The organism is Comamonas guangdongensis (assembly GCF_041079535.1).
Taxonomy (GTDB): domain Bacteria; phylum Pseudomonadota; class Gammaproteobacteria; order Burkholderiales; family Burkholderiaceae_C; genus Comamonas; species Comamonas guangdongensis.
In genome coordinates this window covers 1-101,838 of sequence record NZ_JBFYGN010000017.1, presented here as the reverse complement: position 1 = coordinate 101,838, position 101,838 = coordinate 1, and the positions used below count along the sequence as shown (strand labels likewise).

At 65.4% G+C, this 101,838-nt stretch carries 91 protein-coding genes and 1 pseudogene; 38 read left to right on the top strand and 54 right to left on the bottom strand.

Going from position 1 to position 101,838, the window contains the following annotated elements:
• Positions 1–65: 65 nt before the first annotated feature.
• The 3 genes and pseudogenes from AB6724_RS15010 to AB6724_RS15000 all read right to left on the bottom strand — a co-directional run.
• Positions 66–635, bottom strand: a pseudogene (locus tag AB6724_RS15010) (transposase); the annotation flags it as partial.
• 405 nt (positions 636–1,040) lie between these two features.
• Complete coding sequence (locus AB6724_RS15005; protein WP_369339329.1) at positions 1,041–1,646, bottom strand: helix-turn-helix domain-containing protein; 606 nt, start codon at positions 1,644–1,646, stop codon at positions 1,041–1,043.
• 348 nt (positions 1,647–1,994) lie between these two features.
• Positions 1,995–2,672: a GntR family transcriptional regulator gene (locus AB6724_RS15000; RefSeq protein ID WP_369339328.1), complete on the bottom strand. Its 678-nt coding sequence runs from the start codon at positions 2,670–2,672 to the stop codon at positions 1,995–1,997.
• A 304-nt stretch (positions 2,673–2,976) separates the two neighbouring features.
• Between AB6724_RS15000 and AB6724_RS14995 the strand changes: the two genes are divergently transcribed.
• The 6 genes from AB6724_RS14995 to AB6724_RS14970 are packed head-to-tail and all read left to right on the top strand — an operon-like array spanning position 2,977 to position 9,503.
• On the top strand, positions 2,977–3,696 hold the full coding sequence (locus AB6724_RS14995; RefSeq protein WP_369339327.1) for a DUF969 domain-containing protein: 720 nt from the start codon (positions 2,977–2,979) through the stop codon (positions 3,694–3,696).
• Positions 3,693–4,646, top strand: coding sequence for a DUF979 domain-containing protein (locus AB6724_RS14990; protein ID WP_369339326.1), 954 nt, complete (start codon positions 3,693–3,695; stop codon positions 4,644–4,646). The genes AB6724_RS14995 and AB6724_RS14990 overlap by 4 nt, the downstream gene beginning before the upstream one ends.
• A 16-nt stretch (positions 4,647–4,662) precedes the next feature.
• Positions 4,663–5,328 (top strand): pyroglutamyl-peptidase I, encoded by a 666-nt coding sequence (gene pcp, locus AB6724_RS14985; protein WP_369339325.1) that lies wholly within the window; start codon positions 4,663–4,665, stop codon positions 5,326–5,328.
• A 19-nt stretch (positions 5,329–5,347) separates the two neighbouring features.
• Complete coding sequence (locus AB6724_RS14980) at positions 5,348–6,106, top strand: LamB/YcsF family protein (protein WP_369339324.1); 759 nt, start codon at positions 5,348–5,350, stop codon at positions 6,104–6,106.
• Between the two features lie 17 nt (positions 6,107–6,123).
• The gene (locus AB6724_RS14975; RefSeq protein ID WP_369339333.1) at positions 6,124–7,752 is read left to right on the top strand and encodes a 5-oxoprolinase subunit B/C family protein; all 1,629 of its coding nucleotides are present in this window, start codon (positions 6,124–6,126) and stop codon (positions 7,750–7,752) included.
• Between the two features lie 11 nt (positions 7,753–7,763).
• The gene (locus tag AB6724_RS14970) at positions 7,764–9,503 is read left to right on the top strand and encodes an acetyl/propionyl/methylcrotonyl-CoA carboxylase subunit alpha (protein ID WP_369339323.1); all 1,740 of its coding nucleotides are present in this window, start codon (positions 7,764–7,766) and stop codon (positions 9,501–9,503) included.
• Between the two features lie 49 nt (positions 9,504–9,552).
• Here the strand turns inward: AB6724_RS14970 and AB6724_RS14965 are convergent, their stop codons facing one another.
• Positions 9,553–10,206: a TetR/AcrR family transcriptional regulator gene (locus AB6724_RS14965; protein ID WP_369339322.1), complete on the bottom strand. Its 654-nt coding sequence runs from the start codon at positions 10,204–10,206 to the stop codon at positions 9,553–9,555.
• A gap of 247 nt (positions 10,207–10,453) precedes the next feature.
• Between AB6724_RS14965 and AB6724_RS14960 the strand changes: the two genes are divergently transcribed.
• The 3 genes from AB6724_RS14960 to AB6724_RS14950 all read left to right on the top strand — a co-directional run bounded on the left by AB6724_RS14960 (position 10,454) and on the right by AB6724_RS14950 (position 14,650).
• Positions 10,454–11,335 carry a TauD/TfdA dioxygenase family protein gene (locus AB6724_RS14960; RefSeq protein WP_369339321.1) on the top strand — a complete coding sequence of 294 codons (882 nt, stop codon included), beginning with the start codon at positions 10,454–10,456 and terminating at the stop codon, positions 11,333–11,335.
• A complete protein-coding gene (locus tag AB6724_RS14955) occupies positions 11,317–12,087 on the top strand; it encodes a class II aldolase/adducin family protein (protein WP_369339320.1) in 771 nt (256 codons plus the stop codon). The genes AB6724_RS14960 and AB6724_RS14955 overlap by 19 nt, the downstream gene beginning before the upstream one ends.
• A gap of 85 nt (positions 12,088–12,172) precedes the next feature.
• Positions 12,173–14,650, top strand: a complete 2,478-nt coding sequence (locus tag AB6724_RS14950; protein ID WP_369339319.1) for a heavy metal translocating P-type ATPase — start codon at positions 12,173–12,175, stop codon at positions 14,648–14,650.
• Between the two features lie 139 nt (positions 14,651–14,789).
• Here AB6724_RS14950 and AB6724_RS14945 read toward each other — a convergent pair whose 3' ends face one another.
• The 5 genes from AB6724_RS14945 to hglS form a co-directional block, all read right to left on the bottom strand.
• On the bottom strand, positions 14,790–15,497 hold the full coding sequence (locus tag AB6724_RS14945; RefSeq protein ID WP_369339318.1) for a riboflavin synthase subunit alpha: 708 nt from the start codon (positions 15,495–15,497) through the stop codon (positions 14,790–14,792).
• 208 nt (positions 15,498–15,705) lie between these two features.
• Entirely contained in the window at positions 15,706–16,578 is an 873-nt protein-coding gene (locus AB6724_RS14940; RefSeq protein ID WP_369339317.1) for a hypothetical protein, read from the bottom strand.
• 131 nt (positions 16,579–16,709) lie between these two features.
• Positions 16,710–16,889, bottom strand: a complete 180-nt coding sequence (locus tag AB6724_RS14935; RefSeq protein WP_369339316.1) for a hypothetical protein — start codon at positions 16,887–16,889, stop codon at positions 16,710–16,712.
• Positions 16,890–16,992: 103 nt separating this feature from the next.
• Positions 16,993–18,228, bottom strand: a complete 1,236-nt coding sequence (locus AB6724_RS14930; RefSeq protein ID WP_369339315.1) for an aminotransferase-like domain-containing protein — start codon at positions 18,226–18,228, stop codon at positions 16,993–16,995.
• Complete coding sequence (gene hglS, locus AB6724_RS14925; protein ID WP_369339332.1) at positions 18,225–19,622, bottom strand: 2-oxoadipate dioxygenase/decarboxylase HglS; 1,398 nt, start codon at positions 19,620–19,622, stop codon at positions 18,225–18,227. The genes AB6724_RS14930 and hglS overlap by 4 nt, the downstream gene beginning before the upstream one ends.
• A gap of 169 nt (positions 19,623–19,791) precedes the next feature.
• Here hglS and AB6724_RS14920 point away from each other — a divergent pair, with 169 nt between their 5' ends.
• Positions 19,792–20,709: a LysR family transcriptional regulator gene (locus AB6724_RS14920; protein WP_369339314.1), complete on the top strand. Its 918-nt coding sequence runs from the start codon at positions 19,792–19,794 to the stop codon at positions 20,707–20,709.
• Between the two features lie 111 nt (positions 20,710–20,820).
• Here the strand turns inward: AB6724_RS14920 and AB6724_RS14915 are convergent, their stop codons facing one another.
• Entirely contained in the window at positions 20,821–21,723 is a 903-nt protein-coding gene (locus AB6724_RS14915; protein ID WP_369339313.1) for a transporter substrate-binding domain-containing protein, read from the bottom strand.
• 368 nt (positions 21,724–22,091) lie between these two features.
• Between AB6724_RS14915 and AB6724_RS14910 the strand changes: the two genes are divergently transcribed.
• The 8 genes from AB6724_RS14910 to AB6724_RS14875 all read left to right on the top strand — a co-directional run bounded on the left by AB6724_RS14910 (position 22,092) and on the right by AB6724_RS14875 (position 31,250).
• Positions 22,092–22,757: a DUF2760 domain-containing protein gene (locus AB6724_RS14910; RefSeq protein ID WP_369339312.1), complete on the top strand. Its 666-nt coding sequence runs from the start codon at positions 22,092–22,094 to the stop codon at positions 22,755–22,757.
• Between the two features lie 2 nt (positions 22,758–22,759).
• Positions 22,760–24,619: an Hsp70 family protein gene (locus AB6724_RS14905; RefSeq protein WP_369339311.1), complete on the top strand. Its 1,860-nt coding sequence runs from the start codon at positions 22,760–22,762 to the stop codon at positions 24,617–24,619.
• Positions 24,620–24,936: 317 nt separating this feature from the next.
• Positions 24,937–27,813, top strand: coding sequence for an Hsp70 family protein (locus AB6724_RS14900; protein ID WP_369339310.1), 2,877 nt, complete (start codon positions 24,937–24,939; stop codon positions 27,811–27,813).
• Between the two features lie 60 nt (positions 27,814–27,873).
• The gene (locus AB6724_RS14895) at positions 27,874–28,290 is read left to right on the top strand and encodes a ribosomal maturation YjgA family protein (protein WP_369339309.1); all 417 of its coding nucleotides are present in this window, start codon (positions 27,874–27,876) and stop codon (positions 28,288–28,290) included.
• Between the two features lie 40 nt (positions 28,291–28,330).
• The gene (locus tag AB6724_RS14890; RefSeq protein WP_369339308.1) at positions 28,331–28,654 is read left to right on the top strand and encodes a hypothetical protein; all 324 of its coding nucleotides are present in this window, start codon (positions 28,331–28,333) and stop codon (positions 28,652–28,654) included.
• Positions 28,647–29,168, top strand: a complete 522-nt coding sequence (locus AB6724_RS14885) for a hypothetical protein (RefSeq protein ID WP_283487263.1) — start codon at positions 28,647–28,649, stop codon at positions 29,166–29,168. Before AB6724_RS14890 ends, AB6724_RS14885 begins: the two co-directional genes overlap by 8 nt.
• Positions 29,169–29,247: 79 nt before the next feature.
• A complete protein-coding gene (locus tag AB6724_RS14880; RefSeq protein WP_369339307.1) occupies positions 29,248–29,595 on the top strand; it encodes a hypothetical protein in 348 nt (115 codons plus the stop codon).
• Between the two features lie 212 nt (positions 29,596–29,807).
• The gene (locus AB6724_RS14875) at positions 29,808–31,250 is read left to right on the top strand and encodes an NAD-dependent succinate-semialdehyde dehydrogenase (protein WP_369339306.1); all 1,443 of its coding nucleotides are present in this window, start codon (positions 29,808–29,810) and stop codon (positions 31,248–31,250) included.
• Between the two features lie 177 nt (positions 31,251–31,427).
• Here the strand turns inward: AB6724_RS14875 and mctP are convergent, their stop codons facing one another.
• From mctP to AB6724_RS14850, 5 genes are all read right to left on the bottom strand, one after another.
• Positions 31,428–32,927: a monocarboxylate uptake permease MctP gene (gene mctP, locus AB6724_RS14870; protein WP_369339305.1), complete on the bottom strand. Its 1,500-nt coding sequence runs from the start codon at positions 32,925–32,927 to the stop codon at positions 31,428–31,430.
• Positions 32,924–33,115: a DUF3311 domain-containing protein gene (locus AB6724_RS14865; protein ID WP_369339304.1), complete on the bottom strand. Its 192-nt coding sequence runs from the start codon at positions 33,113–33,115 to the stop codon at positions 32,924–32,926. The genes mctP and AB6724_RS14865 overlap by 4 nt, the downstream gene beginning before the upstream one ends.
• 164 nt (positions 33,116–33,279) lie before the next feature.
• Positions 33,280–35,274, bottom strand: coding sequence for an FUSC family protein (locus tag AB6724_RS14860; RefSeq protein ID WP_369339303.1), 1,995 nt, complete (start codon positions 35,272–35,274; stop codon positions 33,280–33,282).
• Positions 35,271–35,741: a MarR family winged helix-turn-helix transcriptional regulator gene (locus tag AB6724_RS14855; RefSeq protein ID WP_369339302.1), complete on the bottom strand. Its 471-nt coding sequence runs from the start codon at positions 35,739–35,741 to the stop codon at positions 35,271–35,273. Before AB6724_RS14855 ends, AB6724_RS14860 begins: the two co-directional genes overlap by 4 nt.
• A gap of 182 nt (positions 35,742–35,923) precedes the next feature.
• Positions 35,924–37,012 (bottom strand): YeiH family protein, encoded by a 1,089-nt coding sequence (locus AB6724_RS14850; RefSeq protein ID WP_369339301.1) that lies wholly within the window; start codon positions 37,010–37,012, stop codon positions 35,924–35,926.
• A 491-nt stretch (positions 37,013–37,503) separates the two neighbouring features.
• Here AB6724_RS14850 and AB6724_RS14845 point away from each other — a divergent pair, with 491 nt between their 5' ends.
• Positions 37,504–38,406, top strand: a complete 903-nt coding sequence (locus AB6724_RS14845) for a LysR family transcriptional regulator (RefSeq protein ID WP_369339300.1) — start codon at positions 37,504–37,506, stop codon at positions 38,404–38,406.
• 124 nt (positions 38,407–38,530) lie between these two features.
• Here the strand turns inward: AB6724_RS14845 and AB6724_RS14840 are convergent, their stop codons facing one another.
• On the bottom strand, positions 38,531–39,034 hold the full coding sequence (locus AB6724_RS14840; protein WP_369339299.1) for a CreA family protein: 504 nt from the start codon (positions 39,032–39,034) through the stop codon (positions 38,531–38,533).
• 268 nt (positions 39,035–39,302) lie between these two features.
• On the opposite strand from AB6724_RS14840, the gene AB6724_RS14835 reads away from it, so the two are divergent.
• Positions 39,303–40,514, top strand: a complete 1,212-nt coding sequence (locus tag AB6724_RS14835; RefSeq protein ID WP_369339298.1) for an MFS transporter — start codon at positions 39,303–39,305, stop codon at positions 40,512–40,514.
• 6 nt (positions 40,515–40,520) lie between these two features.
• Here AB6724_RS14835 and AB6724_RS14830 read toward each other — a convergent pair whose 3' ends face one another.
• From AB6724_RS14830 to AB6724_RS14815, 4 genes are all read right to left on the bottom strand, one after another.
• Entirely contained in the window at positions 40,521–42,836 is a 2,316-nt protein-coding gene (locus AB6724_RS14830) for a TonB-dependent receptor (RefSeq protein WP_369339297.1), read from the bottom strand.
• A gap of 113 nt (positions 42,837–42,949) precedes the next feature.
• Positions 42,950–43,321: a DUF2946 family protein gene (locus AB6724_RS14825; protein WP_369339296.1), complete on the bottom strand. Its 372-nt coding sequence runs from the start codon at positions 43,319–43,321 to the stop codon at positions 42,950–42,952.
• Positions 43,322–43,476: 155 nt separating this feature from the next.
• A complete protein-coding gene (gene cphA / locus AB6724_RS14820) occupies positions 43,477–46,047 on the bottom strand; it encodes a cyanophycin synthetase (protein ID WP_369339295.1) in 2,571 nt (856 codons plus the stop codon).
• A gap of 69 nt (positions 46,048–46,116) precedes the next feature.
• Positions 46,117–48,297: a cyanophycin synthetase gene (locus tag AB6724_RS14815; protein ID WP_369339294.1), complete on the bottom strand. Its 2,181-nt coding sequence runs from the start codon at positions 48,295–48,297 to the stop codon at positions 46,117–46,119.
• A gap of 228 nt (positions 48,298–48,525) precedes the next feature.
• Here AB6724_RS14815 and AB6724_RS14810 point away from each other — a divergent pair, with 228 nt between their 5' ends.
• The 3 genes from AB6724_RS14810 to AB6724_RS14800 all read left to right on the top strand — a co-directional run bounded on the left by AB6724_RS14810 (position 48,526) and on the right by AB6724_RS14800 (position 51,971).
• Positions 48,526–50,832 (top strand): cyanophycin metabolism-associated ABC transporter, encoded by a 2,307-nt coding sequence (locus AB6724_RS14810; protein WP_369339293.1) that lies wholly within the window; start codon positions 48,526–48,528, stop codon positions 50,830–50,832.
• A 3-nt stretch (positions 50,833–50,835) separates the two neighbouring features.
• Positions 50,836–51,327 carry a cyanophycin metabolism-associated DUF1854 family protein gene (locus AB6724_RS14805; protein WP_369339292.1) on the top strand — a complete coding sequence of 164 codons (492 nt, stop codon included), beginning with the start codon at positions 50,836–50,838 and terminating at the stop codon, positions 51,325–51,327.
• 206 nt (positions 51,328–51,533) lie between these two features.
• The gene (locus AB6724_RS14800) at positions 51,534–51,971 is read left to right on the top strand and encodes a hypothetical protein (RefSeq protein ID WP_369339291.1); all 438 of its coding nucleotides are present in this window, start codon (positions 51,534–51,536) and stop codon (positions 51,969–51,971) included.
• A gap of 69 nt (positions 51,972–52,040) precedes the next feature.
• On the opposite strand, the gene AB6724_RS14795 is transcribed toward AB6724_RS14800, so the two are convergent.
• The gene (locus AB6724_RS14795; RefSeq protein WP_369339290.1) at positions 52,041–52,463 is read right to left on the bottom strand and encodes an EF-hand domain-containing protein; all 423 of its coding nucleotides are present in this window, start codon (positions 52,461–52,463) and stop codon (positions 52,041–52,043) included.
• A gap of 82 nt (positions 52,464–52,545) precedes the next feature.
• Entirely contained in the window at positions 52,546–53,463 is a 918-nt protein-coding gene (locus AB6724_RS14790; RefSeq protein ID WP_369339289.1) for a 5'-nucleotidase, read from the bottom strand.
• 154 nt (positions 53,464–53,617) lie between these two features.
• Here AB6724_RS14790 and AB6724_RS14785 point away from each other — a divergent pair, with 154 nt between their 5' ends.
• Entirely contained in the window at positions 53,618–53,992 is a 375-nt protein-coding gene (locus AB6724_RS14785; RefSeq protein WP_369339288.1) for a DUF4148 domain-containing protein, read from the top strand.
• Between the two features lie 113 nt (positions 53,993–54,105).
• On the opposite strand, the gene AB6724_RS14780 is transcribed toward AB6724_RS14785, so the two are convergent.
• From AB6724_RS14780 to gspG, 15 genes are all read right to left on the bottom strand, one after another.
• Complete coding sequence (locus AB6724_RS14780; protein ID WP_369339287.1) at positions 54,106–55,308, bottom strand: ammonium transporter; 1,203 nt, start codon at positions 55,306–55,308, stop codon at positions 54,106–54,108.
• A 124-nt stretch (positions 55,309–55,432) separates the two neighbouring features.
• Positions 55,433–56,656 carry a type II secretion system inner membrane protein GspF gene (gspF, locus tag AB6724_RS14775; RefSeq protein ID WP_369339286.1) on the bottom strand — a complete coding sequence of 408 codons (1,224 nt, stop codon included), beginning with the start codon at positions 56,654–56,656 and terminating at the stop codon, positions 55,433–55,435.
• Between the two features lie 127 nt (positions 56,657–56,783).
• Positions 56,784–57,425, bottom strand: a complete 642-nt coding sequence (locus tag AB6724_RS14770) for a glutathione S-transferase family protein (RefSeq protein WP_369339285.1) — start codon at positions 57,423–57,425, stop codon at positions 56,784–56,786.
• Between the two features lie 98 nt (positions 57,426–57,523).
• Positions 57,524–58,210, bottom strand: coding sequence for a helix-turn-helix transcriptional regulator (locus AB6724_RS14765; protein WP_369339284.1), 687 nt, complete (start codon positions 58,208–58,210; stop codon positions 57,524–57,526).
• 4 nt (positions 58,211–58,214) lie between these two features.
• Positions 58,215–59,216 (bottom strand): LLM class flavin-dependent oxidoreductase, encoded by a 1,002-nt coding sequence (locus AB6724_RS14760; protein ID WP_369339283.1) that lies wholly within the window; start codon positions 59,214–59,216, stop codon positions 58,215–58,217.
• A gap of 182 nt (positions 59,217–59,398) precedes the next feature.
• The gene (locus AB6724_RS14755) at positions 59,399–60,760 is read right to left on the bottom strand and encodes a GspE/PulE family protein (protein WP_369339282.1); all 1,362 of its coding nucleotides are present in this window, start codon (positions 60,758–60,760) and stop codon (positions 59,399–59,401) included.
• Positions 60,761–60,773: 13 nt separating this feature from the next.
• The gene (gene gspD / locus AB6724_RS14750) at positions 60,774–63,140 is read right to left on the bottom strand and encodes a type II secretion system secretin GspD (RefSeq protein WP_369339281.1); all 2,367 of its coding nucleotides are present in this window, start codon (positions 63,138–63,140) and stop codon (positions 60,774–60,776) included.
• 3 nt (positions 63,141–63,143) lie between these two features.
• Positions 63,144–63,959 carry a type II secretion system protein N gene (gspN, locus tag AB6724_RS14745; protein WP_369339280.1) on the bottom strand — a complete coding sequence of 272 codons (816 nt, stop codon included), beginning with the start codon at positions 63,957–63,959 and terminating at the stop codon, positions 63,144–63,146.
• Positions 63,960–63,975: 16 nt separating this feature from the next.
• Positions 63,976–64,512 (bottom strand): type II secretion system protein M, encoded by a 537-nt coding sequence (locus AB6724_RS14740; RefSeq protein WP_369339279.1) that lies wholly within the window; start codon positions 64,510–64,512, stop codon positions 63,976–63,978.
• The gene (gene gspL, locus AB6724_RS14735; protein WP_369339278.1) at positions 64,509–65,735 is read right to left on the bottom strand and encodes a type II secretion system protein GspL; all 1,227 of its coding nucleotides are present in this window, start codon (positions 65,733–65,735) and stop codon (positions 64,509–64,511) included. Before gspL ends, AB6724_RS14740 begins: the two co-directional genes overlap by 4 nt.
• A 44-nt stretch (positions 65,736–65,779) precedes the next feature.
• Positions 65,780–66,706 carry a type II secretion system minor pseudopilin GspK gene (gene gspK / locus AB6724_RS14730; protein WP_369339331.1) on the bottom strand — a complete coding sequence of 309 codons (927 nt, stop codon included), beginning with the start codon at positions 66,704–66,706 and terminating at the stop codon, positions 65,780–65,782.
• Between the two features lie 154 nt (positions 66,707–66,860).
• The gene (locus AB6724_RS14725) at positions 66,861–67,559 is read right to left on the bottom strand and encodes a PulJ/GspJ family protein (protein ID WP_369339277.1); all 699 of its coding nucleotides are present in this window, start codon (positions 67,557–67,559) and stop codon (positions 66,861–66,863) included.
• A gap of 104 nt (positions 67,560–67,663) precedes the next feature.
• Positions 67,664–68,029, bottom strand: coding sequence for a type II secretion system minor pseudopilin GspI (gene gspI / locus AB6724_RS14720; protein ID WP_369339276.1), 366 nt, complete (start codon positions 68,027–68,029; stop codon positions 67,664–67,666).
• The gene (locus AB6724_RS14715; protein ID WP_439329874.1) at positions 68,026–68,436 is read right to left on the bottom strand and encodes a type II secretion system protein GspH; all 411 of its coding nucleotides are present in this window, start codon (positions 68,434–68,436) and stop codon (positions 68,026–68,028) included. Before AB6724_RS14715 ends, gspI begins: the two co-directional genes overlap by 4 nt.
• Positions 68,437–68,609: 173 nt before the next feature.
• Positions 68,610–69,062: a type II secretion system major pseudopilin GspG gene (gspG, locus tag AB6724_RS14710; RefSeq protein WP_369339275.1), complete on the bottom strand. Its 453-nt coding sequence runs from the start codon at positions 69,060–69,062 to the stop codon at positions 68,610–68,612.
• A 46-nt stretch (positions 69,063–69,108) separates the two neighbouring features.
• Here gspG and AB6724_RS14705 point away from each other — a divergent pair, with 46 nt between their 5' ends.
• A complete protein-coding gene (locus tag AB6724_RS14705) occupies positions 69,109–69,579 on the top strand; it encodes a type II secretion system protein N (protein WP_369339274.1) in 471 nt (156 codons plus the stop codon).
• A 1-nt stretch (position 69,580) separates the two neighbouring features.
• Here AB6724_RS14705 and AB6724_RS14700 read toward each other — a convergent pair whose 3' ends face one another.
• Genes AB6724_RS14700 through ilvA form a run of 3 tightly spaced genes read right to left on the bottom strand, consistent with a single transcriptional unit; the run spans position 69,581 to position 72,579 of the window.
• Entirely contained in the window at positions 69,581–70,144 is a 564-nt protein-coding gene (locus AB6724_RS14700) for a histidine phosphatase family protein (protein WP_369339273.1), read from the bottom strand.
• Complete coding sequence (locus AB6724_RS14695; RefSeq protein ID WP_369339272.1) at positions 70,141–70,968, bottom strand: adenosylcobinamide-GDP ribazoletransferase; 828 nt, start codon at positions 70,966–70,968, stop codon at positions 70,141–70,143. The genes AB6724_RS14700 and AB6724_RS14695 overlap by 4 nt, the downstream gene beginning before the upstream one ends.
• A gap of 57 nt (positions 70,969–71,025) precedes the next feature.
• Entirely contained in the window at positions 71,026–72,579 is a 1,554-nt protein-coding gene (gene ilvA, locus AB6724_RS14690) for a threonine ammonia-lyase, biosynthetic (protein ID WP_369339271.1), read from the bottom strand.
• Positions 72,580–73,058: 479 nt separating this feature from the next.
• Here ilvA and AB6724_RS14685 point away from each other — a divergent pair, with 479 nt between their 5' ends.
• The gene (locus tag AB6724_RS14685) at positions 73,059–73,511 is read left to right on the top strand and encodes an OsmC family protein (RefSeq protein WP_369339270.1); all 453 of its coding nucleotides are present in this window, start codon (positions 73,059–73,061) and stop codon (positions 73,509–73,511) included.
• Between the two features lie 127 nt (positions 73,512–73,638).
• Here the strand turns inward: AB6724_RS14685 and coq7 are convergent, their stop codons facing one another.
• Positions 73,639–74,256 carry a 2-polyprenyl-3-methyl-6-methoxy-1,4-benzoquinone monooxygenase gene (gene coq7 / locus AB6724_RS14680; RefSeq protein ID WP_369339269.1) on the bottom strand — a complete coding sequence of 206 codons (618 nt, stop codon included), beginning with the start codon at positions 74,254–74,256 and terminating at the stop codon, positions 73,639–73,641.
• A 329-nt stretch (positions 74,257–74,585) separates the two neighbouring features.
• On the opposite strand from coq7, the gene AB6724_RS14675 reads away from it, so the two are divergent.
• Together AB6724_RS14675 and AB6724_RS14670 are read left to right on the top strand one after the other, a co-directional pair.
• Positions 74,586–75,695: a porin gene (locus tag AB6724_RS14675; RefSeq protein WP_369339268.1), complete on the top strand. Its 1,110-nt coding sequence runs from the start codon at positions 74,586–74,588 to the stop codon at positions 75,693–75,695.
• Positions 75,696–75,918: 223 nt separating this feature from the next.
• Positions 75,919–77,082: a porin gene (locus tag AB6724_RS14670; protein ID WP_369339267.1), complete on the top strand. Its 1,164-nt coding sequence runs from the start codon at positions 75,919–75,921 to the stop codon at positions 77,080–77,082.
• Positions 77,083–77,242: 160 nt separating this feature from the next.
• Here AB6724_RS14670 and groL read toward each other — a convergent pair whose 3' ends face one another.
• Together groL and groES are read right to left on the bottom strand one after the other, a co-directional pair.
• Entirely contained in the window at positions 77,243–78,886 is a 1,644-nt protein-coding gene (groL, locus tag AB6724_RS14665) for a chaperonin GroEL (protein ID WP_369339266.1), read from the bottom strand.
• A gap of 92 nt (positions 78,887–78,978) precedes the next feature.
• On the bottom strand, positions 78,979–79,269 hold the full coding sequence (gene groES, locus AB6724_RS14660) for a co-chaperone GroES (protein WP_294259619.1): 291 nt from the start codon (positions 79,267–79,269) through the stop codon (positions 78,979–78,981).
• Between the two features lie 246 nt (positions 79,270–79,515).
• Here groES and AB6724_RS14655 point away from each other — a divergent pair, with 246 nt between their 5' ends.
• Complete coding sequence (locus tag AB6724_RS14655) at positions 79,516–82,152, top strand: chemotaxis protein CheW (protein ID WP_369339265.1); 2,637 nt, start codon at positions 79,516–79,518, stop codon at positions 82,150–82,152.
• Here AB6724_RS14655 and AB6724_RS14650 read toward each other — a convergent pair.
• From AB6724_RS14650 to AB6724_RS14625, 6 genes are all read right to left on the bottom strand, one after another.
• On the bottom strand, positions 82,146–82,484 hold the full coding sequence (locus AB6724_RS14650; RefSeq protein ID WP_369339264.1) for an H-NS histone family protein: 339 nt from the start codon (positions 82,482–82,484) through the stop codon (positions 82,146–82,148). The genes AB6724_RS14655 and AB6724_RS14650 overlap by 7 nt on opposite strands.
• Positions 82,485–82,672: 188 nt before the next feature.
• Positions 82,673–83,170, bottom strand: a complete 498-nt coding sequence (locus AB6724_RS14645; protein ID WP_369339263.1) for a GNAT family N-acetyltransferase — start codon at positions 83,168–83,170, stop codon at positions 82,673–82,675.
• A gap of 66 nt (positions 83,171–83,236) precedes the next feature.
• A complete protein-coding gene (locus tag AB6724_RS14640; protein WP_369339262.1) occupies positions 83,237–84,397 on the bottom strand; it encodes a bifunctional nicotinamide-nucleotide adenylyltransferase/Nudix hydroxylase in 1,161 nt (386 codons plus the stop codon).
• 77 nt (positions 84,398–84,474) lie between these two features.
• The gene (locus tag AB6724_RS14635) at positions 84,475–86,193 is read right to left on the bottom strand and encodes an NAD+ synthase (protein ID WP_369339261.1); all 1,719 of its coding nucleotides are present in this window, start codon (positions 86,191–86,193) and stop codon (positions 84,475–84,477) included.
• Between the two features lie 18 nt (positions 86,194–86,211).
• Complete coding sequence (gene pncB, locus AB6724_RS14630; RefSeq protein ID WP_369339260.1) at positions 86,212–87,417, bottom strand: nicotinate phosphoribosyltransferase; 1,206 nt, start codon at positions 87,415–87,417, stop codon at positions 86,212–86,214.
• A 68-nt stretch (positions 87,418–87,485) separates the two neighbouring features.
• On the bottom strand, positions 87,486–88,334 hold the full coding sequence (locus AB6724_RS14625) for a cysteine hydrolase family protein (protein ID WP_369339259.1): 849 nt from the start codon (positions 88,332–88,334) through the stop codon (positions 87,486–87,488).
• A gap of 121 nt (positions 88,335–88,455) precedes the next feature.
• Between AB6724_RS14625 and AB6724_RS14620 the strand changes: the two genes are divergently transcribed.
• The gene (locus AB6724_RS14620) at positions 88,456–89,139 is read left to right on the top strand and encodes an NUDIX hydrolase (protein ID WP_369339258.1); all 684 of its coding nucleotides are present in this window, start codon (positions 88,456–88,458) and stop codon (positions 89,137–89,139) included.
• A gap of 135 nt (positions 89,140–89,274) precedes the next feature.
• Here AB6724_RS14620 and metK read toward each other — a convergent pair whose 3' ends face one another.
• Positions 89,275–90,465, bottom strand: coding sequence for a methionine adenosyltransferase (gene metK, locus AB6724_RS14615; protein ID WP_369339257.1), 1,191 nt, complete (start codon positions 90,463–90,465; stop codon positions 89,275–89,277).
• A 129-nt stretch (positions 90,466–90,594) separates the two neighbouring features.
• Between metK and AB6724_RS14610 the strand changes: the two genes are divergently transcribed.
• Both AB6724_RS14610 and AB6724_RS14605 read left to right on the top strand, forming a co-directional pair.
• Positions 90,595–91,443, top strand: coding sequence for a lysophospholipid acyltransferase family protein (locus AB6724_RS14610; protein WP_369339256.1), 849 nt, complete (start codon positions 90,595–90,597; stop codon positions 91,441–91,443).
• Positions 91,440–92,321, top strand: coding sequence for a lysophospholipid acyltransferase family protein (locus tag AB6724_RS14605; RefSeq protein ID WP_369339255.1), 882 nt, complete (start codon positions 91,440–91,442; stop codon positions 92,319–92,321). Before AB6724_RS14610 ends, AB6724_RS14605 begins: the two co-directional genes overlap by 4 nt.
• A gap of 51 nt (positions 92,322–92,372) precedes the next feature.
• Here AB6724_RS14605 and AB6724_RS14600 read toward each other — a convergent pair whose 3' ends face one another.
• Positions 92,373–93,287, bottom strand: coding sequence for an alpha/beta fold hydrolase (locus tag AB6724_RS14600; protein ID WP_369339254.1), 915 nt, complete (start codon positions 93,285–93,287; stop codon positions 92,373–92,375).
• A 44-nt stretch (positions 93,288–93,331) separates the two neighbouring features.
• The gene (yihA, locus tag AB6724_RS14595; RefSeq protein ID WP_369339253.1) at positions 93,332–94,072 is read right to left on the bottom strand and encodes a ribosome biogenesis GTP-binding protein YihA/YsxC; all 741 of its coding nucleotides are present in this window, start codon (positions 94,070–94,072) and stop codon (positions 93,332–93,334) included.
• Positions 94,073–94,149: 77 nt separating this feature from the next.
• Here yihA and AB6724_RS14590 point away from each other — a divergent pair, with 77 nt between their 5' ends.
• The 5 genes from AB6724_RS14590 to msrQ all read left to right on the top strand — a co-directional run bounded on the left by AB6724_RS14590 (position 94,150) and on the right by msrQ (position 100,226).
• Positions 94,150–94,773, top strand: a complete 624-nt coding sequence (locus AB6724_RS14590) for a c-type cytochrome (RefSeq protein ID WP_369339252.1) — start codon at positions 94,150–94,152, stop codon at positions 94,771–94,773.
• A gap of 131 nt (positions 94,774–94,904) precedes the next feature.
• Positions 94,905–97,085, top strand: coding sequence for a cytochrome c biogenesis protein ResB (locus tag AB6724_RS14585; protein ID WP_369339251.1), 2,181 nt, complete (start codon positions 94,905–94,907; stop codon positions 97,083–97,085).
• A complete protein-coding gene (ccsB, locus tag AB6724_RS14580; RefSeq protein ID WP_369339250.1) occupies positions 97,082–98,419 on the top strand; it encodes a c-type cytochrome biogenesis protein CcsB in 1,338 nt (445 codons plus the stop codon). The genes AB6724_RS14585 and ccsB overlap by 4 nt, the downstream gene beginning before the upstream one ends.
• Positions 98,420–98,601: 182 nt before the next feature.
• Complete coding sequence (msrP, locus tag AB6724_RS14575; RefSeq protein WP_369339249.1) at positions 98,602–99,594, top strand: protein-methionine-sulfoxide reductase catalytic subunit MsrP; 993 nt, start codon at positions 98,602–98,604, stop codon at positions 99,592–99,594.
• On the top strand, positions 99,594–100,226 hold the full coding sequence (msrQ, locus tag AB6724_RS14570; protein WP_369339248.1) for a protein-methionine-sulfoxide reductase heme-binding subunit MsrQ: 633 nt from the start codon (positions 99,594–99,596) through the stop codon (positions 100,224–100,226). Before msrP ends, msrQ begins: the two co-directional genes overlap by 1 nt.
• Here the strand turns inward: msrQ and AB6724_RS14565 are convergent, their stop codons facing one another.
• Together AB6724_RS14565 and lptM are read right to left on the bottom strand one after the other, a co-directional pair.
• Entirely contained in the window at positions 100,227–101,057 is an 831-nt protein-coding gene (locus tag AB6724_RS14565; protein ID WP_369339247.1) for an oxygen-binding di-iron domain-containing protein, read from the bottom strand. It abuts the gene before it with no gap.
• A gap of 74 nt (positions 101,058–101,131) precedes the next feature.
• Positions 101,132–101,383, bottom strand: coding sequence for an LPS translocon maturation chaperone LptM (gene lptM, locus AB6724_RS14560; RefSeq protein ID WP_369339246.1), 252 nt, complete (start codon positions 101,381–101,383; stop codon positions 101,132–101,134).
• 12 nt (positions 101,384–101,395) lie between these two features.
• On the opposite strand from lptM, the gene cyaY reads away from it, so the two are divergent.
• Positions 101,396–101,737, top strand: a complete 342-nt coding sequence (gene cyaY, locus AB6724_RS14555; protein WP_369339245.1) for an iron donor protein CyaY — start codon at positions 101,396–101,398, stop codon at positions 101,735–101,737.
• Positions 101,738–101,838 lie beyond the last annotated feature (101 nt).

The window sequence follows — 101,838 nt, the reverse complement described above, 5'->3', positions numbered from 1 at the left end:
CCATCGCCTGCCAACCCCGCAAGCCATGCTCCTCGCGGCTATCGGCGTTTTTCCACACTCAACGGGGACATAGCCTTCTTTAAAGCCCCGCGTGTTTGAACAAAGAGCGTGCGGTAGATGGCTTCGTGAGACACCTGCAAATCCTTTTCGTCCGGGTAAGTGCGCTTGAGCCACCCTGCTATTTGCTCGGGCGACCACTGACTCTGCAATTTACCCGCCACGATTTGCGCCAACTCAGGGTTGCAGGCCAACTTGCACGTCTTTGGGCGGCGTGCTCGCTCCCAAGCCGCCTCGTCTGCCTTTGTAGCTCGGTAGCAAGTCTTGCCGCCGTTACGCAGGAGTTCACGGCTGATGGTGGACGCTGCTCGTTTCAAGCGTTTGGCTACACAGCGGATGGACTCACCTGCGGCCAGGCTGCGTGATATCTCCTCGCGCTCGGCCAGAGACAGAGTCAAGTGAGATCGGCGCCTTGCAGGAGGCCGGATGCCACCCGTTGCACTCAGGATGGTGTGGATGGATGTGTGCGGTCGGTCAAACAGCTTGCCGATCTCGTGCAAGGTATCACCAGCTTTCCAGCGGTCCCACATCAGGGCCTTCTGAGCTTCGGTGTAGTAAATCCGCGGTCTTCGCTTCATGCCAACACTCCTTCCGCCAGAGGCGGTCATTGTGTTGCATTGACCAGTTGAATCCACAGTCGACACGAGCCTGTCGGAGAACGCAGAAGCGGTCCTTCGAGCCGGTACGCCGCGAGCCGTGCAATCGAGCGGCCGGTCCTGAGGATGAAGTGGCCGTTCAGCGTTCAACGGCAGGTGTTGGCCGTTGTTGCCGGGCACAGGTCCGTAAATGACTCAGATCAGCCTGAAGCCGCCCACTAAATAAGCGAATTGACGGTTCCTCCTCCTGGCTGAGCTCTGCCGCACAAATTCAGTAGGCTGGTCAGTCACAACCAGCGCAAGCGGTCAGCGTGAATTGGCGAAAGCTTGCTCCATATAGCTGGCTAGGCGGCCAGCATTCACCTGCCCAGAGCGTAGCCAGCGTCCCTAGTCTTCGTTGTTGAGCCGCGGGCCCAGTAACTGGGTCGCAACACAGTTGAGCTTGGTGATGGCCTCAAGCGACGCATAACGCTCGACTGTAATGGCCAGCAGCAGCACCAAGAAACCGAGGTTCTCGCGCGTCGCTTCGTCAAAGTCTTGGCTTAGCAACTGCTCCTCATCTGGTGCTTTGGCCTGCTTGGCAAGAAATGCGAACAGCGCGACCTCACGTTTGTCGGCGCGCGTCATGGTTCGCTCGTTATCGTGTGGGATTGCTGAAACTTCCTGCACCAAGGCTCGCGCGTCATTCTCAGGACTAGCTAGATCGCGCAATGCCTTATCCCGGCCAACAAGCCACAAGGCCGTGGCGTAGACCCCCATGCTCACCCGTGGATCGCCTTTTTCTATGGCAGACAGGGTGGGAACAGACGTATCCATGCGCAGCGCCCAAGCGCGCAAGGACTCGCCACGCCGCTTTCGACTCAAACGAAGGTGATGCCCCAGAATTTCTAGCGATTCTTTGACGGGGCGAGGTAGGCTCTCTAGGGCAACAGCGGGCTTGGGTATGAAGCCAAGATTACACAAATCCTCTATTTTGTGTAATTTTGCTTTCACATCAAAAAGGCCAACTGCGCGCTATGGATTTGGCCGTGTAAAAAGAGGTTTCCTTGTTTTGCACGGCCAATCGTATGTCCGCACTCTGCAATTCCTCAAACATTGATGGTGCAACGGAGCACCGTACTTGGATGATGGCCCCAGTTTAGGAGGGACAGTTTTTATGGCTTTTATTTTTTAGTTCTTCACCTGCTTTGGTAGATGCGTGACTTTTTACAGAATAGAAAGACTAGGGCTTAAGGGGAGGTGTTGTTACTGGGTCTGTTTTTACGACCATCCTCGGGAGCGCTTTTTTATTGCGGCAGACGACTACAGGAGAGCCTTAGGTACTGTGTATGAGTACCGCTTTCAAGCCAGCTTGTGCCCGCTTTCCGAGAGCTTGCGTGCATAGGCGCCAAGGATGAGCCGCTCTGAATGCACCAGATAGTCATGCAGCTCCTTGGCGGCCTCGGCGGGCTTGCCGTCCTCAAAGGTCTGCAGGATGTGCTGGTTCATCTCCACATAGGGCGCGTGCAGAAAATGCGGGTCGCGCAGCAGGCCGAAGGCCAGGCGCAGCTCGGCCAGCAGGTGGGAGAACATCTCGTTGAGCCGCTCGCTATCGGCCAGCGCCACCACGGCCTTGTGGAATGCCATGTTCGCGGTGCCGACCTCGGCCCAGTTCTCGACCGCGGCCTGCTGCCTGGCCGTCTCCACGGCTTCGCGCATCCAGGCGCGCGCCGGGTGCATGGGGTAGGCCTGGGCCAGGGCCTGGCATTCGATCATGCGGCGCACGCGGTAGATGTCGATGATGGAAGCCATGCTGGGCACGGCCACGGACACGCCCTTGTTGGGCTCGTGCACCAGCAGCCCTTCCTTGGTCAGCACGCGGAACACCTCGCGCAAGGTGTTGCGCGAGATGGCCAAGGCCTCGCTGAGCGCGGCTTCGGACAGGCGCTGGCCCGGAGCGAATTCGCCATGCACCAGCTTGCTGCGGATTTCATCGGCGATGCGCTCGGTCAGGTTCTGCGGGTCTGTAGCGGCTTTCATAGGTCTCCGTCTCGCCATCGATCTGTGGACTCGAGTGTAACGACTGGCTTGTTGAGCGGACACGGCCATGAAATCTGGGGAAACCTAGGGTTTGTTCTATTTGTGAATATTTATTGTTCTGCAAAGAATCATATTTGTGCAGTCATCTTTGTTTGATTGTTCAACAATTTGGATGGTGTGCAGATTCCCTACGAGAAGCATGTCGCTCATCCGAAAGAAGGCGGGCAGGTTTGGCGCGATGCTGTTCCTGCCCTGGTAGCTCCCGAAGCCGCAAGGCCACGGGGCAAGGTTTCTGGAGGTCTACATGCCTGCTGACATCAATTTGTGGCCGCTGATCGGCGTGCTCATCATCATTGCCGGCTTTGCGCTGCGCTTCAATCCCATGCTGGTGGTGATCATCACCGCCATAGGCACGGCGCTGGCCGCCGGTTTCCCCATCGACAAGGTGCTGGCCACGATTGGCGCGGGCTTCGTCAAGACGCGCAATCTGCCGCTGATCATCCTGCTGCCGCTGGCCGTGATCGGCCTGCTCGAGCGCCATGGCCTGCGCCAGCATGCGCAGAACTGGATCAGCTCCATCAAGTCGGCCACCGCCGGCCGTCTGCTCATCGTCTATCTGGGCGCGCGCCAGCTCACCGCGGCCGTGGGCCTGACCAGCCTGGGCGGCCATCCGCAGATGGTGCGCCCGCTGCTGGCGCCCATGGCCGAAGGCGCGACCGAAGCGCGCTACGGCAAGCTCTCGCAGAAGGTGCGCGAGAAGCTGCGCGCCTTCTCGGCGGCCACGGACAACGTGGGCCTGTTCTTTGGCGAGGACATCTTCGTGGCCTTTGGCGCCATCGTGCTGATGACCACCTTCCTCAAGGAGGCCGGCATCGAGGTCGAACCCATCCACGTGGCGCTGTGGGGCATTCCGACGGCCGTCAGCGCGTTTGTGATCCATGCCTTCCGCCTGCGTCGCCTGGACAGGACGCTGGCCAAGGAAATCGCTGAAGAAAAACAGGGCGCCAAGGGAGAGCGAGCATGATCATCCCCATCCAATATCTGTACTACCTGGTCGGCGTGGTGCTGGCCATCACGGCCGTGATGACGCTGCGCGACGCCAGCAACCCGCGCCGCTATACGGCGGGCCTGTTCTGGGGCCTGTATGCGGTCGTGTTCCTAGTCGGCGATCAGCTGCCTCCCGTGTGGGTGGGCGCCGTGGCCGTGGTCATGGCCGTGATCGCCGGCTTTGGCGGCGTGCTGGGCGGCAAGCACCAGCCGCGCACCGATGCCGAGTACCTGGAAAGCGCCAAGCGCCTGGGCAACAAGCTGTTTGTGCCCGCCCTGGCCATTCCGCTGATCACCATGATCGGCACGCTGTCTGCCAAATACCTGGTGTTCGGCGGCACGCCCCTGCTGGACCCCAAGAACACCACGCTGGTGAGCCTGGGCGTGGGCTGCGTGATCGCGCTGGGCCTGGCCTGCAAGCTGACCCGCGAAACGCCCATGCAAGGCCTGCGCGAGTCGCACCGCCTGACCGATGCGCTGGGCTGGGCCCTGGTGCTGCCGCAGATGCTGGGCATGCTGGGTCTGGTGTTCTCCGATGCCGGCGTGGGCAAGGCCGTGGCCTATGTGACCACCACCTATATCAACATGGACATCCGCTTCGTGGCCGTGGCCGTGTACGTGGTCGGCATGGCGCTGTTCACCGTCATCATGGGCAATGGCTTTGCGGCCTTCCCGGTGATGACGGGTGGCGTGGGCGTGCCGGTGCTGGTCGGCGTGTATCACGGCGACCCGGCCGTGATGGCCGCGGTGGGCATGCTCTCGGGCTATTGCGGCACCCTGTTGACACCCATGGCCGCCAACTTCAATCTGGTGCCTGCGGCACTGCTGGAGATCGACAGGAATGCCGTGATTCGTGCGCAGGTTCCCACGGCCATCACGCTGCTGATCGTCAATGTGTTCCTGCTCAACTTCCTGATGTTCCGTTGATCTTGTGAAGACTGCCATGACCGATACCGCCGCTTCCCGCATTCTGCTCACAGGCTTCGAGCCTTTTGACAAGGACACCGTGAATCCCTCCTGGGAAGTGGCGCGCGCGTTGGACGGCGCAGTCATCGCCGGCGGCGTGGTGCATGCCGTGCAGCTGCCCTGCGTCTTCGGCCGCGCCATGGAGGTGCTGGACGAAGCGCTGGCCGGCCTGCAGCCCACGCTGGTCATCAGCCTGGGCCTGGCCGGCGGCCGCTCCGAGATCACCCCCGAGCGCGTGGCCATCAATCTCGACGACGCGCGCATTCCCGACAACCACGGCCTGCAGCCCATAGACATGCCCGTGGTCGACAAGGCGCCGGCCGCCTACTTTTCCACGCTGCCGATCAAGGCCATGGTGGCCAATCTGCGTGCGCAGGGCATTCCGGCCGCGGTGTCCAACACGGCCGGCACCTTTGTCTGCAACCACGTGTTCTACGCGCTCATGCACCGGCTGGCGCGTCGCGCGGCCCCCGGCGTGCGCGGCGGCTTCATCCATGTGCCGGCGCTGCCCGAGCAGGCGGCCAAGCAGCCCGGCATGCCCAGCATGGCGCTGCCCACCCAGATCGAAGGCATACGCGAAGCGATTCGTACGGCCTTGACCGTGCACCAGGATCTGCGCGAAACCGCGGGTCAGCTGCATTGAGGGCAGCAAGGAGAGAGTTATGAAAATGGATTTGAACAGCGACCTCGGCGAGAGCTTTGGCGCCTGGACCATGGGCGACGACGCCGCCATGCTCGACATCGTCAGCAGCGCCAACGTGGCCTGCGGCTTCCATGCCGGCGATGCGGCCGGCATTCTGGCCACGCTCAAGGCCGCCCAGGCGCGCAACGTGGTCGTCGGCGCCCATGTGGCCTACCGCGATCTCGCGGGCTTCGGGCGCCGCAACATGGACGTGGCCAGCAGCGATCTGGTGGCCGACGTGATCTACCAGATCGGAGCGCTGCAGGGCCTGGCCCGCGCGGCCGGCACGGCGGTGAAATACGTCAAGCCCCATGGCGCGCTCTACAACACCATTGCCCAGGACAAGCGCCAGGCCACCGATGTGATCAACGCCATCAAGGCCATCGATCCCTCTCTGGTGCTGATGGCCCTGGCCGGTTCGCCGCTGATCGCCTGGGCGCGCGACGCGGGCCTGAGCGTGGTGGCCGAGGCCTTTGCCGACCGCGGCTATACCCCCCAGGGTGCCCTGGTCTCGCGCCGTGAAAAAGGCGCCGTGCTGCACGATGAAAAATTGATCGCCGAACGCATGCTGAGCCTGGTGCGTGATGGCGTGATCGAAGCCGTGGACGGCAGCCTGGTGCGCGTGGAGGCCGACTCCATCTGCGTGCATGGCGACAGCCCCGGCGCCGTGGCGATCGCGCGCCAGCTGCGCTTGCGCTTCGAGCAGGAAGGCGTGGAGATCGCCTCGTTTGCCGCATGAGCGGCCGGATGAACAGCATGCGTTTCCTGCCCGTCAACTCCCAGGCGCTGATGGTGGAACTGGTCGACCTGGGCCAGACCCTGGCGCTGCTGGCCTCTCTGCAGGCCAGTCCCATTCACGGCGTGCGCGAGCTGGTGCCGGCCGCGCGCACCCTACTCGTGCAGTTCGCGCCGCACCTCGTCTCGGCCGCGGCGCTGGTGCGCGAGATCGCGGGGCGCGATCTGGGCGGCAATGTGCAGCGCAGCGATGTGCTGGTGCAGATTCCCGTGCGCTACGACGGCGAGGACCTGGCCGAGGTGGCGCAGATCCTGGGCATCAGCGCCGAGGAGGTGGTGCGCCGCCACACGGGCAGCGAATGGTCGGTGGCGTTTACCGGGTTCGCGCCGGGCTTTGCCTATCTGACCGGGGGCGACCCCTGTTTCAACGTGCCGCGCCGCGCCACGCCACGCACCAAGGTGCCAGCGGGCGCCGTGGCCCTGGCCGGCACATTCAGCGCCGTCTATCCCCAGGCCAGCCCGGGCGGCTGGCAGATCATAGGCGTGACCGACACGGCCATGTGGGACCTGACGCGCGACCTGCCCGCGCTCCTGCAGCCCGGCTACCGTGTGCGCTTTGTCGATGTGGCTGCTCTTGAAAACATAGCTGCTGGCGCGCTCCAGGCCAGAGACACCGAGCAAGGGCCGCCCCGCAGCGAAGGTGTCGTCCCCCTGGGGGGAAGCCGCGTGGCGGCTCAGGGGGTAAAAGTCCGCTCCACCGGTTTGCTCACCGTGTTTCAGGACCTGGGCCGCCATGGCCAGGCGGGGCAGGGCGTATCGGCCTCGGGTGCCATGGACCAGGGCGCGCTCAAGGCCGCCAACCGCCTGGTCGGCAATGCCAGCGATGCCCCCGCGCTCGAAACCGTGGGCGGCGGCCTGGCCTTGCAAAGCCTGGGCGAGCAGGTGGTGGCCGTCACGGGCGCCGATGCACCGCTGAGCCTGCTCACGGCCGACGGCCGCGAGTGGGCCGTGCCCGGCCATGCGCCGCTGGCGCTGGCCGATGGCGATACCTTGCGCATAGGCCAGCCCGTGGCGGGTGCGCGCTGCTACGTTGCCCTGCGCGGCGGCTACGCGGTGGACAAGGTGCTGGGCAGTGCCAGCACCGACACCCTGGCCCAAGTCGGGCCCGAGGCCTTGCGCACAGGCCAGGTGCTGGCCGTGAATGAGGCATCGCATTCCAGCGTGGGCGAGGCGCAGCAGCCGCCCGCAGCCCTGCCCGCGGCCGGGCAGGAGGTGGTGCTGGATGTCACTCTGGGCCCGCGCACCGATTGGTTCACGCCCGAGGCCGTGGCCTTGCTGGCCAGCCAGCGCTGGCAGGTCACGCCGCAGTCCAACCGCGTGGGCCTGCGCCTGGCCGGCGATGTGGCCTTGAGCCGCGCCATCACCGGTGAGCTGCCCAGCGAGGGCACGCCGCTGGGCGCCATCCAGGTTCCCGCTAGCGGCCAGCCCGTGCTGTTCCTGGCCGACCATCCCTTGACCGGCGGCTATCCCGTGATCGGCTGCGTGGCGCCCCACCACCTGGATCTGGCGGGGCAGATTCCCGTCGGAGCCTGGATTCGTTTTAACCCCATCCGCGCCTTCGCAGAGCTTGCGCCTGCGACCGCGGCATGAGGAGTGAGTTGATGAAAAAAGTACTGATTGCCAACCGCGGTGAGATCGCCGTCCGCATCATCCGCGCCTGCGCCGACTATGGCGTGAAATCCGTGGCCGTCTATGCCAATGCCGACATCGACGCGCTGCATGCGCGAATGGCCGACGAAGCCTATGGCCTGGACGGCGACAAGCCTGCGGACAGCTATCTCAACATCGCCAAGCTGATCGCGATCGCCCAGAAGTCCGGTGCCGATGCCGTGCACCCCGGCTACGGCTTTCTGTCGGAGAGCGAAGCCTTTGCGCGCGCCGTGATAGCTGCGGGCCTGGCCTGGATAGGCCCGCGGCCCGAGACCATTGCCAAGCTCGGCGATAAGGTCGAGGCGCGCAAGATCGCGCTCAAGGTCGGTGCGCCGCTGGTGGCCGGCACGCCCGATCCCGTCAAGGACGCCGGCGAGGTGCTGGCCTTTGCCGAGCAGCACGGCCTGCCCATCATCATCAAGGCCGCGTTCGGCGGCGGCGGACGCGGCATGAAGATCGCCTGGCGCATGGACGAGGTCGAGGAACTCTTCCACTCGGCCGTGCGCGAGGCCGTCACGGCCTTCGGCCGCGGCGAGTGCTTTGTCGAGCAGTTCCTCGACCGGCCGCGCCATATCGAGGCCCAGGTGCTGGCCGACACCCACGGCAACGTGGTGGTGCTGGGCACGCGCGACTGCTCGCTGCAGCGCCGCAACCAGAAGCTGGTCGAGGAGGCGCCTGCGCCCTTCATCAGCGAGGAGCAGCGCGAGCGCATCCACAGCGCGGCGCGTGCCATCTGCGCCGAGGCCGGCTATGTGAGCGCGGGCACGGTGGAGTTCCTGCTCTCCACCAGCGGCGCGATCTCCTTCCTCGAAGTCAACACGCGGCTGCAGGTCGAGCATCCCGTGACCGAGCAGACCGCGGGCGTGGACCTGGTGATCGAGCAGCTGCGCGTGGCCGACGGCCTGCCGCTGAGCATTACCGAAACCCCCAAGCCCCTGGGCCATTGCATAGAGTTCCGCATCAACGCCGAGGATGTGGGCCGGGGCTTTCTGCCCACGCCGGGCCCGGTCGCGCGCTTCGAGGCGCCCAGCGGCCCCGGCGTGCGCGTGGACTCGGGCGTGCACAGCGGCTCGGTGGTGCCCGGGACATTCGACTCGCTGATGGCCAAGCTGATCGTCAGCGGTGCCACGCGCGAGCAGGCCCTGGCCCGTGCGCGCCGTGCGCTGCGAGAGTTCAAGATCGAGGGCGTGGCCTCGGTGCTGCCCTTTCACCGCGCCGTGATAGCGCATGCGGACTTCGTGGGCGATGTCGCGGGTGGTACTGGCTTCAAGGTGCATACGCGCTGGATCGAGTCGGACTTTGCCGAGCCGCTGGCCGCCGCCCTGCGCGCCGAGCCCCAGCCCGACACCAGCCTGGTGCGCACCGCCATCGAGATCGACGGCCGCCGCGTGCAGCTGGGCCTGCCCGCCATGCTGCTGCAGGGCCTGGCCAGCGCGCCCGGTGCGGCAAGCCAGGCCACAGGCGCCACGCAAGCCGTGGACCCGGATGCCGTGCTTTCGCCGATCGCGGGCAATCTCCATGCCTGGAAGCTGGAGGACGGCGCCGAGGTCAAGGAGGGCGATGTGATCGCCGTGATGGAAGCCATGAAGATGGAGATGCAGGTTACGGCCCACCGCAGCGGGCGCATCGCGCTGGCCGCCCAGGCGGGCTCGGCCCAGGCGCTGGGCGCGGTGATCGCGCATATCCGTTAAGCCGTAGGCGGCAAATTCAAAGCGCGGCCTCGGGGCCGCGTTTTGGTTTTCATCGAGGCTGCACGCAACTCATGGCCATGCCCACCAGCGCATCGAGAAAGGCCGGGGCTTGCGCCTGCTCGGGCATGTCCTGCACCGTGCTGTGGATGACTTCGCGCAGGCCCTTGCCCAGCAGATAGGCGGTCAGCTGCGGGTGATCGCTCTGCACCTCGCAGGCATACATCTGCAGCAGCGGCAGCCAGGTGGCGTTGATGAAGTCCTGCGTGCTGGTATGCGGCGCATGCCACAGCCCCAGATGCAGGGCAGAGCGATAGCGCGCATGAAAGCCGGGACTGAGTTGATGCAGGCGCAATTCCACCCGAATCATGTTGGCAAAGACCTGGCGCAGCACGCCATCGAGAGGCAGGCAGTGCAGCTGCTCGCGCATCCGGTGGAGCTGCGCGGACTCCTGGTCCAGGATGCGCTCGTAGACCGTCGCAATCATGGACTCCTTGTTCGGGAAGTACTGGTAGATGGAGCCCACGGTGGCGCCAGAGACCTCGGCGATGCGGTTCACCGTCAAGGCCTCCTCGCCCTCCCTGTCCAGTATGCGCAGACAGGCCTCGGCGATCGCCTCCACCAGCGCCCGGGAGCGGTTTTGCACCGGCAGCTTGCGCGGCTGGGGCAGCAGGTCCTTGGGGCGTGACGGCGATGTGGGCTTCATGAAATGCAAGTCCTGTCTCAAGAGGCGGGCGGTATCGGTGTTTTTCCCTTTCCCATCAACGGCTTGCCGATGCTCGCGGGGCCGCCCAATGCGAGTGGAAAAAGCGTTTTTCGCTGCCTAGACTGTGTGCGCTGGCGGCTTCGAATCCTAACGGCAAAGGCCGCCCGGCAGGAGTTTGGGCCGGCGCCGCAAAGCAGGCACGGGCGCTGCCGCTCAAGCATGACACCGGATCGAAGAGGAGAAGAACTTGTCACACCCGTTTACCGTCAACCCCCTGGGCCCGCGTATCGGCGCCGAGGCGCTGCAGCTGGACATGGCCGGCAAGCTGTCCGAGCCGACCCTCAGGCAGCTGGAGGCCGCGCTGCTCAAGCATGAGGTGCTGGTGCTGCATGTGCCGGGCCTGACGCCCGAGCAGCATCTGGCCATTGCCCGGCATTTCGGCGAGCCCGAGGTCCATACCTTCTACCCCAATCTGGGGGCCGGATACGAGCAGATCACGGTCATCGACTCCAAACTCGGCGACCGCGCCGATATGTGGCACCACGACGAGAGCTTTCTGCCCAGCCCGCCCATCGTCACCATGACCCAGGCGCGCATTCTGCCGCCCGTGGGCGGCGATACCTGCTGGATCAGCATGACGAGTGCCTACGACGCGCTGTCCGAACGCATGAAGCAGTACCTCGAGGGCCTGTGCGCCTGGCATGACATGAACGCGCCCATGACGGCCGCGCTGCAGAACGGCATCGTCACCCACGAGCGCTATGTGGAGGTGGTGGCGCAGAACCGCCGCCAGCTGCATCCCGTGGTGCTCCGGCATCCCGTCACCGGACGCAAGGCCTTGTACGTCAGCCCCACCTATGTCACGCATATAGAGGGGCTGGCGCCCGCCGAAAGCCGGGCCGTCCTCGCCTATCTGCATGCGCACTGCATGCAGGTGGAATTCCTGTTCAAGCACCGCTGGACGCTGGGCGACATGGTGCTCTGGGACAACCGCAGCGTGGTGCACAACGCCATCATGGATTACGCCCCGCACCAGCGCCGCATGCACCGCGCCTCGGTCTTTGCACGCCAGGGCACTGCCGCACAAAAGCACAACGAACAGGAGGCAGCATGCGGCACGACGGCCTGAACCCAGAACTGCTTGCCAGGTATGCTCCGCGCCCCGGCCGCAGGCCGCTGCTGCCCGATCTCAGCGAGCGCCAGCAGCTCGCGCTGCTGTGCCGCGTGCTCGCGCGCGAAGGCTATAACGACCATATCGCCGGCCATATCACCTTGCGTCTCGATGACGGCAGCTATCTGGCCAATCCCTGGGAGCTGACCTGGAGCGAGCTCACGGCCTCGGACATGCTGCGGCTGGACGCAAAAGGCGCCGTGATCGAGGGCGAGTGGAATATCACCCCGGCCATACGGCTGCATATGGATGTGCACGAAGCGCGCCACGATGTGCGCGTGGTGATACACAACCATCCCGAGTGGAGCTCGGTCTGGTCCGCCACGGGTCGTGTGCCGCCCGTGTACGACCAGACCTCGGCCCTGGTGGACACCGACCCCGTGGTTTATGACGAATACCGCGGCACGGTGGAGCAGCGCGAGCTGGGCAAGGCGGCCGCCATGGCGCTGGGCCAGAGCAAGTGGGCGCTGCTGGCCAACCACGGCGCGCTGGTGGTAGGGGCAAACATACGCCAGGCGCATCTGCGGGCCATCACGCTGGAGTGGCGCTGCCGCCTGGCGTGGCGCGTGCAGGCCCTGGGCGGAGGCAATCCGCTGTCGCCGCAGGTGGTGCGGGCCACGGGCGAGCGCACCGACGAGCATGGCTTTCCCTTTCTCTGGGAGGCGATGTGCCGCGAGGAAATCCGCCGCGACCCTACGGTGCTGGACTAGGCCGGCTTTTGAAAAAAACGGCCAGGGCTTGACCTTTACATGATGTCAATCTCTACAGTGGCATTCAACGTGAATGGAGAACGCGATGAATGCACTGACCAAAAGCGGCGCCTTTGAGCTGTCGGTTGAAGGAATGACCTGCGCATCCTGCGTGGGGCGCGTGGAGCGGGCGCTCAAGAAAGTGCCGGGCGTGCAGGAGGCCGTGGTCAATCTGGCCACGGAAAAAGCCAGCCTCAAGGTCGATGATCCGGCCAGCGCGGCCGCCGTGCTGCCGCTGGCCGTGGCCGCGATCGAAAAAGCCGGCTATGCGGTGCCCGCGCAAAGCGTGGACCTGCAGGTCGATGGCATGAGCTGCGCGTCCTGCGTGGGCCGCGTGGAGCGCGCGCTGGCCAAGGTGCCCGGCGTGCAGTCCGCCGTCGTGAACCTAGCCACCGAACGCGCCAGCGTCCGGCTGCAGGGCGACACCGATGTGGGCATGCTGATTGCCGCCATCGAGAAGGCCGGCTACGAAGCGCGGCCCGTGGAGCAGCAGGCAGCCGCCACCGGCGAAGACGCCATGGCGCGGCGCCAGGCCGCCGAGCGCGCAGCGCTCAAGCGCTCGCTGGTCTTTGCCGCCGCGTTTGCGCTGCCCGTGTTTCTGCTGGAGATGGGCGGCCATATGCTGCCGGCCTTCCACCACTGGATCGCGGCCAGCATCGGCACGCAGAACAGCTGGTATCTGCAGTTCGCGCTGACCACGGTGGTGCTGTTCGGCCCGGGGCGGCGCTTTTTCGCCAAGGGCGTGCCGGCCCTGTTGCGCGGCGCGCCCGATATGAACTCTCTGGTGGCCGTGGGCACCTCGGCGGCCTTTGCCTATTCGGTGGTGGCCACCTTCGCGCCGCAATGGCTGCCCGAGGGCACGGTCAATGTGTACTACGAGGCGGCGGCCGTCATCGTGGCCTTGATCCTGCTGGGCCGCTTCCTGGAGGCGCGTGCCAAGGGCAATACCTCGGAGGCCATTCGCCGCCTGGTGCAGCTGCAGGCCAAGACCGCGCGTGTGCGCCGCGGCGGCCTGGTGCAGGAGCTGGACATTGCCCAGGTGCGCGCCGGCGACGTGATCGAGGTGCGGCCCGGCGAGCGCATTGCCGTGGACGGCGAGGTGGTCGAAGGCAGCAGCTTTGTCGACGAATCCATGATCAGCGGCGAGCCCGTGCCCGTGGAAAAGAGCGTGGGCACCGAGGTCGTGGGCGGCACCGTGAACCAGAACGGCGCGCTGGCGTTCAAGGCCACCAAGGTCGGTGCCGACACTTTGCTGGCGCAGATCATCCGCATGGTCGAGCAGGCCCAGAGCTCCAAGCTGCCGATCCAGGCGCTGGTGGACAAGATCACCATGTGGTTTGTGCCGGCTGTGATGGCGGCTGCGCTGTTCACCTTCGGCGTCTGGCTGGTCTGGGGACCGTCGCCCGCGCTGAGCTTCGCGCTGGTCAATGCCGTGGCCGTGCTCATCATCGCCTGCCCCTGCGCCATGGGCCTGGCCACGCCGACCTCCATCATGGTCGGCACGGGCCGCGCCGCGCAAATGGGCGTTTTATTGCGCCAAGGGCAGGCGCTGCAGCAGCTCAAGGATGCCCAGGTGGTGGCCGTGGACAAGACCGGCACTCTGACCAAGGGCCGGCCCGAGCTGACCGATCTGCTGCTGGCCCAGGGGCTGGAGCGCGCCGCCGTGCTGGCCCGGGTGGCGGCCGTGGAGGACCGCTCCGAGCACCCGATTGCGCGCGCCATTGTCGATGCCGCCAGGGCCGAGGGCCTGGCCATCCCGGCCGTGCAGTCCTTTGAGTCGGTGACCGGCTTTGGCGTGCGCGCCATGGTCGATGGCGCCAGGGTGGAAATCGGTGCCGACCGCTTCATGCGCGAGCTGGGCCTGAGCGTGGAAGGCTTTGCGGGCGCTGCGGCCCGCCTGGGCGACGAGGGCAAGACGCCGCTGTATGCGGCCGTGGACGGGCAGCTCGCGGCCATGATTGCCGTGGCCGACCCCATCAAGCCCACGACGCGTGCTGCCATTGACGCGCTGCACGGCCTGGGCCTGAAGGTGGCCATGATCACCGGCGACAACCGGCATACCGCGCAGGCCATCGCGCGCCAGCTGGGCATAGACGAGGTGGTGGCCGAGGTGCTGCCCGGCGGCAAGGTCGATGCGGTCAAGCGCCTCAAGGCCGAGCATGGCACGCTGGCCTATGTGGGGGACGGCATCAACGACGCGCCCGCGCTGGCCGAGGCCGACGTGGGCATTGCGATCGGCACGGGCACGGACATCGCCATCGAGGCCGCCGATGTGGTGCTGATGTCGGGCGATCTGGGCGGCGTGCCCAAGGCGATCGCGCTGTCCAAGGCCACGATGCAGAACATCGGGCAGAACCTGTTCTGGGCTTTTGCCTACAACGTGGCACTGATCCCCGTGGCCGCGGGCGTTCTGTATCCCGTCAACGGCACGCTGCTGTCGCCGGTGTTTGCCGCCGGTGCCATGGCGCTGTCCAGCGTGTTTGTGCTCTCGAATGCGCTAAGGCTGAAGAGATTCAAGCCTTGAGCCCCGGACCGCGAATGCCGAGGTGAATAAAACAAGAGCTGCCAGCGCAGGGCCTGCATGAGTTTCGGAGGGGTTCCCATCTGAAATCCACAAGGCACGGGCGCTGGCAGCTCTTGTATGGTGAGCGGATCGCCTGGGTCTACTGCTTGTCCAGCCGGGGCACGTCGACAAAGTCGTCCAGGCTCAGGCCTTTTTCCTGCAGCAGGGCTTCGAGCACGGGCTTGAGCCGGCCCAGGCTGGCCTCCACGGTTTCACGCACGGTATCGACCACCACCTGGGTGCTGCGCTCGATCTCGATGTTCACCAGATCGCCGACCTGTTTGTGGCCGAACACCGTCATGCGCAGGGTCTCGGGAATCAGCCAGACCTCGAACCAGCCTTCTTTGCGATTCACCTCGGCCACCGTCAGGCTGGCGCCGTTGACGGCGATATAGCCCTTGGCAAACACATAGGGCCGGAAGGCCTCGGGAATGCCGAAGCGGATCTTGTGGTTGGTCTCGGTCTGCATCACCTCCAGCAGCGGCGCCGTGAAGTCCACATGGCCCGACAGCGGGTGGCCGCCGATCTCGGCGCCGTCCCTGGCCGCGCGCTCCACGTTCAGCGTGTCACCGACCCGGTACTGGCCCAGCGTGGTGATGTTGAGACTTTGCAGCATCACGTCGAAGCTGGCGCTGGTGGGCGAGAGGTTTTCCGTCACCGTCAGGCACACGCCGTCGTGCGAGACGCTGGCGCCTATGGCTAGGTCCTGGCAGAAGCCTGCGGGGAACTCCATGGTGAAGGTGCGCAGACCGTCCTGGTCGCGCAGTGCGGCAATTTTTGCCACGGCCTGGATGATGCCGGTAAACACGGGGAAGCCTCTCTTCTCAACAGGCCGGTACAAGGCGCCGGCCGCAGCTCAAAAAAGCTATTTTGCCTGCGTTGACCGGGTAGCGTGACCTGTACGCGCGCATGGGGTCTTCATCAGAGACACCGGGCAAGAGCCGTCTCGCGGCGAGGGTGTCGTCCCCCTCCCGAAGAGAGAGGGGGAGGGCGCGGGGCCGCCTAGGCGCAGCGCCTCAGGGGGTGACAGCGGCTTCCCAGAAGCCGCTCACCAGGCCCGAGGGTTTGCGCAGCGCGCGCACCCAGGCGCAATCGGGCCAGGCATCCATCTGCACATTCATGCCCGCAAACACGCCGTAGCCGGGGCCGGCCGCAATCTCCCCGTCGGCCTGCAGGGTCTCGCCGCTGCGTATGCTGCAGGCCGCGCGGATATCGCCGAGCGCCTTGATGCCCCAGCCCGCCTGGACATGGTTGCCGCAGTCTATGCGGTCGTTGCAGGCAATGCCGTGGCCTACCTCCAGCAGTCCCTGGACGGCGATGCTGCGGCCCGCGCGCAAGCCCTTGCCGCAGCGCATATCGCCCTGGACCTCGACGTCCTGGCCTATATGCGCGCCGCCCTTGAGGCTCACATGGCTGTTGCAGCGCAGCTCCCAGCCTGTGCGCAGCTCCTCGGCACGCAACTCGCCCTGGACCTCCACGCTCCAGGCGGCCTTGATGTCGCCGCCGGCCTGCAGCAGCTCGCCTGCGAAGATCGCGCCGTCGCTGTGGATGTCTTCGCCGGCTTCGAGCCTGCCCGCGCGTATGCCTCCGCCCACCCGCAGGCTGCGGCCCACCAGCAGCTGGCCGGGCACGCGCACATCGCCATGCACGATCAGCGTGCCCGCAAACACCAGGTTGTCGGCCTCCAGGTGCTCGACCTCGAGCACCGTGTTGGTGGCACCGAAGTTCTGCAGCAGCCAGCGCGCATCCTCCACGCGGCCCGCGGCCACCTGGGTGTCCATGGCGGCCTGGTAGTCGCCGCCCGCGAGGTTGTTGCGCACAAACCAGCGGTAACCCATGGCGCAAGGGTTTTTGCCGCGCAAAAAATTCTGAGTGAGTTCCATGTCCATGGCCAAGCCTCCGGTATCCGTCGAGGAAATCGGGCGCGTGGCAAGGGCCTGTAGGGCAGGTGTGGCCTGGCCTTTCCCATGCGCCTGTGGTGAGCAGTGCTTGGGGCCGTACGGATGGTCAGGGCTGTGCCTTATGCCGTCCGCACGGCGGCGGAAAGCATGGCCGTGACACCGCTGAGGCTCACGAAGGCGGTAGGAACACCATGGCGGCGGGTGTGCAGCGCACGCAGCACGCAGGCACGCGCGGCCGGCTCTGCAGTCAGTGCAAAGCGGCGCAGGCGGGCGGCGGTGGTCAGATGCAGGCAGGCCATGGGATAGGGGATGTCGGAGCCTGGATTATGCCGCGCGCTGCCTGTCGGCGCAGCCGGCGCCGGCATAGCCCCTGCGGACATTGCCGATGCCAGGGCAGGCAGTCTAGCCCGCAGCCTGCTGCGCGGCCGTGCGCAGCCGTTCGACGGCCTGCGCGATCTGCGGCACCTCGGGCGCGGCAAACGACATGCGCAGCGTGTGCAGATCGGGGGCTGCAGGATAGAAGGCCTTGCCGGGCACATAGATCACGCCCTGGGCCACGGCGGCGTCGAAAAGCTTTTGCGGGTCTATGCGGCGGTCCAGCTCGGCCCAGACGAACATGCCGCCCGCGGGGCGCGAGCAGCGTATGCCGCTGTCCTCTCCCTCGCTCAGGCCCTGGACCAGGGCCTGCATGCGGCGCTGGTATTCCCGGCGCGCGCGCTGCACGGTGGCCGGGTAGCGGCCGCTATGCAGATAGCAGGCCGCGATCGACTGGGTCAGCGGCGAGGTGCACAGATCGGCCGTCTGCTTGGCCACGGTGCAGCGGCGCAGCAGGGGCGCGTCGGCCAGCATCCAGCCCACGCGCAGCGCGGGCGCCACGGTCTTGGACAGGCTGGACAGATAGACCACCGGATTGCTGCCCGCCGCGGCCAGCCGCTCGCCCGTGGCGCGCACGGTGGCCGGCATGGCCTGGGGGGCGCCGTCGGGAGCGTCGAAGCGCAGCTCGCCATATGGGTCGTCCTCCACCACGCGGAAGCCGTACTCCAGGGCCAGGCCCACCAGGGCCTCGCGGCGCTCGGCCGCCAGCAGGGTGCCGCGCGGGTTGGAGAAGTTGGGCACGGTGTAGAGCAGCTTGGGGCGCTGCTGCGCGGGCAGGGCGGCCAGCAGCTGGGCCAGGGCATCGGTCTGCAGGCCGTGCTCGTCCATGGGAATGGGCAGGATGCGGGCCTGGGCCAGGCGCAGGGCCTGCAGCGTGGCCGGGTAGGCCGGCACCTCGACCAGCACCGTGTCGCCGGGCTCGACGAGCACGCGCACCAGCAGATCGAAGGCCTGCTGCGAACCCGTGGTCACCAGAACATCGGCGGCCGCGGCCTGCATGCCGCGCTCGCGCGCCTGCAGCGCCAGGGCCTCGCGCAGTTCGGCCAGGCCTTCGGTGGCGCCGTACTGCAGCGCGGACTGGCCCTGGGCCATGGCCTGCTGGGCGGCTAGAGCCAAGCCCTCGGCATCGAACAGGCTGGGCGAGGGATAGCCGCCGGCCAGCGAGATCATGCCGGGGCGGGACAGATAGGGAAACAGCTCGCGTATGGGCGAGCCCGCGGGCTCGGCAAACGGCGCGGCAAACGGGGCCAGCACCGGGCTCATGCGAGGGCTCCGGCCAGGGCCGTGCGCACCCGGGCCATGGACTGCTGCTGGGCGGCCTCGTAGAGGGCGATCTCGTCATGGACGCGCGCGCCCAGAGCGCTCTCGAAGACCTGCTGCGCGGCATGGGCCTGGTATTGTTTCTGTTCCTCGCCGCCCAGATTGGACTGGAAGATGCCGGCCGCGCTCACGGGCAGAAAGTCTTCATAGGTGATGGGCTCGGCCTCCACCAGACCCTGGGCGATCAGTTCTTCCAGGTCGGCATCGGCGGCGCTCTGAGGCGAGCGGGCCTGGCCCTGCTCGGTCAGGCTGTAGCGGTAGAAGGCCAGGCCCTGGTTGCGCAATTCCTCGTGCGTGTCGGGGAACTGCGCAAAGACCTGCTGCAGACGGTAATCATAGTCGGGCGCGGCGCTGCCCGCGTTGTCTATGCAGCGCACCAGGCCCAGCAGCTCGTCGTAGAGCGCGCGGCCCTTGCGCGTCAGCGCCACGCCGCGCTGCTCGATCTCGCCGAAGCGCGCGGTATGGGCGCCGGCGCTGTCGGCGCCGGTAAAGCGTATGGCCTCCTTGAGCGCCTTGAAGCTGGTCTGGCGCAGCAGGATGGGGCAGGCGCGCTGGGGCGGACCCTCGACCACGTCCTTGGCGTCCATGCCGCGCGCGGGCATGCCGGCCTGGGCCAGGTCTATGTCCAGCGTGCGCGGCGTCAGGTGGTTGATGTGCGGGCCCTTGAAGCACACCACATCGGCCACCAGGCGGTGGGCTTTCTGCAGGGCCTCGTAGGCGGCCGCGTCCACGGTAGCGTCGCTATGCCAGCGGAAGGTTTCCAGCGCCTGCTGCACAAAGGCATCGGCATCCTGGCTGTCCAGTCCGCCGTCGCGCTCGGCCTGGTCTATCAGTTCCAGCGCGCGCGGCGTGAAGATCTGGCGGCGCTTGAGGATCTGGGCGGCCTGTTCGCGCAGCGCCGCATCGGCGATCAGCTCCAGGCGCAGCAGCGAGGTGAAGACGCGAAACGGGTTGGCCAGCAGAGCGTCGTCATGCACGGGGCGGAAGGCCGTGGAGTGCACGGGCACGCCGGCCACCGAGAGGTCGTAATAGCCCACGGGCTCCATGCCCATCACGGCGAACAGGCGCCGCAGCGTGGCCAGCTCTTCGGCCGTGCCCACGCGGATGGCGCCGTGGCGCTCCACGTCCAGGCGCTCGAGCTCGCCGCTCCTGGCCATGCGCTCGCGCAGCGCCGGGTCGGCCTGCAGGGCCTGGGCGTTGACCTCGGCCACCAGGTCGATCAGCGTGCCGTACTGCGGCACTTCCTGGCGGTACATCTCGGACATGGCGCGCGAGAAACGCGTGCGGATCTCGTCGGCGGAAACAAGGCGGGGGCTGGAGGAATGCGTGGCACTCATGACGGGACAGAAGGGCTGGGTTGACTGGAACGGCCGCGCCACAGGCTGGGCCGCAAAGATACGCAACATGTTCTGCGCTGTCCTGACTTCGGTCAAACGATAATCCGGCCTGCAGGTCATACCAAAATGGAATGAACCTGTGTTCCAGCCCTTTCTTACCGCTCCGACCATGCAGCTGTCCCGACGCTTTCTGCCCCCCATGTCCCTGCTCTGCGCCTTCGAGGCCTCGGCGCGGCACCAGAGCTTTACCGCGGCCGCGGCCGAGCTGCATCTCACGCAAAGCGCCGTCAGCCGCCAGATCCGCGCGCTGGAAGAGCGCCTGGGCACCGAGCTCTTCGTGCGCGAGCGCCAGACCGTGCGCCTCAGCGCCGCGGGCCAGGCCTATGCGCAGGAGATACGCGCGGCCCTGGTGCGCATCTCCAACGCCACGCTGGGCTTTCGCACCAATCCGCAGGGCGGCAGCCTGAACCTGGCCATACTGCCCACTTTCGGCACGCGCTGGCTGGCGCCGCGGCTGCCGCAGTTCTTCAGCGCGCATCCGGGCATCACCATCAATCTGACCACCAGGCTGTCGCAGTTCGATTTCCAGCTCGAGGCCGTGGACGCGGCCATCCATTTCGGCCTGCCCAACTGGCCTGGCGCGGAGCTGGAGTTCCTGATGAGCGAGACCGTGGTGCCGGCCTGCAGCCCCGAGGTCGCGGCCCGCCACGGTTTTGCCCGGCCCCAGGATCTGCTGCGCGCGCCGCTGCTGCATCTGGCCTCGCGCCCCGACGCCTGGCGGCGCTGGTTCGGCAGCCAGGGCTGCGAGGCCAGCGATATGCAGGGCATGCTGTTCGACCAGTTTGCGACGGCGGCCCAGGCCGCCATCGCCGGCGTGGGCGTGGCGCTGCTGCCCAAGTTCCTGATCCTGCGCGAGCTGCAGGCCGGCGATCTGGTCCAGGCCCTGCCGCAGCTGCCCGAGGTGGAGAGCGCCGAACGCTACTACCTGGCCTGGCCGACCAGCCGCTCCGCCTATCCGCCGTTGCAGGCCTTCCAGGGCTGGCTCAAGCAGGCCGCTCAGGACTTCGCGCCGCCCGCCGCGCCGTGACGTCCATGAAAAAAGGAGCTGTTGGCGCAGCTCCTTTAAGGGTTACAAGCTCAAAAGCAGCTGAAGTGCGCATGCATCGCGCGCTTCAAGCTATCGAAGCAAAGCCGGTGCTTAGCTGCTATAGGCTTCGAGCGGCTTGTCGTTGGGCTCCTGCAGCAGCTGCTTGAGCGTCTCGCTCATGGGCAGGTTCAGCGGCATCTCCTTGGGCGGGATGGGCTGCATAAACCATTTGTCGTAGATCTTGGCGACTTCGCCGGACTTCATCATGCGCACCAGCGCATCGTCCACGGCCTTCTTGAACGTGGGGTCGTCCCGGCGCATCAGCAGCGCGATGGGCTCGGAGCCCAGCGCCTCGCCCACGATCTTGTAGCCCTTGGGGTCCTTGGAGTTGGCGATCACGCCGGCCAGCAGATTGTCGTCGAGCACAAAGGCGTCGGCGCGGCCGGACTCCAGCATCAGAAAGCTCTCGAAGTGGTCCTTGCCCAGCTGGGTCGGCAGCTTCACATTGTTGTCGTGGCTGTATTTGCGCAGCAGCTGCACGGCGGTGGTGCCGGCCGAGGCCGCCACGGTCTTGCCGTCGAGCTGCTTGAACGAGGTCACGGGCGAGTCGGCGCGCACGGCCATGCGCACCTGGCTCACATAGGTGGTGACGGCGAAAGCCACCTGCTTCTGGCGGCTGAGGTTGTTGGTCGTGGGGCCGCAGCCCAGGTCCACCGTGCCGTTCTGCACCAGGGGCATGGTGTTCTGGGCGGTAATGGCCATGTATTCGATCTTGGCGCCGGGCGCAATCTGCGCCAGGACCTTCTCGCACAGCTCCACGTGGTAGCCGGTGAAGCGGTGGTTGGCGCCTATAGCATAGGCCATGGGGGCGGAGCTTTCGCGCACGCCGATGACGACCTTGCCGGTCTTCTGGACCTTGTCCAGCGTGCCGTTCTGAGCGGTTTGTGCCTGGGCGCCGAAAGCGGCCAGAAGGACGGTGCATGCCAGCGTTATGTTCGCGGTCATCAAGCGCATGGGGAAGTCTCCTCGGAAAGTGGGGTGGCAGAAGCTGGCGGAATGCGCCGGCCGTCAAGTGCCTGCATCAACTATCGGGCAAATAGCAGTGGCCTCATAACGATGAAACGGAAGAAGGTCATGCGCTGTGCGTATGACCTGCGGCCCCATGCCCAGGGGGCGCAAAGCCATAGCGGGACGGCAGCTTGTGCTTTTGGGTAACATCTGCGCCTATTGCACAGGCCCGCGCGCATATGTTCCCCTGCGTCCCGGCTTTGCTGCCAGGGCCGGGCCATGCCGCCGGGTCCGGCTCTTTTTCGGTTTGCGCAGCGCCGGCCCGCGAGGGCAGATGATCCTGGCATGCGCGAACCTGTTATGAGACAGATTCCATGACCGCCAATACTCCCCCCTCATTCCTCAGCCGCATCGCCATCGCGATCGGCAGCTTTTTCGCCATCCTCGGCAATGGCCGTCTGGCCGCTGACGTGAGCCGTGTGCGCGCCGGCGAGGCCTTTGCCGCCGATGTCGTCCCCAAGGAAGTGCGCGTCGAGGTTCCCGTCGAGAAGATCGTCGAAGTCCGCGTGGAAGTGCCCGTGGAAAAGATCGTCGAAAAGACCGTGGAGAAACGCGTCGAGGTGCCGGTCGAAAAACTGGTCGAGAAGACCGTCGAGGTGCCCACCGATACCGCGGCCCTGCAGCTGCTGGGCCTGCTGCAGCGCGAGGCGCGCTTTGTGGATTTCATCCAGGAAGAGGTCGCGCCCTACACCGACGCCGAGATCGGTGCCGCGGCCCGCGTGGTGCACGAGGGCTGCCGCAAGGTGCTGCGCGAGCATTTCGCGATTGCGCCCGTGCGCAGCGAAGCCGAGGGCGCGCGCGTCACGCTGCAGGCCGGCTTTGATGCCACCGCCGTGCGCCTGACCGGCAATGTGGTGGGCCAGGCGCCGTTCGCCGGCACCCTGGGCCACCGCGGCTGGCAGGTGACGGAAGTCAAGCTGCCGCAGCTGACCGACATCCAGGCCGCAAAGGTCATCGCGCAAGCCGAGGTGGAGCTGTGAGCATGGACAACAACGCAAAATTCAGCATCGGCATCGACCTGGGCACCACGCACTGCGCGCTGTCCTGGGTGGACAGGATGGCCAGCGATGGCGAAAAGGTGGTGCAGGGCGTGCTGGACATTCCCCAGCTCACCGGCCCGGCCAGCGTCGAGGCCAAGCCTCTGCTGCCGTCGTTTCTGTACCTGCCGCACGAGAGCGAACTCTCTGCCGCCGACATGGCCCTGCCCTGGGGTGCCCAGCAGGACTTTGTGGTTGGTGAATTCGCGCGCACGCGCGGCGCGGCCACGCCCATCCGCCTGGTGTCCAGCGCCAAGAGCTGGCTGTGCCACCCCGGCGTGGACCGCCGCAGCCCCCTGCTGCCGGCCGATGCGCCGCCCGAGGTGCATCGCGTCTCGCCTTTGAGCGCTTCGATCCGCTATCTGTCGCATCTGCGCTGGGCTTGGGAGCAGGCCCATCCCGAAGCGCCGTTCGATGCCCAGGACATCACCGTCACCATTCCCGCCTCCTTCGATCCCGCCGCGCGCGAGCTGACGGCCGAGGCCTGCAAGGCCGCGGGCTTCCAGAACCTGACCCTGCTCGAAGAACCCCAGGCCGCGCTCTATAGCTGGATCCAGGCCAGCGGCGGCGACTGGCGCAAGCAGGTGAAGAATGGCGACGTCATCCTCGTCGTGGACGTGGGCGGCGGCACCACCGATCTGTCGCTGATCGCCGTGCTCGAGCGTGAGGGCAATCTGGAGCTGCAGCGCGTGGCCGTGGGCGAGCACATTCTGCTTGGCGGCGACAATATGGACCTGGCCCTGGCCTATGGCGTGGCGCGCAAGCTGGCCCAGGAAGGCAAGCAGCTCGATGCCTGGCAGACCCGCGCCCTGGCCCACGGCTGCCGTGCGGCCAAGGAGCAGTTGCTGGCCGATGCCGGCCTGCAATCCGTGCCCGTGGTCGTGCCCAGCCGTGGCAGCAAGCTGATCGGCGGCAGCATTCGCACCGAAGTCACGCGCGCCGAAGTGCTGGCCATGCTGGTCGAAGGCTTCTTCCCCAAGGTCGCGGTCAGCGACAAGCCCCAGACCCGTGCACGTGCGGCACTGACTCAGCTGGGCCTGCCCTATGCGCAGGACGCGGCCGTCACCCGCCATCTGGCGGCCTTTCTCTCGCGCCAGGCCGGCGCCACCGAGCAGATAGCAGGCCTGCAGGGCACGCAACCTGCGGGCGCCTCCTTCCTGCACCCCACGGCGATTCTGTTCAACGGCGGCGTGCTCAAGGCCGCACAGATCGAGCAGCGCATTCTCGAGGTCGTTAACGGCTGGCTGGCCGCTGAAGGTGCAGAGGCCGCACGCCTGCTGGATGGCGCCAACCTCGACCTGGCCGTGGCGCGCGGTGCCGCCTATTACGGCCATGTACGCGAGGGCCGCGGTGTGCGCATACGCGGCGGCACGGCGCAGAGCTATTACGTGGGCGTGGAATCGAATATGCCCGCCATTCCCGGTATGGAGCCGCCGATCTCGGCCCTGTGCCTGGCGCCCTTCGGCATGGAAGAGGGCACGGAAGTGGCGCTGGATGCCCAGGAATTCGGCCTGGTCGTGGGCGAGCCCGTGCGCCTGCGCTTCTTCGGCTCATCGGTGCGCCGCAGCGACGCCGTGGGCACCATGCTGGACTTCTGGGGCCCCGAAGAATTGCTGGAGCTGCAGGAAATCGAAGCCCATCTGCCCGCCGAGGGCCGCCAGCCCGGCGAGGTTGTCCCCGTCACCCTGCATGCGCGCGTGACCGATATCGGCACGCTGGAGCTCAATGCTGTGCCTGTGGGCGGCAGCGAGCGCTGGAAGGTGGAGTTTGATGTGCGTGCACAGACGCAGGACATCGCTGCATAAGCTTGGTTGAGCCATGTTGCAAAAGCCCGCTGAACTCGAAACTCGGCGGGCTTTTTTGTTGAATATGGCTTTTGCCCTTGTGTGACATGCGCAGGCAGCTCATGTTTTGCATTGATGCATGACATGAAAGCATGCACGGGGCGATGCCAATGTCTGGCCCCGCCCGCAAAAGCAAAGCCCGAGTCGTCGTGATGCCCAGCAATGCTGGTGCCTGATTGTGATGTTCATGCCTTGCCGGCCCCGTCCCGCCGCCAGGTTCGGGCATCCGGGTCTTGTTACGATTGGCGACACCGTTTTTCGCGTCCTCGTCTCAGTCCATGCATCCATCCTGTCCCATCCTCGCCGTTGGCATTGACCTGGGCACCAGCCACACGGTGGTCGCAAGTGTTCCGCTGGACGGAGCTGCGGACGATATTGCGTTGCTCGACATTCCCCAGCGCAGCACGGCGGGCGAGGTGGTCTCCCAGCCCCTGTTGCCCTCGGTGCGCTATCAGGCCGCGCCCGGTGAGCTGGGCGAAGCCTGGCAGCAGCCCTGGCCGCCGCAAGAGGCGAGTACCGATGCCCCGGCCGTTATAGGCCGCTGGGCGCGTGACCTGGGTGCTGCCGTGCCCCACCGCTTGGTAGCCAGTGCCAAAAGCTGGTTGTCGCATAACGGCGTGGACCGCACGGCGCCCATACTGCCCTGGGGCGCAGGTGACGATGTGGTCAAGATCTCGCCACTGGCGGCCTCGGCCTCCTATCTGGCCCATGTCAGAGCGGCCTGGGACCGGGCTCATCCTGCAGCCCCGCTGCATCAGCAAACCGTGGTGCTGACGGTGCCAGCCTCGTTTGACGAAGGCGCACGCGCGCTGACGCTGGAGGCTGCGCAGCTGGCCGGGCTGTCCGGCGTGCAGTTGCTGGAAGAGCCCAAGGCGGCTTTTCACGACTGGTTGCTGCTGCAGGGCGATGCGCTGGCCAAGCAGCTGGAAGACAGCCGGCTGGTGCTGGTCGTCGATGTGGGCGGCGGTACGACCGATTTGACGCTGATACGCGTTGAGGCAGCGCCCGGTGGCGGCCTGCCCGCGCTGACCCGTACGGCCGTGGGCGATCATCTGATGCTGGGCGGCGACAACATGGACCTGGCGCTGGCCCATCAGCTGGAGGGGGCGTTTGCCGGCGAGGGTCAGAAGCTGCCCACCGCGCGTTTTGCCCAACTGGTGCAGCGCTGCCGTATCGCCAAGGAGCAACTGCTGGCGCAGAACGCGCCCGATCAGCTAAGCATTACCTTGCTGGGCGGCGGCAGCAAGCTGCTGGCCAGGACGCAATCGGCCATCTTGACCCGGGCGCAGGTGCAGCAATCGGTGGTTGAAGGCTTTTTGCCGCAGGTGCAACTCAGCGATACGCCGGGCAAGCGCCAGGGCGCGCTGCGCGGCTTTGGCCTGCCGTATCCGGCCGATGCGGCCATCAGCCGCCATCTGGCGCAGTTTCTGTCGCAGCATGCGGCAGGCGCGCTGCCCGACACCGTGCTGCTCAACGGCGGCGTGTTCCATGCCCATGAACTGGTGCAGCGCCTTACGCAGCAGCTTGGCGACTGGCGCGGCAGTGCTGTGCGTGTGCTGCACAACCCGCACCCCGACTGGGCCGTAGCGCGCGGCGCGGCCGCCTATGGGCTGGCTCAGTACCAACATCAGCAGCAGGCAGCGCAGGCGCAGCAGGAATCACAGTCAAATCCGTCTCAAACGCAGTCTCAGATTGCGCAAGCAGCTATCAAAAGCGAGGTTTCACGTATTGTGCCCCGCATCGGCGGTGGCTCGGCCCGCAGCTACTGGCTGCTTTTGCCCGGCAAGAAAGAGGAGGCGCCTCAGGGCATCTGCCTGCTGCCGCATGGCACCGAAGAGGGCGTGCGCATCGTGCTCTCGGGCCGGCGCTTTGCGCTCAAGCTGGGCCAGGCCGTGCGCTTCAACCTGCTGGCCAGCAGTCAGAGCCAGGCCCAGGGGCAGGCCGGGCAGATCGCCGCATTGAGTGGTGAAGGCTGGGTGGAGTTGCCCCCCCTGTCTGCCGTGCTGCCCGCACCTGAAGGCAGGGCCCAGGCGCAGGTCGAGGTGCAGTTGCAAGCCTGCATGACCGAGGTCGGGACGCTGGAAGTTCGCTGCGTGGCGGTGCAGGACGCCAGCCAGTCCTGGTTGCTGCCTTTTGCCGTACGCGGCGCAGTGGCTGCAGAAGCCATGGCCGGCAGCGCAGATGTACCAGAGGCCGAAAGCCCAAATCAACTGAAAGCCAGCGTTCCCAGGCTGACCGAGGCTGTGACCCAGATCGACCGGATTTTTGGCACGCAGGCGCAGGAAGTGACGGCCAAAGAGGTGCGTCAGCTGCGCCAGTCGCTGGAAAAGCTGCTGGGCCCGCGCGAGGGCTGGGAAGTGGGCCTGCTGCGGGTGCTGTTCGACGCTCTGCTGGTGCGCGCCAAGCGCCGCCGCCGCACGGCCGAGCATGAGCGCGTATGGCTCAATCTCGCGGGCTGGTGCTTGCGTCCCGGTGTGGGTGCAGAGCTCGACGCCTGGCGCATTGCCCAGGTCTGGGCCTTGTATGCGCAGGGTCTGGGCTATCCCAAAGAGGCGTCCAACTGGACCGAATGGTGGGTGTTCTGGCGCCGCGTGGCGGCCGGCCTCAATGAGGCGCAGCAGATGGAGTTGCTAGAAGACGTGGCTGGCCATATGCAAAAGGCCGTGCAGAAAAACAGCAAGAGCAGCCACGGAAGCTACGACGATATGTTGCGCCTGTTTGCCGCCATGGAGGCCGTGCCCTGGCAGTACCGCCAGGAAATGGGCCGGTGGATGCTGCAGCGCCTCAAGCGCGAGGGCGAAACCGTGCAGACCTGGTGGGCCATAGGCCGGCTGGCCGCGCGCCAGTCGCTGGCGGCCAATGCGCATCTGGTCATGCCGCCCGAAGCTGCGCAGGAGTTCTTGAACGCCACGCTAGACCAGGATTGGCGCAAGAACGAAACCGCCATGTTTGCGGCCGTGCAGATGGCCCGCATGACGGGTGATCGTGCGCGCGACTTGCCCGATGAGGCGCGAGCACAGGTGCTGGAGAAGATGCGCAGCAGCGGTGCGCCTGAACGCTGGATAGCCATGGTCGAGCAGGTGGTGCAGATGCAGGCCGAGGACCAGAAGCGCAGCCTGGGCGACAGCCTGCCGCCGGGGTTGGTGCTGCTGTGACCTCTTGCGCTGTTGCCGGATTGCTCGATTCCTTGATTCCTTGATCTACTGTTTATTGCCTTGAAGCCTTTCTCCTTCGTTTCTGAATTTCAGCGCTCCCGCCTGGCGTTGACATTGCTGGCCCTGCTGGTCATCGCCCTGGGCCTGGCCTCGCGCCGCAGTTTTTCACCGTTTCCGGCCATGCTGGGCAACTACCCCGGCGATGCGCTCTGGGCCTGGGTGGTATTGCTGTGCGTGGTCTGGCTGCGACCGGCCATTGCACGGGTGCGGCTGGTGACGTGGTCGTTGGTGATCGCCTTTGCCATCGAATTCCTGCAGCTGTACCAGGCGCCGTGGATGCAGGCGCTGCGCGCCAACAAGCTGGCCTATCTGGTGCTGGGTAATGGCTTTGATCCGCTGGATTTACTGGCCTATGTCCTGGGCATTGGCGTGGGGGCTGTGGTGGACTGGAGCTGGCAGCGGTGGCTTCAGAGGTAGGCAGCATGTTTCCCATGCGTTTTTGACTGCGGAGCTTTGCATGATGTTTGATCTGGCCAGCGTGCCTGCGTTTCCCGCATGGCAGACGGGCGAGCCGCGTGATGACGGGCTGATGATCTATGCGCCCGAGGATCTGGCAGAACGCAACCAAACCTATGAGGTGGCGCAGTACCTACCAGATCATCTGATGATTGGCGATGACAGCGGCGGCCGGGGCATTCTGGTGGACGGTAACGGTGCGCTCTGGATCTGCGGCCTGGGTGCGCTGTTCGTCGATTGCCGTGAGCCGCTGTCACCGCATCTTGCGCAATGGGTAATGCAGGGCTGCGCCTTGCCTGAGTGGGAGGACGAGAGCGATGAATAGCACGGTGTACTTTGAGCCCGAGTTTGTACAGTCCCTGCATGCCATGGCCTGGTTTTCGCGTTGTGGGCAAAGCCTGCCTGCGGATCTTGCTGCAAGCCTGCCGTTTGAGGTCGCACCGGCTGCCACGCTGAAAAAAGCCATGCGCCAATGGGGGTCCGCGCAATGGGAAGACGCCACGCTGGAGGCGCGCAATGAACTGACAGGCTTTCTGGCCGTGCATGCACGCGATGCCTATCAGCAGTGGAACACCATCACACAGCTGGCGAAGGTGGAAGTGGCGCAGCCGCTGGCGGAAGAATTCTGGCGGCCCTATGCGCAGCAGCAGGGGCTGGATGTGGATTTTCTGCATTGCGTGCAGTGGGACATATTGGCGCTGTGCATGGAGCATGCCTACCGTCAGCAGCGCGGCCTGCCGCAGTTCTTTCATGCACTGCTCAAGGTCTATGCGTCAGGCCACATGCCCTGTGGCTGGGAAGGCGGCAAATATCCCAAGGGCAGGCTGCTTGTCTGGTGACGTCGAGGCACATCGGGATACAACAGTCGATGGAAGCCTATTAAGCTGCCCCGGTCTCAGGCAACGATGGAAATGGCCCATGTCCCAAACTAAGAAAGCTTGGCTCCCAGTATTTCTGCTGCTGGGCTGCACGCTGATGGCGCAGGCGCAAAGCCTGGTTTTACCCAGCACTGCAGAGGCCACTGCGGCGATTGTCGAGATGTTCTCGGGCTCGGATCTTCCACGGCCTTCCAAGGTGCAACTCGGAACCTGCATCGCAGCAGTCGAGGCCAGCCATCCGGGGCAGCTTGCATGTACCGTGACCGTGACCTTGGGGGCGGCCACCAATGAGACCCAGATTGATTTCTTCAAGCAGGGCAAGCGGTGGCAGGCCCAGCCCAGCGTATCGCAGGACAAGCTGCCGTTTCCCGATCCCAAGCTCCATTGATCTTAGGCTGTCGCTCCCCGGGGGGAGCCCCATTCAAGCTGACGGCTGAGGGTTAGCCCTGCTTTCCAGGCGTCTCATGCATGTCATGGCAAGTTAGCATGGATGACTAGAATTTTTCTGCCTGAAATTGCTCAGGCATTTCCCTGAATGTTCTCCACACCCGGCCCGGAAAGTCTGCAGGGAGATGACGGCCGACATAGATGAGTCATGCGATGAGCACTGCATACCCGGATACCCAGCTTTTGATCGACGGTCAGTGGCAGGACGCTGCCAGCGGCAAGAAAATTGATGTCCGCAATCCGGCCACGGGCGAGGTGATCGGCCATGTCGCCCACGCCGATATTCCTGACCTGGACCGCGCCCTGGCGGCGGCAGACAAGGGCTTTCAGGTCTGGCGCAAGGTGTCTGCCCATGAGCGCGGCGCCATCATGCGCCGTGCCGCAGCCCTGCTCAAGGAGCGTGCCGACGAGATTGCAGCGTTGCTGACGCAGGAGCAGGGCAAGCCGCTGGCCGAGGCCAAGGTCGAGATCGTTGCCGGCGCCGGCATCATCGAGTGGTTTGCCGACGAGGCGCTGCGCATCTACGGCCGCATCGTGCCCTCGCGCCGGCCCGAGCAGCAGCAGCTGGTGATCAAGGAGCCTGTGGGCCCGGTGGCGGCCTTCACGCCCTGGAATTTCCCCGTCAACCAGATCGTGCGCAAGATCGGCGCGGCCCTGGCTTCGGGCTGCTCCTTCCTGGTCAAGGCGCCCGAGGAAACCCCGGCCTCTCCCGCCGCCCTGCTCAAGTGCTTTGTCGATGCCGGCATTCCTGCCGGTGTGGTGGGTCTGGTCTATGGCAATCCCGCGCAGATTTCCGAATATCTGATTGCCCATCCCGTGATCCGCAAGGTGACCTTCACGGGCTCCACGGCCGTGGGCAAGCAACTGGCCGCGCTGGCCGGCCAGCACATGAAGCGCTCCACCATGGAGCTGGGCGGCCATGCTCCGGTGATCGTGGCCGAGGACGCCGACGTGCAGCTGGCGGTCAAGGCCGCGGGCGCGGCCAAGTTCCGCAACGCCGGCCAGGTCTGCATCTCGCCCACGCGCTTTCTGGTGCACAACAGCGTGCGTGAGGAGTTCACCAGCGCCATGGTCGCCCATGCCGAGGCGCTGAACGTGGGCAACGGCCTGGAGAAAGGCGTGCAGATGGGGCCGCTGGCCAATCCGCGCCGCGTGACCGCGCTGACCCAGCTGATCCAGAACGCCGAGCAAAGCGGTGCCAAGCTGATGACGGGCGGCGCATCCTTTGGCTCTGCCGGCAACTTCTTCGCGCCCACGGTGCTGGCCGATGTGCCCTTGACGGCCGACATCTTCAATCAGGAGCCTTTCGGCCCCGTGGCGGCGATTCGCGGCTTTGACAAACTCGAGGATGCTATTCAAGAGGCCAACCGCCTCTCCTATGGCCTGGCTGCCTATGCGTTCACGCGCTCGCTCAAGTCCGCCCACCAGCTGGCCCAGGATGTGGAAGCCGGCATGTTGTGGGTGAACCAGCCGGCTCTGCCTTCGGCCGAGCTGCCCTTCGGCGGCATCAAGGATTCGGGCTACGGCTCCGAGGGCGGCCCCGAGGCACTGGAGGCCTATCTGGTTTCCAAGGCGGTGGCCATCACTTGCGTGTAACCCCCTGAGCCGCTACGCGGCTTCCCCCGGAGGGGGACGACGCCCTCGCCGCGAGGCGGCTCTTGCTTGGCGTCTCTGGCGGGTTCAGCGTTGATTCTGGCGCTGCATCCCCTTCAGCAAAGCCGCTGTGTGGTCACAGTGGCTTTTTTCATGGGCGGTCTCAATCGGGTCGCAGGCTCAGGCATGTGCATGGGGCGTCTCATGGTGCCCCACGGACAGCAAGGCCTGCACGGCCAGCACGGCCACGAAGTTGAGCAGCAGCGCGAACAGTCCCGTGTAGACCGCGAAACTGTGGCCGCCGAGCACAAACGCATGGACCGGTTTGATGCCGTCGGCAAACGCCAGGGCCGTGCCCGCCAGCATGCCCACGGCCCAGCCCGTGAGCAGGGCCGGAGCGCGCAGCCCCTTGTAGAACAGGCCGCAGACCACAGCGGGGAAGGTCTGGACTATCCAGACGCCGCCCAGCAGTTGCAGGTACAGAGCGAATTGCGTGGGCACGAACAGTATGAACACCAGCGCACCGAGCTTGACGACCAGCGAAGCCAGCTTGGCCACCTTGGCCTGGCCTTCGGGCGTCACTTCGGGGTTCACATAGGCCTTCCAAAAATTGCGCGTGAACAGGTTGGCCGCGCCTATGGACATCACGGCCGCAGGCACCAGGGCGCCGATGGCGATGGCCGCGAACGCGAAGCCGCTGAACCACTCGGGGAACAGCGTGGCGAACAGTGCCGGCACCACATCGTTGGGCGTCTTGATGCTCAGGTGTGCGGCATAGGCCATATAGCCCAGCAGGGCGATCAGGCCCAGCAGCAGCGTATAGGCGGGCAGGAACACCGCATTCTTGCGGATGGTGTTGGCGCTCTTGGCCGCGAAGATGCCGGTCAGCGTGTGCGGGTACATGAAGGCCGCCAGTGCCGAGCCCAGGGCCAGCGTGGCATAGGGCAGCATCTGGGCGGGCTCCAGCAGCAGGCCCGTGCTGCCGCCCTTGGCCGCGAAGGCGCTGTCCGCGGCCTGGAACACGGCCGCGTAGCCGCCGAGCTTGGCCGGCACCAGCACCACGGCGGCGAGCACCACGATGTAGATCATCAAGTCCTTGACGAAGGCGATCAGCGCCGGCGCGCGCAGCCCGGCCGAGTAGGTGTAGAGCGCCAGGATCACGAAGGCCAGGGCCAGCGGCAGCTCTCCCTGCAGGCCCAGGGCCTGGATCACCACCTGCATGCCGACCAGCTGCAGCGCGATATAGGGCATGGTGGCGATCACGCCCGTGAGGGCCACGGCCAGCTCCAGCGTGCGCGAACCGTAGTGGCCGTAGACCACGTCGGCCGCGGTCACATGGCCGGCCTTGCGGGCCGCCTGCCACAGCCGCGGCATGATCGCGAAGACTATGGGGTAGACCACGATGGTGTAGGGCAGGGCGAAGAAGCCGTAGGCGCCGACCGCGTAGACCAGGGCCGGCACCGCGATCACGGTATAGGCCGTGTAGAAGTCGCCGCCCACGAGGAACCAGGTGATCCAGCCGCCGAAGCGCCGGCCGCCCAGGCCCCATTCGTCAAGATGCTGGGCCGGTGCTGCGGCCCCGCGCTGCCAGCGCGTGGCGACGAAGCCCAGCACCGTGACCAGCGCGAAGAAGAACACGAAGACCGCGAGCGCGGTCCAGTGGATGGTGGCGCCGCTCATGATGTCTGCTCCTCGTCGGACGCGCCGAAATAGTGGCGGTAGACCAGCCAGGTCAGCAGGGCGCTGATGAACACCCAGAGCAGCTGATACCAGTAGAAGAACGGGAAGCCGAACAGCGTGGGCTGTGCATGGTTGTACAGCGGCACGTACAGCAGGCCGATGAACGGCAGAAGGAGCAGCACCCACATGGCGGTTGCCTTTCCACGGATGGACGTTCAATTACTGTACGCCTGCGGCAGGGGCTGCGCATCCTCCGCGGAGGCATCAGGGGTATCGCGGCCGCAGGCGGCCGAACCGAGGGCGCCGGAAAGAAAAAAGCCGCTGCGAGAGCGGCTTTTCCGGGCGATCGCCATCAGGCAAGGCTGGCGGTGCTGGCAAAAAAGTCCTGGTGTGCGCCTATGTCCTGGGCGGCCAGCCGCAGTTGCAGAGCCTGCTCGGGCTGGCGCTGCTGTATGCGCCGGGCCACACCTTGCAGCAGTGGCACGGCCTTGGCGGGGGCGTCGGGCAACTGCTGCAGTCTTTGCAGCGCGCTGCGCACGCCGCGCAAGGTGCTTTCGGATAAAGGCAGATCGTCTTCCAATGCGTGCAGAATCAACACGGCCTTGCCCACGCGCAGCGCGGCCAGGCCGCAGTCGGCGGCATCCTGCACGGCGGGGGCGCTGACCTTTTCGGAGGCGCGCACCAGGCGCAGCAGCCGGTGGTAGAGACGGGCGCGCCAGACGCGCACGTCGCGCGCATGCAGCGGTGCGGCAGCCATGTCCTGCAGTTCATGCACCATCATGGCGCGCAGACCGTTGAGCCGGCCTTGCACGGTGATGGGCAGGATGAAGCGATAAGCAGCCCAGCCGGCCAGCGGGCCGGTGACGATGGCGAAGGCCATGGACAGGGAGTGGCCCACATCCAGCTGGTAGGGGAAATGCGGCCACAGCGCGAGCAGGATGACCATGTTGCAGTCATAGCCCGACAGCATGGTGCGGCGGTGGCTGAACAGCAGCGCGCCGATGAAGATGAAGGGCAGCATCATCAGCACCATCTGCAACTGGCTGTTGGCAAACGGCCAGGCAAACCATTGGCAGATCAGCGCCACGACCGCGCCCATGGCCTGCCCCAGAATGACATAGCGCATGGTGAAGGCCGGGTTCTCGAAGGAGGAGAACACGGTGATCATCACCGACAGGCCCAAGAGCATATAGGCGCCGCCATGCCAGCCGGTGATCACCCAGATCAGGCCCACCAGAAAGATGGCGCTGAAGGCGCGCAGCATGGCGCGGCGTGCGCCCACCCAGTCGCTGTGCAGCACCACGGGCAGCTGGCGTGCGCGGTGGTGGGCGGGCAGGGTCAGATCGCTGGCAGCCACAAAATGGGCCTGCAGGGCCAGACCCAGATTGGTCAGGATTTCCTCGGCATGGCCCCAGCCCGCAGCGGCCGCGCGGGCCGTGGCGATGGCTTCAATGGCGGCCAGCGGTGCGGGCTGGGTCTCCAGCAGCTTGGCGGCCTGCTCCAGTGCGGCCGTCATGGCCTGTGCCTGTTCGGCCGAGAACTCGGGAGTGATGGTTTTGCCCGTGCTGTCGCGTAGCCAGAGCAGGGCCGAGATCTGTGTATTGATCAGGCGGCGCAGCGCGCGCACGGCGCGGCGAGAGCGCTGCGAGCCGGCGGCATGCGGGTCGAGGCCTTCTTCAATGACGGCCATCGCGGCCAGCCGTTCGGCCAGATCCCTGGGGCTGAGGTTGCTCTGGCCTCGGGCCGTGGCCTGTGCGGCCTCCGCAATATCGCGCAGCAGGCGGGCGCAGAGTCGGCGCACCTTGCCGTTGCCGGGGATTTCAGCGCCCACCGGCGTGAACAGCCAGCCCACGACAAGGGCCGCGACCACGCCGGTCAGCGCGGTAAACAAGCGATCCCAGCCCAGTGCGTAGACATGGGCGGGGTTGCCGTTGTCCAGCAAAGCCACCATGGAGGCCGAATAGCCGGCCAGCATGGTGCCGTAGGAGGCAAAGCTGCGCTGCAGATTGCCCAGGCCTGCGCACAGGCCCATCCATACGGCCAGGCCCGTGACCAGCCACAGCAGGTCGCCGCGCGCAATCAACACCAGGACCACGCCGGCGGCCGTGCCGACGATGGTGCCCGCGACGCGGAAAAAGCTTTTCTCGAGCAGCTGGCCGCGCAGCGGCTGGGAGGCGGCCCAGACCGTCATGCCCGCCCATTGCGGATGCTCGAGTCCCAGGGCCCAGGCCGCGAACACGGCGATACAGACCGCAAAAGCCGTGCGCAGATGCTGGCGCAGCCGCGCGCTGTCAAAGCCCCAGCGGGCGGCGCGCTCCAGCAGATGGTCGTAGGCGGCCAGGCTCATGCGCGCTCCTCGTCGCGGCCCACATGCAGCTGTTCCATGCGCGCGCGGATCTTGTTGACGCTGCCCAGCATGGCCTCCACCTCGGCGTCGTCGAGGTCCTGCAGCATGGATAGCTCGGCCTGCAGCATGGTGGCGCGGATGCGGTCCACGGCGGCATTGCCGCCCGCGGTCAGAAAGATGCGCTTGCTGCGGCGGTCGGCGGCGTCGGCACGGCGCTCGACCCAGCCGTGGCCTTCCAGAATGTCCAGCAGGCGCACCAGGCTGGAGCCGTCCAGGCCCACGCGCTCGGCCAGCTCCTTCTGCGTCACGCCGTCGCCCCAGGCGCGCAGATGGATCAGCGGCGTCCAGGTGGCGTCGGTCAGGCCGCTGGCGGCCAGCTGCTCTTCAACCAGGCGGCGCCACTGGCGGGTGAGGGTGACCATGAGAAAACCCAGACGGTCGCGGGAGGGGGCATCGGCAAAAGACATGGCTGTATTTTGCTGTGCTTGCAATTAATTTGCAGTTCAAATTAATTTGGTCTGCATGAATATAAAGGGTATTCCCTTGGTTTTGCTTTGAGCCAAAAAAAGGAGAGCGGTTTGCGCTCTCCTGACTTTGGTTTCCTCATGCTTTTGGCTTGATCTATTTGCTGATCAAGCGCAGGCAGCTATCAAAACAGCGTGGGAATCCACAGATTCAGCAGCAGGCCCGCGACCAGCAGCCAGGCGAACAGGATCAGGGCCAGCAGCAGCGGCTTGGTGCCCGCGGCGCGCACCGCGCCTATATGGGTGGTCAGGCCCAGGGCGGCCATGGCGATGGCCAGCAGCGCGTTGTCCAGTTGCACGCCCCAGCTCACGATGGCCTCGGGCAGCAGGCCCAGGGAATTCACGCCGGCCATGGCCACAAAGCCCAGCGCAAACCAGGGAATGGTGATCTTGCCGCCGGCACGGCCCTGGCTCACGCCCTCGGCGCGCTCGCTGCGCGACAGCCACATGGACAGCATCAGCAGAAACGGCGCCAGCATCATCACACGCACCATCTTGGCGATCACCGCGGTATCGGCGGCCTGGCTGCCTATGGCTTCGCCGGCGGCCACGACCTGGGCGACCTCGTGCACGGTGGAGCCCACGAACACTCCGTACTGCTGCAGGCTGGTGTTGAGCCAGCCGTATTCCGCATTCCAGTGGAACAGCGCCGGGTAGAGAAAAGTGCCTACGGTGCCGAACACCACCACGGTGGCCACGGCCACGGCCACGTCTTCGGAGCGGCCCTTGGCCACGGGCTCGGTGGCCAGCACGGCCGCGGCGCCGCAGATGGAGGCGCCCGCGCCCACCAGCATGGTGGTGCGCTTGTCCAGGCCCAGCAGCTTGCGGCCCACCCACTGGGCCAGGAGGAAGGTGCTGGCCAGCACCAGCGCATCGATGAGCACGCCGGCCATGCCGACCTGGCCTATGTCCTGAAAGGTCAGGCGCAGACCGTAGAGCACGATGCCGGTGCGCAGCAGACGCGCCTTGGCAAAGCCCACGCCGCTGGCGCAGCTGCCCGCAAGCGAGGGGTAGACGGTGTTGCCTATGACCAGGCCGATGAGGATGGCCAGCGTCAGCGCGCTCAGGCCGTTGGAGCGGATGAAGGGAAATTGAGCGGCCCAGGTGGCCACGGCGGCAATGGCGGCCGCCAGCAGCAGGCCGGGCAACATGCCGCCGGTTTTCTGCATCCAGCCGGCCGGCTGGGAGGAGTTCTTGAGAGTGGTGGTGTTCATCGTGACCTTTCGTTGAGAGCGTGTTCACGATCTCCTCGCGCCGCGACAGCGGCTTTGCGGGATGGGGTGCAAGGCGCAACACCGCAGCAATAGCCACGCTATTGCGAGGATTTGCAACGCTGCAGACCGCCCGCAAAGCCGCTGTCCCGAAGGGTTGGTGCGAAATCGGGCGATTTCAGCGCGCTGTCTCTGGCTTGCACCCTGGTGCAAGCGGCGAGCCATCGCTTCGAACTCATCCCGATTGCGCTCCAACGCGGCTGCGTAGAGACCGTGAACACGCTCTGAGGGCCGACAAGAGATCGGACCGCGAGCCTGGAGGTCACTTTAGATTTGTTGGTTATATTTGTATAACGAATAGTTTTTGTAAGATCAACCTATAAAACAGGTAGATTCATGATTGATGGCCGAGTTTTTCGGCTAAGCGGAAGTTCTGCGGCCCATGCCGCCAGGCCTGCCCGTCACCGCATCCTCCTCCACCAAGCCGCCAAGCCATGCTGCACCTCACCCTGCGCCAGTTCGAGATTTTTTGCGCCGTAGCCCAGAGCGGAACGACGGTTGCTGCTGCAGAAACCGTAGCGCTGTCGCAGTCCGCGACGAGCGCGGCGCTGCAGCAGCTGGAGCAGGGCCTGGGCGTGCAGCTGTTCGAGCGCGTGGGCAAGCGCCTGGTGCTCAACGACGCGGGCCGCGCCCTGCTGCCGCAGGCCCTGGCCGTGCTGGAGCAGGCGCGCGGCATCGAAGAGGCTTTTTCCGCCCGGGCCGCCAATATGCCGGTGCGCCTGCGCGTGGCGGCCAGTACCACCATAGGTACGTATGCACTGCCCGAGGTGCTGGCGCGGCTGGCCAGATCCCATCCGCTGGTGCGCGTGGACCTGCAGATCGCGAATACGCAGGAGGTGGGCGAGGCCGTGCAGGCCATGGAGGTGGACATGGGGCTGATCGAGGGCAGCAGCCACTGGCAGGGTCTGGAGGTGGAGCCCTGGCTGCGCGACGAGCTGGTGATCGTCGCCGCGCCCCGGGACCCGCTGGCGCAGCAGGCGCGGCTCAAGCCGCTGGGCGTGGCCTCGCTGCGCAAGGCTGCCTGGTTGCTGCGCGAGCCGGGCTCGGGCACACGCGAGATGGTCGAGCATGCGCTGCTGCCCCATCTGCACCAGCTGCCGGCCGCGGCCACCCTGGGCAGCTCCGAGGCGATTGCGCGCTGCGTGGCCCAGGGCCTGGGCATCAGCTGCCTGTCGCGCGTGCTGGTCCAGGCCCAACTGCAGACCCAGGAGCTGGAAATCCTGCCGACCACGCTGCCGCGCATGTGGCGGCATTTCTCTCTGGTGCAGCGCGCGGGCAAGCGGCGCTCGCCCGCGCTGGCCGCCTTCGTGCAGGCTTGTAGAGATAGCAACCCCTGAGCCGCTGCGCGGCTTCCCCTTTGCACGTCGCCCTCTCTCGCTTCGCGGGAGGGGGACGACGCCCTCGCTGCGAGGCGGCTCTTGCCTGGCGTCCCTGGGCTGGAGTGCGCTGGGTTTGGGTGCCTTACTGTTTCAGCGGAATCGCCGTGCCCTGGGGCACGGCCACGGCCGTCACGCTGTTCTGCGGCGAGCCTTCGATCACGCGGTCCGAATAGGTCATATAGACCAGGGCGTTGCGCTTGGCGTCCACCATGCGCACCACCCGCAGGCGCTTGAACAGCAGCGAGGTGCGCTCGGTGAACACCTCCTCCTGCTGCTTGAGCGCTGCCGGGAACTGGATGGCGCCCGTGGCCAGGCAGGCGATGGAGGCCTCGGAGCGGTCCTCGGCCAGGCCCAGCCCGCCCTTGATGCCGCCGGTCTTGGCCCGCGAGACATAGCAGGTCACGCCCGGCACCTTGGGGTCGTCATAGGCATCGACCACGATCTTGTGGTCCGGGCCGATGAACTTGAAGACCGTGTCCACGGCGCCGATCTGCTCGGCGTGGCTCAGGCTCATGAACGAGACGGCTGCGGCCGCGGCAGCGCAGGCGGCCAGGAGGAAGGTAAGAGGTTTCATGCCCGAAAGCATAAGCCCGTTGGCGGCCGGCGCGCTGTGCTCTGATTGCCAAGGGTTAACCCTTGGTGAGCTTCGGGGGCATTGGGGCCGCGTGCAGCGGAGTTCGGGACCGCTGGCGACAATCGGGCATCTGGCGAGCCGCCTGCATTCCTGCAATGCGGCCTTGCCGCAAAGCCGGCCTGCCTGCGGGCAGCCACCCGGCATGGGCTTCGCCCTCCCTATCCCATATCCCTGTATTCGCGGCCGCCTTGCCGGGCAGCCGCCATCACGCGTTTTTCCGATGTCCGAGAACTCCGCTGCAGCCGCGCCGCAAGGCCTGGGTGCTTCTTCCCTGTTGCTGATGGCACTGGCCTGCGGCCTGTGCGCGGGTGGCAATTACTTCAACCAGCCGCTGCTGCATTCGATTGCCGAGCATTTCGGCGTGGACGAAGCCGCTGCCGCCTCCAGCGTGACGCTGGCGCAGACCGCCTATGCGGCCGGCCTGCTGCTGCTGGCGCCGCTGGGCGACAAGCTGCAGCGCCGTGGCCTGGCCGTGGCCCTGATGCTGCTGGCCGCCGCGGGCCAGGCCCTGTGCGGTCAGGCCCAGAGCTTGCCTGTGTTTCTGCTCGGAACCCTGGTGGCGGGCCTGTTCTCGGTGGCGGCCCAGGTGCTGGTGCCCATGGCGGCGGCCCTGGCCCTGCCGGGCCAGAGCGGCAGGGCCGTGGGCTGGGTCATGAGCGGGCTGCTGCTGGGCATTTTGCTGGCGCGCAGCGTGGCCGGCATGGTCTCCGAGGCCTGGGGCTGGCAGGCCGTCTACCAGGGGGCGGCGGCCATCATGGTGGTGGTCGCGCTATGGCTGTGGCAGGCCCTGCCCGCATCGCGCAATCTCAGCCCTGTCAGTTATCCACAGGTGCTGAGCAGCATGTGGCAGCTGCTGTGCAGCCAGGTCGGACTGCGCCAGCGCACCCTGGTCAGCGCCCTGGCATTCGCCTCGGTCAGCGTGCTGTTCTCGACCATGGCGCTGCAGCTGTCGGGCGGGCCGCTGGGCCTGGATGACGGGCAGATCGGTCTGATCGGCCTGGCGGGGGCGGCCGGCGCGCTGGTCGCGACCCAGGCCGGACGCCTGGTGGACAAGGGCCTGGGCCGCGTGAGCTGTGCGATCGGCGCCCTGGCCCTGCTGCTGTCCTGGCCCATGCTCTGGTGGGGCGGCGCGCACCTGGGCTGGTTTGTCCTGGGCATGGTGGTGATAGATCTGGGCCTGCAATGCCTGAACATCACCAACCAGGCCAGCGTGGCCCAGCTGCTGCCCGCGGCGCGCGGGCGCATGAATGCCGTTTATATGACCGGCTATTTTCTGGGCGCGGCCGCGGGCTCTGCCCTGGGCACCCTGGCCTGGAGCCGCGGCGGCTGGCAGGGCGCTTGCGCCCTGGGCCTGGCGCTGGCCCTGCTGGCGGCCATGGGGACTTTCCGCATGCGCAACAGCCATGGGCTGCTGGCCATGGCCGCGCGCTGAGCGCACTCACATATCCCAGCGCAGCGAGGCGCTGTAGGTGCGCTGCGGATAGGGGTGGAAGTTCCAGTATTGGTAGTTGTTGGCGTTGTCTATGCCAAAGGCCGCGGACAGCTGCTTGTCGATCTGGTAGCGGGCGCGCAGATCCACGGTGAAGTATTTGCTGGCCCCCATATAGGTGCCGGCATTGACATCGCTGTTGTCCAGGTTCGAGTACTGGCGGCCGCTGTAGCGCGCCGCGACCGTGAAGGCCCAGCGGTCGCTGGGCTGGTAGGTCGCATAGGCCGTGGCACGCCAGCGCGGCACGCGCGGCTGCCACTTGCCCACGCTGGCCGGGTTGGCGGCGTTGGCCACGATCCTCGAGTCGGCATAGGTCAGGCTTGCGCCCAGATCCAGCCCGCGGATCCCCACGGATTGCGCCGCATAGGCGAGCTCCAGGCCCGTGGTGCGCACCTTGTCCACGTTCTGCACGGCCGAGGTGGTGGTGCCGGGAATCAGCTGGCTGTAGAGCGCGTCCTTGGTGGTTTCATGAAACAGCGTGGCGCGCAGCAGGCCGTTGCCCAGGTCCTTCTCGGCCGAGAGCTCGCTGGTCCAGGACTGCTCGGGCTTGAGATAAGGGTTGTTGATGAAGGACAGCGCGCCGCCCGTGGTCGCGCCGTAGAGCTCGCCCACGGTCGGAAAGCGCACGGCCCGGCCTATGGAGGCCTTGAGCGTGGTGTCGCGGCTTAGCTGATAGGCCAGCGCGGCCTTGGGCGAGAAATGCGCTTCGCTGCGCCGGTCATAGGCCAGCTGGCTGCCGGCGGTTGCCGTGCGGCCCTGGCTCGCGCTCCAGTCTTCCCAGCGCAGGCCCAGCACGGCCTTCCATTGCGGCGCCAGGCGCCAGCTGTCCTGCGCCCAGAGGTAGCTGGTTTCGCTGCGTCCGCCGACCTGGCTCACCAGGGACTGCAGATTGGCGGGGCCGGACAGCCAGTCTCCCTGCACGTTGTACTTGCTGATATTGAGCTTGTAGGCATCGCGGCCCAGGCCGAAGTCCACGATATGCGCGCCCTGCAGGCCTTGGGGGCGCCAGGTGCCCTTGGCGGCCAGGGTGTTCCAGCCCGTGCCGCCCTGGTCCTGCAACGTGCCGCTGCCGCCCAGCGCGGCGGCCGGCATGGCCACCGTGGGCACGCGCTGCTGGTCCCGGCCGTAGTCGTAGAGGCTGGCGCTGAGTTCCCAGTCGAAACGGCCTTGGGTATGGCTCTTGACCGAGACGCCGTGCATGGTGTGGGTCTGGTCGTCGTTGGACAGGCCAAAGGCCGTGGGCGACAGCGTGTAGCTCTTGCCGTCGATATTGATGGGGCCGCTGTAGACGGGCTGGCCGTCGGGGCCGCGCAGATAGCTTTGCGGCCGGCCCTTGGAGCTGTTCTGCCACCAGCCCAGGGTGTAGCTGGCGCGTAGGGTCGGCGTGATGTCGTAGGCCAGCTTGATCTTGGCGTGATCCTGCTGGGTACGGTACTGCGTGCCCGCGCCCAGGATGTACCAGGGCAGGTTGGTGGTGTTGAGCCCCGGGATGGCGCCGCTGACGGGGATGCCCGCGCTGCCGGGCTTGCCGGATGCCTGGGTCGCGGTGGCGAAGGTCAGCGGCTGGCCCTGGCTGTCGGTGTGGTTGACATTGATCCAGAACGACCAGTCGCCGCTTCTGCTGCCTATGGAGGCGCTGCTGTTCCAGCTGTTGAAGGTTTGGCTGCTGCCATAGAGATGGTTGGGCTGGGAAGAGTAGCCGGCCGCCACATGGGCTTCGAGCTTGTCCGGCATGCGGGTCACATAGTCCACCACGGCGCCTGCGGAGTTGCCTGGGTAGGCCGCGGAAAACGGGCCGTACATCACGTCCACGCGCTCGATTTCCTCGGGCGTGACCAGGCCCCAGCGCGGTGCGTAGTTGCTGCCGTTGGCAATGCCGTTGCCCAGATAGTTGGACAGCAGAATGCCGTCCGCATAGACCGCGGAGCGCGCGCTATTGCCCGTGCCCGAAGCCCGGGTGGAGAGGATGGCGTGGTTGTAGTCGCCGATATAGCGCTTGCGCACCAGCAGGCTGGGCATGTACTTGAGCGCGTCCTCGCTGTCCGTGGCGTTGATGCGGGTCTCGATCTCCTCGCGCGTGATGCCTTCTATGGTGGTCGGGATCTGCGTGGGCAGCGAGCTGGGCTGGCCGCCGTTGACGGTGACCACGCCCAGCGTCTTGCTGCGCTCGGGAGTGTCCGTGGCGTCGTTCTGGGCCCAGGCCGTCTGGGCCAGCCACGGCAGGGCGATGCCACTCGCCATGAGTGGCAGAAAATGCTTTTTCATCAATGCTTACCTCGGGGCCGGGGCGGCCCCCTCGTGAATCCGATAGCGGCCACGGCCGTGCGCACTGGCCGCGTGAGCGGGCAGTGCCTGGCATGGCTATGGCCAGAGAGATTTCAGAGGTAAGACACAGGAGGCCCGCGCGCGGGCAGGGGTGCGGCCGTGATGGCGGCGATGCGCGCGGCCTGCACGGGCTGCAGCGCATGCCATAGCGGCGATTGCGTGGGGACCGGCAGCTGCAGCAGCGGCGGTGGCGGCGCCACATGCGGCAGGCACATGGGGCAGTCCAGATGGCCCGCGCCCAGGGTGCCGCCATCCTCGCCCTTGGCGATCATCTTCACGGCACCGGTGCTGGTGCAGATCAGCTCAAAGCCCTGGGTCTGCAGCAGAGGCGAAGCCACGGCCACGCCTATGGACAGCGCAAACCATGCCAGCACCCACCGGCCCAGCAGGCAGGTGGCGATACGGCGAAGTGAATGCAAAGACATGGGCGGACGGCGGAGATGCGCGCATCATACGGCAGCTGCCGTGCCTTGCAATCCCGTGAATACGCGGCAAGCACTTATTCTGCCTGGGAATAATGCTCTATTTTTCATAAGAAAAGCCCGGCGCTTGGCCGGGCTTTGTGGCGGGCGCTCAGTGTTTACTGATGGGCCACATGCTGGCGCAGATGCTCCAGCGCCTCTTCCACCTGATCCACCAGCACCAGGCACAGGTCGCCGGGTTGCAGGCGGGCCAGAGCGTGGTCGATGGCGATGAACTCGCCATGGATTTCGGTGCTGTAGCTGGTGCGCGGCGCGCCTTCCAGGCCCTTCTTCAGCAGGGTCAGGACTTCGCCGTCCTCGCGGCCGCGCTGGCAGGCGTCCTGGTACAGGATCACGTCGTCGAACACCTTGCCCAGGATCTGGGTCTGCTCGACGATGTCCTGGTCGCGGCGGTCGCCGGCGCCGGAGATCACCACGCTGCGCTTCTTGGCGGGCATGGCTTCCACGGCCTGGGACAGCGCGCGTATGGCGTCGGGGTTGTGGCCGTAGTCGGCGATGATGGTCGCGCCCCTGTACTCCATCACGTTGAAGCGTGCGGGTGCGTTGTCGCTGTCGTTGAGGAAGCCGGCCAGGCCGCGGCGTATGGTCTGCCAGGGCAGGCCTGCAGCCCAGGCGGCACCGATGGAGGCCATCACGTTTTCCACCTGGAAGGTGATGCTGCCGTTGCGCGTGAGCGGAATCTCGCGCATCGGAATGGACTCGCGCCACGAGCCCTCGGCGGCCACGATGGAGTCGCCGTCCACATAGACCACGCGGCTGCCCTGGGCGCGGTGCGTGGCCATCACCGGGTGGTGGCGGTCGGCGGCAAAGAAGATGACCTTGCCGGGGCAGACATGGGCCATGGCGGCGACCAGCGGGTCGGCGGCGTTGAGCACGGCATAGCCGTCGGGGGCCACGTTCTGCACGATGACGCGCTTGAGCACGCCCACATCTTCCTTGGTAGTGATGAAGTTCAGGCCCAGGTGGTCGCCTTCGCCCACATTGGTGACCACGGCCACCTGGCAGCGGTCGAAGCCCAGGCCTTCGCGCAGAATGCCGCCGCGTGCGCATTCGAGCACGGCCGCATCGGTCTCGGGGTGGGCCAGGGCGTTGCGTGCGCTGCGCGGGCCCGAACAGTCGCCGCTGTCGATCTGGCGGCCGTTGACGTAGACGCCATCGGTATTCGTCATGGCCGTGCGCCAGCCGTGCGAGGTGAACAGATGGGCGATCACGCGCGTGGTCGTGGTCTTGCCGTTGGTGCCAGTGACGGCGACCAGCGGAATGCGGCCGTCGTTGCCGGGCGCGAACAGCTCGTCCACCATGGGCACGCCCACATTGCGGGGCTTGCCGAAGGAGGGTGCCAGGTGCATGCGCAGGCCGGGCGCGGCATTCACTTCCACGATGCCGCCGCTTTGCTCTTCCAGGGGCTTGAGCATGGTCTCGCAGACCACGTCCACGCCGCAGATGTGCAGGCCGATGGTCTGGGCGGCCTCGATGGCGCGCGCGGCGATTTCGGGGTGCACGTCATCGGTCACATCGGTGGCGCTGCCGCCCGTGGACAGATTGGCATTGTTGCGCAGCACCACGCGCTGGCCCTGGGCGGGCACGCTGTCGGGGCTCAGGCCTTCGCTGGCAATGCGCGCGATGGCGATGTCGTCCAGGCGGACCTTGGTCAGCGCCGTGCCGTGGCCGGAGCCGCGGCGCGGGTCCTGGTTGACGATGTCGACCAGCTCGCGAATCGTGTGCTGACCGTCGCCCAGCACCTGGGGCGGCTCGCGGCGGGCCGCGGCCACCAGCTGGCCGCCGACCACCAGCAGGCGGAAGTCATGGCCCGGCAGAAAGCGCTCGACCATGATTTCGTCGCCGAATTCGCTGGCCGTCTTGTAGGCGGCCTCCAGGCCTTCGCGGGTGGTGATGTTGACCACCACGCCCTTGCCCTGGTTGCCGTCCTGGGGCTTGACCACCACGGGCAGGCCCACTTCCTGGGCGACGGCCCAGGCGTCTTCGACATCGGCCACGGGGCGGCCCAGCGGCACGGGCACGCCGGCCGCGTGCAGCAGGCGCTTGGTCAGGTCCTTGTCCTGGGCGATGGATTCGGCCACGGCGCTGGTCGAGTCCAGCTCGGCCGCCTGGAAGCGGCGGGCCTTGGAGCCCCAGCCCAGCTGCACCAGCGAGCCTGTGGTCAGGCGGCGGAACGGAATGCCGCGGGCCACGGCCGCATCGACGATGGCGCCGGTCGAGGGGCCGATGCGGTCGTCCTCGTCGAGCTCGCGCAGCTCGGCGATGACGGCGTCGGCGTCAAACGGGGTGTCGTTCAGCGCGGCCTGGATCAGGGCCTCGGCCTTTTCCATGGCCCGCTTGCCCACGGCTTCCTCGGAGTATTCGACGACCACCTGGAAGGTGCCGCGCTCCACGGTCTCGTGGGTGCGGCTGAAGGTCACGGGGCAGCCGGCCTGGGCCTGCAGCGACAGGGCCGCGACTTCCAGCACATGGGCCAGCGACAGTCGCTGGTCCGCGCCATGGGGCTGCAGCGTGGCGATGGTCGGGAAGCGCGCGCGCAGCTTTTCTTCGAAGCCGGGGATGGCCGTGTACAGCTGTTCGCTGTCTTCGCAGTGCACGATGGCCTCGATGGCGGTGCTGCGAGTCCAGAGGTTGGGGCCACGCAAGGCTCGGATGCGGTTGATCTGCATAGTTTTCTTTCGGCTCGCAGGCCGGCGCAGGGCCGGCCGTGCATGCATTTCGTCGTGGGTGGCGTGAAATTAAGCGTTGTACTCGAAGGTCTTGATACCGGCGCCGATCAGGTCGGGCGTGATATCCAGTGCCCAGGCGGTAGCAATCGCGGCCAGCAGGGCCGGCGTGTCGGGGCGCTTGCCGCCGGGCAGGCTCAAGGCCTCGAGCGTGCCCAGCACGCGCTCCTGCGCACCGGTGGCCAGCACCACGTTGCTGCCCTTGACGAAGACGGCACGGCCACCCTCGTGCTGGGCCTCGGTGTTGGCGCGGTGAGCGGCGACCGCGGCATTGCCGGCGTCGGTGGAGTACAGAATCACTTCGCCATCGCAGAGCTCGGCGAGCTCGGCCACCTCGGGCAGGTCGGCGTTGAGCACGCCCGCGCCTTCGTCCAGCACCACGTCGATCTGGGTGCGGATCACGCGGCGCATCTGGCCGGGCTCGAGCACATCGTGGTCGGCCAGGGCTTCGTAGCCGTCCATGTCGGTGACCACGCCGACCAGGCAGCGGTCATAGGCCAGGCCTTCCTCGAGGATGGAGCGAGAGGTGGTCTGGATCACCGCGGCCTGGGCCAGGCGGTTGGTCAGCAGGCGGTGGGCGCCGGCCCAGTTGGCGGTATTGGTCTTCTGGGTCTGGCGGTTGGCCAGGAACATGCCTTCGCTGCAGGCCACGCCGGTCAGCTTGCCCGACAGCTGCAGCAGCCAGCCGACCAGGCGCGAGATGAAGGCGTTGCCCCGCGTACCCACGATGCCCACCACGGGGATGCGGCCGGCGCCGGGGCCGTCCTCGCGCGGGAACAGGTGGTCGGCGATCGCCATGCCCACGGGGCGCGGTGCGCCGCTGGTGGGCTTGAGGTGCATCAGCAGGCCGGGGCCGGCGTTGACTTCGAGAATGGCGCCCTGGCCCTGCATGGGCTGGGACACGTCCTTGAGGATCATGTCCATGCCGGCAATGTCCAGGCCCACGATCTTGGCCGCCAGCGTGGCGTAGTAGGCCACGTCGGGATGCACGTCATCCAGGCAGTCGATGGCCATATTGCCGTTGCGCTGCAGCAGCACGCCCTGGCCCTGGGGAATCACGGAGTCGGGCGTGACATGCTGGCGGTTGAGTTCGAGCTTGACGGCGCCGGCCTCCAGGTTGATCCAGTCCAGCGGATATTCCTGCTCGGGGCCGCGGCGCGGGTCCTGGTTCAGCACTTCCACCAGCTCGCGCAGCGTGGCCTTGCCGTTGCCGTAGACGGAGACGGTCTCGCCCTTGGTCGCGGCCACCACCTTGCCGCCCACCACCAGCAGGCGGTGCTCCACGCCGTCGATGAATTTCTCGACGATCACGTCCGAGCCCTCGGGCTCGGCCAGCGCAAACGCGGCCTTGATATCGGCTTCCTGGGACAGCTCCAGGGTCACGCCGCGCGCATGGTTGCCGTCGGAAGGCTTGACGGTGACGGGGAAACCGATGTCCTGCGCGACTTCCCAGGCTTCCTCGGGGCTGCGCACGATCTGGCCCTCGGGCACGGGCACGCCGCAGGCGGCCAGCAGGCGCTTGGTGAAGTCCTTGTCCTGGGCAATGCCTTCGGCAATGGCGCTGGTCTGGTCGGATTCGGCGGTCCAGATGCGACGCTGGGCCGCGCCGTAGCCCAGCTGTACCAGGTTGCCGTCGTTCAGGCGGATATGGGGGATGCGGCGCTCGCTGGCCGCATCGACGATGCAGCCCGTCGAGGGGCCGAGGTAGCGGTCGTTGATGGCCGTCTTGATGGCGTGGATGGCGGGCTTGAGCTCGAAAGCTTCGTCGTTGATGGCGGCCATCAGCAGCTTGTGCCCGTATTCCAGGGCCACGCGGGCCACGGCCTCCTCGGGGCAGCGGAACACCATGCGGTACACGCCGCGCTTGGAAATCTCGCGGGTCTGGCCGAACTCGGCGGGCATGCCGGCCAGGTTCAGCAGTTCGATGACCACATGCTCCAGCACATGGCCCATCCAGGTGCCGCCTTCGAGGCGCTGGATGAAGCCGCCGCGTTCGCCCACGCCGCAGGTGTGCTCGACCAGGTCGGGCAGCCAGCTGGTCAGGCGCTCATTCAGGCCGGGAATCTTGTTGGACGGGTAGTCCTCCAGCTCTCCCAGATCCAGCCATACCTCCAGTACGGGGCGGTAGGTCCAGACACTGGGGCCACGCAGAAAGGTAGTGCGCAAGAGTTGGATGTCGTTGAATTTCGCCATGTCAGTCAGCGGGTAAAAATGGGGAGAGCAGGACTTTTTGGGCATCCTGCCCAGATGGGTTGGCATTGTGCGCTCAGAATTGGCATTGTGTAGCTTGTCAGCCTAAACGCAGGTTCGCGCGTTAACCAGGGTGTATCGAACGTCGGGCGCTGCCGCGTTCGCCATCATGCCGATGCGCTGGCACGCATGAGTCTTGGAGCCGCCACCGGCGGAGAAAAATAATTCAACATGCAACATCACCATACTGTGGACGCCTCGGCAATCTTTGCCGGCCCCCTGGGGGACGAATTGCGAGCCAGGCTCGCTAATCATGAAAACGTATTGGCCATCGTCCCGGTTGACCTGAGCGCGGATTTGCAGTTTGGCAACGGCTTGCTGGCCCTGACGCAGGAGCGCCTGCTGGCCTGCGATCCCTGGACCCATCAGTGGAGCGAGTGGAAGCTGGAGGTGGATCAAAGCCTGCGCCTGCAGGACCATGGCGGCGTCGGCAACCTGGAGCTGCACAACCACGATGCGCGCCTGGCGCACTGGTACATCACGCTGACCCACCAGACCTCGATGCTGCTGCTGATGCAGCAGTTCGACCGCCAGCGCGAGCGCATGGCGCGCGGCCAGGACTATGTCGACCAGGACGACGAGGAAACGGCCCACTGCCCGGTGTGCCACACGGTGCTGCCGCCCGATACCGAGGAATGCCCGGCCTGCGCGCGCCAGCAGGCGCCCCAGACCTCGACCTGGGTGTTGCTGCGTCTGTGGCGTTTTGCCAAACCTTACAAAAATCAGCTGCTGCTGGGCTTTCTGCTGACCCTGGCCACCACCGGAGCGCAGCTGGTTGCGCCCTATCTGACCATTCCGCTGATGGACAAGGTGCTGATCCCGTTCCAGAACGGCGAGAAGATCGACCCCAGCCTGGTCACCTTCTATCTGGGTGCGCTGCTGGTGTCGGCGCTGCTGGCTTGGGCCCTGGGCTGGGCCCGCACTTTTGTGCTGGCCAAGGTGTCCGAGCGCATAGGCGCGAATCTGCGCAACACGACCTATAACCATCTGCTGACGCTGTCGGTGGATTACTACGGCAGCAAGCGCACGGGTGACCTGATGGCGCGCATCGGCGCAGAAACCGATCGCATCAACCTGTTTCTGTCGCTAAACGCTCTCGATTTCGCGACCGATGTGCTGATGATCGTGATGACCTCGGTCATCCTGTTCTCCATCAACCCCTGGCTGGCCCTGGTGACCCTGGTGCCCTTGCCCTTCATCGCCTGGATGATCCACACCGTGCGCGACCGGTTGCGCACCGGCTTCGAGAAGATTGACCGCGTCTGGTCCGAGGTGACCAATGTGCTGGCCGACACCATTCCCGGCATCCGCGTGGTCAAGGCCTTTGCCCAGGAAAAGCGTGAATCCGACCGCTTTGCCGATGCCAACCAGGTCAACCTCCAGGCCAACGACAAGGTGAACAAGACCTGGTCGCTGTTCACCCCCACGGTCACGCTGCTGACTGAGATCGGCCTGCTCATCGTCTGGGGCTTCGGTATCTATCTGGTGGCCCACGAGCAGATCACCGTCGGTATCCTGACCGCCTTCATCGCCTACATCGGCCGCTTCTACAGCCGCCTGGATTCGATGAGCCGCATCGTCTCGGTCACGCAGAAAGCCGCGGCCGGCGCCAAGCGCATCTTCGACATCCTCGACCACGTGAGCAACGTGCCCGAGCCCACGAATCCCGTGAAGCTGACCAGCACCCGCGGGGCGATCACCATGGAGGACGTGAGCTTCCGCTATGGCAGCCGCGCCGTCATCAAGCATCTGGACCTGCAGATCAAGCCCGGCGAGATGATCGGCCTCGTGGGCCACAGCGGCTCGGGCAAGAGCACGCTGGTGAATCTGATCTGCCGCTTCTACGACGTCAGCGATGGCTCCATCCAGCTCGACGGCGTGGACGTGCGCCGCATGTCGGTGTCCGACTACCGCAGCAATATCGGCCTGGTGCTGCAGGAGCCCTTTCTGTTCTTCGGCACGATTGCCGAGAACATCGCCTACGGCAAGCCCGGCGCCACGCGCGAGGAGGTCGTGGCCGCGGCGCGCGCCGCCCATGCGCACGAGTTCATTCTGCGTCTGCCCCACGGCTACGACTCGCTGGTCGGCGAGCGCGGCCAGGGCCTGTCGGGCGGCGAGCGTCAGCGCATCTCCATCGCGCGTGCGCTGCTCATCGATCCGCGCATTCTGATCCTCGACGAAGCGACCTCGGCCGTGGACACCGAGACCGAAAAGGAAATCCAGAAGGCGCTGGACAATCTGGTGCAGGGCCGCACCACCATCGCCATCGCCCACCGCCTGTCCACGCTGCGCAAGGCCGACCGCCTGGTGGTCATGGACCGCGGCGAGATCGTGGAAGTCGGCCCGCACGACGAGCTCATGGAAAAGCAGGGTGCGTACTGGCGCCTCTACGAAGCCCAGGCGCGCCGCGCCGAGGAAGACGCCCAGGCCGCAGGCCTGCTGCTGCAGACCTCGGTCCCGTCCGCCGCAAAGGAATAAGACATGATCAACGCTCCCCATTCCGATCTGACCGGCATGCAGCTGGTGCGCAACCCGCATGGCCGTCTGGTGCTGACGCTGGGCGACGGCACGGTCTATGAGTCCGTAGTGCCCGTGCGCGCCTTTCCCATCGCCGCGCCCACCGAAGGCCTGTCGCTGATCGCCGCCGACGGCAAGGAAGCCCTGTGGGTGGCGCATATGGACGACCTGCAGCCCGCTCACCGCCAACTGATCGACCAGGAACTGGCCGCGCGCGAGTTCGTGCCGAGCATAGAGCGCATTCTCAAGGTTTCGAGTTTCTCCACCCCCAGCACCTGGGAGCTGCAGACCGACCGCGGCCTCACGCAGCTGGTGCTCAAGGCCGAGGAGGACATACGCAAGCTCGCGGGCCGCACCAAGCTGCAGATCACCGGCCAGGACGGCGTGCAGTACCGCATTCCCGACAGCAGCAAGCTGGATCGGCATTCGCGCAAGCTGCTGGAGCGCTTTCTGTAAGCGCTCGCTTAAATTCTCTGCAACGGCCTCGCGGGCAACCGCCGAGGCCTTTTTCTGGCTAATCGCGTTGCGGTCATTGATAGGCATGCGCAAGCTGCTATCAAAACAGGATTGAAAAAATTGCTTCAGTTTCCTCAAGCGCTGCCGATACAGAGGCGAGAGAGGTGTTTTTTCGCCCGAATTCTTCCAATCGCAAAGGGTAAGCCATGCCAATTCAACCTATTGACCGGTCACAAACCCCGTGGCGTACTCACGGCGCGGATCTGTATTCCACCGGCGCTTCCGGCGCGGTGCCGGTGCGGCCCGTGAATGCCGCGAACGCGGCCGAATCCGTGGACAAGGTGGGTGAAGGCCGCACGGTGCGCGAGCCCGAGAAGCCCTCGGCCCCCGACGCCGAGAACCGCGACTGGACCCTGCCCGAGGAGATCAAGCAAAAGGAAGAGGTGGAGGATCCGCCCAAGGAGCCGATTTCCAAGCAGCTGATCGAGCTCATCCAGTCCATGTGGCGCGCCAGTGCCCAGGCGGTGGAGCAGGCGCAGGAGAGCAGCAAGTCCGAGGATCTGCTGCAGAGCAAGCAGACGGCGCGCGGCGAGCCGCTGACCTATGCGGAGCCCCGGGTCAAGCGCACGGGCGGCACCAAGTAAGCGCCGGCTGGCCCTGCTTTTGATAGCTGCAGGCGCTTGATGCCTCAGCGCTGCAGCACGGGATAAGGCTTATTTTCTTTCGGGCTCAGCGCCGCCGGCTCCCGGGTTGCCGGCATCGCCGGGCTGGGCTGCGGCATGAGCAGCTTCTGCGGCCTTGGCTTTTTCGCGTGCGGCGCGGTATTTGATGGCATAGGCGCGCACTTCCTCATAGGTCACGAAGCCATCCTTGTCGGTATCGGTTTCGTCAAAGGCGGCGGCCAGCTTGGGGATGATGGCGACCTCGCTGCGGCTCAGCTTGCCGTCGTGGTTGAAGTCCAGCATCTTGAACTGCTGCTGGGCCTTGATTTCGCCCTTGGACAGCTGGGTTTCCTGCTTGTCGCCCGCGGCCTCGTCGGCACGCGCCGTGGGCAGGAGCAGGGCGGCACTGGTCAGCAGCACGCCCATGGCGGCTTTCATGACCGTGCTGCGGTGGGTTTTCTTGGCTTGAGACATGTTGCTGCAACTGGGGGCAAGGCCTGGATTCTCAAGCACCGGCCGGGCCGGCCGTCAGCTTTTTGCAATCGCTTGCCTGGTTTTACATTGGCTTGCGTGTCTGCTCCTGCGCAATGCCGCTGCGCACATGGCCCGCAGGCACATGGCTGGCCGCATTGCGCACATGGCCGGTCTGATCGTCGAAGAAGAAGTCGGGCTCGAACTCGCGCAGAAACCCGCCCTTGACCAGCCCGCCCAGAAACATGGCCTCGTCCACGGCGATCTTCCAGTCCATCAGCGTGTTCAGCGCGCGTTCGTGCGCGGGGGCGCTGCGCGCCGTGACCAGGGCCGTGCGTATGCGCATGCCGGGCAGCTCCATCTGCTGCAAACGGTGCAGGGCTGCCAGCAGCGGCTTGAACGGGCCGTCGGGCAGAGGCTGGCTGGCTTTTTCCTGCTCATGTCTTTGAAAGGCTTCCAGGCCTTCGGTCTGGAACACGCGCTCGGCCTCGTCGGAGAACAGCACGGCGTCGCCGTCAAACGCGATACGCACCTCCTGCGGGTGGCTGTCGCTGGCGCGCCTGGAGTCGGTGAACACATGGGCGGCCGGGTAGCCGAGTTGCAGCGCCTGGGTCACGTCATCGGCATTGGCCGACAGAAACAGATGCGCGCCCAGCGGGCGCAGATAGGCAAAGGGATCGCGCCCCTGGGTGAACACGCCGCGCTGTATGGAGTCCAGGCCATGGGCCTTGGCCGAGCGGAAGACCCGCATGCCGCTGACGGGGTCGTTGCGTGACAGCAGCAGCACTTCCACGCGCTGCTGCTCTGCGGTGTTAAAGGCCAGCAGCTTCTTGACCAGCGAAAACGCCACGCCGGGAGCCGCGGGCACATCCAGGCGCTCGCGCTGCAGGCGCAGATAGGTCGTGGGGTCGCCGGCCTCGAAGAGGCGGTTTTCCTCCTCGAAATCGAACAGCGCGCGCGAGGAGATGGCGACCACCAGCTGGTCTTGCAGGGACACGGGCATGAAGTCTTCCGGCAGAAAGCGATGGGCCGAGCATAGCGGCTAGCCTCAGGACGTGGATAGCGCGGGTTGATGACAGGATTATTTCATTTTCTGAAATTAATATTTGCAGATCCAAGGGTTTTTACTTATGGCCTGAAAACCTAAAGTTCAGGTCATGGATTCGCTGCAACCGATCAATTTCAGAAGCAGTCAGCGAACTCCTGAAAAGACAGGTTTGGAGAAAATCATGAAAAACACCATCCGTTTTGCCGCTGTTGCCGCCCTGGCCGTGTCCGCTGTTGCCGCCCAGGCTGCGGGTTTTGACTTCACCGGTGATCACTATCCCGTGCAAGCGCAATCGCAAAGCAATCTGACTCGCGCAGAAGTGGTTGCTCAGGTCCAGGACGCCATGGCACGTCACACCATGCTGGTGCAAGGCGATGAGCTGGTGACCCCCGCATCGGACAAGGTCTCAACCCTGAGCCGTGCACAGGTCCGCCAGGAAGCTGCCGCCGCAGAAGCCGCTGGTGCATTGAGCTTCGGCGAATAAATCGGCACCGGCAAGGCCGGTTGATGAGAGCGAAAAGGTCGAGCCCGGGGCAATTGCTCCGGGCTTTTTTATTGCCCCACCCGCAATGCATGGCGCTGCGGGAGCGTGTGATCTCACCAGTTGGCCTCGCGCTCGGGCGTGGCGCTGATGCGGTGTATGGACAGGTCGGCGCCGTCGAACTCCTGCTCCTGGTTCAGGCGCAGGCCCAGGGTTTTCTTGAGCAGGCCGTAAACCAGCAGGCCGCCAGCCAAGGCCCAGAGCACGCCCAGCAGCGTGCCTATGAGCTGGGCGCCCAGATGCACGCCGCCCAGTCCGCCCAGAGCCTTGGTGCCGAAAATTCCGGCCGCGACACCGCCCCAGGCACCGCACAGACCGTGCAGCGGCCACACGCCCAGCACATCGTCGATCTTCCAGCGGTTCTGGGTCAGCGTGAACATGGCCACGAAGATGGCGCCGGCTGCCGCGCCCACGGCCAGTGCGCCCAGCGGGTGCATCAGGTCCGAGCCCGCGCAGACCGCGACCAGGCCGGCCAGCGGGCCGTTGTGCACAAAGCCGGGGTCGTTTTTGCCCAGCAGCAGGGCCGCCAGCGTGCCGCCGACCATGGCCATCAGCGAATTCACGGCGACCAGGCCCGAGATCTTGTCCAGGGTCTGGGCGCTCATCACATTGAAGCCGAACCAGCCCACGGTCAGGATCCAGGCGCCCAGCGCCAGAAACGGAATGCTGGACGGCGGGGTGGCGGCAATCGCGCCATCACGGCGGTAGCGGTTGCGGCGCGGGCCCAGCAGCAGCACGGCGCCCAGCGCGATCCAGCCGCCCACGGCATGCACGACCACGCTGCCCGCGAAGTCATGGAACTCGGCGCCGGTCAGCGACTTGATCCAGGCCTGCACGCCGAAATGCTGGTTCCAGGCAATGCCTTCGAAGAAGGGGTAGATCAGGCCGACGATGAGGGCCGTGGCGAGCAGCTGCGGCCAGAATTTGGCGCGCTCGGCGATGCCGCCCGAGATGATGGCCGGGATGGCGGCCGCGAAGGTCAGCAGAAAGAAGAATTTGACCAGCGCATAGCCGTTGAACGCGGCCAGCTGTTCGGCGCCCACGAAAAAGTGCGTGCCGTAGGCCACGCCGTAGCCGACCACGAAATAGACCACGGTAGAGACCGAGAAGTCGACCAGGATCTTGACCAGTGCATTGACCTGGTTCTTGCGCCGCACGGTCCCCAGCTCCAGAAATGCGAAACCCGCGTGCATGGCCAGGACCATGACCGCGCCCATCAAAATGAACAGGGCGTCTGCGCCCTGTTTTAGTGCTTCCATGAAAGCGCTCCAGCTGAAATTTGCTATGTATTGGTGCGAAATTGCGTGTCAGGCACGCAATGCACTAAAAGCAAGCAAAAACTGCGCCATGCGGCGCATGCAGAGGAGCGGCCGGGCCGCAAGCCTATTTGACGAACTGGTTGAGCTGGATGATGGGCATGAGCACGGCCAGCACGATGAGCATCACCACCAGGCCCATGGCCACGATGAGCAGCGGCTCCAGAATCGTGGCCAGATGCATGGCGCGGCGCTGCACCTCGTTCGACAGCTGGGTGGCCGCACGCTGCAGCATCAGCGGCAGCTGGCCGGTCTGCTCGCCCAGGCGCGCGAACATGGCGACCAGGCCCGGAAAGCGCTTTTTCTGTGCCAGAGCCGAGGCCAGCGGCGCGCCTTCGCGCACCAGGGCCAGAGCGTCCATGGCATCGGCGCGCAGCGCGCGGTTGTTCAAGGTCTCGGCCGCCGCCTGCAAAGCCTTGAGGATGGGCACGCCGGCGCCCGCCAGCATGGCCAGCGTGCCCGCAAAGCGCGCCGCGTTATAGCTGCGTGCGAGCCGGCCGACCAGCGGCAGGCGCAGCCACTTGGCATCAAAGCTCTCGCGGAAGGCCTCGTTCTTCAGGGCCAGGCGCAGGCCCGCGCCGCCCAGCAGCAGCATGGCCAGCATGGCCCAGCCATAGTGGCGCACGAAGTCGCTGATGGCGAGCATGACCACGGTGAGAAACGGCAGCGCGCGCTTGGTGCCCGCAAACACGCTGGCGACCTGGGGCACCACATAGCTGACGAGAAAGATCACGATGACGATGGCCACCAGCGTGACTATGGCCGGGTAGAGCGAGGCGCCTATGAGCTTGGAGCGCAGGGCCTGGCGCGCTTCCAGATCGTCGGCCAGATTCTCGAGCACCGGCCCCAGGCTGCCGCTGGCTTCGCCCGCGCCTATGACGGCGCAATAGATGTCGGAAAACTCGCGCGGATGCTGCTCGAGGGCGCGCGCAAAGCTGGAGCCTGCATTGACCTCGGCGCGCAGGGCTGCGACCAGCTGGTGCTGGCGCTCTTCGTCGGCCTCCTCGGCCAGGGCCGCCAGAGCGCGCTCTATGGGCAGGCCGGAGCCGACCAGCCCCGAGAGCTGGCGCGTCCATACGGCCAGGGCCGTGGAGTTGAACACCGGGCGCGTGAACCAGCCGGCCGATGCCGCGCCCGCCTTGCTCCGGCCCGCGGCCACGGGTTCCACCTGCAAGGGCACCAGCGCCTGGTTGCGCAGCTGGCTGCGCGCGGCGCGGGCGTTGTCGGCTTCCAGGGTGCCCTTGCGGGTCTGGCCCTGGGCGTCCAGGGCTTCAAAGGTAAAGGCGGGCATGCGCGGATCGTTGTGCTTTGGGAGTCTTGCCGCAGATGGTAGCGACTATTGATGTCAGCCGATCTGCTTTTGCCGAACCCCTGGCGTCCCGAATCCGCCCACGGGGCTGGCGAGCGCGGGCCGCAGCTCAGGCGGCGACGGCCATGGGCCCGTCGAGAGCATCGGCGCGCACGGAGGCCGCACGCTGCAACAGGGGCTGGGCATAGGCCTTGAACTCGGCCAGCGCGGGCAGCGAGCCCTGCATCATGCCCCAGCCTATATAGCTGGCCAGATACAGGTCGGCGGCGGTGAAATGCTCGCCGCACACATAGCGCTTGCCGGCCACGGCCTGCTGCAGCGTGCGCACCACATCGTCGAAGCGGCCAAAACCGGCCGCCGTGGCCTGCCTGTCGGTCTGGTTTTCCAGCCAGCCTTCGATTCGGGCGTGGATGGCTGCATCCACGGGGCCGGCGACAAAGAACAGCCAGCGCAGATAGGCGGCGCGCTCCGGGCTGCCCTGGGGCGGGGCCAGATGCTTGGCGGGAAACAGCTCGGCCAGATAGGCCAGGATGGCGCCGGTCTCGGTGATCACGGCATCTCCGTGTTGCAGCGCCGGCACCTTGCCCATGGGATTGATGGCCAGATATTGCGGCGTCTTCATGGCCTGGCCGTATTCGAGCTCCACGGTTTCATACTCGGCCCCGCACTCTTCGAGCATCCAGCGCACCGTGCGCGCACGGGACATGGGGTTGCTGTAGAAGCGCAGTGTGGGGGCGGTGGCTTGGGACATGGAAGTTCTCCTGAATGGGCATGGCAAAAACGCCATGCAGCCAATGTAGGAGCGGGGGCTGACAGTTTCTGTCAGCAGCGTGAGCGGGCCGCTGGGGCTCAGATCGAATAGCCGGTCTGCTCCAGCCAGCGCTGTATCAGCTCCTGGCGCCGGTGCGGATAGCGTTCGCCCAGGTCTTCCATGGCATGCACGCGGTCGGCGCGGAAGTGGCGGAAGTCCTGGCGCAGCTCGCACCAGGCCGAAACCACGCGGGAGCGCTCGAAATAGGCCATGGCAAACGGCCAGACCCGGCGCCGGGTCGGCGTGCCATGCTGGTCCTGGTAGTGCAGCACCACCTTGTGCTCGGCGCGTATGGCGCGGCGCAGCGCCGTCTGCCAGGGCTCGGACCGGACCGAGTCCTGCATATTGGGCACCAGCAGGCCGCTGGTGTCGACGGCAATGCGCAGATCCAGCGGCAGCGCGCTGCGGATGCGGTCCATGGCCGTGCCGGCGGCCTGGGCCAGCTGCGGATCGGCCTGCAGGCTGGCCCAGCGCGCGCCCAGCAGCAGGGCCTCGAGCTCGTCGGCGTTGAACATCAGCGGCGGTAGCAGAAAGCCGGGCCGCATCTCGAAGCCCAGACCGGGATCGCCCAGGATGTCGGCGCCCTGGGCGCGCAGGGTGGCGATATCGCGGTACAGCGTGCGCAGGCTCACGTCCAGCTGCTGCGCGAGCTGCGGCCCGGTCTGCGGCTGGCGTGCGCGCCGCAGCGCATCCAGCAGCTGCAGCAGGCGGGCGGAGCGGCTCATGGCTTCAGGCCTGCATGGCCTGGGCCGTGAGCTCCAGGCTGCGCAGGCGCAGCTCGGCGTCGTAGACATCGCTGACCAGCATGAATTCGTCGGCCTGGGTGTCGTCGGCGAGTTTCTGCAGGCCCTGGCGCAGGGTCTGCGGGTCGCCGATCACGCCCACGGCCAGAAAGTCGGCGATCGCGGCCTGGGCGCGCGCATCCAGCTGTTCCCAGAAGTTCTCCACGGGGGGCATGAGCCGGGTGCGGTTGCCGGTCAGAATGCCCAGCACGCGCTGGTAGGTGCTGCTGGCCAGGTACTGGGCCTCGGCATCGGTGGGCGCCGCGATCACGGGCACGCCGACGATGACATAGGGCCTGGCCAGGGTGGCCGAGGGCTTGAACATCTGGCGGTACAGGGCCAGGGCCTGATGCAACATGCGCGGTGCGAAATGCGAGGCAAACGCATAGGGCAGGCCCAGGTGCGCGGCCAGCTGGGCCGAGAACAGGCTGGAGCCCAGCAGCCAGATGGGCACATTGGTGCCCGTGCCCGGCATGGCGATGATGCGCTGACCTTCCCGCGCCGGACCCAGCAGCTGCTGCAGCTCCTGTACGTCGCGCGGAAAGTCTTCCTCGCTCTCCACGCGGTCGCGGCGCAGCGCGCGCATGGTGGTGCCGTCGGTGCCGGGCGCGCGGCCCAGGCCCAGGTCGATGCGGCCCGGATACAGCTCGGCCAGCGTGCCGAAGGCCTCTGCCACGACGAGGGGCGCGTGGTTGGGCAGCATGATGCCGCCCGAGCCCACGCGTATCTTCTGAGTGGCGCCCGCGATATGGCCGATCAGCACGGCCGTGGCCGAGCTCGCAATGCCCGGCATATTGTGGTGCTCGGCCAGCCAGTAGCGGGCAAAGCCCAGCTTCTCGGCCTGCTGGGCCGTGCGCACGGCTATCTGCAGTGCATCGGCCACCGTGCCGCCTTCGCGCACGGCGACCAGATCGAGCATGGACAGTTGAACCTTGTTGAGCGGTTTCATCGGGACCCCATATCAAATGAATAGCTGCTTGCGCTTTGCTGCAAAGCGCTTCAGCAGGTTTTGACCATGAAAGCCGGTTGTGGCCGGCATGGGGACCATTCTGGCAAAGCCCGTATTTCCGGGGGCGGGTAAGGGCGCCCGGTCAGGGGTGCTATCACGGATGCCCGCTCAGCTGTCGCGCATCAGTCCCGCGTGACGCGCATCACCTCGGCCACGGTGGTGATGCCTTCGCGCACCAGGCGCTCGCCGTCCTCGCGCATCAGCTGCATGCCGGCGGCCAGGGCCGTGTCGCGGATCTCGGCCTCGCTGGCCTGGCGGTGGATTTGCGCGCGAATGGCGTCGTCCACCACCAGCAGCTCGAAGATGCCCGTGCGGCCCTTGTAGCCGCTGGGCTCGCTGTGGTCGATCTTGCGCACCAGGCGCTGGGCCAGCACGCCCAGCAGCGAGGACGAGAGCAGAAACGGCTCTACGCCCATGTCGATCAGACGCGTGACGGCGCTGGCCGCGTCGTTGGTGTGCAGCGTGGCCAGCACCAGGTGGCCGGTCAGCGAGGCCTGGATCGCGATCTGCGCGGTCTCGAAGTCGCGGATTTCGCCGATCATGATCACGTCCGGATCCTGGCGCAGTATGGCGCGCAAGGCCTTGGCGAAGCTCAGCTCGATCTTGCTGTTGATCTGCGTCTGGCCCACGCCCGCGAGTTCGTACTCGATGGGGTCTTCCACCGTCATGATGTTGTTGCGGCCGGCGTCCATGCGCTGCAGCGCCGCATACAGCGTGGTGGTCTTGCCCGAGCCCGTGGGGCCGGTGACGAGCACGATGCCGTGGGGCTGGGCCGTCAGGTGCGTGAAGCGCTCCAGGGTCTGGCCGCCCATGCCCACGGCCTCCAGGCTGAGCTTGCTCTCGCTCTTGTCCAGCAGACGCAGCACGGCGCGCTCGCCATGGGCGCTGGGCAGTGTGGAGACGCGCACGTCGATGGCGCGCGTGCCCAGGCGCAGGCTGATGCGGCCGTCCTGGGGCAGACGCTTTTCGGCGATGTCTAGGTCGGCCATGATCTTCAGGCGCGAGATCAAGGCCGCGTGCAGCGCGCGGTTGGGCTGCACGACTTCGCGCAGCTCGCCGTCGACGCGAAAGCGCACGCTGGAATGGCGCTCGTAGGGCTCGATGTGGATATCGCTGGCGCCGTCGCGCGCGGCCTGGGTGAGCAGGGCATTGAGCATGCGGATGATGGGCGCGTCGTCGGCCGTCTCCAGCAGGTCTTCGACGGCGGGCAGCTCCTGCATCATGCGCGACAGATCGGCGTCCGACTCGACCTCGCTGACCACCATGGCCGCGCTGGAGTCGCTTTGCGCATAGGCGGCGCTGATGCGGTGGGCCAGCGCGCCCGCGTCCAGCGACTGCCAGCGCTGGAGTGCATGCTTGCGCTGCACCTCCGAAACCGCCGACCAGTCGGGCTGCGGACCGTGCCAGAGCACGGCTTCCTGGCCGTCATCCTCGATCAGCAACTGGCTGCTGCGCGCAAACGCATAGGGCAGGGGATAGCGCATAGATGGCCTTGGCTTACAGGGTTCCTGGCGCGGCGGGCTGCGAGGCCGGCGCTGCGGGCGCCACGGGCTTGCCGTCCACCGAAGGGTGGCCGGGACGGGTGAAGTCCACCAGCTCGGGCTTGGCGCCGGGCACGATGACGACATTGGGCTGAGCCGCACCAGGCTGGGCCGCACCAGGCTGGGCGGTTGCAGGCATGACGGCCGCGGCATTGACGTTGCGCATCAGCAGATTGGCGTCGGGCTGCACCGTCTGCTGCGCGCCGCGTATGGCTTCGTAGCGGTCCTGGGAGAGCTGGCTGGAGGCATTGGCGTCGCGCAGCACCATGGGACGCAGGAAGACCATGAGATTGGTCTTCTTGCGCGAGCGGGCCGTGTTGCGGAACAGGTTGCCGACCAGGGGAATGTCGCCGAGCAGGGGCACGCGCTCCTGGGTTTGCTGGTACTCGTCGGCGATCAGTCCGCCCAGGACCACGATGCCGCCGTCCTCGACCAGCACATTGGATTCTATGGAGCGCTTGGTCGTGGTCGCGCCGCTGAGGCTGCCGGAGGTCCCCTGCTTGACGGCCGAGTTCTCCTGGTAGACGGCCATCTTGATGGTGCCGTTCTCGTTGATCTGCGGGCGGATGCGCAGCAGCGTGCCCACGTCCTTGCGCTCGTAGGTGGTGAAGGGATTGACCGTGCCGCTGGTGGAGGTGTTGGTGTAGGAGCCCGTGGGGAAGGGCACGTTCTCGCCGACCATGATGCTGGCTTCCTCGTTGTCCAGGGTCATCAGGTTGGGAGTGGACAGAATGTTGGTGTCCGCATCCCCCTGCATCAGATTGACCAGCGCGCCCAGGCTGGTGTTGCCGTTGACGTTCTGGGTGAAGCCCAGGTTCATGCCCTTCATGCCGCTCAGCGCGGCAGCGCCGGCGTCGGAGGTGCTGCCGCTGTTGATCAGGCTGCTGACCGCGCCCGAGACGCCGAAGATATTGGGAATGCCGCTGACCGAGGTGCCGTTGCCCAGCACGCCCACGATGCGGCCGTTGTTGCGGATGATGGAGCTCCACTGCACGCCGAACTGGGCGGCCTTGTCGGCCGAGACCTCCACGATCAAGGCCTCGATCAGCACCTGGGCGCGGCGGCCGTCGAGCTTGTCGATGACGGCGCGCAGCTGGCGATACAGCGGCCCCGGCGCGGTGATGATCAGCGAGTTGGTCGTCGGGTCGGCCTGGATCATGCCGCCCGTGGACGGCTGCTGCGCGGTGCCGAATTTGGAGCTCGGGCCCGTGGTGCCGCCGCCCAGGCCCACGGTGGCGCTGCCGTCGGTGCCGCGCGAAACCACGGGCTGGGACATGGTGCCGGCGGTGCCGGTAGTGCCCGCGATGGCGCTGCCGGCCTGGGTGCCGAGAGCGCCGGCCGCCGTGGTCTGAGCGTTGACGGCCGCGCGCAGCGTGGCTGCCAGCGAGACCGCATCGGCGTTCTTTAGGTAGATGACGTGGATATTGCCTTCGTCGCCGCTGCCGGTCATGGCCGGCTGGTCCAGGCGCGCGATCAGCGAACGGATCTGAGCGAGCTTGGCGGGGTTGGCGGCGCGGATCAGCACCGAGTTGCTGCGCGGCTCGGCGAGTATGGAAGTGCGGAAGCTGTTGTCGGTCTGGCCGGCCGTGGCACCCGCGGCCGTCTGCACCGCGCCGGCCGTGGCGCCGCCGCCTTCCAGCAGCCGATTGACCAGGGCCACCATGTCGGCGGCCACCGCATGGCGCAGCGGTATCACTTCCACCTCGGTGGCGTTGGAGATATCGGTGCTGGCAATGATGCGCGAGATGCGCTGCAGATTGTCCGCATAGTCGGTGATGACCAGGGAGTTGTTGCCGGGGTTGACGTTGATGGTGTTGTTGGGGCTGATCAGCGGGCGCAGCACCGGCACCAGATTGTTGGCGTTCTCGTAATTGAGCTTGAAGATCTGGGTGACCACCTGGCCGCCCGCCGCATGGCCGCCGCGGCCACCGTTGCTGATGGCCACTTCATTGGCCTGCAGCTTGGCATCGGCCTCGGGAATGACCTTGAACAGCCCCGCGGACTCGACCACGGTAAAGCCCTGCATGCGCAGTGCGGCCAGGAATTGCTGGTAGGCCGTGGCCGGCGACACGGCCTTGTCGGTCAGCAGCGTGATCTGGCCCTTGACGCGCGGGTCCACCACCACGTTGCGGTTGGTGATGGCGGCGATCGCGCGCGAGACGGCTTCGATGTCGGCGTTGGTGAAGTTCAGCGTCACGGGTTCGCCGGGGCGCAGGCTGGGCGTGTTCTGGGCATGAACAGCGCTTCCGGCGCAGGCGATGATTGCGGCTGCAGCTATGGATTTGAGAGTATTGCGCCAGACGAAGGTTGAATGCTGAGTCATGGGTCAACCGAAGGTGATGATGGAGCGCGTGCCTTGGCGGCGCCCCAGGATATTGAGCAGATTGGCGAGGGCCGCTTCGCGCTCGGGGCTGGCAGCGGCTTCGCCGTTGAAATGCAGGCGCGAGTCCACCCACCGGCCCTGGCCGCTGAGCTGCAGATCGCCGCTCAGCGTGGAGAGATCCAGCCGCGGGCTGTCGCCGCCCAGTATGTCGAGGCGGTAGCTGCCCAGGGGCTTGAGCGGCGAAAGGCGCGAGGAAACGGCCAGTGCCTCCAGCCGGGTCAGCCCCTGACTCGAGGCCCGGCCCGCACGGTATTGGAGTTGCAGCCCCTGGGTGGACAGGCGCAGCTGGCCTTGCAGGGCCACGGTATTCCAGGGCGTGCCCAGGCCGGCCAGCATGTCGGCGGGCAGCTGGATGGCGCTGTCCTCGAGTTCCAGGCTCAAGACATTCCAGCCCGGCTTCAGCCTGGCCTGCACCGGGGCGCTGGTGCAGCACTCGGTCTGCAGCGTCATGCTGGCGCCGGTGAGGCCGGGGCGCAGCGTCCAGCTCAGGCGCGTGGGCAGGGCCGTGTGGTCGCGGCTGTCCCGGCCTCCGGTCAGCGTCAGGCGCGCGGAGCCATTCCAGATCGTGCCGCGGGCCTCCTGCAGCAGCACCTGGCCGCCGCTGGCGGAGGCGATGCCGGCGGCCAGCCAGGCGGCGGGCGCCCAGAGAACGCTGGCGAGCAGGGCGCCGCACACAGCCCCGGTCACGGCCCAGGCGCGCGGCGAGCGCGGCAGGCTCCGGGAGCGTGGGGCAGGTCGTGGTGGCAGGCTGGGGCTCATCGCTGGACGGGCGCTGCTAACGGGACTCGGCCATGCCGGGCAGATCCAGCAGCAGGCTGCCGCTCCAGCGGGTGATGGCCTCGGCCTTGGCGCTGCTGGCGAGGCGGTTGAGCTTCATCTCGGCCACGGAAGCATGGCTGTTGTCGCGGACCTGGGCCAGCCAGCGGGCCAGCGCCGGGGCCGGCGCATGGGTGAGCGTGACCTGGGCGCGGCCGCCAAGCCATTGCAACTGGGCGCTGCTGCCGAGTTCGGCACTCAGCGATTGCTGCAGCTGGGTCTTGGCGTCGGTGCCGGTGTTCTGGGGCTGCTGGCGCAGCAACTCGGCCTGGGCTTGCAGCTGCAGCATCTGCTGCAGCTCGCGCTCCGCAGCAGCATGGCGTGCCGGGGCGGTGCGCAGGCTGTGCAGCGCGGGCGCCAGAGCGATCCACCAGACCAGGGCCAGCAGCACCATGGCGGCTGCGACGAGCAGCATATTCTGTTCGCGCTGGGCCAGGGCCTGCCAGCGCTGGCGCAGTGGCGCCAGGGCTTGTTTCAGAGTCGGCTGCGGTTTCATGGTCTGGCCTTTGCGGTGAGCACCAGGTCGGCGGCTTCGCGCCGCAGCGTGAAGCCATTGGCATCCAGGCTTTGCTGGGCATCGGCCAGAGCTTCCGCGGAGAGTTCCAGGCCGGAGATGCGCAGCTGTTTGTCCTGATACTGCAGGGTCTTGGCATTGGACATGCCGCCTATGACAGCGCTGGCGCCCAGCAGCGACTCGAGATCGCTGCTCGAGAGCGCGCCCGAGTTGCTGCGCAGCATTTCCAGCTCGCGCTGCATCTGCACCGGCGCATCGACAATCACCGGCACCTGCGGAAAGGTGGTCTGCAAGACCTGCCTGGCCTGTTGCTGGCGCTGGGCGATGGCGCGGTTTTCCTTGACGGCCCAGGCGTTCAGGCCTGCGAGCTGGGCCACAACGGCAAGACCTACGGCCCAGCGCGCGGCACGCCACTGCGGCGCCTTGGCAAAGCTCTGCCAGGCATCGAGCAGGCGGCGGCGCAGACGGGTGCTGTGGCCCAGGTCCAGATCGAACTGGGCCAGATCGCCGCCGAAACCGTTGGCCGCGAGCAGGCGCTGGGCGCCGGTATGGATGTTGACCGGACGCTGCAGGGTCTCGGCAGCCTGCGCGAGCTGGGGTTCGGCCAGCAGCGGCAGATCCTGGGGCAGGGCGCCGAGCAGGGCTTGCAGCAGGGCCGCATCGGCCCGCTGCGGCAGCCAGGCCAGGCCGGCTTTGCCATCCAGGCCCGTGGCGCAGAGCTGCGCGCCGGCCGTATCGCCGCAGAGCAGCAGCTGCGGTTGCGCCGAGGGCCACAGCTCGGGCACGATGCGGCTGGCGCCATGGCCTGCGGCCTCGAGCGCCTGCAGATGGGCTTGCAGCCAGGCCTTGTCGCAGGCCGCGACCCAGCCGGGCTCGCCGCCGGCATCGGCGGCCAGCGCCAGGTGCAATTGAGCAGGGTCGTCGAGCAGCTTTTCTTCAAGCAGGCCGTCCAGCACTGCGCGCACGCGCGGCTGCTGTCTGCGGCTGTGCGGATTCAGGCCCGGCGGCAGGGTGACGCTGTGCCAGGACAGGCGTGCCATGGGAATCACGGCCACCACCTGGCCGGCACGGCCCATGGCGGGAAGCAGGGATGCCGCAGCCTGACCGCTGCGCTGGGCGTGCTGGCCGTCGTTGCTTAGAGCGTAGGAATATTCACTGGCTGCACTGGCGTATTCCGCGGGCAGCTGTATCAACAAGGTGCTCATGAGGGGAATGAAGCATTCTATGAGAGCAATGTGACATCAAGGAGTCACGGCCGCACAACTGCGGGCATACCCCAATCGGCCTGTTCCTGCCACAGCGTGGTGACATTCATGTCCTTGCGCTGCAGCAGCGAACGCTGACTCAGGACGTTGTCGCCCAGCCGCAGGCGTCCACGGGCCTCGAAATACTCGGTGGTCACCGAGTGCGAGCCACCTTCGAAGGCGTCGGCAATGCCCAGCGCCTTGGCCGCGGCCTGCAGGGTTTTGAAAGGCGTGGCGTCGCGCAGCTGCACCAGCTGGCCGGCGCTGGACCAGTCCAGCTTGGGGCTGCTGGCATACAGCACCTCGGCGCTGGCCGTATTGATGTTGACGGCGGTGCGCTCGGGCAGCAGGGTGACATAGGGCTCGATGCGTGCCACCAGGCGCGGATCCAGGCCCAGCCAGACCAACTGGCGCACGGTGCGCGGCATCAGGGGGGCGTCTTGCGCCTTGCCGCGTGCCGCCTGCAGCAGGGCTGTGGCGATCTGCTGGACTGAGCTGGAGGGCAGGCCCAGCCGTGCGAACAGCCGGATAAACGGCTTGAGGTCTTCCTCCGTCACCGTCTGGCCCGTGCTGCCCAGCAGATTGCGCAGGTTCAGCCGTGCCTGCAGATCGACGATTTCGCCGGACAGGAATGCGTCCTGCACCTCGGCCTGGCCATCGTCGATCTGGCTGACATTGTTCTTGGCGGCCAAAAAGGTGGACAGCCGCGCTTCCTGCAGCGGCACGGCCCAGGGTTCGCCGAGGTGGTCTATGGGATCGTTGCGGTTGGCGCGCGAGTCTTCCTGCAGCACCACGCGCGACCAGTCCTGCGCGCCCAGCAGCAGCCAGTTGGCCTGCACGCGGTTGCGCTCAGCACTTTCCACCTCCACGTCGCGCCACTGCTGCCATAGGGCGGCCGAGGCCAGCGTGGCCACCAGCACCACGGTCAGCATGGCGGCCAGCAGTGCGGCGCCGCGCTGGTGCGAGCGCGCGCCTTGAACAGGCACGACGCAAGCCAGAGACGGCCAGCAAGGGCCGCCCCGCAGCAAAGGCCGTCGTCCCCCTCGGGGGGAAGGCGCGAAGCGACTCAGGGGGGGTCTCATGATGTCATGACTTGTTATTGGCGCGCAGCGGGTTGACCCAGTCCACGGTCAGCACGCCGTTCAGGGTGCGGCCCGGCGGCAGCGTGAGTTCCAGGCGTATGCCGTCGGGCACCGTGGGCAGATGGTTACCGGCCGAGCCGCCGGCGGAGCCGCTGGCATCGCTGGACTGCGGATTGGTCCAGGCATTGCTGCGGTAGTAATAGACACGCCAGAGGTCCAGGGGCAGCAGCACGGTTTCGCGGCGCGTCTGGTCGCTGGACGGATTGCGCCCCCATTGCGCGGCCTGGGTCCAGGCATCGTTCCATTCGCTGGCCGTGCGCAGCGGCAGCGACTGCCAGCGCAGCCACTGGAACTGGCCGTCCACATTGCGGCGGCTCCAGGCCACGACCAGAGCGCCGCTGTCCATGGCTGCGCTGCTCTTGCGCGTCAGGCGCAGCACCTGGCCGTCCCAGTCCAGCACCTGGCGGTTTTCCAGTGGCATGAGCGCATTGAGGTCGGCATTCCACTGGGCCAGCACCGTCTGCAGCACGGCCTGTTGCTCGCCTTGGACGCGGGTGCTCTCCTGGGTGCGGATCATGCCGTCCAGCCCGCGCCAGCTCATGATGGCCAGCAAGGCCATGGCCGCCAGCGCTACCAGCAGCTCGATCAGCGTGAAGCCGCGACCCCGGTTTTTTTTCTGGGCTGAACCAGGTCGGGGAGACACAAAACCGGCATGGCCCAGGCCAGGGACGGCCGGCAAGGGCCGCCCCGCAGCCAAGGCCGTCGTCCCCCTAGGGGGGGAAGGCGCGAAGCGACTCAGGGAGGGCATCAGTACCTCCCCACGATGGTCGAGACCCGCAGCACCGGGGCCGAGTCGGCAAACACCTGGGCGTCGACGCGCCTGAAGCTGGGATTGGGCGTGGGGCGCACGCTGAGCTGAACCTGCAGCTGCCGCCCCAGTTGCTGGCAGGGGATGCTGCTGTCTCCCACGGCGGGCATCTGGTTGATCAGCTGCAGCCGCACCAGTTCGTTCTGGGCGCAGGTCTGGGCCAGGATGGTATCGGCCTGGCGCTGGGCATTGCGGGTGAGCGCACTGCTGGCCTGCAGACCCGCGAGCAGCGCCACGGCCACCATGCCTACGGCGACCAGCACCTCGATCAGCGTGAAGCCCTGCTGCAGCGGACCGGTCTTCATCGCTGCACCTGCAGACTCTGCACGCTGAACGGGCGCAGGCCGTCGGTCACCAGTTGCAGCGGCGGCGATGTGGAGTCGGGCAGCGACAGGGTGATGGTCTGACGCGGGATCAACGGCTCCGGCCCCAGCACCACGGGCGTTCCGGGCTGCACCAGCACGGCCGTCTGCAGCCACTGGGTGGGCATCTTCACGCTCTGGGGCAGGCCTTCGAAGCGAAAGCCCTGGGGCATGGGGCGCCAGATCACCAGTGTGCCATTGGTGCGTGCCTGTGCGCGGGCCGACTCCAGCAGCGTGGCCAGGCGCTGGGCTTCGCGCTCCAGCTGCTGCCCGCCGTTGTCGCGAATGGCCAGGCTCACACCGGCCGTGGCCAGCGCCATGATGGAAATCACGACCAGCAATTCAAGGATTGTGAAGCCCCCTTGAGGCGCTGCGCGCCTTCCCCTCAGGGGAGCAGCAGCCTTTGCTGGGGCAGCCCACGCTGCGGGACGGCGCGGCCGGCTCAGGCCCTTGCTGGCTGCTCCATGGTTGGGGTGCGCCAGTTCTATAGGCTGCATATGAGAGCGAAAAAGCGGTTTTCTGTCTATTGCCAGCTGCCGATATCCGCATCCTTGCCTTCGCCGCCGGCCTTGCCGTCGGCGCCGAAGGACATGATGTCGATCGCACCCTTCACGCCGGGGTTCAGGTATTGATAAGGATTGCCCCAGGGGTCATTGGGCAGCTTTTCCAGATAGGGCTTCCAGTTGCCGGGAATCGGGCCCGAGGTCGGCTTGGTCACCAGTGCCTGCAAGCCCTGCTCGGCCGTGGGATAGCGCTGGTTGTCGAGGCGGTAGAGCTTGAGGGCCTGGTTCAGATTCGCGATATCGGTCTTGGCGGCCGTCACGCGTGCATCGTCGGCACGGTCCAGCACATTGGGCACGATGAGTGCGGCCAGCACGCCTATGATGACCAGCACCACCATCAGCTCGATCAGTGTGAAGCCACGCGCGACAGTGTGGCGAATGGCAGACAGTGGGCGGCGGCTGGTGATTGTCATGTTGCACTGTAGGAAGAAAGCAATATCGCACGATCATAATCTGCGAATGCGAAGCTTATCTTTCAATCGCGGGCAGGGCTCTGCCATGGGGGTCAAGCTCACGACCCTGCTGTTGTGGGCGGCAGCTGCGGGCGTGACCGTCTTCTGGGGGCTGCGTTTTGCCGGCGGCTCCGAGGCGCAGATGCCGCCGCCGCCTGCGGTCCAGCCCGTGCAGGTCAATGCGCAGGCCATGGCCAAGGCCTTGGGGGCAGAGGCCCTGCCGGCGGCGCCCGCTGCCGCGCCCGTGGTCAGTCGCTATGCCTTGCTGGGCGTGCTGGCCGGGCATGACTCGGGCGGCGGCGCGGCCGTGATCACCGTGGCCGGCAAACCCGCCAAGGCTTTCCGCGTGGGAGAGTCCGTGGAAGAGGGCGTGGTGCTGCAATCCCTGGCCGCACGCGAAGCGCGCCTGGGCCCGACCGGCGGTCCCGCGGCCATGGTGCTGCAACTGCCCAAGCCGCCGATGGCGGCCTTCCGCTGATTCAGCCTATTGGCAGCTGCAGCCATTGCCCGTAGGCGGGCGCGGGCAGCGTCCAGTCATGGCTTTGCGGCAGCTGCGGGCCGTGCAGCAACAGCCATTGCATGCAGCGCGCCACGCCCGCATGGCAGATCCACACCACCTGGGAGCTGTCGCAGCTGCGGGCATCGTCCAGTGCCTGCGCCACGCGGGCCAGCATCCGGGCCAGCGATTCCCCGCCGCCGGGCGCATGCAGGGCCAGGTTCCGGGTCCAGTCGTCGACGGCGCTGGCGCCGATCTCGTCCCAGAGCCGGCCTTCCCAACGGCCGAAGTCCATTTCCAGCAGGCGTGCATCCGGTGTGGCCATGAAATCGGGTTCAAGCCTTTGAAGATCCTGCGCCAGCTGCTTGCATCTCTGTAGCGGCGAGTGCCAGAGGCTCAGATCGCCGCGCCAGGGCTGCAGCGCTCGCTGCAGAGCCTGTGCGGCCTGCAGGCTCGCCTCAGCGTCGGCCCGAACGTCCAGGCGGCCGTAGCAGCGCCCAGCCTCGATCAGGGGGCGCGCATGGCGCACCAGCCACAGCGTCTTCACAGGATCTGCCGCACGGCAAAGGCCGAGGCCAGGAGTATGGCCAGCTCGTTGAGCTGCTGGCAGGCGCCCAGGCAGTCGCCCGTCATGCCGCCCAGGCGCTTGCGCAACCAGCGTTGCAGCAGCCAGGTGGTGAGCGCGCAGCCCAGCAGAATCTTGAGAATCAAGGCCGCCGTGCCCAGCCACCAGAGCAGGGCCAGCGCCGGCAGGCACCAGAGCGCGCCCGTGAGCAGCCCCTGCCAGTCCAGCTGCCGGCCCGCCACGTTCAGGGTCTTGCTGGTGGCCGCCAGTCCCACATGGGGCAGGTTGCGCATCAGAACCAAAGGCGCAAAGCGCGAGAGCACATGCGCGCTGCACAGCAGAACCATCATGGGAACCGGTCCCCAGAATGGCGTGACGCCGGCCATCAGCAGGGCAATCAGCGCTATCTTGGTCAGCAGCACCATGACCAGCGTCATCACGCCATAGGCACCGAGGCGGGAGTCCTTCATGATCTCCAGCGCGCGCTCGGCCGGCACCAAGCCGCCCAGGCCGTCGGCCACATCGGCCAGGCCGTCTTCGTGAAAACCGCCGGTCAGCCACAGCGTGCCCGCGGTGCTGATCACGGCGGCCAGCAGCACCGTCCAGGGGTTGGAGGGTGCCAGCCACTGCGTCAAGCCGAGCAGCAGCGCCGCCCACAGTCCTACCAGCCAGCCCACGCCCGGCAGGTGGGCGGCGCTGGCGCGCTGCAGTTCGGGGCTCCAGCCCACCCAGGCTGCCAGCCGCCCGGTGACGGGAATGCGACTGAAGAACTGCACGGCCAGCAGAAAGTGGCGCAGGGCTTGCATGGGGTCCGCTCAGTTATCCAAGGCCAAGCCCAGGCGCGCGGCGGCTCAGGGAAGAGGTCATTTCAGGAACAGCTGGTAGGCCGGATTGCTGGTCTCTTCCACCCAGGGGTAGCCCAGGTTCTTGAGGAAGGCCTCGAACTTCTTGCTGTCCTTGGCCGGCACCTGCATGCCGACCAGGATGCGGCCGTAGTCCGCGCCCTGGTTGCGGTAGTGGAACAGCGAGATGTTCCAGGTGGGCGCCATCAGGCTCAGGAACTTGAACAGCGCACCCGGACGCTCGGGGAAGACAAAGCGCAGCAGGCGCTCGTCCTGGGCCAGCGGCGAATGGCCGCCCACCATATGGCGCAGATGTTCCTTGGCCATCTCGTCCATGGTCAGGTCTATGGCGTCGAAGCCGTTCTTCTGGAAGTTCTTGGTGATCTTTTCGGATTCACCCTTGGCCGCGGTGGTCAGGCCCACGAACACATGGGCCTTGTCTTCGTGGCTGATGCGGTAGTTGAACTCGGTCACGCTGCGCGGGCCGCCGGGCAGCTTGCCCACCACCTCGCAGAAATGCTTGAAGCTGCCGCGCTCTTCGGGGATGGTCACGGCAAACAGGGCTTCGCGCTCCTCGCCGACCTCGGCGCGCTCGGCCACGAAGCGCAGGCGGTCGAAGTTCATATTCGCGCCGCAGAGGATGGCGGCGTAGGTCTCGCCCTTGGTCTTGTGCTTGGCCACATATTGTTTGATGGCGGCCACGGCCAGTGCACCCGAGGGCTCGACGATGGAGCGGGTGTCGACAAAGATGTCCTTGATGGCCGCGCAGACGGCGTCGGTGTCCACCACCACATAGTCGTCCACCAGCTCCCTGGCGATGCGGAAGGTTTCCTCTCCGACCAGCTTCACGGCCGTGCCGTCGGCAAACAGGCCCACATCGGGCAGCTCCACGCGCTGGCCCGCGGTGACGGACTGCAGCATGGCGTCCGAATCCTTGGTGTGCACGCCGATCACCTTGATGTCGGGGCGCACGGCCTTGATGTAATTGGCCACGCCGCTGATCAGGCCGCCGCCGCCGATGGCGACAAATACGGCATCGAGGCGCGGGCTGCCGAGCTTTTGCAGCTGGCGCAGCATTTCCATGGCAATCGTGCCCTGGCCGGCGATTACATCAGGATCGTCGAAGGGGTGGACAAAGGTCAGGCTCTCGGTCTTTTGCAGCTTGACCGCGTGCTTATAGGCATCGGAATAGCTTTCGCCGGCCAGCACCACCTCGCCGCCCAGAGCGGCCACGGCGTCGATCTTGACCTGGGGCGTGGTCGTGGGCATCACGATCACGGCGCGGCAGCCCAGCTTTTTGGCCCCCAGGGCCACGCCCTGGGCATGGTTGCCTGCGGAGGCACAGATCACGCCTTTTTGCAACTGCTCGGCCGTGAGATTGGCCATCTTGTTGTAGGCGCCGCGCAGTTTGAAGCTGAACACCGGCTGCTGGTCCTCGCGCTTCAAAAGCACTTTGTTGTGCAGGCGGCGGCTGAGGTTCTTGGCAGGCTCCAGGTCGGACTCCACGGCCACGTCGTAGACGCGGGCGTTGAGGATGCGGGTCAGATAGTCGGCGGGGGTAAGTGCTTGGGACATGGGCAAAGAGTGCAGGGCAGTCGCTGGGCGCCCAAGCGTGGCACAGTGTTTGTGATGATCGGGCGCGGGAAATCCAATGGACTTGCGCCAGGCGAGAGGCAAGCCTCTCCATCAGGGAAGGGGCTTGCCCGGGCCGAATTTGCGCAAGTCGTGTTCAAACATCATAGGCGCTTGCCTGCTGCGCTGCTGTGCAGGTTCAAGAGGGACGGCGTGTCTGTCCGCGAAGCGCAGAAACCGGAAGGCAAAAAAAAGCCCCAAGCCGTGAAGCTGGGGGCTGAATCCACCATTAGAGGAGGTGGAGGAGACAATCGGTGCGATACAGATCAGGATCTTCCATGAATCTGCAGTCTATCTGAGGGTTTGACCTCGCAGTTAACGCTTGAGTTGTATTGTATGGACTTTTGTTTTTGCAGTGCACAAAAGATTCGGGTTTTTCTGGATTTGATGCAAAATTGCAACAGTTTCAAGAGGAGGCAGCAATGGAATGCACGGTAAGTTGGACGGGCGCAACCACGGGGATGCGCTCGGGCATGGGTTTTGTGGCGGAGACTGGCAGCGGTCATGTGCTCAACATGGACGGCGCTCCGGATGAAAAGAATCCGGCCAACGGCGGCCGCAACCAGGCGCCGCGCCCCATGGAAATGCTGCTGGCCGGTGCCGGTGGCTGCACCGCCTACGACGTGGTGCTGATCCTCAAGCGCGGCCGCCATGAGGTCCAGGGCTGCAGCGTCCAGCTCACTTCCGAGCGCGCGGAGACCGACCCCAAGGTCTTCACCAAGATACATATGCAGTTCACCGTCAGCGGCAAGAACCTGCCTCAGGCCGCCGTGGAGCGCGCCATCGCCATGAGCCATGACAAATATTGCTCGGCCACCATCATGCTGGGCAAGACGGCCGAGATCACCACCGGCTTCGAGATCGTTGAAGCCTGAGGCGAGTCTGGTTTGGCAGGGGGGGCTTCACTCAGCGCCTCCCCAGCCCAAGGCCCAGAGAGGGGCTGCGCCGCCTGGCAGCGAGGGCGACCTCCCTGGGGGAAGAGGCGCAGCGCCTCGGGGGGGGTCACACCTTGTGGGCCGTGATAGTCATTACCTTGGCGGCAAGGCGCATCAAGCCCTGGGCAATCGGGGGCAGCTGCATTGCCCCTTCATCAATGGCGGCGGCAGCGTGGCGCTCTTCATCCTCCTTCATGCGCTTCACCACGGCGCGCGAGGCTTCGTCCTCGTCGGGCAAACGGCCCAAATGGCTTTCCAGATGGGCAGAAACCTGGTTTTCGGTTTCGACCACAAAGCCTAGGCTGGCGGCATCGCTGAACTTCGCGGCGATTGTGCCGATCGCGAAAGCACCCGCAAACCAGAGCGGATTCAGCAGCGACGGACGATCGCCCAGAGCGTGAAGCCGCTCGCGCGTCCATGCCAGGTGGTCCATCTCCTCGCGCGCGGCCTGCAGCAGGTGCTCGCGCAGCTCCATGTCCTTGGTCACCATGGCCTGAGCGTTGTAGAGTGCCTGCGCGCAGACCTCGCCGACATGGTTGACGCGCATCAGGGCGCCCGAGAGCTTGCGTTGTTCATCACTTAGATCCGCTTCGGCAATGCCGGCCGCCGGCGAGCGTTCGGCGGCGATTGGGTCGGCAAACAGGGTGCGAAGAGCTGCATCGGCAGCGGTCAGTAACTTGTCCATGGCTAAAACAGCAGTGCGGCGCCCGGGAATGCGCCAATGCCCGTAAGGTACACCAGAGTGCCTCTCCCGCAGCTTGCGCTGGGGCAATGCTAGGTTGGAACCCCTAGGTGGGGACCCCATGATGCGCTGCGGTAGTTTGTTGCGGTAGTGCAACGAAAAAGTGGCGAATCGGCCGGTTTTGGGTGAATTCCTTTGCGCTGGGTGCGGGGGTCTGGTGCAATAGACCCAACTTCCCCACCAGGAGGTTGGCGCGGGAAACCGGTGGAGCTCGAGGCTCAAGTCTCTCTCCCATAGAACCGGCGCCCTTCTAAACCTTGGAGTAACTCGTAATGAAAAAATCTCTGATTGCCCTGGCAGTGCTGGCCGCTTCCGGCGCCGCAATGGCTCAATCTTCCGTGACCCTGTTCGGTATCGTTGATACCGGTATCGGCTATGTGAACCACTCTATCGATGCCAAGGGCAATGACACTGGTAGCCGTTATGGCGTTGGCACCAGCGGCAACGCTACCAGCCGTCTGGGCCTGCGTGGCACCGAAGACCTGGGTGGCGGTCTGAAGGCTGGCTTCTGGCTGGAAGGTGAAGTGTTCGGCGACGACGGCAATGCTTCGGGCCTGAACTTCAAGCGCGAATCCACCGTGCGTCTGTCCGGCAACTTCGGTGAAGTTCGCCTGGGTCGTGAAACCACCCCCACTTTCCGTACTTCCCTGAAGTATGACGTGTTCGGCGCTACCGGTATCGGCCAGTTCATGGGCTACCGCGACTGGGCTGGCAACAAGATTGCTGACAGCGATGGCATCCGTGCTAACAACATGGTGTCCTACTCTTCGCCCAACTTCAACGGCTTCACTGCCAACATCAGCTACGCTTTCGACGAGAAGGCTGCTACTTTTGCAGGTAACAACAAGATCGGTCGTTACGTCGGTGGTAACGTTGGCTACGACAACGGCCCTCTGAGCGTGACTCTGGCCTATGGCACCATCAAGTCTGCTGCCAATTTCGGCGCTCTGGGTAGCGACTCCGCTGACCGCGACGAAGTCGAACTGGGTGCTTCCTACAACTTCGGCGTTGCTAAGCTGACTGGCTTGGCTCAGCAAGTGAAGTACAAGGCTGACAACGTCGGCGCCAGCGGCAAGTTCAACAACTACATGATCGGCGTGTCCGCTCCTGTGGGTGGCGTGGGCGAAGTCAAGGCTCAGTACGCTTACTACGACCAGAAGGGCTTCAACACCAAGGCTCAACAACTGTCGCTGGGCTATGTGCACAACCTGTCCAAGCGTACAGCTCTGTACGGTACTGTTGCTTTCATGAAGAACAACGGCGCAAACGACAATTCCCTGGGTTCCAACCTGGGCCTGCAAGCCAAGGGCGTGTACAAGGACGCCGTTGCATACGGTCAGAACCAAACCGGCGTGCAAGTTGGTATCCGCCACGCTTTCTAATCAATTGCTGGCGTAAGCCAGTGACTGTTTAAAAGCAAAAAAGGCCTGTCGAAAGACAGGCCTTTTTGTTTGGCAGGGGTTAAGCCTTAAAGGGTGATTGCTGAGGGGTGATTGCTAAGAGGGAAAGGCCTGTGTTGCGCTTGCGCCAATGCGCACGCAGTTGCGGGGGGCATTTCTAGAATGAAATTTCCACCAACCAACTATTAGCAAGAGAGACAACGCAATGGCTTCTTCATTTGTGAAAACCACGATTGCATTCGCTGTTCTGGGAGGAATGGCTTCGCTGGCATCGGCGCAGAGCAGCAGCGTGCAGCTGTATGGCATCGTGGATGCGGCGATCCGGCATACGAATAATGAAGGTCCTACCAAGAGTGGTCTGACCAAGATGATTGGTGGCGGCATGTCCCAAAGCCGCTGGGGCATCAATGTCACCGAGGATCTGGGTGGCGGGCTGTCTGCGATCGCCAACCTGGAAAACCGTTTCACCACAGACGATGGGGTGACGCCTGCACCGGGGCTCACATATTTCGCCCAATCGTGGGTGGGCCTGCGCAGCAAGAGCTTTGGCCAGGTCACCATGGGACGCCAGTACAACGTCCTGTTTGATCTGGTGACGAGCTCCTATGCCTCGTTCCCGTATTCTCCCTATATGGAGGCGTACAAGCCCGAGCTCGGCATGGCCATGGGCGCGCGCGCCAACAATATGCTGAAGTATGTTGCCGAGTTCGGTCCCGTGCGCGCGGGTTTGCAGTATTCCTTTGACGAGGGCAATACCGTCTCCAAGAAGGGCGCGGGGGTGGATTTGTCACCCGGTGCGGCTCTGAAAACCGCGGGCGGTTACCTGCGTTATTCGGATCAGGGTATTTCCGCGGGTGCTGCTTATCTGAACACGAGTTTGCCGGGTGGGACCAAGGTTGATGCCTGGACTCTGGGTGGTTCGTATCGTACAGGCCCCTGGTATCTGATGGCCGGCTATGCCGTCAACAAGCGCAAGGATTTGCAGGGTGGCCCCGTCAATAATGCGGTGGATATTGGTGTTCTTAACTCATTCTGGACCGGCGCCTCAAATGGTGGCTTCGTGGCTGGAAGCACTCCTCTGAATGCCGCCAACAAGCGGGAAATGTTCAAGATCGGCTTTGGCTATCAGATCACACCTCAGCTGAATGCCGGTCTGCATTACTACCACGCCAAGCAGAGGGGCTCGGCAACCGGTGATTTCAACGGCAAGGCCGATTTCATCGTGGCCGTCGCCGACTATGCGTTCTCCAAGCGCACCGACGCCTATTTCGGTGTTGATCACACAAAAGTCAAGGGTGGGGTGCTGGATGGCACCAATGGCGCCACCTCGCGTACCGGCATCACTGTCGGCCTGCGTCACCGCTTCTAAGCCAAGTCCTCAAATAAGAAGCCAGCCAATTATTGGGCTGGTTTTTTTATGTACTGAGCGGCATGTGCAAAGCAGCTGAATGTGAAAAAGGCCGCAAATGCGGCCTTTTTCTTGGTGCGGAACTGGAGGGTTCGAAACCCTCCAGTCAGCAGCGGAGCAATTACATGCCCATGCCGCCCATGCCGCCCATGCCGCCCATGTCGGGCATGGCAGGTGCTGCGTCAGCCTTGGGGGCTTCGGCAATCATGCACTCGGTGGTCAGCAGCAGGGAAGCCACGGAAGCGGCATTCTGCAGTGCGGTGCGGGTCACCTTGGTGGGATCCAGGATACCCATTTCCAGCATGTCGCCGTAGGTGTCGTTGGCGGCGTTGAAGCCGAAGTTGCCTTGGCCCTTGAGCACGGAATCCACAACCACCGAAGGCTCGCCACCGGCGTTGGCCACGATTTCGCGCAGAGGAGCTTCCACGGCCTTCAGCACCAGCTTGATGCCGGCGTCTTGCTCGGCATTGCCGGTAGCCAGAGCGCCCACGGCTTGCTTGGCGCGCAGCAGAGCCACGCCGCCGCCGGCCACGATGCCTTCTTCCACGGCAGCACGGGTGGCGTGCAGGGCGTCTTCCACGCGGGCCTTCTTTTCCTTCATTTCGACTTCGGTGGCAGCGCCCACCTTGATCACGGCCACGCCGCCGGCCAGCTTGGCCACGCGCTCTTGCAGCTTTTCGCGGTCGTAGTCGGAAGTGGCTTCTTCGATCTGGATGCGGATCTGCTTCACGCGGGCTTCGATTTCGTCAGCCTTGCCAGCACCGTCGATGATGGTGGTGTTTTCCTTGCCGATTTCGACGCGGGCAGCCTGGCCCAGGTCTTCCAGGGTCACCTTGTCCAGCGACAGGCCCACTTCTTCGGCGATCACCTTGCCGCCAGTCAGGATGGCGATGTCTTCCAGCATGGCCTTGCGGCGGTCGCCGAAGCCAGGAGCCTTCACGGCCACAACCTTCAGGATGCCGCGGATGGTGTTGACCACCAGGGTTGCCAGGGCTTCACCTTCGACGTCTTCGGCAATGATCAGCAGGGGACGGCCGGCCTTGGCCACGGCTTCCAGCGTGGGCAGCAGGTCGCGGATGTTGCTGATCTTCTTGTCGAACAGCAGCACGAAGGGATTGTCCAGCAGGGCAACTTGCTTTTCGGGATTGTTGATGAAGTAGGGCGACAGGTAGCCGCGGTCGAATTGCATGCCTTCCACGACATCCAGTTCGTTGGCCAGGCTCTTGCCTTCTTCAACCGTGATCACGCCTTCCTTGCCGACCTTGTCCATGGCCTGGGCGATGATCTCGCCCACGTCGGAGTCGGAGTTGGCGGAGATCGTGCCCACTTGAGCGATTTCCTTGGAGGTGGTCGTGGCCTTGGATTGCTTCTTCAGCTCTTCCACCAGGGCGGCGACAGCCTTGTCGATGCCGCGCTTCAGATCCATGGGGTTCAGGCCGGCGGCCACGTACTTGGAGCCTTCGCGCACGATGGCTTGCGCCAGCACGGTGGCGGTGGTGGTGCCGTCACCGGCGATGTCGTTGGTCTTGGAGGCCACTTCCTTCACGAGCTGAGCGCCCATGTTCTGCAGCTTGTCCTTCAGTTCCACTTCCTTGGCTACGGACACGCCGTCCTTGGTCACGGTGGGGGCGCCGAACGAGCGCTCCAGCACCACGTTGCGGCCCTTGGGGCCCAGGGTAACCTTGACCGCATTGGCCAGGATGTTCACGCCTTCAACCATGCGTGCACGTGCTTCACCGCCGAAAACTACGTCTTTTGCTGCCATTTTTGGCTCCTAAAGAATTGGGTTCAAATTAACTGCCAACGCTTATTAAGCAATCGTCAGCAGCTATGAAGATGAGAGGTGTTCGGGAAGGATTACTTCTCGACGACTGCGAACAGGTCGTCTTCCTTCATGACCAGCAGCTCGTCGCCGTTGATCTTCACGGTCTGGCCAGAGTATTTGCCGAACAGAACGCGGTCGCCGACCTTCACGTTCAGAGCGATCAGCTCGCCCTTGTCATTGCGCTTGCCGGGACCCACGGCAAGCACTTCGCCTTGGTCAGGCTTCTCGGTGGCAGCATCAGGGAGCACGATGCCCGAGGCTGTCTTGGTTTCGTTTTCGAGGCGCTTGACGATCACGCGATCGTGCAGGGGACGCAGGTTCATACCAACTCCTAAATACATCAACAAAGTTGAAACAAGACTTGCCAGCCATCCTGGCCGACATTCGGAACATGTGGGGCAAAGCTGTTAGCACTCAACCCCCTCGAGTGCTAATAATAAGGCAATTTTTTCCGCTTTCAAGAGCCTGCCCTGGAGGATCTCAGGACAAGCAGACCAGAGGCTCGGGATTACCCCGGGCGCTTCCTAACATGTTTTTACAAACAGGCCCGGGTTTTGCTCAGCCAAGGCATGCTTCAGAAAAACACCACAGCCCCGGCGGAGCGCACCCAAGCTGCGCTGCAGACAGACGCCTTCGTCCCCCATATGCGCCAGGTGGTGCGCTGCGAGAGTTCGCTACAGGAGCTCAATCTGATGTGGCGGCTCATAGAGTCTTCGGCCAAGATGAACTGCCCGCAGGAAGCCCAGGCGCTGCTGCCCATGATGGCGGCCACGCGCGCCGGCTTCGAGCAGTTGGAGCAGGATCTGGTGCAGTCCATGGTCGCGCAGGCGGTGACGGGAGTCACGGCGGGCTTGGCCAGCCAGGCCCAGCACATCATCGACACCCTGGTGCGCAATCTTTACGAGCGCACCGCTGACGTGGGCTTTCTTGCCACGGATGCTGTGCTGTGTCGCTTTGTCTCGGGGCTGGACGCCGATGCGGCACCGATCAGACAGCGTCTGCAAGCCTATCGGAGCAAGTACACGGTCTATGAGGAAATCCTGCTGCTGGACCGCGAGGGGCAGGTGCTGGCCGGCACGCGGGAGATGGACGCTGCGCGTTCTCGCCAATGCAATGACGAGTTCGTGGCGCGGGCCTTGCAGAGTCAGAGCTATGTTCAGGTCTTTGGCGCCTCCGATGTGCAGCCGGATCGGCGCAGTGCACTGATTTATGCGCAACGCATGCTGAACCCCGTGACCGGGCAGCCGGCCGGAGTGCTGTGCCTGTGCTTCGACTTTGACGGCGAGATGCAGGGCATCTGGAGCCAGCGGCATGCCGCTGCAGCCCAGGGCGCTCAGGAAGCGGAGTCCAGCATCGCGCTGCTGCTGGATGAGCAGGGCTGCGTGCTGGCCAGCAGCGATGTGCACTGGATTGGTGTCGGCTCGCGGGTATCGCCTCACCAGCCTGGTGCGGGGGCGTTGCAAATCCATGGAGGGCGCACATATCTGGTGCAAGCAGCGCTGGCCGCAGCCTATCAGGGCTACCCGGGTCCCCGGGGTTGGCGAGCCCAGCTCATGGTGCCGCTGGATCTGGCCTTCGGCGAGCGCGCGCAATCGGGCCTGCAAGGCCTGGATGCGGGCGTCGCCCAGGGCCTGCTGGCCCATGCGCAGAAGTTCTGCCCGCCGCTGCATGCGATTCACAGCGCCGCAGACACCATACGCCGCGTGGTCTGGAACGGCCAGGTCATGACGGCGGGCAAGCAAAGCGAGAGCAGTCGTTTGCAAGCCGTGCTCGAGCAGATCGGGGAAACCGGTGCGCGCACCAACGAGGTGTTCACACAGTCCATAGCTTCGCTCTACGGCACGGTGCTGGCGACGTCACTGAGCGACAACCGCCTTCTCACAGGTTTGCTGGTGGATTTGCTGGACCGCAATCTCTATGAACGCGCCAATGACTGCCGTTGGTGGGCGCTGACGCCGCAATTGCCGGCTCTGCTGGAAAGCCTGGAGGCCGGCGACGCCGCGGACGAGCAAAGGACGCAGGTCTGCGATCTGCTGACTGCGATCCATGATCTGTATACGGTGTATCGGCAGATCGTGGTCTATGACCGCCGCGGGCGCATTGTCGCTGTCAGTCTGCGCGATCCGGCCGGTCCGGACGGCAGGCCTCAGGTCTTGATCGGCCGCCACATAGAGCCAGACAGCCTGTCCAGGGTGCTGGATCTGCAGGGTGCACAGTCCTACTGTGTCTCGCCCTGGCGCCACTGCGCCTTGCATGATGATGCCGAACCCACCTATGTCTACCATGCGGCGATTCGCGCTCGGCACGGCGCGGTGCTGGGCGGCATCGGGCTGGTGTTTCACGCGCAGCGTGAATTCCAGTCCATGCTGCAGGGAGTGCTCGGAGCGCAGACCGGCGCAGCCATCTCTAGGCAGGTTGCGTATCTGAATCGGGATGGGCTTGTCATGTCCTCGTCGACTGCGTCATGGCCTCCGGGGTACAGGATGGCGCTGCCGGCGGACATGCTGGCCCTGGAGCCCGGCCAGAGCGCGGCTCGCGCCATGGTGCACGAGGGCCAGTACTGCGTGGTGGCCGTGACAGCGGGCAGCGGCTACCGCGAGTTCAAGCGCAGCGACGGTTATCGTGAAGAGGTGCTGGCGGTTGCGGTCCAGGCCTTCGGTCCGGTGCAGGACGACGCCCTGGCCGCGGTCTGGCGTCGCAATACCCGGGTGCAGGCCGCTCAGCCCCAGCATCAGGGCCGCGAAATGGCCACGTTTTTTGTGGGCCGCAGCGTGCTCGCGGTCGATGCCGCCTGCGTGCTGGAGGCGCAGAGCGCGGCGGCCATTGCTCCGGTATCGGCGGGGCGCTTGCCTCACTGCGTGGGAACTCTGGCGCGGCATGACCAGGGGGAGGTTGCGGGCTATGTCTGGGTGTTCGATCTAGGAGGCCTGCTCTACGGCCAGCCCGTGGCCAGAACGCAGCAAAGCCAGGTACTGGTGCTGCAGCATGCAGGGCTCAAGCTTGGTGTGCTGGTCAGCGATTTGCAGGGAGTCGCACGGTTTGCGCCGCAGCAGCTTTTGCCCGCTCCGGCCCTGGCCCATGCGGCCGGGCAACTGGTGGACAGGCTGATCAAGGCCAATGGCGGGGATTTGCTGATCCAGTGCCTGGATGTGGCGGCGTTGGTGCAGCGGCTGCAGGCGCCGGCCGCCGAGTCCGTTGCTTACTGAACGGGAAAGGGGTTGCTGGCATCGCGCGGAGCGCTGTACTCCACAGGAGTTTCCACCTTGATCTCATACTGGCTGCGGTCCTTGCCTTCGATCCACTTCGGGGGCTTGCCGCGGCCCGTCCAGGTGGCACCGCTCTCTGGATCGTAATACCTGGCTTCGACCTTTTTCTTCTCCTCGGGCTTCCAGGGGAAGACCTGCTGGGCGGTAAAGCCGAAAGTGGCGATCAATTGCTTGACGGTGGCCAAGGCTTCCTTGGCTTCGGTGTGACGCGCTTCTTCGATGCGTTTGTCCAGCGCATTTTTTTGAGCGATGAGTTCTTGGTAGCTAGGCATCCAGGGATTCCAGAAAGAGGGTGAAAGGTCAGTTTTATCGCTGCCTTCATCAGTTGTTTTTGCCAAACCGTTCATTCTGACTTAAGCCGGAATGCGCCGCATTGTTGATGTTGCGTACTGGTGACTTAACCAGGGGTGTGCAGCAATTTGCAGTGCGGCGCACATCACTTTGGATGCCGTGGTACGGCTCAGGCCGGGGTTTGCACGCCCGCGGCCAGTGCCTGCAGGGCCGTGCCCGTCATGCGGTAGCGTATCCATTCGTTCTGCGGCAACGCGCCCAGGCGGTCGTAGAACTGTATGGACGGGGTGTTCCAGTCCAGCACGCTCCACTCGAAGCGGCCGCAGTTCCTGTCCACGGCGATCTGGGCCAGATGCTGCAGCAAGGCCTTGCCGGCGCCATGGCCGCGCGCATCGGGTGTGACATACAGGTCTTCCAGATACAGGCCGTGCTGGCCCTGCCAGGTGGAGTAGTTGAAGAAATACACGGCAAAGCCCACGGCCTTGCCGTCCACTTCGCAGATCAGTCCGAAGACGGCGGGGTTCGCACAGAACAGCGTACGGCGCACATGTTCGGGCGTGGCCAGCACCTCATGCTCGGCTTTTTCGTAGATTGCCAGTTCGCGCACAAAGTGCAGTATCAGGTCTATGTCTTGCTCGGTAGCGGGGCGGATGTTCAGAGTGTTCATGAATTTTCAGGGAAAAAGCGGCTCAGGCGCTTGATGGACAAGCGCTTGCAGCTATGGTTTTAAGGCTCAGGCGACCTGCCGTACGGGCTCGTTATGGGCCAGGGTGATGGGCAGGAACTGGCACAGGATCTGGAAGTGGTCCTCGAAGAAATCACCTTCCATCTGGGCCAGATCGGCGATCGGCACCCAGCGCGCCAGGGCCGCGTCGTCCGCGCCCCGTACGGGCGGCAGGCTGGGCTGCACCCCCAGGTCCAGATAGTGCACATGGGTGATGGTACGCCCGCGCAGGCTGCGGTCGGGGTGGTCGAAGACCTGCACGGTCTGCAGGGCTGCAAGCAGATCGGCTTCGCTGACGGAGGCGCAGGTTTCCTCGCGCAGCTCGCGCATGCAGGATTGCCAGAGGCTGTCGCGCTGCTCCAGAAAGCCGCCGGGCAAGGCCCACAGGCCTTGGCCCGGTGCGTGGCTGCGCTGGATCAGCAGCACCTGATCCTTGCCCTTGGCGTGGCAGCGCAGCAGGGCGTCCACGGTCACAAACACCGGGGCATAGGGAGCCTTGGCCCAGGCCTGCTTATAGGCCTGGAGCATCTGCCATTCCTTCTGCATGCGCACATACAGCGGCGTATGGGCCCAGCGGCGCAGAAAGGCCAGGGTGCTGCCGGGCATCTGGGTGGAAAGCTTGGCCAGCGCCGACTCCATGGCTTCGGGCGAGGTACCGGCCTCGCCCAGGAAGATATCGCGCAGCGGCGTGGCATCAAACTGGCCCAGGCGCGGCAGGCTGATCAGCTCCCAGCCCGGAAAGCGGGCCAGATAGCTGCTGCTGGCATCCTTGAAATGGCCGACCAGGGCCACGCTCGCGCCTTCGGGAACATGGGCCTGCACCGCGTCGCGCACGGCATGCACCCATAGCGGCTCGTTGTAATAGTCGCGCACGGGCACGCAATGCACGCGCTCGGCGTCTTCTCTGGGCAGTGCATCGCGCAGCATCTGAGCGCGCTCCTGCCAGGAAAAAGGATTCTTGGGATTGGGAGCCTGCCAGGCGCTGCCCAGCACCACCACTACCTGACGCGCACGCTCCAGCGCCGCATGCAGCAGCGCCATATGGCCGTTGTGCAGCGGCTGAAAGCGCCCGATCAGCACCGCGGTATGCAGGGGCACCGAGGTCGGCAGAGTCTCCGGCGCCGCCGAGATGATGCGCTTGCTGGAGGGGTGGGAACTGGCTTGAGGCATGAGAGCGGAATCCGTGCAGAAATCAGCGCCCCGCAGGGCAGGTCAGAAGTGCGGCGCGGAACGCGCCTTGCTCACTTTCATTCATAGTGTGCCGCAATTGGCATTTGCCGGCCGGTGCCAAAAGCCCGTGGGCGCACTCTGAGCATGGGCGGAGCCTGGCGGCGCTTGTATTCGCTGCGAAACACCAGCTTCTGCACCCGGGCGATGGTCTCGGGCCCGCCGGGCTGCGTCCGCAGCCGCTGCACAAACTCTGCGGCCCGCGCATATTCGGCGTTGGACAGGTGGTGGCCCTCGATCTGCCACTTGAGGATCTCATCGAGAACGGCGTAGGGGGGCAGGCTGTCCTCGTCCTTTTGCCCCGGCGCCAGTTCGGCCGAGGGCGGCTTGTCGATGATGACCTGCGGAATCAGCTCGCGGCCCGCGCGCCGGTTGATGTGGCGCGACAGCTCGAACACCTCGGTCTTGTACAGATCGCCCAGCAGGCCCAGGCCGCCATTGGTGTCGCCATACAGCGTGCAGTAGCCCACGGAGACCTCGGACTTGTTGCCCGTGGTCAGCAGCAGGTGGCCGAAGGCGTTGGAGAATTCCATCAGCGTGGTGCCGCGCGTGCGCGCCTGCAGGTTTTCGAGCGCCAGGCCCTTGAGGGGCTCGCCGAAGCTGGCCTCGAACTGGCGCGCATAGCCGTCTATCAGGTCCTTGATCGGATGCTCGTGGAGCTTGACGCCAAGGTTGCGGCACAGCTGCACCGAATCATCGACCGAGCCCGCCGACGAGTAGCGCGAGGGCATGGTGATGCCCACCACGTTGTCGGCGCCCAGCGCATCCACGGCCAGGGCCAGGGTCAGCGCCGAGTCTATGCCGCCCGAGCTGCCGACCACCACCTGCTTGAAGCCGCAGCGCCGCGCATAGTCGCGCAGGCCCAGCACGATCTGCTGGCGATAGAACTCCATGAGCGGCAGTCCCTGGGACGCCACGCGGCCCAGGCCTTCGCCATGGATGGGCTGGAAATGCCCTTGCTCATCGAGCTTGAGGGTGTGGATATCCTCTTCAAAGCGCCTGGCTTCGAAGACCACGCCGGCTTCGGGCTCCACGGCGAAGGAGGCGCCGTCGAACACGATCTGGTCCTGGCCGCCGATCTGGTTCACATACAGGATGGGGAGCCTGTGGCGCTGCGCGGCCTGGGCAAAGATCTCGTGGCGCTGCTCGCGCTTGCCCATGTGACTGGGGCTGGCGTTGATGCTGACGACCAGGTCGGGGGCCGCATCGCCCATGCGCACAAAGGGGTTGGTGGCGTAGTCGGCGCCCTGGTCGTTCGCGACCCGGTCGTTCCAGCCGTCCTCGCAGACCAGAAAGCCCACCTGGCAATTGCCTATGCGCAGCACCTTGGCCGTGTCGGCGCCGGGTTCGAAGTGGCGGCGCTCGTCGAAGATGTTGTAGGTGGGCAGCAGCTGCTTGTCGTACTGCAGGCGGATCTTTCCGTCCTTGAGCACCAGCAGGCTGTTGTGCAGCCGCTTGCCCGGCCCCTGGTGTCTGGTGGGCGCGCCCACCACCCAGTGCAGGGCCGGGTACTGGCGCGTGAGGTTCAGCAGGTCCTGCAGGCCCGCGTCCAGGCGCTGCAGAAAGCTGGGCTCGTCCAGCAGGTCGCCCGGGTAGTAGCCGCAGAGCGAGAGCTCGGAAAACACCACCAGATCGGCCTTGTCCTGAGCAGCCTTGGCGGCCGCTTCGCGCATGCGGCGGATATTGCCGTGGATATCGCCCACCATGTAGTTGAGCTGGGCCAGCGTCACTTTCAGCATGTAGATCTCCTGGGCCTCTCAGGCCGCCTGGGCGGCGGGTTCCGGAATATTGAAGACCTGGCGCAGATAGGCCAGATAGGTCTCGTCATTGCACAGCGTCTTGCCTGGCGAGTCCGAGATCTTGGCCACGGTCTGGCCATTGGCATGGGTGAGCTTCATCACGATGTTGATGGTGGTCAGGCCCATGTCGTTGGTCAGCCGCGTACCTATGCCGAAGCCGCACTGGATGCGATCGGCAAAGCGGTGATACAGGGCCAGCGCCGTGTCCAGGTCCAGTCCGTCGGAGAAGACCAGGCGCTTGCTCTGCGGATCGATGCGCAGCTTGGCATAGTGGGCCAGGGCTTTCTCGCCCCATTCGAAGGGATCGCCCGAGTCGTGGCGCAGGCCGTCGAAAAGCTTGGCGAAATACATGTCGAAATCGGCCAGAAACGCGTCCATGCCCACGGTGTCGGTCAGGGCGATGCCGAGGTCGCCGCGGTACTCCTGCACCCAGTCCTCGAGCGCGGCCACCTGGAAGTCGCGCAGCCGCACGCCCAGGGCCTGATAGCTTTGCATGTACTCGTGGGCCATGGTGCCTATGGGCACCAGATTCAGGTCGCGCGCCAGCAGCACGTTCGATGTGCCCTTGAACCACTGCGAAGTCTCCTGCGCAAAAGCCTGGACGACCTCGCGCTGCCAGGGGCCGGAGAAGCGGCGGCGCACGCCGAAGTCGAACAGCTCGAAGGGGTTGTGCCGCTTGGCCTCAACGGCCAGGTGCTTGAGCTGGTCGAGCTTGCTGGCCAGGCGCCTGCGGCCTTCTGTCAGCGCGGCCACGGCGTCGAAACGGCGGAAGTACAGTTCGTTGACTATGGCCAGCACATAGATCTCGAAGCCCATCACATGGACCTGGGGGCCGCGCGCCACGATGTGCAGCGAGTCGCCCTCGGCCCAGGCCTTGATGAAGGCGCGCTGGAACTGGAAGATGCGCAGAAAGTCGATGAAGTCGCTCTTGATGAAGCGCAGGCCGGCCAGATAGTCCAGCTCGTCAGCCGCAAAGCGCAGGCCGCACAGGGCATCCAGCTCACGCTCCACCTCGGGCAGCAGCTCGGCCAGCGCAAAGGCCGTGGGTGTGCGGCACACGAATTCGTACTCGGCCTCGGTCTGCGGGTGGCGGTGCAGCATGGCCTGCCACATGGTGAACTTGTAGAGGTCGGTATCCAGCAGGCTGGTGATGATGGGAGTCATGCCGGGTTCTTCTTAAAAATATGGGCCGCCAGCGCTTGTGGTTCAGGGGGGCTGGCGGCCGATTTGTCTCATAAGCCAAAGCTGGCGCTGGTTTCGCAGCGTACACCGATTGCGCGCATGCGCTGCAGGAACTCGGCCTCGGCCTGCTCAAAGCCGGCCACGGGGCTCATGCAGTCCGTCAGCAGCACGAGGCGCGAGAAGCCTTCGCTGTCCCAGTTCTCCACGATGTGCTCTACCGTGGCGCGCACGCAATGGCTGCTGGCCTGGCCGGCAATCACCAGCATGCGGCTTTCGCGCAGCCGGGTCAGCAGGGCGGTGTTGAGCCCGGTGTCGGGGTCCTGCGGGTCGGGCACCTCGGCGCGTATGGCGCTGTAGTGCTCGGTCCACGGGTTCATGCCCTTGAACACATGGTGTGCGGCGCGGTGCTGCCGCTCCTGCCATCGGCGGCAGGTGGCCAGCACGCTGGCATGTACGCCATGGCCCCAGCTGCCGATCTCGCAGTGCAGCGGCCAGACCATGAGGGTATAGCTGCCCTGGGCCTCCAACTGGTCCAGATAGGCTTGTGCGCGCGGCTGCTCGGCGCTGTTGCGCGCCACATAGTCGCCGGCGCGCAGCTGTGCGGCCGTGATCTGGGTGAAAGGCTGGACGGCGCTGCCGTCGCGCTGCTGCCAGAAAGCCGGGTGGGCAATGTCGTAGGCCTGGTGCGAGTCCAGGGTGATGGTGATGCCATCCAGCCGGTGGCCCTGAGCCTCGATCCAGCCAGCCAGGCGCTGCATGTCCGCGTGGGCGCCGGCCACGGGCAGGGCGGGCGCAATCGGCGGTTGAGCGCTGGGCGAGCCGGGCAGCCAGTCGCGCGGCAGGTCGCAAAAGTCGTTTTGCGGGTCGATGATCAGCAGCTGTGTGTGGTCGGAACTCATGGTTTTCACCTTCCATGCGTGGTGCGATGGCTGCAGTCTAACACTTAAAATAAATTTGAAACTAAGTAAATTTGAGATGCTGTGAAATAATCGACGCAAAGATGATTGAGTTGGTAAAAAAATGAATCGAACTGCTGAAGCCCGGATGCCGGTGCAGGTCAGCGTGGATGTGGTGCTGCTGACCCTGGTGGAGCAGGAGCTGCATACGGTGCTGCTGCGGCGCGCTGCGGCGCCGTTTGCCGGGGTCTGGGCCTTGCCCGGCGGCTATATCCACGCCGAGGAAGATGCGGACGCCAAGGCCAGTGCGGCGCGCGTGCTCAAGACCAAGGTGGGCATAGAAGGGGCTTATCTGGAGCAGCTGGCCACCTTCAGCGGCCCGGCGCGAGATCCGCGCGGCTGGTCGGTGGCGATTGCCTATTGCGCGCTGCTGCCGATGCAGAACCTGCCGCCGCAGAGTGTCGACATCAGCGTGCTGCCGGTGTCGGCCCTGCCTCAGCTGCCGTTCGACCATCGCGCGATTCTGGAGGCGGCCCTGGAACGGGTGCGCAGCAAAAGCCTGTACTCCTCGCTGCCGGTGCATCTGTGCGGCGAGACCTTCACTTTGCCCCAGCTGCAGCAGGTCTATGAAAACATTCTGGGCGAGCCTTTGAACAAGGTCAGCTTCAGGCGCAAGATGGACGAGATGGACTGGCTGGAGGCCGTGCCCGGAGCCAGGCAAAGCGGCGCGGCGCACCGGCCGGCCCAGCTCTACCGGGTCAAGCCGGCATTCCGTCAGGAGCTGGCGCTAAGCCCCCGGGGATTGTGAACTGCCGGCCGTAGCTGTGGCCAGCGGTGGACTTCAATCGCAAACCGCCTGCATGCGGGCATAAAAAAGCCGCCAGGCGTAGCTGGCGGCTTGATGGGCAGGGAGTCGGGTTTTGCGACCCTTGCCTCGCAGAGCTTAGATCCTGAGGCCGGCCGCAGCGCGCAGCACTGCCGCTTTATCCGTGCGCTCCCAGGTGAACTCGGGCTCTTCGCGGCCGAAATGGCCGTAAGCGGCGGTCTTGCTGTAGATGGGGCGGCGCAGGTCCAGCATTTCGATGATGCCGCGCGGACGCAGGTCGAAATGGGCGGCCACCAGCTTGGCGATTTCCGCATCGGGAATCACGCCCGTGCCTTCGGTGTACACCGTGATGTTCATGGGGCGGGCCACGCCGATGGCGTAGCTGACCTGGATCTGGCACTGGCGCGCCAAGCCGGCGGCCACGATGTTCTTGGCCACATAGCGTGCAGCGTAGGCGGCCGAGCGGTCCACCTTGGTTGGATCCTTGCCCGAGAAAGCGCCGCCGCCGTGGGGGCAGGCGCCACCGTAGGTGTCAACGATGATCTTGCGACCGGTCAGGCCGCAATCGCCCTGGGGGCCGCCCACGACAAAGCGGCCGGTGGGGTTGATCAGGTACTTGGTGTCCTGCAGCCAGGCCGAAGGCAGCACGGGCTTGATGATCTCCTCGATGATGGCTTCGGTGAACGAGGCCTTCATCTTGGTTGCCGTTTCCGACTGGTCGGGGCTGTGCTGGGTGGACAGCACCACGGTGTCGATGCTGTGGGGCTTGCCGTCCACATAGCGCATGGTCACCTGGCTCTTGGCGTCGGGGCGCAGGAAAGGCAGGCGGCCGTCCTTGCGCAGCTGGGCCTGGCGCTCCACCAAGCGGTGGGCGTAATAAATGGGGGCCGGCATCAGCTCTGGCGTTTCGTCGCAGGCATAGCCGAACATCAGGCCCTGGTCGCCGGCACCGATATTGAGTTCGTCGTCGCTGGCCTGGTTCACGCCCTGGGCGATGTCCTGGCTTTGCTTGTCATAGGCCACGAGCACGGCACAGCCCTTGTAGTCGATGCCGTACTCGGTGTTGTCGTAGCCGATGCGCTTGATGGTGTCGCGCGCGACCTGGATGTAGTCCACATTGGCGCCGGTCGTGATTTCGCCGGCCAATACCACCAGACCGGTGTTGGTCAGTGTCTCGGCAGCCACGCGGCTGTGCGGGTCTTGGGTGAAAATAGCGTCCAGAATCGCGTCCGAGATCTGGTCTGCCACCTTGTCGGGGTGACCTTCAGAAACCGATTCCGAGGTAAACAGAAAATCGCTGTTCGCCATTGATATAACTCCTTCTAGCTTAGGCAATTGCGTTGCCCGAGCCTTGGAGGAGCCTGGCGAACGCTTTAGCAGTTTTGTTTTAACGTCGCCCTGCAAGTTGCTCTTTAACTCAGCGACCTATCTATTCTAATGCCTTCCCTGTTTCGACTGTTCGCTGCACTGCCTTTATGGCTATTGCATGGCCTGGGTGCGGCCATGGGATGGCTGGTTTTTGCGCTATCTCCTACCTACCGGCGCCGATTTGCCGCCAACGCTGCGCAGGCAGGCTATTCGTTCGCTCAGGTCGGGGCCGCCGTGGCTCATGCCGGGCGCATGGTGTTCGAGATGCCGCGCATCTGGCTGGGCCAGCTGCCGCCTTGCGATATGGTCAATGGCGAGGTCGTGGAACAAGCCTATGCCAGGGGCAAGGGCATCGTGTTTCTCACGCCGCATCTGGGCTGCTTCGAGATGTCGGTGCAGGCTGCGGCCCGGCGCTGGTCGGCCCGGCATGGCGAGATCACCGTGCTCTACCGACCCGCCCGCCAGGGCTGGCTGGCCGAAATACTGGAGACTGCGCGCAACCGGCCGGGCGTCTCGGCCGTGCCGACCACGCTGGCCGGCGTGCGGCAGATGATCAAGGCGCTGCGCCAGGGCGCGGCCGTGGGTCTGCTGCCCGATCAGGTGCCGCCCAACGGTCTGGGTATCTGGTCGCCGTTTTTCGGCCGCGATGCGTATACGATGACTCTGGCGGCACGTCTGGTGCTGCAAACCGGGGCCGCGGTGATCGTGGCCCGGTGTGAGCGCAAGTCCTGGGGGCGGGGCTATACGCTGTATTTAGAGGAATTGTCTGTGCCCGAATCTCAATCTCTGGAAGCCACCGTCTGGCAGATCAATGCAGCCATGGAGGCTGCGATACACCAATGCCCGCAGCAGTATCTGTGGGGCTACGGTCGATACAAGCAACCGCGCGAGGAAAAGCAGCAGGGAGACAGGGCATGAGCGCCAGCAGGATTGCCATAGGCGGCATGCATGTGCTGGCCAAGCTGCCGCTGCCCCTGCTGCGCGGCCTGGGCAAATGGATTGGTCGCGCACTCTTCGTGGTGGCGGGCCAGCGCCGCCGGATTGCGCTGCGCAACCTTGAGCTGTGCTTTCCCGAGGTGCCGGCGGCTCAGCGCAAGGCCTGGGCCAAAGAGTCTTTTGAGGTCTTTTGCCAGACTTTTCTCGACAGAAGCTGGCTGTGGTTCGGCTCCGAGGCGCTGGTGCGCAGCCGCGTCAAGCTGATTGGCGCCACGCACGAGCTAGAAGGTGACACGCCGACCATCGTGTTTGCGCCGCATTTCTACAGCATGGATGCGGGCGGCCTGGCCCTGCCGCTCAACACCGAGCGCGAATTCACCTCCATCTTTGCGACAAATCCCGATCCGGACCTGGATGCCTGGTTCATGAATGGCCGTCAGCGCTTCGGCAATGTGAAGATGCTCAACCGTGCCGATGGCGTCAAACCCATCATCTCCTGCGTGCGCAAGGGCGGTCTGCTGTATCTGCTGCCCGATATGGATTACGGCAAGAACGATTCGGTGTTCGTGCCGTTCTTCGCCGTGGAGAACACGGCCACGATTCCCTCGCTCTCGCGCTTTGCGCGGCTGGGCAAGGCCAAGGTGGTGGCGCTGTACAACCGCATGACGCCCGAGGGCTATGTGGCCGAGCTGACGCCGGCCTGGGAGAACTTTCCCACCGACGACCATGTCGCCGACACGGCGCGCATGAACCGCGAGCTGCAGGCGGCCATCATGACCATGGTTCCCCAGTACTACTGGGTGCACAAGCGCTTCAAGACCCGCCCCGACGGCGAGCCCTCGCTCTACAGCGGAAAATAGCCCGCAAACCGGCTGCATGCGCTTGAACATCAAGCGCATGCAGCTCCTGATTCAGGAGTAATCCTGGGTCAGGAATTCCGCCAGGGCGCGGCGTACGGCCTCGGGCCGCTCATGCACCACCCAGTGGCTGCAGCCCTTGAGATGCTCCACCTGCAGCCTGGGAACCCATTGCTCGAGGCCATCCAGCAGAGCGGGCTGCAGGGCCAGATCGCGGTCTCCCCAGAGAATGCGCACCGGTGGGGGGATATGCAGCATCTCGTCGGGCAGGCTGAGTTCGCGGATGTCATGCAGCTCATCGCTGCTGCTGCCCGGGCGCGGCGGCACCAACGGGCTGGCCGCATAGAACATGCAGGCGCCATGCACGCCCAGGTCCCAGTGCTCGCGGTATCGCTGCTGCAGCTCGGGTGTGAGCCAGACGGGCAGACTGCCATCGGGATGCTGAAAAAAGCTCAGCATGCGCTGCCAGCGGTTCTCTGCCAGCAGCTGCGGCGCATCCGGCCGGCGCAGAAAATGCATGTACTGGCTGGCCGACTGTTGCACGGGGTTGTGCTGCAGCTCGCGCAAGAAAGCGCCAGGATGGGGGGCGTTGAGAATCAAAAGCCGCTGAACCTGGGCAGGGTAGCGATTCGCCAGGCCCCAGGCCAGGGCGCCGCCCCAGTCATGGGCGATCACGCAGGCCGCGGTATGGGCCGGGCTTTCCAGTGCAATCAGGGCGGCAAGGTCTTCCACCAGATGCTTGGCGCGGTAGTCGCCTATGGCCGTGGGCTGGCTGGAGCGGCCGTAGCCGCGCAGATTGGGTGCCACGCAGCGGTAGTCGGTGCCGAACTGCGCCAACAGCTCGTCCCAGATGAAAGCGCCTTCGGGGAAACCATGCAGAAACAACAGCAGGGGCAGGCCCGGCTGGCCGCTGACATGGCATTCCAGCTCTATGCCGGCAGGCAGTCGGTGCATGCAAGTCGTGACCATGAAGCTCTCCTTTTTGTAGCTTCCGGCGCTTGCAAAAAGAGCGCCTAAGGCTGATTCTGTTCAGGTTCTGTGGCGATCGTGGTCGCTTGGGCGACGGCCGGCGCAGCGGGCAAACCCTCGGGGTGGCACCAGTGCCACAGCAGCTGGGCCACATCGTCCACGCCTTGCTTTTTGAGGGCGGAGAACAGGCGCACCTCGCCACCGCCGGCATTGAGCTTGGTGATGGAGAGGATCTTGGCCTGTTCGGCGCGCGTGAGCTTGTCTGACTTGGTCAGCAGGATCAAAAACTTCAGGCCGGCTTCAACACGAGGGCGGATGGCTTCGAGCAAGGCTTCGTCGAGCTCGGTCAGGCCCAGGCGCGGGTCGCAGAGCAGCACCACGGCGCTCAGGCTCTCGCGGCTCATCAGGTAGTTGAGCATCACGCGCTGCCAGCGCTCCTTGTCTGAGCGCGAGACGGCCGCATAGCCGTAGCCGGGCAGGTCGGCCAGCACGGCATCGGTCACGCCCTGCTTGCCCAGGGCAAACAGATTGATGTGCTGGGTGCGGCCGGGCTTCTTGGAAGCGAAGGCCAGCTGTTTCTGCTGGGTCAGCGTGTTGATGGCCGTGGACTTGCCCGCATTGGAGCGGCCCACGAAAGCGATCTCGGGCACTTCGACCCGGGGCAGCTGGTTGAGCTGGGCGGCGGTCGTAAAAAAGCGCGCGGTGTGCATCCAGCCCATCGCAAGCTTGCTGTCGATCAAAGAATGTGTTTTTCCGGTGGCTGTATCCGGGGAAGCATGGGTCATGACGGTAACTATTTCAGGGAGGCCCATTGTAGAATTTGGCCGATTAGCACTCTCAACAATAGACCCAGCCCCTTGATATGAAGTTGCTTGCCTCTTTGCTGACTGCTGCCATTTTCGCAGCACCTGCCTTCCCTGCATTTTCCGCAGGAGAAACACCCGCCAAGGTGGATGCCGCAAAGGGCCAAGCCAGTTATGGCGCAGTTTGCGCCGCCTGCCATGCTGCTGATGGCAATTCCTCCGTTCCTCTGCAGCCCAAGTTGGCTGGTCAGCACCCGGAATACCTTGTCAAACAGCTGCGCGAGTTCAAGGACGGCAAGCGCAATGACCCGGTGATGAAGGGCTTTGCCTCCGCTCTGAGCGACGGCGATATGCAGAACATCGCGGCCTGGCTGCACACTCAGGCGCCCAAGAACGGATTCTCCAAGGACAAGGATCTGATCGCCCTGGGCGAGCGCATTTACCGCGGCGGCATCCAGGAGCGCCAGATCGCGGCCTGCGCGGGCTGCCACAGCCCCAACGGGGTCGGCATTCCGGCACAGTACCCGCGCCTGTCGGGCCAGCATTCCGACTACACCGTCAAGACGCTGACGGCTTTCCGCGACGGCACGCGCGGCAATAGCATTCCCATGGCTCAGGTTGCTGCCAAGCTTAATGATCGCGAAATCAAGGCCGTGGCAGACTATATAGCTGGCTTGCGTTAAAGATCTTTCACTGCGAATGCCTGGTTGATTCCGGGAACTTTCAGGCATTCGTCATCCCCCAAGTCAGGCGGGCCCATCGGCACACAGCAGATGGACCCGCCTTTTTTCGTCCGGATATTCTCGAGTCGTTCATGTCAGACCTACCCATTCGCGATCGTGACTCCTCCCGCTCACAGGCAGTGCGCGCGACCCTGGAGTTGCTGGCCTCCATGCGCTTTGCGATTTCGCTGCTCACGGTCATCTGCATCGCCTCGGTCATCGGTACGGTGCTCAAGCAGCATGAGCCACTGGTCAACTATGTCAACCAGTTCGGCCCCTTCTGGGCGCAGCTGTTTCTGGCGCTCAAGCTCAACGCGGTCTACAGCGCCTGGTGGTTTTTGCTGATCCTGGCGTTTCTGGTCATCAGCACCTCGCTGTGCGTGAGCCGCCATGCGCCCAAATATCTGGCCGATATCCGCACCTACAAGGAAAACATCCGCGAGCAAAGCCTCAAGGCCTTCCACCACCGTGCCGAGGCCGAGGTGGCCGGCAGCACCGAGGAGGCGGCCAAGCGCCTGGGCCAGCAGCTGGTGTCCGGCGGCTGGAAGGTGAAACTGCAGCAGCGCGATACCGCTGCGGGCCCGGGTACGGGCTGGATGCTGGCGGCCAAGGCCGGCGCGGCCAACAAGCTCGGCTATATCGCCGCGCACTGCGCCATCGTGCTGATCTGCCTGGGTGGCCTGTTCGACGGCGATCTCATCGTGCGCGCCCAGATGCTGCTGGGCGGCAAGACTCCCTATACCGGCGGCGGCATGATTTCGGACGTCGCGCCCGAGCATCGTTTGTCCACCCAGAACCCGACCTTCCGCGGCAACCTCATGGTGTCCGAGGGGACGCAGTCCGGCACCGCCATCCTGAGCCAGTCGGACGGCATATTGCTGCAGGAGCTGCCGTTTTCGGTGGAACTCAAGAAATTCATCGTCGAGTACTACTCCACGGGCATGCCCAAGCTGTTTGCCAGCGATATCGTGATCCACGACCGCGAAACCGGCGAGAAGCTGGAAAAGCGTGTCGAGGTCAACCATCCGGCCAGCTACAAGGGCATAGAGATTTACCAGAGCAGCTTCGATGACGGCGGCTCCAGCGTCAAGATGCATGCCGTGCCCATGGACGGCATCTCCCAGCCTTTTGACGTGGAAGGCGTGATCGGCTCCTCCTCCGACTTCGTGCGCAAGCTGGCCGACGGCAAGCAGGACAAGCTCACGCTGGAATACACGGCGCTGCGCACCATCAATGTGGAGAACTTCGGCGGCCAGGACAAGAACGGCTCGGGCACGGATGTGCGCAAGGTGGACCTGAAGCAGTCCATCGAGAACCGCCTGGGCGCGGCCCACAAGACCACGGACAAAAAGGATCTGCGCAACATCGGCCCCAGCGTGGGCTACAAGCTGCGCGATGCCTCGGGCCAGGCGCGCGAGTTCCAGAACTACATGCTGCCCGTGGATACGGGCGATGGACAGCCGGTCTTTCTGCTGGGCGTGCGTGAGAACCAGGCGGATCAGATGCGCTATCTGCGCGTGCCGGCGGACCCCGAGGGGACCATGGACACCTTCCTGCACCTGCGCCAGGCCATGCAGAACCGGACGCTGGCCGAGAAGGCTGCGCGCGCCTATGTGCAAAAAGCCGTCGATGTTTCCAGGCCCGAGCTCGCCGAGCCGCTGACCCAGTCCGCGCTCAAGGCGCTGGAGCTGTTTGCGGGTCAGGACAGCAAGATCCAGGGTCCGGAAGGCAAGCCTCTGGGCGGTCTGCAGGCGATCTCGAATTTCATGGACAGCAATGTGCCCGAGGCCGAGCGCGAGCGTGCCGGCGAGGTGCTGGTGCGCATCCTGAACGGCGTGCTCTTCGAGCTGGCCCAGCAGGTGCGCCAGCAGGCGGGGCTGAAGCCGCTGGAGAGCAATGAAAAAACCCAGTCCTTCATGACCCAGGCCGTGTTCTCGCTCAGCGATGCGCAGTTCTATCCCGCCCCCGTGGTCTTCATGCTGCAGGACTTCAAGCAGGTGCAGGCCAGCGTCTTCCAGGTGGCGCGCGCCCCCGGCAAGAACGTGGTGTATCTGGGCTGCGCCTTGCTGATCCTCGGCGTGTTTGCGATGCTCTATGTGCGTGACCGCCGCATCTGGATCTGGCTGACGCCGCACAACGGTGCCAGTCATGCCAACATGGCCTTGTCCACCAACCGCAAGACTCTGGATGGCGACCGTGAATTCGCCATGCTGGCCGAAAAATTGATAGGGGCCCAGCCCCTTCCCAAGAAGACTCCCGGAGGTTCGGTATGAACACCGCAACAACGACCCTGACTTTGAATGAGGGCTTCTTTGCCCGCCGCAACTGGTTTGACTGGTTGTTCGCGCTCATCGCGGCCCTGGGCCTGGGCTATGCCCTGCAGCGCTATGCGGCCTATATGGACGTGTACGAGAAGGGCATTCTGCTGGCCTCCATTCCCGCCATGATCTGGCTGGGCTGGTTCTGGCGCCCGCTGCGCGTGCTGATCCTGGTGGTCGCGGCCTGCGCGCTGATGTCCATCAGCCTGTACCAGGGGCCGGACGGTGCCGATCTGGCGCGCTCCGAGACGGTCTTCGGCCTCAAATACTTTTTCTCGAGCCAGTCCGCCATCCTCTGGATGAGCGTGATCTTCTTCATCAGCACCGTGTTCTACTGGATAGGCATGTTCGCCAAGGGCGAAAGCTCGACCATGTCGCTGCTGGGCTCGCGCCTGGTGTGGCTGGCCGTCACCATGGCGCTGATCGGCACCATGGTGCGCTGGTACGAGAGCTATGTGCTGGGCCCGGACATCGGCCACATTCCGGTCAGCAACCTCTACGAGGTGTTCGTGCTGTTCTGCTGGATGACGGCCATCTTCTATCTGTACTTCGAAGAGCACTACCAGACCCGTGCGCTGGGCGGCTTCGTGATGCTGGTGGTCAGCGCGGCCGTGGGCTTTCTGCTGTGGTACACGGTGGAGCGCCAGGCCTATGAGATCCAGCCTCTGGTGCCGGCGCTCAAGAGCTGGTGGATGAAGCTGCACGTGCCGGCCAACTTCATCGGCTACGGCACTTTCGCCCTGTCGGCCATGGTGGCCTTTGCCTATCTGATCAAGCAGCAGGCCGGCGAGGCCCGCTGGTACAAGCTCGCGCCGCTGTGGCTGCTGGGCGTGGTGCTGTGTTTCGAGCCCATCGTCTTCCGCCAGGGCGCGACCGCCGGCAAGGGCAGCAGCTACTGGATGGTGTACTTCGGTATCTCGGCGCTGATCGTGGCCAGCATCCTGCTGGGCCGCAAGCGCATCGCCGAGCGCCTGCCGTCTTTCGAGGTGCTCGACGACCTGATGTACAAGGCGATTGCCGTGGGCTTTGCCTTCTTCACCATTGCCACCGTGCTGGGCGCGCTGTGGGCGGCCGAGGCCTGGGGCGGCTACTGGAGCTGGGACCCCAAGGAAACCTGGGCGCTGATCGTCTGGCTCAACTACGCGGCCTGGCTGCATATGCGCCTCATGAAGGGGCTGCGCGGCACGGTGTCCGCCTGGTGGGCGCTGGCCGGCCTGGTGGTGACGACCTTCGCCTTCCTGGGCGTGAACATGTTCCTCTCGGGTCTGCATAGCTACGGCGAGCTCTAAGCAGGACGCTCCAAGATTAGGAGCTGCCTGCGCTAGTCATTCTTGTGTTTCAGCATCAATAGTGTCTGAAATGCAGAGGTGGCTTGCGCAGGCAGCTCCTTTTGTTTTTGGTCCTAGAACTATGCCGGGCTCCAGGGCTCTCAATTCACGGTATTCTTGCCTTGAGCTTCAGGAGCAGGCGCATGCTGATACGCAACCACGACACAGGCTTCGAGCCGCCGGGCAGTGCAATCACGCCCCGGTCCCTTTATCTGCAGCGGCGTGCCTTCATGCAGACCCTGGCCACCGGCGCCGCCGGAGCGGCGCTTGCCGGCTGGGCCGGCCGCGACGCTTTGGCGGCGGCCGAGGAGCGCAAACATCTGCCGGCGCTGAAAGCCGCGCCCAGCAAGCTCGTGGGTGCGACGACCATAGAGGCCGCGACCAGCTACAAGGACGCCACGGGCTATAACAACTTCTACGAGTTCGGCCTGGACAAGGAAGACCCGGCCCGTTACGCGACCACGCTCAAGACCCGGCCCTGGGCCGTGCGCATCGAGGGCCTGGTGCAGAAGCCGCAAACCCTGGACATCGACAGCCTGCTCAAGCTCGCGCCGCAGGAGGAGCGCATCTACCGCCTGCGCTGCGTGGAAGGCTGGTCCATGGTGATTCCGTGGATAGGCTATTCGCTGTCCGAGCTGCTCAACCGGGTGCAGCCCCTGGGCAGCGCCAAATATGTGGAATTCGTCACCCTGGCCGACAAGGCGCAGATGCCGGGCCTGAAAAGCAGCGTGCTGGACTGGCCTTATACCGAAGGCCTGCGCCTGGACGAGGCCATGCACCCGCTGACGCTGCTGGCCTTCGGCATGTATGGCGAGTTGCTGCCCAACCAGAACGGCGCGCCGCTGCGCCTGGTCGTGCCCTGGAAATATGGCTTCAAGAGTGCCAAGTCGCTGGTGGCCATACGCCTGACCGACAAGGAGCCCGGCACGGCCTGGAACAAGGCCGCGCGCAACGAGTACGGCTTCTATTCCAACGTGAACCCCGATGTGCCGCACCCGCGCTGGAGCCAGGCCACCGAGCGCCGCATCGGCGAGGGCGGGCTGTTCGCCAAACGCCGCAAGACGCTGCTGTTCAACGGCTATGAGGCGCAGGTGGGGCAGATGTATGCGGGCATGGACCTGAAGAAGTTCTATTGATGCCGGCCGTGGGGAACTGGCGCGCGGGTCTGCAGCGCGGGCTGCTGTGGCCGGGCAGCAAGGTCCTGCTGTTTGGCCTGTGCCTGCTGCCCTGCGCCTGGCTGCTGTATGCGGCCTTCAACGATGCGCTGGGTGCCAATCCCGCCGAGGCCCTGCTGCGCAGAACCGGCAGCTGGACCCTGCGCTTTCTCTGCCTGGTGCTGGCCGTGACGCCGCTGCGCCAGGCCTTGAACCTGCCCGTGCTGCTGCGCTTTCGGCGCATGCTGGGACTGTATGTGTTCTTCTACGCCTGCCTGCACCTGCTCTGCTATGCCTGGTTCGATATGGGGCTGGACTGGGCGGATATCGTGGCCGATATCCCCAAGCGCCCGTTCATCCTGGTCGGGTTCTCGGCCTGGACGATTTTGCTGGCCCTGGCCGCAACCTCGCCCAGGTTCATGCTCAAGGCCCTGGGCGGCAGGCGCTGGCAGCGGCTGCACCGCGCGGTCTATGGCGTGGTGCTGCTGGCGCTGCTGCATTTCTTCTGGATGCGCGCGGGCAAGAACAACTTTGCCGAGGTCGAGCTGTATGCGGCCATTCTCGGCAGCCTGCTTTTCTGGCGCGCGGCGCGCGCCGTCAGGAACCGGATCTGATCAATGGCCTGCCACGGCGCGCAGCGGCGGGCGCACCTGGCGTGTGGCCGGATCGATCTCGGCCGTGGGCAATTGGTAGGCGCGCTGGTCGAACAGGTCTATGCCGCACTGCAGGCCTTCGAGCCAGTTGAACAGATCGCCGATGGCCTGCTGGCCCATGATGGGTGCGCCATGCTGGGGCACGATCATGTCTATGGGCAGCTGGCGCGCCATCTGTACCCAGAGGCGCAGAATCTTGTTGGAGACCATGTAGCGGCGGTGAAAGCCTTCCATGCGTGCAATATGCGGCACCAGGTCGGTCACGGGCTTCTGCGCTTCCGCTCCGGTGGTCAGAGATACGCCGAGGTCGCCGGTGAACAGGATCTTGCTGATGGGGTCGTAGAAGTGAAAGTTGCCCTCGGCGTGCAGAAAGTGCGCGGGCAGCAGCAGCAGCTCGGAATTGCCCAGCGGCAGGCGGCCGCCGGCGTCCGGGACGCCGATGACGCGGTTTTCCGTCTTGCCCACCTTGGTGAAATGCGGCGCAAAGCGCTCCCAAATGCGGGAGATGACCAGCTGGGCGCGCGTGGAGGTCATCCAGCGGTCCAGCGAGGCGATGATGTCCGGGTCGGCGTGGGAGGCGATCAGATAGGCCAGCTTCTGCGGCGGGAAATGGCGCGACATGCCCATGAACAACTCGTTGAACGCCAGATTGCCGCCCGGATCGATGATGGCGCCCGTGCCGTTGTCCACGATCAGGAACTGGTTGGCCTGAATGGCCTGGCCGTCTTCCTCGATGAGATCGGTGAACATCAGGCAGGCATGGTTTTTGTCGCGATAGAGTTCTATGGGCATGGCGGTTTGTCGAAAGACAATATGCCAGCACTCTAGGGGCGAAGCCGCCGCCCGGTGTTGATGTGCATCAAGCCTTAGGGCTGCTCATCTGGGGGAGGCTGCACCTCGGGAAGCGGCTGCGTGGCTGGCTTGGCTGCGGCTGCAGGAGCGTCCGAAGACCGGGATGAAATGCCCAGGGCTTCGGGCAGGGTTGCGCGGCCCTGGGCTGCGGGATCGGTGGGCAGGAACAGCGGGCCCTTCTGTCCACAGGCCGAAAGTGCGGCCAGGGACGCCGCACAAGCCGCAAGGGCAATGCACCTGACTAGAATTTGAGTGGCTTTCAACATGGGCAAATTGTAATGACTGACCTTGAATATCTGGACCGCGCCGACCAACTGCTGATGGCGGTGGAGCAATGCTGTGACCGCATCAACGATGACACCGATGCCGACATCGACGCCCAGCGTGTGGGTGGCATGGTGACCCTGGTATTCGCGAACCGCAGCCAGATTGTGATCAACCAGCAAAAGCCCCTGCACGAAATCTGGCTGGCCGCCAGGGCCGGCGGTTTCCATTACCGCTTCGATGCCGAGAAACAGGTCTGGCTGGACACCAAGGGGGCCGGTGAATTCTTCGCCAACCTGAGCCAGTATGCGAGCGAGCAATCGGCCCTGGCCCTGCAGTTCAAGGCGCTGGACTAGGCCGCGCTGATTGCATCCGGCGATAAAAAAGGCTATGTCCCCGTTGAGTGTGGAAAAACGCCGATAGCCGCGAGGAGCATGGCTTGCGGGGTTGGCAGGCG

Coding starts and splice junctions, on each gene's coding strand:
- AB6724_RS15000 (WP_369339328.1), bottom strand. CDS start 2,672: ATGAAAGCCGCTACAGACCCGCAGAACCTGACCGAGCGCATCGCCGAT.
- AB6724_RS14995 (WP_369339327.1), top strand. CDS start 2,977: ATGCCTGCTGACATCAATTTGTGGCCGCTGATCGGCGTGCTCATCATC.
- AB6724_RS14990 (WP_369339326.1), top strand. CDS start 3,693: ATGATCATCCCCATCCAATATCTGTACTACCTGGTCGGCGTGGTGCTG.
- pcp (WP_369339325.1), top strand. CDS start 4,663: ATGACCGATACCGCCGCTTCCCGCATTCTGCTCACAGGCTTCGAGCCT.
- AB6724_RS14980 (WP_369339324.1), top strand. CDS start 5,348: ATGAAAATGGATTTGAACAGCGACCTCGGCGAGAGCTTTGGCGCCTGG.
- AB6724_RS14975 (WP_369339333.1), top strand. CDS start 6,124: ATGCGTTTCCTGCCCGTCAACTCCCAGGCGCTGATGGTGGAACTGGTC.
- AB6724_RS14970 (WP_369339323.1), top strand. CDS start 7,764: ATGAAAAAAGTACTGATTGCCAACCGCGGTGAGATCGCCGTCCGCATC.
- AB6724_RS14965 (WP_369339322.1), bottom strand. CDS start 10,206: ATGAAGCCCACATCGCCGTCACGCCCCAAGGACCTGCTGCCCCAGCCG.
- AB6724_RS14955 (WP_369339320.1), top strand. CDS start 11,317: ATGCGGCACGACGGCCTGAACCCAGAACTGCTTGCCAGGTATGCTCCG.
- AB6724_RS14950 (WP_369339319.1), top strand. CDS start 12,173: ATGAATGCACTGACCAAAAGCGGCGCCTTTGAGCTGTCGGTTGAAGGA.
- AB6724_RS14940 (WP_369339317.1), bottom strand. CDS start 16,578: ATGGACATGGAACTCACTCAGAATTTTTTGCGCGGCAAAAACCCTTGC.
- AB6724_RS14935 (WP_369339316.1), bottom strand. CDS start 16,889: ATGGCCTGCCTGCATCTGACCACCGCCGCCCGCCTGCGCCGCTTTGCA.
- AB6724_RS14930 (WP_369339315.1), bottom strand. CDS start 18,228: ATGAGCCCGGTGCTGGCCCCGTTTGCCGCGCCGTTTGCCGAGCCCGCG.
- hglS (WP_369339332.1), bottom strand. CDS start 19,622: ATGAGTGCCACGCATTCCTCCAGCCCCCGCCTTGTTTCCGCCGACGAG.
- AB6724_RS14920 (WP_369339314.1), top strand. CDS start 19,792: ATGCAGCTGTCCCGACGCTTTCTGCCCCCCATGTCCCTGCTCTGCGCC.
- AB6724_RS14915 (WP_369339313.1), bottom strand. CDS start 21,723: ATGCGCTTGATGACCGCGAACATAACGCTGGCATGCACCGTCCTTCTG.
- AB6724_RS14910 (WP_369339312.1), top strand. CDS start 22,092: ATGACCGCCAATACTCCCCCCTCATTCCTCAGCCGCATCGCCATCGCG.
- AB6724_RS14905 (WP_369339311.1), top strand. CDS start 22,760: ATGGACAACAACGCAAAATTCAGCATCGGCATCGACCTGGGCACCACG.
- AB6724_RS14900 (WP_369339310.1), top strand. CDS start 24,937: ATGCATCCATCCTGTCCCATCCTCGCCGTTGGCATTGACCTGGGCACC.
- AB6724_RS14890 (WP_369339308.1), top strand. CDS start 28,331: ATGATGTTTGATCTGGCCAGCGTGCCTGCGTTTCCCGCATGGCAGACG.
- AB6724_RS14885 (WP_283487263.1), top strand. CDS start 28,647: ATGAATAGCACGGTGTACTTTGAGCCCGAGTTTGTACAGTCCCTGCAT.
- AB6724_RS14880 (WP_369339307.1), top strand. CDS start 29,248: ATGTCCCAAACTAAGAAAGCTTGGCTCCCAGTATTTCTGCTGCTGGGC.
- AB6724_RS14875 (WP_369339306.1), top strand. CDS start 29,808: ATGAGCACTGCATACCCGGATACCCAGCTTTTGATCGACGGTCAGTGG.
- mctP (WP_369339305.1), bottom strand. CDS start 32,927: ATGAGCGGCGCCACCATCCACTGGACCGCGCTCGCGGTCTTCGTGTTC.
- AB6724_RS14865 (WP_369339304.1), bottom strand. CDS start 33,115: ATGTGGGTGCTGCTCCTTCTGCCGTTCATCGGCCTGCTGTACGTGCCG.
- AB6724_RS14860 (WP_369339303.1), bottom strand. CDS start 35,274: ATGAGCCTGGCCGCCTACGACCATCTGCTGGAGCGCGCCGCCCGCTGG.
- AB6724_RS14855 (WP_369339302.1), bottom strand. CDS start 35,741: ATGTCTTTTGCCGATGCCCCCTCCCGCGACCGTCTGGGTTTTCTCATG.
- AB6724_RS14850 (WP_369339301.1), bottom strand. CDS start 37,012: ATGAACACCACCACTCTCAAGAACTCCTCCCAGCCGGCCGGCTGGATG.
- AB6724_RS14845 (WP_369339300.1), top strand. CDS start 37,504: ATGCTGCACCTCACCCTGCGCCAGTTCGAGATTTTTTGCGCCGTAGCC.
- AB6724_RS14840 (WP_369339299.1), bottom strand. CDS start 39,034: ATGCTTTCGGGCATGAAACCTCTTACCTTCCTCCTGGCCGCCTGCGCT.
- AB6724_RS14835 (WP_369339298.1), top strand. CDS start 39,303: ATGTCCGAGAACTCCGCTGCAGCCGCGCCGCAAGGCCTGGGTGCTTCT.
- AB6724_RS14830 (WP_369339297.1), bottom strand. CDS start 42,836: ATGAAAAAGCATTTTCTGCCACTCATGGCGAGTGGCATCGCCCTGCCG.
- AB6724_RS14825 (WP_369339296.1), bottom strand. CDS start 43,321: ATGTCTTTGCATTCACTTCGCCGTATCGCCACCTGCCTGCTGGGCCGG.
- cphA (WP_369339295.1), bottom strand. CDS start 46,047: ATGCAGATCAACCGCATCCGAGCCTTGCGTGGCCCCAACCTCTGGACT.
- AB6724_RS14815 (WP_369339294.1), bottom strand. CDS start 48,297: ATGGCGAAATTCAACGACATCCAACTCTTGCGCACTACCTTTCTGCGT.
- AB6724_RS14810 (WP_369339293.1), top strand. CDS start 48,526: ATGCAACATCACCATACTGTGGACGCCTCGGCAATCTTTGCCGGCCCC.
- AB6724_RS14805 (WP_369339292.1), top strand. CDS start 50,836: ATGATCAACGCTCCCCATTCCGATCTGACCGGCATGCAGCTGGTGCGC.
- AB6724_RS14800 (WP_369339291.1), top strand. CDS start 51,534: ATGCCAATTCAACCTATTGACCGGTCACAAACCCCGTGGCGTACTCAC.
- AB6724_RS14795 (WP_369339290.1), bottom strand. CDS start 52,463: ATGTCTCAAGCCAAGAAAACCCACCGCAGCACGGTCATGAAAGCCGCC.
- AB6724_RS14790 (WP_369339289.1), bottom strand. CDS start 53,463: ATGCCCGTGTCCCTGCAAGACCAGCTGGTGGTCGCCATCTCCTCGCGC.
- AB6724_RS14785 (WP_369339288.1), top strand. CDS start 53,618: ATGGATTCGCTGCAACCGATCAATTTCAGAAGCAGTCAGCGAACTCCT.
- AB6724_RS14780 (WP_369339287.1), bottom strand. CDS start 55,308: ATGGAAGCACTAAAACAGGGCGCAGACGCCCTGTTCATTTTGATGGGC.
- gspF (WP_369339286.1), bottom strand. CDS start 56,656: ATGCCCGCCTTTACCTTTGAAGCCCTGGACGCCCAGGGCCAGACCCGC.
- AB6724_RS14770 (WP_369339285.1), bottom strand. CDS start 57,425: ATGTCCCAAGCCACCGCCCCCACACTGCGCTTCTACAGCAACCCCATG.
- AB6724_RS14765 (WP_369339284.1), bottom strand. CDS start 58,210: ATGAGCCGCTCCGCCCGCCTGCTGCAGCTGCTGGATGCGCTGCGGCGC.
- AB6724_RS14760 (WP_369339283.1), bottom strand. CDS start 59,216: ATGAAACCGCTCAACAAGGTTCAACTGTCCATGCTCGATCTGGTCGCC.
- AB6724_RS14755 (WP_369339282.1), bottom strand. CDS start 60,760: ATGCGCTATCCCCTGCCCTATGCGTTTGCGCGCAGCAGCCAGTTGCTG.
- gspD (WP_369339281.1), bottom strand. CDS start 63,140: ATGACTCAGCATTCAACCTTCGTCTGGCGCAATACTCTCAAATCCATA.
- gspN (WP_369339280.1), bottom strand. CDS start 63,959: ATGAGCCCCAGCCTGCCACCACGACCTGCCCCACGCTCCCGGAGCCTG.
- AB6724_RS14740 (WP_369339279.1), bottom strand. CDS start 64,512: ATGAAACCGCAGCCGACTCTGAAACAAGCCCTGGCGCCACTGCGCCAG.
- gspL (WP_369339278.1), bottom strand. CDS start 65,735: ATGAGCACCTTGTTGATACAGCTGCCCGCGGAATACGCCAGTGCAGCC.
- gspK (WP_369339331.1), bottom strand. CDS start 66,706: ATGCTGACCGTGGTGCTGGTGGCCACGCTGGCCTCGGCCGCCCTATGG.
- gspI (WP_369339276.1), bottom strand. CDS start 68,029: ATGAAGACCGGTCCGCTGCAGCAGGGCTTCACGCTGATCGAGGTGCTG.
- gspG (WP_369339275.1), bottom strand. CDS start 69,062: ATGACAATCACCAGCCGCCGCCCACTGTCTGCCATTCGCCACACTGTC.
- AB6724_RS14705 (WP_369339274.1), top strand. CDS start 69,109: ATGCGAAGCTTATCTTTCAATCGCGGGCAGGGCTCTGCCATGGGGGTC.
- AB6724_RS14695 (WP_369339272.1), bottom strand. CDS start 70,968: ATGCAAGCCCTGCGCCACTTTCTGCTGGCCGTGCAGTTCTTCAGTCGC.
- ilvA (WP_369339271.1), bottom strand. CDS start 72,579: ATGTCCCAAGCACTTACCCCCGCCGACTATCTGACCCGCATCCTCAAC.
- AB6724_RS14685 (WP_369339270.1), top strand. CDS start 73,059: ATGGAATGCACGGTAAGTTGGACGGGCGCAACCACGGGGATGCGCTCG.
- coq7 (WP_369339269.1), bottom strand. CDS start 74,256: ATGGACAAGTTACTGACCGCTGCCGATGCAGCTCTTCGCACCCTGTTT.
- AB6724_RS14675 (WP_369339268.1), top strand. CDS start 74,586: ATGAAAAAATCTCTGATTGCCCTGGCAGTGCTGGCCGCTTCCGGCGCC.
- AB6724_RS14670 (WP_369339267.1), top strand. CDS start 75,919: ATGGCTTCTTCATTTGTGAAAACCACGATTGCATTCGCTGTTCTGGGA.
- groL (WP_369339266.1), bottom strand. CDS start 78,886: ATGGCAGCAAAAGACGTAGTTTTCGGCGGTGAAGCACGTGCACGCATG.
- groES (WP_294259619.1), bottom strand. CDS start 79,269: ATGAACCTGCGTCCCCTGCACGATCGCGTGATCGTCAAGCGCCTCGAA.
- AB6724_RS14655 (WP_369339265.1), top strand. CDS start 79,516: ATGCTTCAGAAAAACACCACAGCCCCGGCGGAGCGCACCCAAGCTGCG.
- AB6724_RS14650 (WP_369339264.1), bottom strand. CDS start 82,484: ATGCCTAGCTACCAAGAACTCATCGCTCAAAAAAATGCGCTGGACAAA.
- AB6724_RS14645 (WP_369339263.1), bottom strand. CDS start 83,170: ATGAACACTCTGAACATCCGCCCCGCTACCGAGCAAGACATAGACCTG.
- AB6724_RS14640 (WP_369339262.1), bottom strand. CDS start 84,397: ATGCCTCAAGCCAGTTCCCACCCCTCCAGCAAGCGCATCATCTCGGCG.
- AB6724_RS14635 (WP_369339261.1), bottom strand. CDS start 86,193: ATGCTGAAAGTGACGCTGGCCCAGCTCAACTACATGGTGGGCGATATC.
- pncB (WP_369339260.1), bottom strand. CDS start 87,417: ATGACTCCCATCATCACCAGCCTGCTGGATACCGACCTCTACAAGTTC.
- AB6724_RS14625 (WP_369339259.1), bottom strand. CDS start 88,334: ATGAGTTCCGACCACACACAGCTGCTGATCATCGACCCGCAAAACGAC.
- AB6724_RS14620 (WP_369339258.1), top strand. CDS start 88,456: ATGAATCGAACTGCTGAAGCCCGGATGCCGGTGCAGGTCAGCGTGGAT.
- metK (WP_369339257.1), bottom strand. CDS start 90,465: ATGGCGAACAGCGATTTTCTGTTTACCTCGGAATCGGTTTCTGAAGGT.
- AB6724_RS14610 (WP_369339256.1), top strand. CDS start 90,595: ATGCCTTCCCTGTTTCGACTGTTCGCTGCACTGCCTTTATGGCTATTG.
- AB6724_RS14605 (WP_369339255.1), top strand. CDS start 91,440: ATGAGCGCCAGCAGGATTGCCATAGGCGGCATGCATGTGCTGGCCAAG.
- AB6724_RS14600 (WP_369339254.1), bottom strand. CDS start 93,287: ATGGTCACGACTTGCATGCACCGACTGCCTGCCGGCATAGAGCTGGAA.
- yihA (WP_369339253.1), bottom strand. CDS start 94,072: ATGACCCATGCTTCCCCGGATACAGCCACCGGAAAAACACATTCTTTG.
- AB6724_RS14590 (WP_369339252.1), top strand. CDS start 94,150: ATGAAGTTGCTTGCCTCTTTGCTGACTGCTGCCATTTTCGCAGCACCT.
- AB6724_RS14585 (WP_369339251.1), top strand. CDS start 94,905: ATGTCAGACCTACCCATTCGCGATCGTGACTCCTCCCGCTCACAGGCA.
- ccsB (WP_369339250.1), top strand. CDS start 97,082: ATGAACACCGCAACAACGACCCTGACTTTGAATGAGGGCTTCTTTGCC.
- msrP (WP_369339249.1), top strand. CDS start 98,602: ATGCTGATACGCAACCACGACACAGGCTTCGAGCCGCCGGGCAGTGCA.
- msrQ (WP_369339248.1), top strand. CDS start 99,594: ATGCCGGCCGTGGGGAACTGGCGCGCGGGTCTGCAGCGCGGGCTGCTG.
- AB6724_RS14565 (WP_369339247.1), bottom strand. CDS start 101,057: ATGCCCATAGAACTCTATCGCGACAAAAACCATGCCTGCCTGATGTTC.
- lptM (WP_369339246.1), bottom strand. CDS start 101,383: ATGTTGAAAGCCACTCAAATTCTAGTCAGGTGCATTGCCCTTGCGGCT.
- cyaY (WP_369339245.1), top strand. CDS start 101,396: ATGACTGACCTTGAATATCTGGACCGCGCCGACCAACTGCTGATGGCG.